Annotated in this window: 105 protein-coding genes and 1 riboswitch (1 of these 106 running past the window's edge); of the genes, 82 read left to right on the forward strand and 23 right to left on the reverse strand. The window is 72.4% G+C overall.

What is annotated here, in order from left to right; translation table 11 throughout:
* Positions 1-167 precede the first annotated feature (167 nt).
* From ruvC to ACFC0G_RS32400, 8 genes are all read left to right on the forward strand, one after another.
* Positions 168-731, forward strand: a complete 564-nt coding sequence (ruvC, locus tag ACFC0G_RS32365; protein WP_376410232.1) for a crossover junction endodeoxyribonuclease RuvC — start codon at positions 168-170, stop codon at positions 729-731.
* Positions 728-1,360, forward strand: a complete 633-nt coding sequence (gene ruvA, locus ACFC0G_RS32370) for a Holliday junction branch migration protein RuvA (protein WP_376410235.1) — start codon at positions 728-730, stop codon at positions 1,358-1,360. The genes ruvC and ruvA overlap by 4 nt, the downstream gene beginning before the upstream one ends.
* A gap of 66 nt (positions 1,361-1,426) precedes the next feature.
* Positions 1,427-2,515 carry a Holliday junction branch migration DNA helicase RuvB gene (ruvB, locus tag ACFC0G_RS32375; RefSeq protein WP_376410238.1) on the forward strand — a complete coding sequence of 363 codons (1,089 nt, stop codon included), beginning with the start codon at positions 1,427-1,429 and terminating at the stop codon, positions 2,513-2,515.
* Positions 2,516-2,680: 165 nt separating this feature from the next.
* A complete protein-coding gene (yajC, locus tag ACFC0G_RS32380; RefSeq protein WP_376410241.1) occupies positions 2,681-3,181 on the forward strand; it encodes a preprotein translocase subunit YajC in 501 nt (166 codons plus the stop codon).
* A 144-nt stretch (positions 3,182-3,325) separates the two neighbouring features.
* Positions 3,326-5,095, forward strand: coding sequence for a protein translocase subunit SecD (gene secD, locus ACFC0G_RS32385; protein ID WP_376410244.1), 1,770 nt, complete (start codon positions 3,326-3,328; stop codon positions 5,093-5,095).
* 1 nt (position 5,096) lies between these two features.
* Positions 5,097-6,164 carry a protein translocase subunit SecF gene (secF, locus tag ACFC0G_RS32390; RefSeq protein WP_376410247.1) on the forward strand — a complete coding sequence of 356 codons (1,068 nt, stop codon included), beginning with the start codon at positions 5,097-5,099 and terminating at the stop codon, positions 6,162-6,164.
* Complete coding sequence (locus ACFC0G_RS32395) at positions 6,161-6,712, forward strand: adenine phosphoribosyltransferase (protein ID WP_376410250.1); 552 nt, start codon at positions 6,161-6,163, stop codon at positions 6,710-6,712. The genes secF and ACFC0G_RS32395 overlap by 4 nt, the downstream gene beginning before the upstream one ends.
* Positions 6,713-6,931: 219 nt before the next feature.
* On the forward strand, positions 6,932-9,415 hold the full coding sequence (locus ACFC0G_RS32400; protein ID WP_376410253.1) for a RelA/SpoT family protein: 2,484 nt from the start codon (positions 6,932-6,934) through the stop codon (positions 9,413-9,415).
* Between the two features lie 69 nt (positions 9,416-9,484).
* Here the strand turns inward: ACFC0G_RS32400 and ACFC0G_RS32405 are convergent, their stop codons facing one another.
* Entirely contained in the window at positions 9,485-10,714 is a 1,230-nt protein-coding gene (locus ACFC0G_RS32405) for a DUF349 domain-containing protein (protein ID WP_376410256.1), read from the reverse strand.
* A 201-nt stretch (positions 10,715-10,915) separates the two neighbouring features.
* On the reverse strand, positions 10,916-11,710 hold the full coding sequence (locus ACFC0G_RS32410; protein ID WP_376410259.1) for a peptidylprolyl isomerase: 795 nt from the start codon (positions 11,708-11,710) through the stop codon (positions 10,916-10,918).
* A gap of 162 nt (positions 11,711-11,872) precedes the next feature.
* On the opposite strand from ACFC0G_RS32410, the gene ACFC0G_RS32415 reads away from it, so the two are divergent.
* From ACFC0G_RS32415 to rpsD, 5 genes are all read left to right on the forward strand, one after another.
* On the forward strand, positions 11,873-12,580 hold the full coding sequence (locus ACFC0G_RS32415) for an MBL fold metallo-hydrolase (protein ID WP_356677684.1): 708 nt from the start codon (positions 11,873-11,875) through the stop codon (positions 12,578-12,580).
* Positions 12,581-12,591: 11 nt separating this feature from the next.
* On the forward strand, positions 12,592-13,854 hold the full coding sequence (gene hisS, locus ACFC0G_RS32420) for a histidine--tRNA ligase (RefSeq protein WP_376410263.1): 1,263 nt from the start codon (positions 12,592-12,594) through the stop codon (positions 13,852-13,854).
* Positions 13,855-14,028: 174 nt separating this feature from the next.
* Positions 14,029-14,655: a vitamin K epoxide reductase family protein gene (locus tag ACFC0G_RS32425; RefSeq protein ID WP_376410266.1), complete on the forward strand. Its 627-nt coding sequence runs from the start codon at positions 14,029-14,031 to the stop codon at positions 14,653-14,655.
* A 42-nt stretch (positions 14,656-14,697) separates the two neighbouring features.
* Positions 14,698-16,053 (forward strand): replication-associated recombination protein A, encoded by a 1,356-nt coding sequence (locus ACFC0G_RS32430; RefSeq protein WP_376410558.1) that lies wholly within the window; start codon positions 14,698-14,700, stop codon positions 16,051-16,053.
* 427 nt (positions 16,054-16,480) lie between these two features.
* Entirely contained in the window at positions 16,481-17,095 is a 615-nt protein-coding gene (gene rpsD / locus ACFC0G_RS32435; protein WP_024758279.1) for a 30S ribosomal protein S4, read from the forward strand.
* Between the two features lie 71 nt (positions 17,096-17,166).
* On the opposite strand, the gene ACFC0G_RS32440 is transcribed toward rpsD, so the two are convergent.
* The gene (locus ACFC0G_RS32440) at positions 17,167-19,455 is read right to left on the reverse strand and encodes an AAA family ATPase (RefSeq protein WP_376410269.1); all 2,289 of its coding nucleotides are present in this window, start codon (positions 19,453-19,455) and stop codon (positions 17,167-17,169) included.
* Between the two features lie 167 nt (positions 19,456-19,622).
* Between ACFC0G_RS32440 and ACFC0G_RS32445 the strand changes: the two genes are divergently transcribed.
* From ACFC0G_RS32445 to nusB, 15 genes are all read left to right on the forward strand, one after another.
* On the forward strand, positions 19,623-20,060 hold the full coding sequence (locus ACFC0G_RS32445; RefSeq protein WP_376410272.1) for a DUF948 domain-containing protein: 438 nt from the start codon (positions 19,623-19,625) through the stop codon (positions 20,058-20,060).
* Between the two features lie 6 nt (positions 20,061-20,066).
* Positions 20,067-20,420, forward strand: a complete 354-nt coding sequence (locus tag ACFC0G_RS32450; RefSeq protein WP_024758276.1) for a DUF6167 family protein — start codon at positions 20,067-20,069, stop codon at positions 20,418-20,420.
* The gene (gene alaS / locus ACFC0G_RS32455; protein WP_376410275.1) at positions 20,420-23,089 is read left to right on the forward strand and encodes an alanine--tRNA ligase; all 2,670 of its coding nucleotides are present in this window, start codon (positions 20,420-20,422) and stop codon (positions 23,087-23,089) included. Before ACFC0G_RS32450 ends, alaS begins: the two co-directional genes overlap by 1 nt.
* Positions 23,090-23,091: 2 nt before the next feature.
* The gene (gene ruvX, locus ACFC0G_RS32460) at positions 23,092-23,556 is read left to right on the forward strand and encodes a Holliday junction resolvase RuvX (RefSeq protein WP_099054263.1); all 465 of its coding nucleotides are present in this window, start codon (positions 23,092-23,094) and stop codon (positions 23,554-23,556) included.
* 101 nt (positions 23,557-23,657) lie between these two features.
* Positions 23,658-25,490, forward strand: a complete 1,833-nt coding sequence (mltG, locus tag ACFC0G_RS32465; protein WP_376410278.1) for an endolytic transglycosylase MltG — start codon at positions 23,658-23,660, stop codon at positions 25,488-25,490.
* On the forward strand, positions 25,487-26,314 hold the full coding sequence (locus ACFC0G_RS32470; protein ID WP_376410281.1) for a shikimate dehydrogenase: 828 nt from the start codon (positions 25,487-25,489) through the stop codon (positions 26,312-26,314). Before mltG ends, ACFC0G_RS32470 begins: the two co-directional genes overlap by 4 nt.
* Before the next feature lie 47 nt (positions 26,315-26,361).
* A complete protein-coding gene (locus ACFC0G_RS32475) occupies positions 26,362-26,652 on the forward strand; it encodes a hypothetical protein (protein WP_376410284.1) in 291 nt (96 codons plus the stop codon).
* A 114-nt stretch (positions 26,653-26,766) separates the two neighbouring features.
* The gene (aroC, locus tag ACFC0G_RS32480) at positions 26,767-27,951 is read left to right on the forward strand and encodes a chorismate synthase (protein ID WP_376410287.1); all 1,185 of its coding nucleotides are present in this window, start codon (positions 26,767-26,769) and stop codon (positions 27,949-27,951) included.
* On the forward strand, positions 27,948-28,469 hold the full coding sequence (locus ACFC0G_RS32485; RefSeq protein WP_376410291.1) for a shikimate kinase: 522 nt from the start codon (positions 27,948-27,950) through the stop codon (positions 28,467-28,469). Before aroC ends, ACFC0G_RS32485 begins: the two co-directional genes overlap by 4 nt.
* A complete protein-coding gene (aroB, locus tag ACFC0G_RS32490) occupies positions 28,466-29,563 on the forward strand; it encodes a 3-dehydroquinate synthase (RefSeq protein ID WP_376410294.1) in 1,098 nt (365 codons plus the stop codon). Before ACFC0G_RS32485 ends, aroB begins: the two co-directional genes overlap by 4 nt.
* Positions 29,560-30,006 carry a type II 3-dehydroquinate dehydratase gene (gene aroQ / locus ACFC0G_RS32495; protein ID WP_376410297.1) on the forward strand — a complete coding sequence of 149 codons (447 nt, stop codon included), beginning with the start codon at positions 29,560-29,562 and terminating at the stop codon, positions 30,004-30,006. Before aroB ends, aroQ begins: the two co-directional genes overlap by 4 nt.
* A 160-nt stretch (positions 30,007-30,166) precedes the next feature.
* On the forward strand, positions 30,167-31,297 hold the full coding sequence (locus tag ACFC0G_RS32500; protein WP_376410300.1) for an AAA family ATPase: 1,131 nt from the start codon (positions 30,167-30,169) through the stop codon (positions 31,295-31,297).
* A gap of 86 nt (positions 31,298-31,383) precedes the next feature.
* Complete coding sequence (locus ACFC0G_RS32505; RefSeq protein WP_376410303.1) at positions 31,384-32,496, forward strand: aminopeptidase P family protein; 1,113 nt, start codon at positions 31,384-31,386, stop codon at positions 32,494-32,496.
* A 48-nt stretch (positions 32,497-32,544) separates the two neighbouring features.
* The gene (gene efp / locus ACFC0G_RS32510) at positions 32,545-33,111 is read left to right on the forward strand and encodes an elongation factor P (RefSeq protein ID WP_376410305.1); all 567 of its coding nucleotides are present in this window, start codon (positions 32,545-32,547) and stop codon (positions 33,109-33,111) included.
* 2 nt (positions 33,112-33,113) lie between these two features.
* Complete coding sequence (nusB, locus tag ACFC0G_RS32515) at positions 33,114-33,551, forward strand: transcription antitermination factor NusB (protein WP_376410308.1); 438 nt, start codon at positions 33,114-33,116, stop codon at positions 33,549-33,551.
* Between the two features lie 221 nt (positions 33,552-33,772).
* On the opposite strand, the gene bldD is transcribed toward nusB, so the two are convergent.
* Entirely contained in the window at positions 33,773-34,273 is a 501-nt protein-coding gene (gene bldD, locus ACFC0G_RS32520; protein ID WP_015032294.1) for a transcriptional regulator BldD, read from the reverse strand.
* A gap of 245 nt (positions 34,274-34,518) precedes the next feature.
* Here bldD and pyrR point away from each other — a divergent pair, with 245 nt between their 5' ends.
* The 14 genes from pyrR (at position 34,519) to ACFC0G_RS32590 (ending at position 51,180) form a co-directional block, all read left to right on the forward strand.
* Complete coding sequence (gene pyrR / locus ACFC0G_RS32525) at positions 34,519-35,082, forward strand: bifunctional pyr operon transcriptional regulator/uracil phosphoribosyltransferase PyrR (protein WP_376410311.1); 564 nt, start codon at positions 34,519-34,521, stop codon at positions 35,080-35,082.
* 87 nt (positions 35,083-35,169) lie between these two features.
* Positions 35,170-36,150 (forward strand): aspartate carbamoyltransferase catalytic subunit, encoded by a 981-nt coding sequence (locus tag ACFC0G_RS32530; protein WP_376410313.1) that lies wholly within the window; start codon positions 35,170-35,172, stop codon positions 36,148-36,150.
* Positions 36,151-36,152: 2 nt separating this feature from the next.
* The gene (locus tag ACFC0G_RS32535; protein WP_376410316.1) at positions 36,153-37,439 is read left to right on the forward strand and encodes a dihydroorotase; all 1,287 of its coding nucleotides are present in this window, start codon (positions 36,153-36,155) and stop codon (positions 37,437-37,439) included.
* Positions 37,436-38,008 (forward strand): hypothetical protein, encoded by a 573-nt coding sequence (locus tag ACFC0G_RS32540; protein WP_376410319.1) that lies wholly within the window; start codon positions 37,436-37,438, stop codon positions 38,006-38,008. The genes ACFC0G_RS32535 and ACFC0G_RS32540 overlap by 4 nt, the downstream gene beginning before the upstream one ends.
* Positions 38,005-39,153 carry a glutamine-hydrolyzing carbamoyl-phosphate synthase small subunit gene (carA, locus tag ACFC0G_RS32545; RefSeq protein WP_376410322.1) on the forward strand — a complete coding sequence of 383 codons (1,149 nt, stop codon included), beginning with the start codon at positions 38,005-38,007 and terminating at the stop codon, positions 39,151-39,153. The genes ACFC0G_RS32540 and carA overlap by 4 nt, the downstream gene beginning before the upstream one ends.
* A complete protein-coding gene (gene carB / locus ACFC0G_RS32550; protein ID WP_376410325.1) occupies positions 39,146-42,454 on the forward strand; it encodes a carbamoyl-phosphate synthase large subunit in 3,309 nt (1,102 codons plus the stop codon). The genes carA and carB overlap by 8 nt, the downstream gene beginning before the upstream one ends.
* Positions 42,455-42,532: 78 nt before the next feature.
* A complete protein-coding gene (locus ACFC0G_RS32555; RefSeq protein WP_376410328.1) occupies positions 42,533-43,648 on the forward strand; it encodes a quinone-dependent dihydroorotate dehydrogenase in 1,116 nt (371 codons plus the stop codon).
* Entirely contained in the window at positions 43,645-44,481 is an 837-nt protein-coding gene (gene pyrF / locus ACFC0G_RS32560) for an orotidine-5'-phosphate decarboxylase (RefSeq protein ID WP_376410330.1), read from the forward strand. The genes ACFC0G_RS32555 and pyrF overlap by 4 nt, the downstream gene beginning before the upstream one ends.
* 342 nt (positions 44,482-44,823) lie before the next feature.
* A complete protein-coding gene (locus ACFC0G_RS32565) occupies positions 44,824-45,147 on the forward strand; it encodes an integration host factor (protein WP_376410334.1) in 324 nt (107 codons plus the stop codon).
* 49 nt (positions 45,148-45,196) lie between these two features.
* Positions 45,197-45,784: a guanylate kinase gene (gene gmk / locus ACFC0G_RS32570; protein ID WP_376410337.1), complete on the forward strand. Its 588-nt coding sequence runs from the start codon at positions 45,197-45,199 to the stop codon at positions 45,782-45,784.
* A 67-nt stretch (positions 45,785-45,851) separates the two neighbouring features.
* Complete coding sequence (gene rpoZ / locus ACFC0G_RS32575) at positions 45,852-46,124, forward strand: DNA-directed RNA polymerase subunit omega (protein WP_017242218.1); 273 nt, start codon at positions 45,852-45,854, stop codon at positions 46,122-46,124.
* Between the two features lie 102 nt (positions 46,125-46,226).
* Positions 46,227-47,450, forward strand: a complete 1,224-nt coding sequence (gene coaBC / locus ACFC0G_RS32580) for a bifunctional phosphopantothenoylcysteine decarboxylase/phosphopantothenate--cysteine ligase CoaBC (RefSeq protein ID WP_376410561.1) — start codon at positions 46,227-46,229, stop codon at positions 47,448-47,450.
* 298 nt (positions 47,451-47,748) lie between these two features.
* Positions 47,749-48,957, forward strand: a complete 1,209-nt coding sequence (gene metK / locus ACFC0G_RS32585; protein ID WP_150272137.1) for a methionine adenosyltransferase — start codon at positions 47,749-47,751, stop codon at positions 48,955-48,957.
* Positions 48,958-49,050: 93 nt separating this feature from the next.
* A complete protein-coding gene (locus ACFC0G_RS32590) occupies positions 49,051-51,180 on the forward strand; it encodes a primosomal protein N' (RefSeq protein ID WP_376410342.1) in 2,130 nt (709 codons plus the stop codon).
* Between the two features lie 158 nt (positions 51,181-51,338).
* On the opposite strand, the gene ACFC0G_RS32595 is transcribed toward ACFC0G_RS32590, so the two are convergent.
* Positions 51,339-51,857 (reverse strand): hypothetical protein, encoded by a 519-nt coding sequence (locus ACFC0G_RS32595; RefSeq protein WP_376410345.1) that lies wholly within the window; start codon positions 51,855-51,857, stop codon positions 51,339-51,341.
* A 226-nt stretch (positions 51,858-52,083) separates the two neighbouring features.
* Between ACFC0G_RS32595 and fmt the strand changes: the two genes are divergently transcribed.
* The 8 genes from fmt (at position 52,084) to ACFC0G_RS32635 (ending at position 59,571) form a co-directional block, all read left to right on the forward strand.
* Positions 52,084-53,016 (forward strand): methionyl-tRNA formyltransferase, encoded by a 933-nt coding sequence (gene fmt, locus ACFC0G_RS32600; RefSeq protein ID WP_376410347.1) that lies wholly within the window; start codon positions 52,084-52,086, stop codon positions 53,014-53,016.
* Between the two features lie 103 nt (positions 53,017-53,119).
* Positions 53,120-54,532 carry an RsmB/NOP family class I SAM-dependent RNA methyltransferase gene (locus tag ACFC0G_RS32605; RefSeq protein ID WP_376410350.1) on the forward strand — a complete coding sequence of 471 codons (1,413 nt, stop codon included), beginning with the start codon at positions 53,120-53,122 and terminating at the stop codon, positions 54,530-54,532.
* A 170-nt stretch (positions 54,533-54,702) separates the two neighbouring features.
* A complete protein-coding gene (gene rpe / locus ACFC0G_RS32610) occupies positions 54,703-55,386 on the forward strand; it encodes a ribulose-phosphate 3-epimerase (protein ID WP_024760842.1) in 684 nt (227 codons plus the stop codon).
* A gap of 135 nt (positions 55,387-55,521) precedes the next feature.
* Positions 55,522-56,571 (forward strand): sugar-binding transcriptional regulator, encoded by a 1,050-nt coding sequence (locus ACFC0G_RS32615; protein WP_376410564.1) that lies wholly within the window; start codon positions 55,522-55,524, stop codon positions 56,569-56,571.
* 108 nt (positions 56,572-56,679) lie between these two features.
* Positions 56,680-57,108 (forward strand): ribonuclease domain-containing protein, encoded by a 429-nt coding sequence (locus ACFC0G_RS32620; RefSeq protein ID WP_376410353.1) that lies wholly within the window; start codon positions 56,680-56,682, stop codon positions 57,106-57,108.
* On the forward strand, positions 57,105-57,437 hold the full coding sequence (locus ACFC0G_RS32625) for a barstar family protein (protein WP_376410355.1): 333 nt from the start codon (positions 57,105-57,107) through the stop codon (positions 57,435-57,437). Before ACFC0G_RS32620 ends, ACFC0G_RS32625 begins: the two co-directional genes overlap by 4 nt.
* Positions 57,438-57,542: 105 nt before the next feature.
* A complete protein-coding gene (locus ACFC0G_RS32630; RefSeq protein WP_376410358.1) occupies positions 57,543-58,985 on the forward strand; it encodes a GuaB1 family IMP dehydrogenase-related protein in 1,443 nt (480 codons plus the stop codon).
* Positions 58,986-59,061: 76 nt separating this feature from the next.
* Positions 59,062-59,571 (forward strand): GNAT family N-acetyltransferase, encoded by a 510-nt coding sequence (locus tag ACFC0G_RS32635; protein ID WP_376410361.1) that lies wholly within the window; start codon positions 59,062-59,064, stop codon positions 59,569-59,571.
* On the opposite strand, the gene ACFC0G_RS32640 is transcribed toward ACFC0G_RS32635, so the two are convergent.
* Positions 59,543-60,556 (reverse strand): GDSL-type esterase/lipase family protein, encoded by a 1,014-nt coding sequence (locus ACFC0G_RS32640; RefSeq protein WP_376410364.1) that lies wholly within the window; start codon positions 60,554-60,556, stop codon positions 59,543-59,545. The two genes, ACFC0G_RS32635 and ACFC0G_RS32640, sit on opposite strands and share 29 nt — an antisense overlap.
* 355 nt (positions 60,557-60,911) lie before the next feature.
* On the opposite strand from ACFC0G_RS32640, the gene ACFC0G_RS32645 reads away from it, so the two are divergent.
* Positions 60,912-62,375: an amino acid permease gene (locus ACFC0G_RS32645; protein ID WP_376410367.1), complete on the forward strand. Its 1,464-nt coding sequence runs from the start codon at positions 60,912-60,914 to the stop codon at positions 62,373-62,375.
* Between the two features lie 10 nt (positions 62,376-62,385).
* Positions 62,386-62,841, forward strand: coding sequence for an Lrp/AsnC family transcriptional regulator (locus tag ACFC0G_RS32650; protein WP_015032260.1), 456 nt, complete (start codon positions 62,386-62,388; stop codon positions 62,839-62,841).
* Between the two features lie 142 nt (positions 62,842-62,983).
* Here the strand turns inward: ACFC0G_RS32650 and ACFC0G_RS32655 are convergent, their stop codons facing one another.
* A complete protein-coding gene (locus ACFC0G_RS32655; protein WP_376410370.1) occupies positions 62,984-63,547 on the reverse strand; it encodes a Repetin in 564 nt (187 codons plus the stop codon).
* 294 nt (positions 63,548-63,841) lie between these two features.
* Here ACFC0G_RS32655 and ACFC0G_RS32660 point away from each other — a divergent pair, with 294 nt between their 5' ends.
* Positions 63,842-64,648 carry a carbon-nitrogen hydrolase family protein gene (locus ACFC0G_RS32660; RefSeq protein WP_376410373.1) on the forward strand — a complete coding sequence of 269 codons (807 nt, stop codon included), beginning with the start codon at positions 63,842-63,844 and terminating at the stop codon, positions 64,646-64,648.
* A 61-nt stretch (positions 64,649-64,709) separates the two neighbouring features.
* Positions 64,710-66,407, forward strand: coding sequence for an NAD(P)/FAD-dependent oxidoreductase (locus tag ACFC0G_RS32665; protein WP_314613831.1), 1,698 nt, complete (start codon positions 64,710-64,712; stop codon positions 66,405-66,407).
* A gap of 12 nt (positions 66,408-66,419) precedes the next feature.
* On the opposite strand, the gene ACFC0G_RS32670 is transcribed toward ACFC0G_RS32665, so the two are convergent.
* From ACFC0G_RS32670 to ACFC0G_RS32680, 3 genes are all read right to left on the reverse strand, one after another.
* The gene (locus tag ACFC0G_RS32670; protein ID WP_376410377.1) at positions 66,420-67,139 is read right to left on the reverse strand and encodes a DUF5995 family protein; all 720 of its coding nucleotides are present in this window, start codon (positions 67,137-67,139) and stop codon (positions 66,420-66,422) included.
* Positions 67,140-67,212: 73 nt separating this feature from the next.
* Positions 67,213-68,640, reverse strand: coding sequence for a uracil-xanthine permease family protein (locus tag ACFC0G_RS32675; protein ID WP_376410380.1), 1,428 nt, complete (start codon positions 68,638-68,640; stop codon positions 67,213-67,215).
* 121 nt (positions 68,641-68,761) lie between these two features.
* Positions 68,762-69,985, reverse strand: coding sequence for an MFS transporter (locus ACFC0G_RS32680; RefSeq protein ID WP_376410383.1), 1,224 nt, complete (start codon positions 69,983-69,985; stop codon positions 68,762-68,764).
* Between the two features lie 105 nt (positions 69,986-70,090).
* Here ACFC0G_RS32680 and ACFC0G_RS32685 point away from each other — a divergent pair, with 105 nt between their 5' ends.
* Entirely contained in the window at positions 70,091-71,233 is a 1,143-nt protein-coding gene (locus ACFC0G_RS32685; protein WP_376410386.1) for an ROK family transcriptional regulator, read from the forward strand.
* Between the two features lie 30 nt (positions 71,234-71,263).
* On the opposite strand, the gene ACFC0G_RS32690 is transcribed toward ACFC0G_RS32685, so the two are convergent.
* The 3 genes from ACFC0G_RS32690 to ACFC0G_RS32700 form a co-directional block, all read right to left on the reverse strand.
* On the reverse strand, positions 71,264-72,691 hold the full coding sequence (locus ACFC0G_RS32690; protein ID WP_376410389.1) for a cellulase family glycosylhydrolase: 1,428 nt from the start codon (positions 72,689-72,691) through the stop codon (positions 71,264-71,266).
* A gap of 200 nt (positions 72,692-72,891) precedes the next feature.
* Positions 72,892-73,653 (reverse strand): SDR family oxidoreductase, encoded by a 762-nt coding sequence (locus ACFC0G_RS32695; protein ID WP_376410392.1) that lies wholly within the window; start codon positions 73,651-73,653, stop codon positions 72,892-72,894.
* Between the two features lie 152 nt (positions 73,654-73,805).
* Positions 73,806-76,187 carry a chitinase C-terminal domain-containing protein gene (locus tag ACFC0G_RS32700; RefSeq protein WP_376410395.1) on the reverse strand — a complete coding sequence of 794 codons (2,382 nt, stop codon included), beginning with the start codon at positions 76,185-76,187 and terminating at the stop codon, positions 73,806-73,808.
* Between the two features lie 243 nt (positions 76,188-76,430).
* Positions 76,431-76,560, forward strand: a riboswitch (FMN riboswitch).
* Positions 76,561-76,733: 173 nt separating this feature from the next.
* Between ACFC0G_RS32700 and ribD the strand changes: the two genes are divergently transcribed.
* From ribD to ACFC0G_RS32750, 10 genes are all read left to right on the forward strand, one after another.
* Positions 76,734-77,807, forward strand: coding sequence for a bifunctional diaminohydroxyphosphoribosylaminopyrimidine deaminase/5-amino-6-(5-phosphoribosylamino)uracil reductase RibD (gene ribD / locus ACFC0G_RS32705; protein ID WP_376410398.1), 1,074 nt, complete (start codon positions 76,734-76,736; stop codon positions 77,805-77,807).
* Between the two features lie 2 nt (positions 77,808-77,809).
* Positions 77,810-78,418: a riboflavin synthase gene (locus ACFC0G_RS32710; RefSeq protein WP_376410401.1), complete on the forward strand. Its 609-nt coding sequence runs from the start codon at positions 77,810-77,812 to the stop codon at positions 78,416-78,418.
* A gap of 44 nt (positions 78,419-78,462) precedes the next feature.
* A complete protein-coding gene (locus ACFC0G_RS32715; RefSeq protein ID WP_376410567.1) occupies positions 78,463-79,056 on the forward strand; it encodes a nicotinamide riboside transporter PnuC in 594 nt (197 codons plus the stop codon).
* The gene (locus ACFC0G_RS32720; RefSeq protein ID WP_376410404.1) at positions 79,053-80,333 is read left to right on the forward strand and encodes a bifunctional 3,4-dihydroxy-2-butanone-4-phosphate synthase/GTP cyclohydrolase II; all 1,281 of its coding nucleotides are present in this window, start codon (positions 79,053-79,055) and stop codon (positions 80,331-80,333) included. The genes ACFC0G_RS32715 and ACFC0G_RS32720 overlap by 4 nt, the downstream gene beginning before the upstream one ends.
* Positions 80,334-80,364: 31 nt before the next feature.
* On the forward strand, positions 80,365-80,850 hold the full coding sequence (gene ribH / locus ACFC0G_RS32725) for a 6,7-dimethyl-8-ribityllumazine synthase (RefSeq protein ID WP_024760819.1): 486 nt from the start codon (positions 80,365-80,367) through the stop codon (positions 80,848-80,850).
* Positions 80,851-80,885: 35 nt separating this feature from the next.
* Positions 80,886-81,158 (forward strand): phosphoribosyl-ATP diphosphatase, encoded by a 273-nt coding sequence (locus tag ACFC0G_RS32730; RefSeq protein WP_053643769.1) that lies wholly within the window; start codon positions 80,886-80,888, stop codon positions 81,156-81,158.
* A gap of 102 nt (positions 81,159-81,260) precedes the next feature.
* Positions 81,261-82,109 carry an ATP phosphoribosyltransferase gene (hisG, locus tag ACFC0G_RS32735; RefSeq protein WP_024760817.1) on the forward strand — a complete coding sequence of 283 codons (849 nt, stop codon included), beginning with the start codon at positions 81,261-81,263 and terminating at the stop codon, positions 82,107-82,109.
* A gap of 46 nt (positions 82,110-82,155) precedes the next feature.
* The gene (locus tag ACFC0G_RS32740) at positions 82,156-82,608 is read left to right on the forward strand and encodes a PH domain-containing protein (RefSeq protein WP_376410407.1); all 453 of its coding nucleotides are present in this window, start codon (positions 82,156-82,158) and stop codon (positions 82,606-82,608) included.
* A gap of 254 nt (positions 82,609-82,862) precedes the next feature.
* Positions 82,863-84,263 (forward strand): hemolysin family protein, encoded by a 1,401-nt coding sequence (locus ACFC0G_RS32745; protein ID WP_376410410.1) that lies wholly within the window; start codon positions 82,863-82,865, stop codon positions 84,261-84,263.
* Entirely contained in the window at positions 84,260-85,318 is a 1,059-nt protein-coding gene (locus ACFC0G_RS32750) for a hemolysin family protein (RefSeq protein WP_376410413.1), read from the forward strand. Before ACFC0G_RS32745 ends, ACFC0G_RS32750 begins: the two co-directional genes overlap by 4 nt.
* 32 nt (positions 85,319-85,350) lie before the next feature.
* Here the strand turns inward: ACFC0G_RS32750 and ACFC0G_RS32755 are convergent, their stop codons facing one another.
* Positions 85,351-87,270: an AAA family ATPase gene (locus tag ACFC0G_RS32755; RefSeq protein ID WP_376410415.1), complete on the reverse strand. Its 1,920-nt coding sequence runs from the start codon at positions 87,268-87,270 to the stop codon at positions 85,351-85,353.
* A 310-nt stretch (positions 87,271-87,580) separates the two neighbouring features.
* A complete protein-coding gene (locus ACFC0G_RS32760; protein ID WP_376410418.1) occupies positions 87,581-88,210 on the reverse strand; it encodes a uridine kinase in 630 nt (209 codons plus the stop codon).
* Positions 88,211-88,393: 183 nt separating this feature from the next.
* On the opposite strand from ACFC0G_RS32760, the gene ACFC0G_RS32765 reads away from it, so the two are divergent.
* The 3 genes from ACFC0G_RS32765 to ACFC0G_RS32775 all read left to right on the forward strand — a co-directional run bounded on the left by ACFC0G_RS32765 (position 88,394) and on the right by ACFC0G_RS32775 (position 91,284).
* A complete protein-coding gene (locus ACFC0G_RS32765) occupies positions 88,394-89,791 on the forward strand; it encodes a peptidase C39 family protein (RefSeq protein ID WP_376410421.1) in 1,398 nt (465 codons plus the stop codon).
* Positions 89,792-89,866: 75 nt separating this feature from the next.
* Positions 89,867-90,016 carry an SCO1431 family membrane protein gene (locus ACFC0G_RS32770; RefSeq protein WP_376410423.1) on the forward strand — a complete coding sequence of 50 codons (150 nt, stop codon included), beginning with the start codon at positions 89,867-89,869 and terminating at the stop codon, positions 90,014-90,016.
* Between the two features lie 95 nt (positions 90,017-90,111).
* Positions 90,112-91,284 (forward strand): acyl-CoA dehydrogenase family protein, encoded by a 1,173-nt coding sequence (locus ACFC0G_RS32775; RefSeq protein ID WP_376410426.1) that lies wholly within the window; start codon positions 90,112-90,114, stop codon positions 91,282-91,284.
* Here the strand turns inward: ACFC0G_RS32775 and ACFC0G_RS32780 are convergent.
* The gene (locus ACFC0G_RS32780) at positions 91,247-91,624 is read right to left on the reverse strand and encodes a hypothetical protein (protein WP_376410429.1); all 378 of its coding nucleotides are present in this window, start codon (positions 91,622-91,624) and stop codon (positions 91,247-91,249) included. The two genes, ACFC0G_RS32775 and ACFC0G_RS32780, sit on opposite strands and share 38 nt — an antisense overlap.
* 173 nt (positions 91,625-91,797) lie before the next feature.
* Here ACFC0G_RS32780 and ACFC0G_RS32785 point away from each other — a divergent pair, with 173 nt between their 5' ends.
* Complete coding sequence (locus ACFC0G_RS32785) at positions 91,798-92,916, forward strand: hypothetical protein (RefSeq protein WP_376410432.1); 1,119 nt, start codon at positions 91,798-91,800, stop codon at positions 92,914-92,916.
* A gap of 74 nt (positions 92,917-92,990) precedes the next feature.
* Positions 92,991-94,082 (forward strand): phosphotransferase family protein, encoded by a 1,092-nt coding sequence (locus ACFC0G_RS32790; RefSeq protein WP_376410435.1) that lies wholly within the window; start codon positions 92,991-92,993, stop codon positions 94,080-94,082.
* Between the two features lie 25 nt (positions 94,083-94,107).
* Here the strand turns inward: ACFC0G_RS32790 and ACFC0G_RS32795 are convergent, their stop codons facing one another.
* Positions 94,108-94,476 carry a hypothetical protein gene (locus ACFC0G_RS32795; RefSeq protein WP_376410438.1) on the reverse strand — a complete coding sequence of 123 codons (369 nt, stop codon included), beginning with the start codon at positions 94,474-94,476 and terminating at the stop codon, positions 94,108-94,110.
* 226 nt (positions 94,477-94,702) lie between these two features.
* Between ACFC0G_RS32795 and ACFC0G_RS32800 the strand changes: the two genes are divergently transcribed.
* From ACFC0G_RS32800 to fxsA, 4 genes are all read left to right on the forward strand, one after another.
* Entirely contained in the window at positions 94,703-95,143 is a 441-nt protein-coding gene (locus ACFC0G_RS32800; protein WP_015032222.1) for an Lrp/AsnC family transcriptional regulator, read from the forward strand.
* Positions 95,144-95,224: 81 nt separating this feature from the next.
* On the forward strand, positions 95,225-96,889 hold the full coding sequence (locus tag ACFC0G_RS32805; RefSeq protein ID WP_376410569.1) for an amidohydrolase: 1,665 nt from the start codon (positions 95,225-95,227) through the stop codon (positions 96,887-96,889).
* Positions 96,890-97,339: 450 nt separating this feature from the next.
* Complete coding sequence (locus ACFC0G_RS32810) at positions 97,340-98,116, forward strand: polyprenol monophosphomannose synthase (RefSeq protein ID WP_024760804.1); 777 nt, start codon at positions 97,340-97,342, stop codon at positions 98,114-98,116.
* A gap of 96 nt (positions 98,117-98,212) precedes the next feature.
* A complete protein-coding gene (gene fxsA, locus ACFC0G_RS32815; RefSeq protein ID WP_376410442.1) occupies positions 98,213-98,806 on the forward strand; it encodes an FxsA family membrane protein in 594 nt (197 codons plus the stop codon).
* A gap of 150 nt (positions 98,807-98,956) precedes the next feature.
* Here fxsA and ACFC0G_RS32820 read toward each other — a convergent pair whose 3' ends face one another.
* From ACFC0G_RS32820 to ACFC0G_RS32835, 4 genes are all read right to left on the reverse strand, one after another.
* Entirely contained in the window at positions 98,957-99,331 is a 375-nt protein-coding gene (locus tag ACFC0G_RS32820; protein WP_015032218.1) for an RNA polymerase-binding protein RbpA, read from the reverse strand.
* 255 nt (positions 99,332-99,586) lie between these two features.
* Complete coding sequence (locus ACFC0G_RS32825; RefSeq protein ID WP_376410445.1) at positions 99,587-100,954, reverse strand: MFS transporter; 1,368 nt, start codon at positions 100,952-100,954, stop codon at positions 99,587-99,589.
* A 56-nt stretch (positions 100,955-101,010) separates the two neighbouring features.
* Entirely contained in the window at positions 101,011-101,775 is a 765-nt protein-coding gene (locus tag ACFC0G_RS32830) for a glycerophosphodiester phosphodiesterase (protein ID WP_376410448.1), read from the reverse strand.
* A complete protein-coding gene (locus ACFC0G_RS32835) occupies positions 101,772-102,482 on the reverse strand; it encodes a YitT family protein (protein WP_376410451.1) in 711 nt (236 codons plus the stop codon). Before ACFC0G_RS32835 ends, ACFC0G_RS32830 begins: the two co-directional genes overlap by 4 nt.
* 103 nt (positions 102,483-102,585) lie before the next feature.
* Between ACFC0G_RS32835 and ACFC0G_RS32840 the strand changes: the two genes are divergently transcribed.
* Entirely contained in the window at positions 102,586-104,085 is a 1,500-nt protein-coding gene (locus ACFC0G_RS32840; RefSeq protein WP_376410454.1) for a PLP-dependent aminotransferase family protein, read from the forward strand.
* 88 nt (positions 104,086-104,173) lie between these two features.
* Here ACFC0G_RS32840 and ACFC0G_RS32845 read toward each other — a convergent pair whose 3' ends face one another.
* Complete coding sequence (locus ACFC0G_RS32845) at positions 104,174-105,946, reverse strand: hypothetical protein (RefSeq protein WP_376410457.1); 1,773 nt, start codon at positions 105,944-105,946, stop codon at positions 104,174-104,176.
* A 66-nt stretch (positions 105,947-106,012) separates the two neighbouring features.
* Complete coding sequence (locus tag ACFC0G_RS32850) at positions 106,013-106,207, reverse strand: hypothetical protein (RefSeq protein WP_015032212.1); 195 nt, start codon at positions 106,205-106,207, stop codon at positions 106,013-106,015.
* A gap of 307 nt (positions 106,208-106,514) precedes the next feature.
* On the opposite strand from ACFC0G_RS32850, the gene ACFC0G_RS32855 reads away from it, so the two are divergent.
* From ACFC0G_RS32855 to ACFC0G_RS32885, 7 genes are all read left to right on the forward strand, one after another.
* On the forward strand, positions 106,515-106,907 hold the full coding sequence (locus tag ACFC0G_RS32855) for an ankyrin repeat domain-containing protein (protein WP_376410460.1): 393 nt from the start codon (positions 106,515-106,517) through the stop codon (positions 106,905-106,907).
* A 254-nt stretch (positions 106,908-107,161) separates the two neighbouring features.
* Positions 107,162-108,577, forward strand: a complete 1,416-nt coding sequence (locus ACFC0G_RS32860) for a HEAT repeat domain-containing protein (RefSeq protein WP_376410463.1) — start codon at positions 107,162-107,164, stop codon at positions 108,575-108,577.
* Between the two features lie 251 nt (positions 108,578-108,828).
* Positions 108,829-109,950, forward strand: coding sequence for a glycosyltransferase family 4 protein (locus ACFC0G_RS32865; RefSeq protein WP_376410466.1), 1,122 nt, complete (start codon positions 108,829-108,831; stop codon positions 109,948-109,950).
* A gap of 110 nt (positions 109,951-110,060) precedes the next feature.
* Complete coding sequence (locus tag ACFC0G_RS32870; protein ID WP_376410469.1) at positions 110,061-111,458, forward strand: glycosyltransferase; 1,398 nt, start codon at positions 110,061-110,063, stop codon at positions 111,456-111,458.
* Positions 111,455-111,922 (forward strand): SGNH/GDSL hydrolase family protein, encoded by a 468-nt coding sequence (locus ACFC0G_RS32875; protein ID WP_376410472.1) that lies wholly within the window; start codon positions 111,455-111,457, stop codon positions 111,920-111,922. The genes ACFC0G_RS32870 and ACFC0G_RS32875 overlap by 4 nt, the downstream gene beginning before the upstream one ends.
* Positions 111,919-112,341 carry a hypothetical protein gene (locus ACFC0G_RS32880; protein WP_376410475.1) on the forward strand — a complete coding sequence of 141 codons (423 nt, stop codon included), beginning with the start codon at positions 111,919-111,921 and terminating at the stop codon, positions 112,339-112,341. Before ACFC0G_RS32875 ends, ACFC0G_RS32880 begins: the two co-directional genes overlap by 4 nt.
* Positions 112,338-115,040 carry the 5' portion of a hydantoinase B/oxoprolinase family protein gene (locus tag ACFC0G_RS32885; RefSeq protein WP_376410478.1) on the forward strand. It continues 897 nt past the right edge of the window, so only the first 2,703 of its 3,600 coding nucleotides appear in the window; it begins with the start codon at positions 112,338-112,340; the stop codon falls past the right edge of the window. Before ACFC0G_RS32880 ends, ACFC0G_RS32885 begins: the two co-directional genes overlap by 4 nt.

The raw sequence follows: 115,040 nt of genomic DNA on the forward strand, positions 1-115,040 counted from the left end.
GCCTCCGTTTCTCCGCCCCCCCCCCCGTCCCCCGGCGTGCTGGTGGCCCCCCCGGGCCCACCGCCGGGGGCCCCCGGGCCCCCCCCCCCCGCCCCCCCGCTGCGTTGTCAGTGGCAGCCGATAGCCTGCACAAACAGTTGAGCGACAGCGGTCCAGGGAGGGGCACAGTGCGCGTTCTCGGGGTGGACCCCGGGCTGACCCGGTGCGGCATCGGCGTCGTCGAGGGCGTCGCCGGCCGGCCGCTGACCATGCTCGGGGTCGGCGTGGTCCGGACGGCGGCCGACGACGACATCGGCGTGCGCCTGGTCGGCATCGAGCGGGGCATCGAGGAGTGGCTCGACCGCTTCTCGCCCGAACTGGTCGCCGTGGAGCGGGTGTTCGCCCAGCACAACGTGCGTACGGTGATGGGCACCGCCCAGGCGAGCGCGGTCGCCATGCTGTGCGCCTCGCGCCGCGGCATCCCCGTCGCCCTGCACACCCCCAGCGAGGTCAAGGCCGCCGTCACCGGCAGCGGGCGGGCCGACAAGGCCCAGGTCGGGGCCATGGTGACCCGGCTCCTGCGGCTCTCCGCGCCGCCCAAGCCGGCCGACGCCGCCGACGCCCTCGCGCTCGCCATCTGCCACATCTGGCGGGCCCCCGCGCAGAACCGCCTCCAGCAGGCCGTCGCCCAGAACCGTCTCCAGCAGGCGGTCGCCCAGCAGGCGTCCGCAGTGAAAGGCCGAACCCGATGATCGCCTTCGTCAGCGGCCCGGTCGCCGCGCTCGCCCCCACCACCGCCGTGATCGAGGTCGGCGGCGTGGGCATGGCCGTCCAGTGCACGCCGAACACCCTCTCCGCCCTGAGGATCGGCCAGGAGGCCCGGCTCGCCACCTCCCTGGTGGTGCGCGAGGACTCGCTCACCCTGTACGGCTTCGCCGACGACGACGAGCGGCAGGTCTTCGAACTCCTCCAGACCGCCAGCGGCGTCGGCCCCCGCCTCGCGCAGGCGATGCTCGGCGTGCACAGCCCCGACGCGCTGCGCATCGCCGTCTCCACCGGCGACGAGAAGGCCCTCACCGCCGTCCCCGGCATCGGCAAGAAGGGCGCGCAGAAGCTCCTCCTCGAACTGAAGGACAAGCTCGGCGCCCCCCTCGGCAGCAGCGGCATGGTCGGCGCGCAGCGCGCCGCGGCCTCCGGGCCCGCGCCCTGGACCGAGCAGCTGTCCGCCGCGCTGATCGGGCTCGGCTACGCGAGCCGCGAGGCCGAGGAGGCCGTCAGCGCCGTCACCCCGCAGGCCGAGGCCGCCCTCGCCGAGACCGGCACCGCGCCCGTACCTCAGCTGCTCCGCGCCGCCCTGCAGACCCTCAACCGCACCCGCTGACCACGCCCCGGCCCCCGGCGGGCCGGTCGCTCCCCCTCCGACCGTACGAACGAGAAGGCATCCACCGTGAACTGGGACGACGACATCACCGCCGAGGCAGCCGAGGCCGAGGCGCGGATCGTCGACGCCGCGGCCGAGGGGGACGACCAGGCCGTCGAGGCCGCCCTGCGCCCCAAGGACCTCAGCGAGTTCGTCGGTCAGGAGAAGGTCCGCCAGCAGCTCGACCTCGTCCTCAAGGCCGCCCGCCAGCGCGGCGCCACCGCCGACCACGTGCTGCTCTCCGGCGCCCCCGGCCTCGGCAAGACCACCCTCTCGATGATCATCGCGGCCGAGATGAACGCACCGATCCGCATCACCTCCGGCCCCGCCATCCAGCACGCCGGCGACCTCGCAGCGATCCTCTCCTCCCTCCAGGAGGGCGAGATCCTCTTCCTCGACGAGATCCACCGGATGTCCCGGCCGGCCGAGGAGATGCTCTACATGGCGATGGAGGACTTCCGCGTCGACGTCATCGTCGGCAAGGGCCCCGGCGCCACCGCCATCCCCCTGGAACTCCCGCCCTTCACCCTGGTCGGCGCCACCACCCGGGCCGGACTCCTGCCGCCGCCGCTGCGCGACCGCTTCGGCTTCACCGCCCACATGGAGTTCTACGACCCGGGCGAGCTCCAGCGCGTGATCCACCGCTCCGCCGGACTCCTCGACGTCGAGATCGACCCCGCCGGCGCCGCCGAGATCGCCGGCCGCTCCCGCGGCACCCCCCGCATCGCCAACCGCCTGCTGCGCCGGGTCCGCGACTACGCGCAGGTCAAGGCCGACGGAGTGATCAACCGGGAGATCGCCGAGGCCGCCCTCCGGGTGTACGAGGTGGACAGCCGCGGCCTCGACCGGCTCGACCGCGCCGTCCTGGAGGCCCTCCTCAAGCTCTTCGGCGGCGGCCCCGTCGGTCTGTCCACCCTCGCCGTCGCCGTGGGGGAGGAGCGCGAGACCGTCGAGGAGGTCGCCGAACCCTTCCTCGTTCGCGAAGGTCTGCTGGCCCGTACGCCCCGTGGCCGGGTCGCCACTCCCGCGGCATGGACCCACCTCGGACTGGTTCCGCCGCAGGCAGCGGGCCCCGGGACGTCCGGAAGCGGACAACAGGGGCTCTTCGGGGCGTGACGGTGGTGACACTCGCCCGGACCGGAACCGGGGTGCGATGCTGGACGTTGTTCCATCGATGCGGACTCGCCTAGACTCCGCCGATGCCGCCCTTTCTGGTCGGCGCGCCCACCCCCGAAGATCAGGCCGCGGGTTCTCCGCGACCGTGCGAAGGAAACCCGTCCCGTGAGCATCGTGACCCTCCTCCCCTTCATCGTCCTCATCGGGGCCATGTTCCTGATGACCCGCTCTGCCAAGAAGAAGCAGCAGGCGGCGGCGCAGATGCGCAACGAGATGCAGCCCGGCACCGGCGTACGGACCATCGGGGGCATGTACGCCACCGTCAAGGAGATCGGCGACGAGACCGTCCTCCTCGAGGTCGCGCCCGGCGTCCACGCCGTCTACGCCAAGAACTCGATCGGCGCGGTCCTCGAGGACTCCGAGTACAACCGCATCGTCCACGGCGACGACCCGGAGTCGGACACCGACGCCGTCGTCCCGGACGACGCCTCCTCGCTCACCGAGACCGCCGAGGCCTCGGACAAGGACGCGGAGAAGGACACGGAGGCCGTCGAGTCCGAGGACGCGGCGCCGAAGGCCGACCTGACGAAGAAGGCGGACGCGGCCGAGGCCGGCACCGAGGGGCAGAAGGACGGCAAGGCCGACGGCGAGACCGACGCGAAGTAGTCGCGGCCGGGGACCCCGCGTACGCCCACCGGCGGGCGCGGTCTCCGGAACGGTTGCACGTCTGCGGGGGCAGGTCCCCACACACACTTCGTGGCCGTCTCACGCATACCCGGCGCGAGACGGTTGGACAGGGAGATACGACAGGTGGCAGCACCGAAGAAGGGCCGAAGGCCGGCGGGGGGACAGAGCCGTCCGGGCCGCGCCCTGGCATTCATCCTGATTGCCATGGTCGCGCTCACCGGCGGCATGTTCTGGTCGGGGCACACCACCCCGCGCCTCGGCATCGACCTCGCCGGCGGAACGTCGATCACGCTCAAGGCGAAGGCCGAACCCGGCCAGGAGTCGGCGGTCAACGAGACCAACATGAACACGGCGGTCGGCATCATCGAGCGCCGTGTCAACGGTCTGGGTGTCTCCGAAGCCGAGGTCCAGACCCAGGGCCGCGAGAACATCATCGTCAACATCCCCCGGGGAACGAACGAGAAGCAGGCCCGCGAGCAGGTCGGCACCACCGCCCAGCTCTACTTCCGGCCCGTTCTCACCGTCGCCGACGGCGGACCCCCGGCGGCGCCCAGCGCCACCCCCTCGGGCTCCCCCTCGGGAACTCCCTCGGCCAAGCCGTCCTCCACCGGCGCGAGCGTCGGTGAGAAGTCGGCCACCCCGACGGCCACCGCCACCACGCAGGGCCGCGCGGTCAGCGAGGCCCTCAAGGCCCCGAGCCCGACGCCCACGGCGAGCTCCTCGTCCTCCGCGAAGCCGAAGGCCACCGGGACCCCGCAGGCGACCCCGACGCCGGACGCCGCCACCGCGGCTCTCCAGCAGAAGTTCGCGACCCTGAACTGCCTCGACCCCAAGCAGCGCGCCGCCGCCGGCGAGGGCGTCAAGCCCGAACAGCCGACCGTCGCCTGTGGCGAGGACAACCCGGGCGTGTGGGCGAAGTACCTCCTCGGCCCGGCCGAGGTCGAGGGCCGTGACGTCGACGACGCCAGCGCCGGCATCGACCAGCAGAGCGGCCAGTGGATCGTCGACATGGCGTTCACCGACGAGGGCTCCAAGAAGTTCCAGTCGATCACCGGCAAGCTGTCGCAGCAGGCCGACCCGCAGAACCGCTTCGCGATCGTCCTCGACGGCGAGGTCGTGTCGGCCCCGTCGGTCCGTACGACGCTGAGCGCCAACGCGCAGATCTCCGGCAACTTCACCCAGCAGTCCGCCCAGGACCTCGGCAACATCCTGTCCTACGGCGCCCTGCCGCTCTCCTTCGAGACCCAGAGCGTCGACACCGTCACCGCCGCGCTCGGCAGCGACCAGCTGGAGGCCGGCCTGATCGCCGGCGCCATCGGTCTCGCGCTGGTCGTCATCTACCTGGTCGCCTACTACCGCGGCCTGTCGATGATCGCCATCCTCAGCCTCGGCGTCTCCGCGCTCCTCACCTACGTGCTCATGGCCCTGCTCGGCCCGGCCATCGGCTTCGCGCTGAACCTGCCGGCCGTCTGCGGCGCCATCGTCGCCATCGGTATCACCGCGGACTCGTTCATCGTCTACTTCGAGCGCATCCGCGACGAGCTCCGCGAGGGCCGCACGCTCCGCCCGGCCGTCGAGCGCGCCTGGCCGCGCGCCCGCCGCACCATCCTGGTCTCCGACTTCGTGTCGTTCCTGGCCGCGGCCGTGCTGTTCATCGTCACCGTCGGCAAGGTCAAGGGCTTCGCGTTCACGCTCGGCCTGACCACCCTGCTCGACATCGTGGTCGTCTTCCTCTTCACCAAGCCGGTCATGACGCTGCTCGCCAGGACCAAGTTCTTCGGCAACGGTCACCCGTGGTCGGGTCTCGACCCGAAGCGTCTCGGCGCCAAGCCGCCGCTGCGCCGCTCCCGCCGTGCCACTGCCCCCGCCGCCGCCGACCCGAAGGAGGCGTGAGATGTCGAAGCTCGGAGATCTCGGCGCCCGGCTCCACCGCGGTGAGGTCGGCTACGACTTCATCGGCAACCGCAAGATCTGGTATGGCCTGTCCATCCTGATCACCATCACCGCCATCGTCGCCCTGGCCGTCCGCGGCCTCAACATGGGCATCGAGTTCCAGGGCGGCGCGGTCTTCACCACCCCGAAGTCGGAAGTCTCCGTCAGCCAGGCCCAGGAGTACGCGGAAGAGGCCTCCGGCCACGACGCGATCGTCCAGCAGCTCGGCAACGGCTCCCTCCGCATCCAGGTCGGCGGCCTCGACACCGCGCAGTCCGACAAGGTCCGCGCGGAGCTCGCCAAGGACCTGAACGTCCCCGAGGACAAGATCGCGGCGGAGATCGTCGGCCCCAGCTGGGGTGAACAGATCGCCACCAAGGCCTGGACGGGCCTGGCGGTCTTCATGATCCTCGTGGTGATCTATCTGGCCATCGCCTTCGAGTGGAGAATGGCGGTCGCGGCACTGATCGCCCTCATCCACGACCTCACGATCACGGTGGGCATCTACTCACTGGTCGGCTTCGAGGTCACGGTCGGTACGGTCATCGGTCTGCTGACGATCCTCGGCTACTCGCTGTACGACACGGTCGTCGTCTTCGACTCCCTCAAGGAACAGACGAAGGACATCACGAAGCAGACCCGCTTCACCTACAGCGAGCTGGCCAACCGCTCGATCAACGGCACCCTGGTCCGTTCGATCAACACCACCGTCGTCGCGCTGCTGCCGGTCGCCGGCCTGCTCTTCATCGGTGGCGGCGTCCTCGGCGCCGGCATGCTGAACGACATCTCGCTGTCGCTGTTCGTGGGTCTCGCCGCCGGTGCGTACTCGTCGATCTTCATCGCCACCCCGCTCGTCGCCGACCTCAAGGAGCGCGAGCCGGCGATCAGGGCGCTCAAGAAGCGCATCCAGGCCAAGCGGGCCTCCGCCGCCGCCAAGGGCGAGTCGCCGGACGCCGCGGACGAGCTGTCCGAGGCCGCCGTCGTCGGCCCGCGCGTCAGCCGGCACGGAGCCCAGGAGCACCGCGGATGACCGCCGGAACACAGGACGTCACCGAGCTGCTGCTCAGCCGCATCCGCGACGTCCCCGACTACCCGAAGCCGGGCGTGCTGTTCAAGGACATCACGCCGCTGCTCGCGGACCCGGCGGCGTTCACGGCCCTCACCGACGCCCTCGCCGCGCTGTGCTCCGCGCACGGCGCGACGAAGATCGTCGGCCTGGAGGCCCGCGGCTTCATCCTGGCCGCCCCCGTGGCGATCCGCGCGGGCCTGGGCTTCATCCCGGTCCGCAAGGCCGGGAAGCTCCCCGGGGCCACGCTCAGCCAGGCCTACGAGCTGGAGTACGGCACCGCCGAGATCGAGGTGCACGCCGAGGACCTCGCCGCGGGCGACCGCGTCATGGTCATCGACGACGTCCTCGCCACCGGTGGCACGGCCGAGGCCTCGATCGAGCTCGTCCGCCGCGCCGGCGCCGAGGTCGCGGGCGTCGCCGTCCTCATGGAGCTCGGCTTCCTCCCGGGCCGCGCCCGGCTGGAACCGGTCCTGAACGGCGCCCCGCTCACGGCGCTGATCACTGTCTGACCGCACGGTCCGACAGCAAGGCCCACAGGGGCGCTCCGGGGAATCCCCGGAGCGCCCCCGCTGTTTTCCCGATATGTCCCCGTACGGGGACCGATGGGCGCGCTTCCCCCACCGCCCGTGCCGCCCGCGCCCCGGGCGCGTGAGCAGGGCCGGTCGTGGCTCGATACCATGGCCTTTCCGGGCCTGACCGGGGGACCCGGAACCGCACGAGGAGCGCTCTTGCCAGACGAGGCCCAGTCACTCTCCGCCGCGCAGCCCGACCCGAAGGCCGAAAAGGCCGCGCAGGGAACCGGCACGCCCCAGAACAAGCCCGCGGAGACCGGGCCCGCGCCCGAGGCGCCCGCCCCGGCCCCGGCGCCCACCCCGGCCTCGACCGCCCGGCCCGCCCCGGCCGCGCCCGCCCGCTCGGGCGGCTCGTCCAACCGCGTCCGCGCGCGCCTCGCCCGCCTCGGCGTCCAGCGCTCCTCCCCGTACAACCCGGTCCTGGAACCGCTGCTGAGGATCGTCCGCTCCAACGACCCCAAGATCGAGACCGCGACCCTCCGCCAGATCGAGCGCGCCTACCAGGTCGCCGAACGCTGGCACCGCGGCCAGAAGCGCAAGAGCGGCGACCCGTACATCACGCACCCGCTCGCCGTCACCACGATCCTCGCCGAGCTCGGCATGGACCCGGCGACGCTGATGGCCGGGCTGCTCCACGACACCGTCGAGGACACCGAGTACGGCCTGGAGGACCTGCGCCGCGACTTCGGCGACCAGGTGACCCTGCTCGTCGACGGCGTCACCAAGCTCGACAAGGTCAGGTTCGGCGAGGCCGCACAGGCCGAGACGGTCCGCAAGATGGTCGTCGCCATGGCCAAGGACCCGCGCGTCCTGGTCATCAAGCTCGCCGACCGCCTGCACAACATGCGCACCATGCGCTACCTCAAGCGGGAGAAGCAGGAGAAGAAGGCCCGCGAGACGCTGGAGATCTACGCGCCCCTGGCCCACCGCCTGGGGATGAACACCATCAAGTGGGAGCTGGAGGACCTCGCCTTCGCGATCCTCTACCCCAAGATGTACGACGAGATCGTCCGGCTCGTCGCCGAGCGCGCCCCCAAGCGGGACGAGTACCTCGCCATAGTGACCGACGAGGTCCAGGCCGACCTGCGCGCCGCCCGCATCAAGGCGACCGTCACCGGCCGCCCCAAGCACTACTACAGCGTCTACCAGAAGATGATCGTCCGCGGCCGTGACTTCGCGGAGATCTACGACCTGGTCGGCATCCGCGTCCTCGTGGACACCGTCCGCGACTGTTACGCGGCCCTCGGCACCGTCCACGCGCGATGGAACCCGGTCCCCGGCCGGTTCAAGGACTACATCGCGATGCCGAAGTTCAACATGTACCAGTCGCTGCACACGACGGTCATCGGACCCAACGGCAAGCCCGTCGAGCTCCAGATCCGCACCTTCGACATGCACCGGCGCGCCGAGTACGGCATCGCCGCGCACTGGAAGTACAAGCAGGAGGCCGTCGCGGGCGCCTCCAAGGTCCGTGCCGACGTGCCGAAGAAGGCCGGCAAGGACGACCACCTCAACGACATGGCGTGGCTGCGCCAGCTCCTCGACTGGCAGAAGGAGACCGAGGACCCCAGCGAGTTCCTGGAGTCCCTCCGCTTCGACCTCTCGCGCAACGAGGTCTTCGTCTTCACGCCCAAGGGCGACGTCATCGCGCTGCCCGCCGGCGCCACCCCCGTCGACTTCTCCTACGCGGTCCACACAGAGGTCGGCCACCGCACGATAGGAGCACGGGTCAACGGGCGGCTCGTCCCGCTCGAATCGACCCTCGACAACGGCGACCTGGTCGAGGTCTTCACCTCCAAGGCCGCCGGCGCCGGGCCCTCCCGCGACTGGCTCGGCTTCGTCAAGTCCCCGCGCGCCCGCAACAAGATCCGCGCCTGGTTCTCCAAGGAGCGCCGCGACGAGGCCATCGAGCAGGGCAAGGACGCCATCGCGCGGGCCATGCGCAAGCAGAACCTGCCGATCCAGCGGATCCTCACCGGCGACTCGCTCGTCACCCTCGCCCACGAGATGCGCTACAGCGACATCTCCTCGCTGTACGCGGCGATCGGCGAGGGCCACGTCACCGCCCAGTCCATCGTCCAGAAGCTGGTCCAGGCGCTCGGCGGCGAGGAGGCGGCCACCGAGGACATCGACGAGGCGACCATGCCCACCCGCGGCCGCTCCAAGCGCCGCTCCAGCGCCGACCCCGGCGTCGTCGTCAAGGGCGTCGAGGACGTCTGGGTGAAGCTGGCCCGCTGCTGCACGCCCGTCCCCGGCGACCCGATCATCGGCTTCGTCACCCGCGGAAGTGGCGTATCGGTTCACCGCAGCGACTGCGTGAACGTCGAGTCGCTCTCCCGCGAACCGGAGCGCATCCTCGAGGTGGAGTGGGCACCCACCCAGTCCTCGGTCTTCCTCGTCGCCATCCAGGTCGAGGCCCTGGACCGCTCCCGGCTCCTCTCGGACGTCACCCGGGTCCTCTCGGACCAGCACGTCAACATCCTCTCGGCGGCCGTCCAGACCTCCCGTGACCGGGTGGCCACCTCGCGCTTCACCTTCGAGATGGGCGACCCGAAGCACCTGGGCCACGTCCTGAAGGCCGTCCGGGGCGTGGAGGGCGTCTACGACGTCTACCGCGTGACCTCGGCCCGCAGGCCGTAACGACGGACACGAGGAAGGCCCCCCGGCTCGCTGCCGGGGGGCCTTCCTCGTACGGTCACGGCTTCCGTGTCAGCCGCCGAACTCCTCCAGGCCCTTCATGGCCTGGTCGAGCAGGGCCTGACGGCCCTCCAGCTCGCGGGCGAGCTTGTCGGCCTTGGCGTCGTTGCCGGCGGCGCGGGCCGCGTCGATCTGCTTGCGCAGCTTCTCGACGGCGTCCTGGAGCTGACCGGTCAGACCCGCGGCACGCGCGCGCGCCTCCGGGTTCGTCCGGCGCCACTCGGCCTCCTCGGACTCCTGGAGCGCCCGCTCCACCGTGTGCATCCGGCCCTCGACCTTCGGGCGGGCGTCACGCGGCACGTGGCCGATGGCCTCCCAGCGCTCGTTGAGGGAGCGGAAGGCCGCACGCGCCGCCTTCAGATCCGTCACCGGCAGCAGCTTCTCGGCCTCGGTCGCGAGCTCCTCCTTCAGCTTGAGGTTCTCGGTCTGCTCCGCGTCCCGCTCGGCGAAGACCTCGCCGCGCGCCGCGAAGAAGACGTCCTGGGCGCCGCGGAAGCGGTTCCACAGGTCGTCCTCGTGCTCGCGCTGGGCGCGGCCGGCCGCCTTCCACTCCGTCATCAGGTCGCGGTAGCGGGCCGCCGTGTTGCCCCAGTCGGTGGAGCTCGACAGCGACTCCGCCTCGGCGACCAGGCGCTCCTTGGCCTTGCGCGCGTCCTCGCGCTGGGCGTCCAGCGAGGCGAAGTGGGCCTTGCGGCGCTTCGAGAACGCCGAGCGGGCGTGTGAGAAGCGGTGCCACAGCTCGTCGTCGGACTTGCGGTCCAGCCGGGGGAGACCCTTCCAGGTGTCCACCAGCGCCCGGAGCCGCTCACCCGCGGAGCGCCACTGCTCGCTCTGGGCCAGCTCCTCGGCCTCGGTGACCAGCGTCTCCTTGGCGGTGCGCGCCTCGTCGGTCTGCTTGGCCTTCTGGGCCTTGCGCTCCTCGCGGCGCGAGTCGACCGACGCGACGAGCTTGTCCAGCCGGGCACCGAGCGCGGCCAGGTCGCCGACGGCGTGGTGCTCGTCGATCTGCTGGCGGATGTGCTCGATCGCGGCGGTGGCGTCCTTCGCCGAGAGGTCGGTGGTCCTCACACGCTTCTCGAGGAGGCCGATCTCGACCACCAAGCCCTCGTACTTGCGCTCGAAGTAGGCCAGGGCCTCCTCAGGGGTGCCGGCCTGCCACGATCCGACGACCTTCTCACCCTCGGCCGTCCGCACGTACACGGTGCCCGTCTCGTCGACGCGGCCCCACGGGTCGCTGCTCACAGCGCCTCCTCACCATGATGCCGTCGTGGGGTGGTACCCCCCGGGCATCGTCCACAGTTTCCCGGCGGGCCTCGCCCGCCTTCCGCAGCGCGCGGCCGAAGGCCCACGCTGCACAACGCCAATCTAGGCGAACCGCGGCCCGGCTGTCCGCACTCAGCGCGACCGAAATTCAACGGTCACGCAGGTGTGCGGACGCCCGGCTCACTTCTTCGTGACGGTGGCCTTCTCGATGGTGACGGGCTTCTTCGGGGCGCCGTCCGCGGCACCGCCGACGCCACCGGCCGCGGCCACGGCCTGGACCGCCTTGAGACCGGCCGCGTCCATCGTCCCGAACGGGGTGTACTGCGGCGGCAGCTTGCTGTCCTTGTAGACGAGGAAGAACTGCGAACCGCCCGTGCCCGGCTGCCCGGTGTTGGCCATGGCGACGGTGCCGGCCGGGTAGGTCACCTTGCCGTCCGCGCCGGCCTTGCCGAGGGCGGTCAGGTTCTCGTCCGGAATGTTGTAGCCCGGGCCGCCGGTCCCCTCACCCGTCGGGTCGCCGCACTGGAGCACGAAGATGCCCCCGGTGGTGAGGCGGTGGCACTTGCTCCCGTCGAAGTACTTCTTCGCCGCGAGGTGGTGGAAGGAGTTCACCGTGTGCGGGGTCTTCGCCGCGTCCATGGCGATCGCGATGTCGCCCTCGTTGGTCTTGAGGGACATCGTGTACGTGCCCTTGGCGTCCACGGCCATCTTCGGCTCGGGCGATGCCGACTCGCTCTGCGAGGGCGTCGGCGTGGCGGGCGAGTCGCCCGCCGCCGCGTCCGAGCCCTTCTTCGAGTCGTCGGTCAGCGCCACGGAGGCGTACACGGCACCGCCGGCGGCCAGCACCACCGCCAGTGCGGCCGCGATGACGGTGTTGCGCCGCTTCGCCTTGCGCCGGTTCTCCTCCCGCCGCTGCTGCTGCCGCGCGTACTTCTCCCTGGCAAGCTGCCGCCGCCGCTGATCGCTCGTGACCACCGGGTCCGCTCCTGTCGCTCGTCTGTTCCTGTCCTGGCCGGATGTGCCCGTACCGTATACGGGTTGGCTGTGGAACCGGCAGCGCCGGTAGGCTCTGATCTGCCGAATCCCGTCATTCCCGGGATTTCCGCGCCCTGTGCCGGACGACATCTAAGGACGAACGTGCTGATTGCCGGGTTCCCCGCCGGGGCCTGGGGGACCAATTGCTATCTGGTCGCCCCCGCCGCAGGCGAGGAGTGCGTGATCATCGACCCGGGCCACCAGGCCGCCCAGGGAGTCGAGGAGACGCTGAAGAAGCATCGGCTCAAGCCCGTCGCCGTCGTCCTCACGCATGGACACATCGACCACGTCGCCTCCGTGGTCCCGGTGTGCGGCGCCCATGACGTCCCCGCGTGGATCCACCCGTCCGACCGCTACATGATGAGCGACCCGGAGAAGGCCCTCGGCCGCTCCATCGGGATGCCCCTCATGGGCGAGCTGACCGTGGGGGAGCCCGACGACGTGCGGGAGCTCACCGACGGCGCCGAGCTGAAGCTCGCCGGGCTGGACTTCTCCGTCGCCCACGCGCCCGGTCATACCAAGGGGTCGGTGACCTTCCGGATGCCCCAGAGCGCGGACGTTCCGTCCGTGTTCTTCTCGGGGGATCTGCTCTTCGCCGGCTCCATCGGACGCACCGACCTGCCCGGCGGTGACATGGACGAGATGCTCGAATCGCTGGCCCGCGTGTGCCTGCCCCTCGACAACTCGACCGTGGTGCTTTCGGGACACGGTCCCCAGACGACCATCGGCCAGGAGCGCGCCACGAACCCCTATCTGCGGGACGTGGCCTCCGGCCTCGGGAGCACGAAGGCTCCCCGACGAGGAATGTGACGAAGATCCACGTGAGCACCTTCAAGGCCCCCAAGGGCACCTACGACCTGCTGCCGCCCCGCTCCGCGACGTTCCTCGCGGTGCGCGAGGCGATCTCCACCCCGCTGCGGAACTCCGGTTACGGCTACGTCGAGACCCCCGGCTTCGAGGACGTGAAGCTGTTCTCCCGCGGTGTCGGCGAGTCCACCGACATCGTGAGCAAGGAGATGTACACCCTCACGACCAAGGGCGGCGACGAGCTGGCCCTCCGGCCGGAGGGCACCGCGTCCGTCCTGCGCGCGGCGCTCCAGGGCAACCTGCACAAGCTCGGCAACCTGCCGGTCAAGCTCTGGTACTCCGGCTCGTACTACCGCTACGAGCGCGCCCAGGCGGGCCGCTACCGCCACTTCTCGCAGGTCGGCGCCGAGGCGATCGGCGCCGAGGACCCGGCGCTCGACGCCGAGCTGATCATCCTCGCCGACCAGGCGTACCGCACGCTCGGCCTGCGGAACTTCCGCATCCTGCTGAACTCGCTCGGCGACAAGGAGTGCCGTCCCGTCTACCGGGAGGCCCTCCAGAGCTTCCTGCGCGGCCTCGACCTCGACGAGGAGACCCTGCGCCGCGCCGAGATCAACCCGCTGCGCGTCCTCGACGACAAGCGCGAGTCCGTGCAGAAGCAGCTGGTCGGCGCGCCGCTCCTGCGCGACTACCTGTGCGACGCGTGCAAGGCGTACCACGAGGAGGTGCGCGCCCTGATCACCGCGGCGGGCGTGGTCTTCGAGGACGACGCCAAGCTGGTGCGCGGCCTCGACTACTACACCCGTACCACCTTCGAGTTCGTCCACGACGGTCTCGGCTCGCAGTCGGCGGTCGGCGGCGGCGGCCGCTACGACGGCCTCTCCGAGATGATCGGCGGCCCCGCGCTGCCGTCCGTGGGCTGGGCGCTCGGCGTCGACCGCACGGTCCTCGCCCTGGAGGCGGAGGGGGTCGTGCTCGACATCCCCGGCGCCACCAGCGTCTTCGCGGTGGCCCTCGGCGACGAGGCGCGCCGCGTCCTCTTCGGCAAGGTCACCGAGCTGCGCAGGGAGGGCATCGCCGCGGACTTCTCCTTCGGCGGCAAGGGCCTCAAGGGCGCCATGAAGGACGCCAACCGCTCGGGCGCCCGCCTCGCCGTCGTCGCCGGCGAGCGCGACCTCGCCGAGGGCGTCGTCCAGCTCAAGGACATGGAGTCCGGCGAGCAGCAGGCCGTCGCCGTGGACGCCCTGCTGGACGCGGTACGCGCCAAGCTGGCCTGACGGACCGTACGGACGGAGGGGCCCGGACCGCGTGAAGCGGCCCGGGCCCCTCCGCGTCCCGGCGTCCCCGGGATCCTCGCGTCCACGTGCTTATGTCCACCGAACGGTGGACACGGGGACCCGTACGGCAGAATGACCCTGCCCACAAGGCCCGCGAGCGAGGGAACAGGTGACATGGCGAAGGCAGCGGTGGACGAGGTCGCGTCCGGCCGGGACGGCGGCGGCACGATCGGGGCGAGCCGGGCCTTCTCCTGGCTGCTCGTGATCACCGGAGCGGCCGGACTGCTCGCCTCCTGGATCATCACGATCGACAAGATCAAGCTTCTCGAGGACCCGAACTTCACGCCGGGCTGCAGCCTCAACCCGATCGTGTCCTGCGGCAACATCATGAAGAGCGAGCAGGCCGCGGTCTTCGGCTTCCCCAACCCGATGCTCGGCCTCGTCACGTACGCCATGGTCATCGCGATCGGCGTGGGCCTGCTCGCCGGCGCCCGCTACCGCCGCTGGTACTGGCTCGGCCTCAACGCCGGCACGCTCTTCGGCGTCGGCTTCTGCACCTGGCTCATGTACCAGTCGCTGTACGAGATCAACTCGCTCTGCCTGTGGTGCTGCCTGGCCTGGGTCGCCACCATCGTCATGTTCTGGTACGTGACCTCGCACAACGTCCGGCGCGGCGTCATCCCCGCCCCCAACGGCTTGAAGACCTTCTTCGACGAGTTCACCTGGCTCCTCCCCGTCCTGCACATCGGGATCATCGGGATGCTGATCCTGACCCGCTGGTGGGACTTCTGGACCGGCTGACGGCGACCGCGCTGTCGGTGGCGTGACCTAGGCTTCATGACTGTGGAGCCCGACCTCTTTACCGCAGCCGCCGAAGACCGCCAGGAGAAGGACCCGTCCAGCAGCCCGCTGGCCGTCCGGATGCGCCCCCGCACCCTCGACGAGGTGGTGGGCCAGCAGCACCTGCTGAAGCCCGGCTCGCCGCTGCGCCGGCTCGTCGGGGACGGCGACGGCGGCCCCGCCGGCGCCTCCTCGGTGATCCTCTGGGGCCCGCCCGGCATCGGCAAGACCACCCTCGCGTACGTCGTCTCGAAGGCGACCGACAAGCGGTTCGTGGAGCTGTCCGCGATCACCGCGGGCGTCAAGGAGGTCCGGGCCGTCATCGACGGCGCCCGGCGCGCGGTCGGCGGCTACGGCAAGGAGACCGTCCTCTTCCTCGACGAGATCCACCGCTTCTCCAAGGCCCAGCAGGACTCGCTGCTTCCTGCCGTGGAGAACCGCTGGGTGACGCTGATCGCCGCCACCACGGAGAACCCCTACTTCTCGGTGATCTCCCCGCTCCTCTCCCGCTCGCTGCTCCTCACCCTGGAGCCGCTCACCGACGACGACCTGCGCGGCCTCCTCGCCCGCGCGCTCACCGACGAGCGCGGGCTCGGCGGGGCCGTGACCCTGCCTGAGGACGCCGAGGCCCACCTCCTCCGGGTCGCCGGCGGCGACGCCCGGCGCGCCCTGACCGCCCTGGAGGCGGCCGCCGGCGCCGCCCTCGCCAAGGGGGAGCCGGAGATCACGCTCCAGACGGTCGAGGAGACCGTCGACCGCGCGGCCGTGAAGTACGACAAGGACGGCGACCAGCACTACGACGTGGCCAGCGCGCTCATCAAGTCGATCCGCGGCTCGGACGTGGACGCGGCCCTGCACTACCTGGCGCGGATGATCGAGGCGGGGGAGGACCCGCGCTTCATCGCGCGAAGGCTCATGATCTCGGCGAGCGAGGACATCGGCCTCGCCGATCCGAACGCGCTGCCGATCGCCGTCGCCGCCGCGCAGGCCGTCGCCATGATCGGCTTCCCCGAGGCCGCGCTCACCCTGAGCCACGCCACGATCGCCCTGGCCCTGGCCCCGAAGTCGAACACGGCGACGACGGCGATCTCCGCCGCCCTCGCGGACGTGCGGAACGGCCTCGCCGGATCCGTCCCGCCGCACCTGCGCGACGGCCACTACACGGGCGCCGCCAAGCTCGGCCACGCCCAGGGGTACGTCTACCCGCACGACGTGCCGGGCGGCATCGCGGCCCAGCAGTACGCGCCGGACACGATCCACGGCCGCCGGTACTACGAGCCCACGCGCCACGGCGCGGAGGCACGCTACGCGGACGTGGCGGAGCGGGTCCGGGCCCGACTGAAGGGCGAGGGCGGCTGACGGACCACGGCCTGACCGTGTCCCCGCCCGAGAAGAAGGCCGTCCGGGAGCTCCTGGACACCTGCCGCCGAGGTCCGGCGGCCCCCGGGCGAGGGCACCCCGCGGACCCGGTACACTGGTCCGGATTGCTGCGTCCCGTGCCCGGCTCCGGTCGGCACCACCAGAGCGGGACAGTCAGCCGGAGACCCTGCCCTCGGGCGGGGTTTCCAGGAGCGTCGCGCACCTTCGAAGGTGTCGCGGGCAACCCACCATCACCCGGTTCCCGGGAGCGGCGGTGGGTCGTTCGCGTGCTGCACGTATGTGCCCAGACCTGGGAGCGGCTGCCCGACAGGTCCGTCCCGTACGGACCCGGCGGGTTTCCCGGCTGCGGATGCGACCTCCCCTAACCCTGGTGAAGCCGTTTCGTACAAAGTAGAGAGGTTGGTTCATGCCGAACCAGTCCCGTCCCAAGGTCAAGAAGTCGCGTGCGCTCGGTATCGCGCTGACCCCGAAGGCTGTCAAGTACTTCGAGGCCCGCCCCTACCCGCCGGGCGAGCACGGCCGTGGCCGCAAGCAGAACTCGGACTACAAGGTCCGTCTGCTCGAGAAGCAGCGTCTGCGCGCCCAGTACGACATCAGCGAGCGCCAGATGGCGCGTGCCTACGACCGCGCCAAGAAGGCCGAAGGCAAGACGGGCGAGGCGCTGGTCGTCGAGCTCGAGCGTCGCCTCGACGCCCTGGTCCTGCGTTCGGGCATCGCCCGCACCATCTACCAGGCCCGCCAGATGGTCGTCCACGGCCACATCCAGGTCAACGGTGGCAAGGTCGACAAGCCGTCGTTCCGCGTCCGTCCCGACGACGTCGTGATGGTCCGCGAGCGCAGCCGCACCAAGCCGCTGTTCGAGGTCGCCCGTGAGGGTGGCTTCGCCGCCGACGGTGAGACCCCGCGCTACCTGCAGGTCAACCTGAAGGCCCTGGCCTTCCGCCTCGACCGCGACCCGAACCGCAAGGAAATCCCGGTCATCTGCGACGAGCAGCTGGTCGTCGAGTACTACGCCCGCTGATCCGGGCCCCCGGCGACAGTCGGGGGATGTAGTACCACCCCCGCGGTGTACAGCCCGCTGCCTCCCCGCCCTTACCGGTGGGGGAGGCGGCGGGCTTTCGCGTTCCCCGGGACCGTCGCCGACCTGGCCGTACGGAACGGGCGCGGGGCCGCGTGCCCGGCCGTTCCCACCGGACCGCCGACGGCCGGATCCCGACGCTTCGCGAGCGCCCGCTCCACCGCCGCGTCCAAGGAGAGGCCCCGCCCCTCACGGAAGGCCGAGGCGTACGCCTCCGACCCCAGCGCCGCGCCCGCCTGCTGCTCGCACAGCGTCCGGGGCCCGTTGAACGAGGTCGAGCCGAAGAGCCGGATCCCCACCGTGTCCCAGACCGGCACCGTCGCGCCCTGCAGCACCGCCGCCTCCACCGGATCGCCCTCGCTCACCGTCACCAGCGCGAGCAGCTCGATCCCCAGGACGAGCCCGACCAGGTCGCGGAAGGCGTGGTTGATCGTCACGCACTCGGCGAGCAGCTCCCGCGCCTCCTCGTACGCGCCCCGGGTCCACGCCGAGAACGCCAGCACGTAGAGCGCGTACGCCCGGGTCCAGCGCTCCCCGCGCTCCTCGCAGACCTCCCGCACCTCGCGGCAGATCGCGACCGCCCCCTCCAGGTCGCCCCCGAAGGCCCGCGCCATCGCCAGCTCGACCTGCCCCATCAGCACGTTGCTGTTCAGCTCGCCGAGTTCCCGGTACGACTCCAGGGCCCGCCCGATCAGCTCCTCCGCCCGCGGGATGTCGTCCGAGAGCAGCGCCAGACAGCCCATCCGGTGCGTCGCGTACGCCTCCGCCAGCGCGTTCCGGGAGGTCCGGGCCTGCTCCCCGCACTCGTGGAGCGCCGCCACCGCCGCCGTACCGTCCCCCTGGAGGATCGTCACGTAGCCGAGCACCCACAGCGCCTTCAGCCGGGCCTCCTCGTGCCCGGACTCCAGCGCGAGCGCCCGCTCCAGCCAGTGCCGGCCCTCCGAGAGGCGCCCGCAGCCCACCCAGGCGAACCAGAGCGTGCCCGCCAGGTGCTGGGCGAGATGCGCGTCCTCCGGGATGTCGAGACACAGGTCGAGAGCCGCCCGGAGGTTCGGCAGCGCCGCGTCCGTCCGGGCCGCGACCTCCGCCTGACGCGGGCTGAACCACTCCAGCTCGCACCAGGTCGCGAGCCCCATGTACCAGTCGCGGTGCCTCCGGCGCAGCCGCTCCGCGTCGCCGAGCGCGGCCAGCCACTCCGCCCCGTACGCGGCGACCGTGTCCAGGATCCGGTAGCCCGGACCGGCGGGTGTGTCCTCCCGCACCACCAGCGACTGCGCGAGCAGCCCCCCGAGCAGGTCCAGGATCCGGTCCGGCGGCAGCTCGGGGCCGCCGCACACGTACTCCACCGCCTCCAGGTCGAACGGGCCGGCGAAGACGGAGAGCCGCGCCCACAGCAGCCGCTCCTCCGGCGTGCACAGCTCGTGGCTCCAGCCGATCGCCGTGCGCAGGGTCTGATGCCGGGGGAGCGCCCCGCGCTCGCCGAGCGAGAGCAGCCGGAAGCGGTCGTCGAGACGGCACAGCATCTGGTCGACGGAGAGGAGGGGCAGCCGGCCGGCCGCCAGTTCGAGGGCGAGCGGGATGCCGTCCAGCCGCCGGCAGAGCTCGCGCACGGACTCGTCCACGGACTCGTCCACGGACTCGTCCACGGATTCGTTCACGGGGACGTCGTGTGCCGGGGCGTCGGTCACGGAGGCGTCGTGCACGGAGGAGCCGCGTCCGGGGGAGTCGCGTACGGAGGAGTCGCGTAGGGGGGAGCCTTGCGCGCGGAGGACCGGAGCGCCCGCCTCCGCCGCCCGTTCGGCGAGCAGCGTCACCGCGTCCGCCTCGCCCATCGGCGCCAGCCGGAACACGGTCTCGCCCGCGATCCGCAGCGGGCGGCGGCCCACCGCGAGCACGGTGAGCCCGGGGGCGTGCGCGAGCAGCTCCCGTACCAGCGGCGCGCAGCTCTCCACCAGGTGCTCGAAACCGTCCAGCACCAGCAGGAAGCGCCGCTCCGCGAGATGGTCGATCAGCACCTCGCGCGGGCCCCGGAGCGTGTGGTCGGTCAGCCCCAGCGCCTCGACCAGGGCGTGGTCCACCAGATCCGGGTCGCGCAGCGGCGCGAGCTCGGCGAGCCGCACCTCGTCGCCGTAGCGTTTCTGCGCACCGGCGGCCGTCCGCAGCGCGAGCCTCGTCTTGCCGACCCCGCCCACCCCGACGACCGTCACGAGGCGCGACTCCTCCAGGAGTCGCGCCAGTTCGGCCTGCTCGGCGGCCCGTCCGACGAACCGATTCGGCTCCGCCGGGAGATTGCTCCGTCGCATGGGACACGGAGCGTACTCACCCGCGCGCGCTCCGTACAATCGGGATTCCGTAACTCCCTTCCCACGAGCGGTAATGCGGTACGGCGGGACAGCACGGGCGCGATAGGGTCGGGTGACTACTTTTGGCAAGGGCCCCAAGGGCGAACGACAGCAGAGAGCGGTGCAGAGTGACCGGTGGAGAGGTTGCCGGGATCCTGGTGGCCGTCTTCTGGGCGATCCTGGTCTCCTTCCTCGCCGTGGTGCTGGTGAGGCTGGCGCAGACGCTCAGGGCGACCACCAAGCTGGTGGCGGACGTGACCGAACAGGCCGTTCCCCTGCTCGCCGACGCCTCCGCGACCGTGCGCTCCGCGCAGACCCAGCTCGACCGGGTCGACGCCATCGCCTCGGACGTCCAGGAGGTCACCTCCAACGCGTCCGCGCTCTCCTCCACCGTCGCCTCCACCTTCGGCGGCCCGCTCGTCAAGGTGGCCGCGTTCGGCTACGGCGTGCGCAAGGCGCTCGGCCGCGGCCGGGACGCCGAGGACGTGCCCCGGGCCACCGCGCGACGTACTGTGATCGTCGGCCGTACGGTGCCGTCCGCACGGCGCCGGAAGCAGAAGGGCTGAACCACCATGTTCCGCCGCACGTTCTGGTTCACGGCCGGCGCAGCCGCCGGCGTGTGGGCCACCACCAAGGTCAACCGGAAGCTCAAGCAGCTGACCCCCGAGAGCCTCGCCGCCCAGGCGGCGAACAAGGCCGTCGAGACCGGCCACCGGCTCAAGGACTTCGCCCTCGACGTGAGGGCCGGCATGGTCCAGCGCGAGGCCGAACTCGGCGAGGCGCTCGGCCTGGACGCCCCGGTCGACGACGACCGGGACCGCGAGCTTCCGGCACCGCGCCGCAGGGCAGCGCTCGATCCCACCGCGCGCCCGACCACGACGTATTCAATCCCCACGATCTCGTACAACCGGAATGAGGACCACTGATGGAGTCGGCTGAAATCCGCCGCCGCTGGCTGAGCTTCTTCGAGGAGCGCGGGCACACCGTCGTCCCTTCGGCGTCGCTCATCGCGGACGACCCGACTCTGCTGCTCGTCCCCGCCGGCATGGTGCCCTTCAAGCCCTACTTCCTGGGTGAGGTCAAGCCGCCCTTCTCGCGCGCCTCCAGCGTGCAGAAGTGCGTGCGGACGCCCGACATCGAGGAAGTCGGCAAGACCACCCGCCACGGCACGTTCTTCCAGATGTGCGGCAACTTCTCCTTCGGCGACTACTTCAAGGAAGGCGCCATCAAGCTCGCCTGGGAGCTGCTGACCTCCTCGGTGGAGCACGGCGGCTACGGGCTGGAGCCGGAGAAGCTCTGGATCACCGTCTACCAGGAGGACGACGAGGCCGAGCAGATCTGGCGCGACGTCGTCGGCGTCCCCGCCGAGCGCATCCAGCGCCTCGGCAAGAAGGACAACTACTGGTCGATGGGCGTCCCCGGACCCTGCGGCCCGTGCTCCGAGATCAACTACGACCGCGGCCCCGAGTTCGGCGTCGAGGGCGGCCCGGCCGTCAACGACGAGCGGTACGTGGAGATCTGGAACCTGGTCTTCATGCAGTACGAGCGCGGTGAGGGCTCCGGCAAGGACGACTTCCCGATCCTCGGCGAGCTGCCGTCGAAGAACATCGACACGGGCCTCGGCCTGGAGCGCCTGGCGATGATCCTCCAGGGCGTCCAGAACATGTACGAGACGGACACCCTCCAGGTCGTCATCGACAAGGCCACCGAGCTCACCGGCGTCGCCTACGGCAAGGCCCACGACAGCGACGTCTCGCTGCGCGTGGTCGCCGACCACATGCGGACGTCCGTCATGCTCATCGGCGACGGCGTCACCCCCGGCAACGAGGGCCGCGGCTACGTGCTGCGCCGCATCATGCGCCGCGCCGTCCGCAACATGCGCCTGCTCGGCGCCACCGGCCTGGTCGTCCAGGAGCTCGTGGACACCGTGATCAACACGATGGGCGAGCAGTACCCGGAGCTGGTCACCGACCGCAAGCGCATCGAGACGGTCGCCCTCGCCGAAGAGGCCGCCTTCCTGAAGGCCCTCAAGGGCGGCACCAACATCCTCGACACCGCCGTCACCGAGACCAAGGCCGCCGGCGGCACGATCCTCTCCGGCGACAAGGCGTTCCTGCTCCACGACACCTGGGGCTTCCCGATCGACCTCACCCTGGAGATGGCCTCCGAGCAGGGCCTCTCCGTGGACGAGGACGGCTTCCGCCGCCTGATGAAGGAGCAGCGGGAGCGCGCCAAGGCCGACGCCAAGGCCAAGAAGACCGGTCACGCCGACATGACGGCCTACCGGGAGATCGCCGACGGCAACGGCGCCACCCAGTTCACCGGCTACACCAACACCGAGGGCGAGACCACGGTCGTCGGCCTCCTCGTCAACGGCGTCCCGTCGCCGGCGGCCTCCGAGGGCGACGAGGTCGAGGTCGTCCTCGACCGCACCCCGTTCTACGCCGAGGGCGGCGGCCAGATCGCCGACCAGGGCCGGATCAAGCTGCACAGCGGCGCGGTCATCGACATCCGTGACGTCCAGCAGCCGGTCCCGGGCGTCTCCGTGCACAAGGGCTCCGTCCAGGTCGGCGAGGTGACCGTCGGCTCCACCGCCTACGCCACCATCGACGTCCGGCGCCGGACGGCCATCGCCCGCGCCCACTCGGCCACCCACCTGACCCACCAGGCGCTGCGCGACGCCCTCGGTCCGACGGCCGCCCAGGCCGGTTCCGAGAACCAGCCCGGCCGTTTCCGCTTCGACTTCGGTTCGCCGAACGCCGTCCCCGGCACGGTCCTCGTCGACGTCGAGCAGAAGATCAACGAGATCCTCTCGCGCGAGCTGGAGGTCCACGCCGAGGTCATGGCGATCGACGAGGCCAAGCGCCAGGGCGCCATCGCCGAGTTCGGCGAGAAGTACGGCGAGCAGGTCCGCGTCGTCACCATCGGCGACTTCTCCAAGGAGCTGTGCGGCGGTACGCACGTCCGCAACACCTCCCAGCTCGGTCTCGTGAAGCTGCTCGGCGAGTCGTCCATCGGCTCCGGCGTGCGCCGCATCGAGGCCCTCGTCGGCGTCGACGCGTACAACTTCCTCGCCAAGGAGCACACGGTCGTCGCCCAGCTCCAGGAGCTGGTCAAGGGCCGCCCCGAGGAGCTGCCGGAGAAGATCTCCGCCATGCTCGGCAAGCTGAAGGACGCCGAGAAGGAGATCGAGAAGTTCCGCGCGGAGAAGGTCCTCCAGGCCGCCGCCGGTCTCGTCGACTCCGCCAAGGACGTCCGCGGCGTCGCCCTCGTGACCGGTCAGGTCCCGGACGGCACCACCGCCGACGACCTGCGCAAGCTGGTCCTCGACGTGCGTGGGCGCATCTCCGGCGGCCGTCCGGCCGTCGTGGCGCTGTTCACCACGGCCAACGGCAAGCCGCTCACGGTCATCGCCACCAACGAGGCCGCCCGCGAGCGCGGCCTCAAGGCCGGCGAGCTGGTCCGCACGGCCGCCAAGACCCTCGGTGGCGGTGGCGGCGGCAAGCCGGACGTCGCCCAGGGCGGCGGTACGAACCCGGAGGCCGTCGGCGAGGCCATCGCCGCCGTCGAGCGTCTCGTGACGGAGACGGCGTGACGATGCGTCGCGGCCGCCGTATCGCGGTCGACGTCGGGGACGCCCGGATCGGGGTCGCCTCGTGCGACCCCGACGGGGTCCTCGCCACGCCGGTGGAGACCGTGCCGGGACGTGACGTCCCGGCCGCCCACCGGCGGCTCCGCCAGATCGTCGAGGAGTACGAGCCCATCGAGGTCGTCGTGGGCCTGCCCCGCTCGCTCAGCGGGCGGGAGGGCCCGGCCGCGACCAAGGTCCGTGCCTTCGCCCGGGAGATGGCCAAGGGCATCGCCCCGGTGCCGGTCCGGCTCGTCGACGAGCGGATGACGACGGTCACCGCGACCCAGGGGCTTCGGGCCTCGGGAGTGAAGGCGAAGAAGGGGCGGTCCGTCATCGACCAGGCCGCCGCTGTGATCATCCTGCAAGCCGCTCTTGAGTCCGAACGGGTATCAGGTAATCCGCCCGGCGAGGGCGTCGAAGTGGTCATCTGATCGCGATACGGTAACGTTCCGCGCGATGCGGCCGTGTTCGAACAACTGCCGCACTACGTAGAGGCGGATCGTCCGGAAGCCTCGCGGCTGGTTGGGGATCGATGACTGAGTATGGCCGGAGCCCCGGCTCCGAACCGTGGCACCCCACGGACCCGTTGTACGGGGACCAGGGGTGGGAAGGTCAGCAGCAGTACCAGCAGCCGCAGCAGGCGAGCCCGTACGGCCAGGGCGGCGGCCAGGGGTACGAGGGCGACCCGTACCAGCAGCATCAGCAGCCCCAGTACCAGCAGCCTCAGTACCAGGAGCAGCAGTACCAGGAGCCGCAGCAGCCCCAGGGCTACGTGGATCCGCAGTACCAGCAGCAGGGGCAGCAGCAGTACCAGCAGCCTCAGTACCAGCAGCAGCAGCCTCAGCAGCACCAGCAGCCTCAGTACCAGCAGCAGCCTCAGCAGCCTCACCAGCAGCAGTACGGGACGGGGTACCCGGGCGGTTACGACACGCCCGGGGACCTCGGACAGCAGTACGACAGCGGCTGGGAGTCGGGCCAGGCGGCGATGGCGTACGGCGCGCCCCCGGCCGATCCCTACGGCGGCCAGAACCCCGACCTGTACGGCACCCCCGAGGCGTACCCGCCGCCCCAGCCCCCCGGCCACCGGCAGAACCCGCCGGAGCCGGTGATCGACTGGGCGCCGGAGGAAGAGGCGCACCCGGAGCCGGAGGAGGAGAAGCACCCCTTCTTCACGGGCGCCGACGACGCGGACGACGACGAGTACGACGAGGAAGCGGCACCGGGACGCGGCTCCCGCGGCGGCGACCGCGAACGCCGGGGCAAGTCGAAGAAACGCAAGGGCAAGAACGGCGTGGCCTGCCTCGTCGTGGCGGCCGTCCTGGTCGGCGGCGTCGGAGGCATCGGCTACTTCGGCTACAAGTTCTGGCAGGGCCAGTTCGGCGCGGCCGAGGACTTCGCGGGCAGCGGCAGCGGCGAGGTCCAGGTGGAGATCCCCAAGGGTGCCTTCGGCAACGAGATCGGGGGCATCCTGAAGAAGGACGGCGTCGTCAAGAGCGTCGACGCCTTCGTCTCGGCGCAGCAGAAGAACCCCAAGGGCAATTCGATCCAGGCCGGCGTCTACACGCTGAAGAAGGGCATGTCGGCCGAGAGCGCGCTCGCGCTCATGCTCAACCCGGCGAGCCAGGCCAACTTCGTCATCCCCGAGGGCAAGCGGAACGCCTGGGTGTACGAGCAGCTCGACAAGCGCCTCGACCTCAAGCCGGGCACCACGAAGGACATCGCCCAGGCGAAGGCGGACTCCCTCGGCCTGCCCGACTGGGCCAAGAACCACAAGGACGTCAAGGATCCCCTGGAGGGCTTCCTCTTCCCGGCCAGCTATCCGGTCTCCAAGACGGCCAAGCCCGAGGACGCGCTCCGCAAGATGGTGTCCCGCGCGAACCAGGAGTACGCCAAGCTCGACCTGGACGCGAAGGCGAAGGAGCACGGCCTGCAAGGTCCCTGGGAGCTCCTGACGGTCGCGAGCCTCGTGCAGGTCGAGGGCAAGTACAAGCACGACTTCGACAAGGTCGCCCGCGTCGTCTACAACCGGCTCAAGCCGAACAACGTGGAGACCGTGGGCCGCCTGGAGTTCGACTCGACGGTCAACTACTTCAGGGGCACGAGCACCCTCGACGTCGGCACGGTCGAGGAGATGCGCAAGATCAAGGACCCGTACAACACGTACGCGTACGACGTGAAGGGCCTCATCCCCGGTCCCATCAGCAACCCCGGCATCGAGGCGCTGAACTCGGCGATGAACCCGGCCGACGGCCCCTGGTACTACTTCGTGTCGATCAACGAGAACAAGACCGTCTTCTCCGTGACGCTCAAGGAGCACAACCAGAACGTCGCGGAGTACGAGAAGGAACGGGAACAGGGCCAGTGAGCACGCAGCACCGCGCGGCCGTCCTCGGTTCGCCGATCGCCCACTCGCTCTCCCCGGTCCTGCACCGGGCGGCCTACGCCGAGCTGGGCCTCGACGACTGGTCGTACGACCGCTTCGAGGTCGACGAGGCCGGGCTCGCCGGCTTCGTCGGCGAGCTGGACGGCAGCTGGGCGGGCCTCTCGCTCACCATGCCGCTCAAGCGGGCGATCATCCCAATGCTCGACGAGATCAGCGACACGGCCGCCTCCGTGGAGGCCGTCAACACCGTCGTCCTCCGCGAGGACGGGCGACGCGTCGGCGACAACACCGACATCCCGGGGATGATCGCCGCCCTGCGCGAGCGGGGCGTCGAGAAGGTGGAGTCCGCGGCGATCCTCGGCGCCGGCGCCACCGCCTCCTCCGCGCTTGCCGCGCTCTCCCGGGTCTGCTCGGGCCCCGTCACCGCGTACGTCCGCAGCGAGGCGCGCGCGGAGGAGATGCGCGGCTGGGGCGAGCGGCTCGGGGTGGACGTCCGTACCGCCGACTGGGAGCGCGCGGCCGAGGCCTTCGCCGCGCCGCTGGTCGTCGCGACCACCCCGGCCGGCACCACGAACGCCCTCGCCACCGCGGTCCCCGACGCGGTCGGCACGCTCTTCGACGTCCTGTACGACCCCTGGCCGACCGCGCTCGCGGCCGCCTGGTCCGACCGCGGCGGCCAGGTCGTCGGCGGCCTCGACCTCCTCGTCCACCAGGCCGTCCTCCAGGTCGAGCAGATGACGGGCCGCACGCCCGCCCCGCTCGCGGCGATGCGTGCGGCGGGCGAACGGGCGCTGGCCGCCAGGTAGGGTCACCTGCGCCGGAACGATCGGCGTACAGGGGGAGTGCGGGGGACATGGGCGAGGAACTGCTGCTGGCGTCCAAGTGGGACATCGGCTTCGACCTGGTGCGCTATCTGTGGATAGGGCTCTTCAGCTCGCTGCCCCTGTGGGCGCGGTGCACCGTGCTCGCGCTGTTCGGCACGACCCTGGTGTACGGCTTCTTCTCCTGGCTGCGGAACCGCTCCTCCGCCGCTCCGGAGGCGGAGGCGACCGCTCCGGGGGCGGAGGCGACCGCTCCGGAGGCCGAGGAGACCGCTCCGGAGGCCGCGGAGACCGTCCTGGAGGACGAGACCCGCGTCCGATAGTTGGACCGGGGACGAAGTCGTCGCCCCGGACGTGGGAGGATCGGTGGCGGCGTGCCCGGGCCGCGCACCCGGCCGCGCCGTCGCAGTGCCCAGGCGCGAGCATGAGGAGCATCGTTGAGCAGGTTGCGTTGGCTGACCGCTGGGGAATCCCACGGACCCGCGCTGGTCGCGACGCTGGAGGGTCTTCCCGCCGGCGTCCCCGTCACCACCGAGCTGGTGGCGGACCACCTCGCGCGGCGTCGCCTCGGGTATGGACGCGGCGCCCGGATGAAGTTCGAGCAGGACGAGATCACCTTCCTCGGCGGTGTCCGCCACGGGCTCTCCCTCGGCTCGCCGATCGCCGTCATGGTCGGCAACACCGAGTGGCCCAAGTGGGAGAAGGTCATGTCGGCCGACCCCGTCGACCCGGCCGAGCTCAAGGAGACGGGCCGCAACGCGCCCCTGACCCGGCCCCGGCCCGGCCACGCCGACCTCGCCGGCATGCAGAAGTACGGCTTCGACGAGGCCCGCCCGATCCTGGAGCGCGCCAGCGCCCGGGAGACCGCGGCCCGTGTCGCCCTCGGCGCCGTCGCCCGCTCCTTCATCAAGGAGGCCGCGGGCATCGAGATCGTGTCGCACGTCGTCGAACTGGCGGCCGCCAAGGCCCCGTACGGCGTCTACCCGACCCCCGCCGACGTCGAGAAGCTCGACGCCGACCCGGTCCGCTGCCTCGACGCCGACGCGTCGAAGGCGATGGTCGCCGAGATCGACCAGGCCCACAAGGACGGGGACACCCTCGGTGGCGTCGTCGAGGTCCTCGCCTACGGCGTGCCCGTCGGCCTCGGCTCGCACGTCCACTGGGACCGGCGCCTCGACGCCCGGCTCGCCGCCGCGCTCATGGGCATCCAGGCCATCAAGGGCGTCGAGGTCGGCGACGGCTTCGACCTCGCCCGCGTGCCCGGCTCGAAGGCCCACGACGAGATCGTCCGCACCGAGGACGGCATCAAGCGCACCTCCGGCCGCTCCGGCGGCACCGAGGGCGGTCTGACCACCGGCGAGCTGCTGCGCGTCCGCGCCGCGATGAAGCCGATCGCGACCGTCCCGCGCGCCCTCGCCACGATCGACGTCGTCACCGGCGAGGCCACGGCCGCCCACCACCAGCGCTCCGACGTGTGCGCCGTTCCCGCCGCCGGCATCGTCGCCGAGGCCATGGTCGCGCTCGTCCTCGCGGACGCCGTCGTCGAGAAGTTCGGCGGCGACAGCGTCCCGGAGACCCGCCGCAACGTGCAGTCGTACCTCGACAACCTGCGCATCCGGTGACCGCCGGACCGCTGGTCGTCCTCGTCGGGCCCATGGGCTCCGGCAAGTCCACGGTGGGCGCGCTCCTGGCCGAACGGCTCGGCGCGCCCTACCGGGACACCGACGCCGACATCGTCGCCGCCGAGGGCCGGGAGATCTCCGACGTCTTCGTCGAGGACGGCGAGGAGCACTTCCGCGCCCTGGAGCGGGACGCCGTCCGCGCGGCCGTCGCCGCGCACGAAGGCGTCCTCTCCCTCGGCGGCGGCGCGATCCTCGACGCCGACACCCGCGCCCTGCTCGCCGGACTGCCCGTCGCGTACCTCTCGATGGACGTCGAGGAGGCGGTCCGCCGCGTCGGACTCAACACCGCGCGGCCGCTGCTCGCCGTCAACCCGCGCCGCCAGTGGCGCGAGCTGATGGAGGCGCGCCGCCATCTCTACACCGAAGTCGCACGAGTGGTCGTCACCACCGACGACCGCACCCCCGAAGAGGTCGCGGACGCGGTCCTCTCGGCACTGGATCTGAAGAAGGACGCATGACGACGGACCAGGAAGTGACCCGTATCCAGGTCGCGGGCAGCGCGGGCACCGAGCCGTACGAGGTGCTGGTCGGCCGGCAACTGCTCGGCGAGCTCCCGGCCCTGATCGGCTCCCGGGCCAAGCGGGTCGCCGTGATCCACCCGGAGGCGCTCGCCGGCACCGGCGAGGCGCTCCGCGCGGACCTCGCCGACCAGGGCTTCGAGGCCGTCGCCATCCAGGTGCCGAACGCGGAGGAGGCGAAGACCGCCGAGGTCGCCGCCTACTGCTGGAAGGCGCTGGGCCAGACCGGCTTCACCCGGACCGACGTCATCGTCGGCGTCGGCGGCGGCGCGACCACCGACCTGGCCGGCTTCGTGGCCGCGACCTGGCTCCGGGGCGTGCGCTGGATCGCCGTACCGACCACGGTCCTGGCCATGGTCGACGCGGCCGTCGGCGGCAAGACGGGCATCAACTCCGCCGAGGGCAAGAACCTCGTCGGCGCCTTCCACCCGCCGGCCGGGGTCATCTGCGACCTTGCCGCGCTCGACTCGCTGCCGGTGCACGACTACGTCAGCGGTCTCGCCGAGATCATCAAGGCCGGCTTCATCGCCGACCCGGTGATCCTCGACCTCGTCGAGGAGGACCCGGAGGCCGCCCGTACGCCCGCCGGTCCGCACACCGCCGAGCTGATCGTGCGGTCGATCCGGGTCAAGGCCGAGGTCGTCTCCGGTGACCTCAAGGAGTCCGGCCGCCGCGAGATCCTCAACTACGGCCACACGCTGGCCCACGCCATCGAGAAGAACGAGCGGTACAAGTGGCGCCACGGCGCCGCCGTCTCCGTCGGCATGGTGTTCGCCGCCGAGCTCGGCCGGCTCGCCGGGCGGCTCGACGACGCCACCGCCGACCGGCACCGCGCGGTCCTGGAGTCCGTCGGCCTGCCGCTCACGTACCGCGGCGACCAGTGGCCGAAGCTCCTGGAGACGATGAAGGTCGACAAGAAGTCCCGCGGCGACCTGCTGCGCTTCATCGTGCTCGACGGACTCGGCAAGCCGGCCGTCCTGGAGGGCCCCGACCCGGCCGTGCTGTTCGCGGCGTACGGCGAGGTGGCGGTGTGACCGACCCCCGACCCGTACTCGTGCTGAACGGCCCGAACCTCGGGCGGCTCGGTTCCCGCGAGCCCGACATCTACGGCGCCACCTCCTACAAGGGGCTCGTCGAGTCCTGCCGGACCCTCGGCGCGGAGCTGGGCTTCGACGTCGAGGTCCGCGAGACCAACGACGAGGGCGAGATGATCCGCTGGCTCCACGAGGCGGCGGACGGTTCGGTTCCCGTGGTGCTCAACCCGGGGGCGTTCACGCACTACTCGTACGGGATGCGGGACGCGGCCGCGCAGCGGACGGCGCCGCTCATCGAGGTGCACATCTCGAACCCGTACACCCGGGAGGAGTTCCGGCACACCTCGGTCGTCGCGGCCGTGGCGACCGGGACGGTGGCCGGCTTCGGGATCGGCTCCTACCGGCTGGCCCTGCGGGCGCTGGCCGAGGAACTGACGGACTGACCGGCCGTCCGGCCGGTCGGCCGACCCGGTGGTGAGTGCGATACGGCCGGGGCGGGGCACTACGGGCCCGCTCCGGCCGTTCCCCCTGTGGGGGGCAGGGGCGGTAACGTTCCGGCGTCCTTGATACATCAGTCAGTCGTACGAGACGGAGTGGCACCGGATGCAGCACGCAGTGGGGGGCCCGCTGCCACCGCCCGAGCAGTCGCCGGGCCAGGCGCCCGGCACCGGACCCGTGGCAGGGGCCGTGCCAGGGCCGGTCCCGGGGGCCGTCTCCGGGCCCGTCGCCGGACCCGTCGCCGGACCCGTCCCGGGATCTGTCCCGGGGCCTGTCCCCGGACTCGCCTCGGGTCCGGTCCCAGGGCCCGTCTCCGGGCCGGGGAGCGGGGTGCGGGGCACGCACCCGCCCGTCCCTCCGGCGCCCCCGCAGGCCGCTCCGTACCCCGCGCAGACCGCCGGGTCCCGGCTCGGTGTGCACCCCACGCTTCAGGCGGGCGCCCCCCGGCCCCCGCACCCCGCGCCGCCGCCCCACGCCGCACCGCCCGCGCCGGGCCCCGGCGGACCGGGCTGGGGCGCCCCCGGAGCCGTACCGCAGCACGCGCCGGCCCCGCAGCACTCGGCCGCCCCGCAGCACCCGGCCCAGGCGCCGCTCCGCGCGGACTTCACCGGCCACGTCCCGCTGCCGCCGGTGAGCGCACCCCTCGCGCCGCCCGTGGAGCACGGTGGGGGCACCGGCGCCGCGACCCTCGCCGTCCTGCTCATCGGCCCCGCCGGCGCCGGCAAGACGACCGTCGCCCGCCACTGGGCCCAGCGCCGCCGCGTGCCCACGGCGCACATCAGCCTCGACGACGTACGCGAGTGGGTCTGCTCCGGATTCGCCGACCCGCAGTCCGGGTGGAACGAGCACTCCGAGGCGCAGTACCGGCTCGCCCGCCGCACCTGCGGCTTCGCCGCCCGCAACTTCCTCGCCAACGGCATCTCCTGCATCGTCGACGACGCGGTCTTCCCCGACCGGCCCGTCGTCGGCCTCGGCGGCTGGAAGCGCCACGTCGGCCCCGGTCTGCTGCCCGTCGTGCTCCTGCCGGGCCTGGAGATCGTCCTGGAGCGCAACGCCGAGCGCAGCGGCAACCGGCGCCTCTCGGACGAGGAGGTGGCGGCCATCCACGGCCGCATGGCCGGCTGGTACGGCTCCGGCCTGCCGATCATCGACAACTCCACGTACGACGTCGAGACCACCGCACGCGTCCTCGACGACGTCCTCGCCCGCGCGATAGCGAGCCCGCCCTCCTGGTGACCCTCCGGGGCCCGGAGGGCGGGGGCGCCCGCACGGTCGGCCGCGCAGAACAGGCCGCCGCGCCGAGCTCCTCGTAGGCTCGGAGCATGTCAGAGGTGTATGCGGACCGCCGTGTACGGCTGCGCGATCGCTGCGCGGCCGCGGGCAGCCCGGCGGCCCTGGTCTCCCGCCCCGCCAACGTCCGCTATCTCGCGGGCGGTTCGCCCGCCGGAGCCGTCCTGCTCATCGGCCCCGAGCCGGACGCGGACGTCCTGCTCTGCCCCGTCGCTCCCGGCGGCGAGCCGGCCGACGGACGGCTCGACGAGCTGCTCCGGCAGCAGGTCCTGCCCGCCGGAGGGGGTGATCCGGCGGTCGCGGCCGCCGATCTCGCCCGACGGGCGGGCGCCGACGCGCTCGCCGTCGAGGAACACGACCTGACCGTGGCCCGGCACCGGGCCATGGGCTCCGTCGCGCCCGGACTCCACCTCGCCGACCTCGCCTGCGCCGTGGAACAGCTCAGGATCGTCAAGGACGAGGACGAGATCGCCTGCCTGCGGATCGCCGCGGAGATCGCCGACCAGGCCCTCGGCGAGCTCCTGGAGTCGATCCTGGTGGGGCGGACCGAGCGCCACCTCGCCCTGGAGCTGGAGCGGCGGCTCGTCGACCACGGAGCCGACGGAGCAGCCTTCGCCACCTCGGTGGCGACCGGCCCGCACTCCGGGCGCCGCCGGCACCGGCCCACCGACCGAAGGGTCGAGGAGGGTGATTTCCTCTCCGTCTGCCTCGGCGCCGACTACCGCGGCTACCGGTGCGAGATCGGTCGCACCTTCGTCATCGGCACGACGCCCGCCGACTGGCAGATCGAGCTGTACGAGCTCGTCTTCGCCGCTCAGCGGGCCGGACGCGAGTCCCTCGCACCGGGCGCCGAGTACCGCGACGTGGACCGGGCGGCCCGTCAGATCCTGGACGCCGGAGGCCACGCGGAGGCGGCCGTGCCGCTCACCGGGCACGGCGTGGGGCTCGAAATCGACGAGGACCCGCAGCTCTCACCCTCGGCCATGGGTAAACTGGACGCTTGTGTGCCGGTCACCGTCGAACCGGGGGTCCACCTCCCGGGCCGGGGCGGGGTCCGGATCGATGACACGCTCGTCGTGCGCCAGGAGGCGGACGGCGGACCCGAGCTACTCACCATCACGACCAAGGAGCTGCTCGCGCTGTAAGGCGCGTACGCCTCCACGGTCCACGTCAGTCCAGGAGATTCCGCAACCGTGGCTTCCACGAACGACCTCAAGAACGGCATGGTGCTCAAGCTCGAAGGCGGCCAGCTCTGGTCCGTCGTCGAGTTCCAGCACGTCAAGCCCGGCAAGGGCCCGGCCTTCGTGCGCACCAAGCTCAAGAACGTGCTGTCCGGCAAGGTCGTCGACAAGACCTTCAACGCCGGTGTGAAGGTCGAGACGGCCACCATCGACCGCCGCGACATGCAGTTCTCCTACATGGACGGCGACTACTTCGTCTTCATGGACGAGGAGACGTACGACCAGCTGCACGTCGACCGGAAGTCGGTCGGCGACGCCGCCAACTTCCTCATCGAGGGCTTCTCCGCCTCCGTCGCGCAGCACGAGGGCTCGGTGCTCTACGTCGAGCTCCCCGCCGCCGTCGTGCTGACGATCGAGCACACCGACCCGGGCGTCCAGGGCGACCGCTCCACCGGCGGCACCAAGCCCGCCAAGCTGGAGACCGGCCACGAGATCCAGGTCCCGCTCTTCATCACCACCGGTGAGAAGGTCAAGGTCGACACCCGCACCAGCGACTACCTCGGCCGGGTGAACAGCTAACCGTGGCCGCTCGGAGCAAGGCCCGCAAGCGCGCCTTCCAGATCCTCTTCGAGGCCGACCAGCGCGATGCCTCCGTCCAGGAGGTGCTCGCGGACCAGGTCCGGCTCGCGCGGTCGGACGACCGTCAGCCGCCGGTCGCCGACTTCACCATGCAGCTGGTCGAGGGGTACGCGGCGCACGTCGCGCGGATCGACGAGCTCATCGCCACCTACGCGGTGGACTGGGACCTCGACCGGATGCCCGTCGCCGACCGGAACATCGTGCGCCTCGGTGCGTACGAGCTGATCTGGGAGGACGGCACGCCGGACGCGGTCGCGATCGACGAGGCGGTCCAGCTCGCCAAGGAGTTCTCCACCGACGAGTCCCCGAACTTCGTCAACGGCCTGCTGGCGCGCTTCAAGGACCTGAAGCCGCGCCTGCGCCGGGACGCGGACGTCTGAGTCCGTACGTCCCCAGGACGTCAGTGGACAGTCGAAGGGGCCCGCAGCTCGCGCTGCGGGCCCCTTCGACGTGTCCGCGCCCTTCGGGGCGGCCGAGGCCCCGGAGGGCCTGAGCGGCCCGTACAGGCCCTCCGGGAAAGCACAGGGCCCGCGGACGTCGGATGACGTCCACGGGCCCGGCGGTACGTTTCTGCTGGTGCCTCGGAAGGGCAGCGGAAGGGTCAGTTCTCCTCGTGGGCGACCGCGCGGCGCGCGTCCGCGTCGAGGACGCCCCAGCTGATCAGCTGCTCGGTGAGGACCGAGGGGGACTGGTCGTAGATGACGGCCAGGGTGCGCAGGTCGTCCTGGCGGATCGACAGCACCTTGCCGTTGTAGTCGCCGCGCTGCGACTGGATCGTCGCCGCGTAGCGCTGGAGCGGGCCGGCCTTCTCCTGGGGGACGTGCGCGAGGCGCTCCAGGTCCAGGACCAGCTTCGGCGGCGGCTCGGCGGCCCCGCCCGGGGTCGTGCCCGGCAGGAGCTCCTGCACCGGCACCCCGTAGAAGTCGGCGAGCTCGGCGAGACGCTGCACGGTCACCGCGCGGTCACCACGCTCGTACGAGCCGACCACGACGGCCTTCCAGCGGCCCTGGGACTTCTCCTCCACCCCGTGGAGGGAAAGACCCTGCTGGGTGCGGATGGCACGGAGTTTGGCCCCGAGCTGCTTTGCGTATTCGCTGGACATAACGCTCCCGGACGCTGTGACGACATGCGGCTGCGCCGCGCGGCTGGTAACTCACTGTGAGGTTACGCAGCGTTACGCTCGCCCGTCAAGCCGAAAGGTCCGTACCGCCCCCTCCCGGGGGACGCCGCCCGGGGTGGCGGCGGGGGCGTCGGAGGCGCGACCGCACCCCCCTGGTAGAGTTGGCCGCGCAAATCCGACGTCCTTTAAGAGCCGTCCCGTGAGGCGGAGAAGGAGGTCCGTTTCCCATGGACACTCAGCAGCACAGCGGTGACGCCCGGCCCGTACTAGAGGCCCCGGACATCGCGCGGGTCCTGACCCGCATCGCCCACGAGATCGTCGAGCGCGCCAAGGGCGCCGACGACGTGGTTCTCCTCGGCATTCCGACCCGCGGTGTCTTCCTCGCCCGCCGGCTCGCCGAGAAGCTCGAATCGATCACCGGCACCAAGATCCCGGTCGGTTCCCTCGACATCACCATGTACCGGGACGACCTGCGGCTGAAGCCGGCCCGCGCCCTCGGCCGCACCGAGATCCCCGGTGACGGCATCGACGGCCGCCTCGTCGTCCTCGTCGACGACGTCCTCTTCTCCGGCCGCACCATCCGCGCCGCCCTCGACGCCCTCGGCGACATCGGCCGGCCGCGCGCCGTCCAGCTCGCGGTCCTCGTCGACCGCGGCCACCGCGAACTTCCGATCCGCGCCGACTACGTCGGCAAGAACCTCCCCACGTCGCTGCGGGAGACGGTCAAGGTCCAGCTCGCCGAGGAAGACGGTCGCGACACCGTCCTGCTCGGTTCCCAGACCTCCTCCTAGCCGGACCGGCTTCCCCGCGGGGCCACGGGGGCACACCCCTGCGCGCCCGCATGCCCCCATGCCTCCCCACCACGGAGAGAAAACCCGATGATGCGTCACCTCATCTCGGCCGCCGACCTCACCCGCGACGACGCCGTCCTGATCCTCGACACCGCCGAGGAGATGGCCCGGGTGGCCGACCGGCCCATCAAGAAGCTGCCGGCGCTGCGCGGCCGGACCATCTGCAACCTGTTCTTCGAGGACTCCACCCGGACCCGGATCTCCTTCGAGGCCGCCGAGAAGCGCCTCTCCGCCGACGTGATCAACTTCGCGGCCAAGGGCTCCAGCGTCTCCAAGGGCGAGTCCCTCAAGGACACCGCGCAGACCCTGGAGGCCATGGGCGTCGACGCGGTCGTCATCCGGCACGGCGCCTCCGGCGCCCCGTACCGCCTCGCCACCTCCGGCTGGATCGACGCGCCCGTCATCAACGCCGGCGACGGCACCCACCAGCACCCCACCCAGGCCCTCCTGGACGCCTTCACCATGCGCCGACGCCTGGTCGGCCGCGACGCGGGCCTCGGCAAGGACCTGAACGGCCGCCGCATCACGATCGTCGGCGACGTCCTGCACAGCCGGGTCGCCCGCTCCAACGTCGACCTGCTGCACACCCTCGGCGCCGAGGTCACCCTGGTGGCCCCGCCGACCCTCGTCCCCGTCGGCGTCGAGACCTGGCCCTGCGAGATCTCGTACGACCTCGACAGGGTGCTGCCGAAGTCCGACGCGGTGATGATGCTGCGTGTGCAGCGCGAGCGGATGAACGCCGCCTTCTTCCCCACCGAGCGCGAGTACTCGCGCCGGTACGGGCTCGACGGCGACCGGATGGCGAGGATGCCCGAGCACGCCATCGTCATGCACCCCGGCCCCATGGTCCGCGGCATGGAGATCACCGCCGAGGTCGCCGACTCCGACCGCTGCACGGTGATCGAGCAGGTCGCCAACGGCGTCTCGATCCGCATGGCGGTCCTCTACCTGCTTCTGGGCGGCAACGACTCCGCCGTCACCCACACCCGCACCGAGGAGAACAAGTAACCATGAGCAAGATCCTTATCCGCGGTGCGCAGGTGCTGGGCGGCGAGGTCCTGGACGTCCTGATCGACGGCGAGACCATCGTCGAGGTCGGCACCGGCCTGTCCGCCGACGGCGCGACGGTCATCGAGGCCGCGGGCCAGATCCTCCTCCCCGGCCTCGTCGACCTCCACACCCACCTGCGCGAGCCCGGCCGCGAGGACTCCGAGACCGTCCTCACCGGCACCCGCGCCGCCGCCTCCGGCGGCTACACGGCCGTCTTCGCCATGGCCAACACCCACCCGGTCGCCGACACCGCCGGCGTCGTCGAGCAGGTCTACCGGCTCGGCAAGGAGTCCGGCTACTGCGACGTGCAGCCCATCGGCGCCGTCACCGTCGGCCTGGAGGGCAAGAAGCTCGCCGAGCTCGGCGCCATGCACGACTCCGCCGCCGGCGTCACCGTCTTCTCCGACGACGGCAAGTGCGTCGACGACGCCGTGATCATGCGCCGCGCCCTGGAGTACGTGAAGGCCTTCGACGGCGTCGTCGCCCAGCACGCCCAGGAGCCCCGCCTCACCGAGGGCGCCCAGATGAACGAGGGCATCGTCTCCGCCGAGCTCGGCCTCGGCGGCTGGCCGGCCGTCGCCGAGGAGTCGATCATCGCGCGCGACGTCCTCCTCGCCGAGCACGTCGGCTCCCGCGTCCACATCTGCCACCTCTCCACCGCCGGCTCCGTCGAGATCGTCCGCTGGGCCAAGTCCCGCGGCATCGACGTCACCGCCGAGGTCACCCCGCACCACCTCCTCCTCACGGACGAGCTGGTCCGCTCGTACAACCCCGTCTACAAGGTCAACCCGCCGCTGCGCACCGAGAAGGACGTCCTGGCGCTGCGCGAGGCGCTGGCCGACGGCACGATCGACATCGTCGCCACCGACCACGCCCCGCACCCGCACGAGGACAAGGACTGCGAGTGGGCGGCCGCCGCCATGGGCATGGTCGGCCTGGAGACGGCCCTCTCCGTCGTCCAGCAGACGATGGTCGAGACCGGCCTCCTCGACTGGGCCGGCGTCGCCGACCGGATGTCCTTCGCCCCGGCCCGCATCGGACGGGCCAAGGGCCACGGACGACCCGTCTCGGCTGGTGAGCCCGCGAACCTGACGCTGGTCGATCCGGCTTACCGTGGTGTCGTGGACCCCGCGGACTTCGCCTCCCGCAGCCGCAACACCCCCTACGAGGGCCGTGAGCTGCCGGGACGCGTCACCCACACCTTCCTGCGGGGCCGGGCAACGGTCGTGGACGGGAAGCTGGCGTGACACCACTCATCGCAATCGCCGCACAGGCAGCGGAACCGAAGTCGGCGGAGGTGACCGACTGGGCCGGACGGATCGGCTGGGTCGCCGGACTGCTGCTCTTCATCACCCTCGTCTACTGGCTGATGCGCCAGGGGTGGAAGTGGCGCGGCAGCCTCCAGTCGGACCTGCCCGAGCTGCCCGCCGCGCCGGAGGCTCCCGGTGAGGCGAAACTGACTCTCAGCGGGCGCTACCACGGGTCCACGACCGCCGGGCAGTGGCTCGACCGGATCGTCGCCCACGGCCTCGGCACCCGCAGCCGCGTCGAGCTCACGCTCACCGACGCCGGAATCGCGGTCGTACGCCCCGGGGCGAACGACTACTTCATCCCGACGGACGCCCTGCGCGAGGCCCGCCTCGACAAGGGCATCGCCGGCAAGGTCCTCGCCGAGGGCGGCCTGCTGATCGTCACCTGGGCCCACGGCGAGAAGCTGCTCGACTCCGGCTTCCGCTCCGACCGGGCGGCCGAGCACACCGCCTGGGTCGAGGCCATCAACTCCATGATCAACACGACGGAAGGCATCGCACGATGACGACCTCCACCCGGGGAACCAGCAAGGTTCCCGCCGTACTCGTCCTGGAGGACGGCCGCATCTTCCGCGGCCGCGCCTACGGGGCCGTGGGGGAGACCTTCGGCGAGGCCGTGTTCTCCACCGGCATGACCGGCTACCAGGAGACCCTCACCGACCCGTCGTACCACCGCCAGGTCGTCGTCATGACGGCCCCGCACGTCGGCAACACCGGCGTCAACGACGAGGACCCCGAGTCCGGCCGCATCTGGGTCTCCGGCTACGTCGTCCGCGACCCCGCCCGCGTCTCCTCCAACTGGCGCGCCCGGCGCTCGCTGGACGAGGAGCTGGAGCGCCAGGGCGTCGTCGGCATCTCCGGCATCGACACCCGCGCCCTCACCCGCCACCTGCGCGAGCGCGGCGCCATGCGCGTCGGCATCTTCTCCGGCGAGGCCTGGAACGGCGTCCGCGACGAGGCCCTCCTCGCGAAGGTCCAGGAGCAGCCCCAGATGAAGGGCGCGAACCTCTCCGCCGAGGTCGCCACCAAGGAGACGTACGTCGTCCCCGCGATCGGTACGAAGAAGTTCACCGTCGCCGCCGTCGACCTCGGCATCAAGGGCATGACCCCGCACCGGATGGCCGAGCGCGGCATCGAGGTCCACGTGCTGCCGGCCACGGCCACCGCCGAGGACATCTACGCGGTGAACCCGGACGGCGTCTTCTTCTCCAACGGCCCGGGCGACCCGGCCACCGCCGACGGCCCCGTCGCCGTCATGCAGGCGGTCCTGGAGCGCAAGACCCCGCTCTTCGGCATCTGCTTCGGCAACCAGATCCTCGGGCGCGCCCTCGGCTTCGGCACCTACAAGCTGAAGTACGGCCACCGCGGCATCAACCAGCCGGTCCAGGACCGCACCACGGGCAAGGTCGAGATCACCGCGCACAACCACGGCTTCGCCGTCGACGCGCCCCTCGACAAGGTCTCCGACACCCCCTTCGGGCGTGCCGAGGTCTCCCACGTGTGCCTGAACGACCAGGTCGTCGAAGGCCTCCAGCTGCTCGACCAGCCGGCCTTCTCCGTCCAGTACCACCCCGAGGCGGCCGCGGGCCCGCACGACGCCGCGTACCTCTTCGACCGTTTCGTATCCCTGATGGAGGCCGAGCGTGCCTAAGCGCACCGATATCCAGTCCGTCCTGGTCATCGGCTCCGGCCCGATCGTCATCGGACAGGCCGCCGAGTTCGACTACTCCGGTACCCAGGCCTGCCGCATCCTCAAGGCCGAGGGCCTGCGGGTGATCCTGGTCAACTCCAACCCGGCCACGATCATGACCGACCCGGAGATCGCCGACGCGACCTACGTCGAGCCGATCACCCCCGAGTTCGTCGAGAAGATCATCGCCAAGGAGCGCCCCGACGCCCTCCTGCCCACCCTCGGCGGTCAGACCGCGCTCAACACCGCGATCTCCATGCACGAGCAGGGCGTCCTGGAGAAGTACGGCGTCGAGCTCATCGGCGCCAACGTCGAGGCCATCAACAAGGGCGAGGACCGCGACCTCTTCAAGGGCGTCGTCGAGGCCGTCAAGGCCAAGATCGGGTACGGCGAGTCCGCCCGCTCGGTCATCTGCCACTCGATGGACGACGTCATCGCGGGCGTCGACACGCTCGGCGGCTACCCCGTCGTCGTCCGCCCCTCCTTCACCATGGGCGGCGCCGGCTCCGGCTTCGCCCACGACGAGGACGAGCTGCGCCGCATCGCCGGCCAGGGCCTCACGCTCTCCCCGACCACCGAGGTGCTCCTGGAGGAGTCCATCCTCGGCTGGAAGGAGTACGAGCTGGAGCTGATGCGCGACAAGAACGACAACGTCGTGGTCGTCTGCTCCATCGAGAACTTCGACCCGATGGGCGTCCACACCGGTGACTCGATCACCGTCGCCCCGGCGATGACGCTCACCGACCGCGAGTACCAGCGGCTGCGCGACATCGGCATCGCGATCATCCGCGAGGTCGGCGTCGACACCGGCGGCTGCAACATCCAGTTCGCGATCGACCCGGTCGACGGCCGGATCATCGTCATCGAGATGAACCCGCGCGTCTCCCGCTCCTCGGCGCTCGCCTCCAAGGCCACCGGCTTCCCGATCGCCAAGATCGCGGCCCGGCTCGCCGTCGGCTACACGCTGGACGAGATCCCGAACGACATCACGGAGAAGACCCCGGCGTCCTTCGAGCCCTCGCTCGACTACGTCGTCGTCAAGGCCCCGCGCTTCGCCTTCGAGAAGTTCCCCCAGGCCGACTCCACCCTCACCACGACCATGAAGTCGGTCGGCGAGGCCATGGCGATCGGCCGCAACTTCACCGAGGCCCTCCAGAAGGCCCTGCGCTCCCTGGAGAAGAAGGGCTCGCAGTTCACCTTCGTCGGCGAGCCCGGCGACAAGGCCCTCCTCCTGGAGGAGTCGGTCCGCCCGACCGACGGCCGCATCAACACCGTCATGCAGGCGATCCGCGCCGGCGCCACCCCGGAGGAGGTCTTCGACGCCACGAAGATCGACCCGTGGTTCGTCGACCAGCTCTTCCTGATCAAGGAGATCGCCGACGAGCTGGCCGCCGCCGAGAAGCTCCACCCGGAGATCCTCGCCGAGGCCAAGCGCCACGGCTTCTCCGACGCCCAGATCGCCGAGATCCGCGGCCTGCGCGAGGACGTCGTCCGCGAGGTCCGCCACGCCCTCGGCGTCCGCCCGGTCTACAAGACGGTCGACACCTGCGCCGCCGAGTTCGCCGCCAAGACCCCGTACTTCTACTCCTCGTACGACGAGGAGAGCGAGGTCGCGCCGCGCACCAAGCCCGCGGTGATCATCCTGGGCTCCGGCCCGAACCGCATCGGCCAGGGCATCGAGTTCGACTACTCATGCGTCCACGCCTCCTTCGCGCTCAGCGACGCCGGCTACGAGACCGTGATGGTCAACTGCAACCCGGAGACCGTCTCGACGGACTACGACACCTCCGACCGCCTGTACTTCGAGCCGCTGACGCTGGAAGACGTGCTGGAGATCGTCCACGCCGAGACCCTCGCCGGCCCCGTCGCCGGTGTCGTCGTCCAGCTCGGCGGCCAGACCCCGCTGGGCCTGTCGCAGGCGCTCAAGGACAACGGCGTCCCGGTCGTCGGCACCCCGCCGGAGGCCATCCACGCCGCCGAGGACCGCGGCGCCTTCGGCCGGGTCCTCGCCGAGGCCGGCCTCCCCGCCCCCAAGCACGGCACCGCGACCACCTTCGCCGGCGCCAAGGCCATCGCCGACGAGATCGGCTACCCCGTCCTCGTACGCCCGTCGTACGTGCTCGGCGGCCGCGGCATGGAGATCGTCTACGACGAGACCCGCCTGGAGTCGTACATCGCCGAGTCCACCGAGATCAGCCCCACCCGGCCGGTCCTGGTCGACCGCTTCCTCGACGACGCCATCGAGATCGACGTCGACGCCCTCTACGACGGCGAGGAGCTCTACCTCGGCGGCGTCATGGAGCACATCGAGGAGGCCGGCATCCACTCCGGCGACTCGGCGTGCGCCCTGCCCCCGATCACCCTCGGCGGCTTCGACATCAAGCGCCTGCGCATCTCCACCGAGGCGATCGCCAAGGGCGTCGGCGTCCGCGGACTGATCAACATCCAGTTCGCCATGGCCGGTGACATCCTGTACGTGCTGGAGGCCAACCCCCGCGCCTCCCGGACCGTCCCCTTCACCTCGAAGGCGACCGCCGTCCCGCTCGCGAAGGCCGCCGCCCGCATCTCGCTCGGCGCCACCATCGCCGAGCTGCGCGCCGAGGGCCTGCTGCCGAAGAACGGCGACGGCGGCACCCTGCCGATCGACGCGCCGATCTCCGTCAAGGAGGCCGTCATGCCGTGGTCGCGCTTCCGCGACATCCACGGCCGCGGCGTCGACACCGTCCTCGGCCCGGAGATGCGCTCCACCGGCGAGGTCATGGGCATCGACGCGGTCTTCGGCACGGCGTACGCCAAGTCGCAGGCCGGCGCCTACGGCCCGCTGCCCACCAAGGGCCGCGCGTTCATCTCCGTCGCCAACCGCGACAAGCGCTCGATGATCTTCCCGGCGCGCGAGCTCGTCGCCCACGGCTTCGAGCTGCTCGCCACCTCCGGCACCGCCGAGGTCCTCAAGCGCAACGGCATCAACGCCACCGTCGTGCGCAAGCTCAGCGAGGGCGAGGGCCCGAACGGCGAGAAGACCATCGTCCAGCTGATCCACGACGGCCAGGTCGACCTGATCGTCAACACGCCGTACGGCACCGGCGGCCGCCTCGACGGCTACGAGATCCGTACGGCAGCGGTGGCGCGCAGCGTCCCGTGCCTCACCACGGTCCAGGCGCTCGCCGCGGCCGTCCAGGGCATCGACGCGCTCAACCGCGGCGACGTCGGCGTCCGCTCGCTCCAGGAACACGCGGAGCATCTGACCGCGGCCCGCGACTAGCAGCCCGTACGAAGCAGGGGGGACACCGGAGACACCGCGGTGTCCCCCTCTTCATGAGCACACCTGGACCGGATTCACATGTACAAGTTCTTCTTCGACCTCGTCTTCAAGCGCATGGACCCCGAGAAGGCCCACTACCTGGCCTTCCGCTGGATCCGTACGGCCGCGCGCGTCCCCGTCCTCCGGACCTTCGTCGCCGCCGTCCTCGCGCCCCGCTACAAGGAGCTGCGCACCGAGGCCCTCGGCCTGCGGATGCACGGCCCCTTCGGTCTCGCCGCCGGCTTCGACAAGAACGCCGTCGCCATCGACGGCATGGCGATGCTCGGCTTCGACCACGTCGAGATCGGCACGGTCACCGGCGAGGCCCAGCCCGGCAACCCCAAGAAGCGCCTCTTCCGGCTGGTCCCGGACCGCGCCCTGATCAACCGCATGGGCTTCAACAACGAGGGCTCCGCCGCCGTCGCCGACCGCCTCCACGCGCGCGTGCCGGTCTTCAGGACCGTCGTCGGCGTCAACATCGGCAAGACCAAGGTCGTCCCGGAGGCCGAGGCCGCCGCCGACTACGTGAAGTCCACCGAGCGCCTCGCCGCGCACGCCGACTACCTGGTCGTGAACGTCTCCTCGCCGAACACCCCCGGGCTGCGCAACCTCCAGGCCACCGAGTCCCTCCGCCCGCTCCTCACGGCGGTACGGGAAGCGGCCGACCGCGCGGTCACGGACCGCCGCGTCCCCCTCCTCGTCAAGATCGCCCCCGACCTCGCCGACGAGGACGTCGACGCGGTCGCCGACCTCGCCCTGGAGCTCGGCCTCGACGGCATCATCGCCACCAACACCACCATCGCGCGCGAGGGCCTCGGCCTGACGTCCGACCCCGCGCTGGTCAAGGAGACCGGCGGCCTGTCCGGGGCGCCCGTCAAGGAGCGCTCCCTCGCGGTCCTCAGGCGCCTCCACGCGCGCGTGGGGGACCGGATCGTCCTCGTGGGCGTCGGCGGCATCGAGAACGCCGAGGACGCCTGGCAGCGCATCCTCGCCGGCGCCACCCTGATCCAGGGCTACAGCGCCTTCATCTACGAGGGCCCGTTCTACGCCCGCGCGATCCACAAGGGCCTCGCCGCGCGCCTCGCAGCCTCTCCGTACGCCACCCTCGCCGAGGCCGTCGGCGCCGGCTCCGACTCCCGAAAGGCCGCCAAGTGACCCTCTCGTTCGGTACCCGTCTGCGCTCCGCCATGGACGAGCGCGGCCCACTCTGCGTCGGCATCGACCCGCACGCCGCCCTGCTCGACTCCTGGGGCCTGACCGACGACATCACCGGTCTGGAGCGCTTCACCTTCACGGTCGTCGAGGCGCTCGCCGGCACCGTCGCCGTCTTCAAGCCGCAGGCCGCCTTCTTCGAGCGCTTCGGCTCGCGCGGCATCGCCGTCCTGGAGCGCGCCGTCGCCGACGTGCGCGCCGCGGGCGGCCTGGTCGTCATGGACGCCAAGCGCGGCGACATCGGCTCCACGATGGCCGCGTACGCCGAGGCCTTCCTGCGCAAGGACTCCCCGCTCTTCTCCGACGCGCTGACGGTCTCCCCGTACCTCGGCTACGGCTCGCTGAAGCCGGCCGTCGACCTGGCCCGGGAGTCCGGCGCCGGTCTGTTCGTCCTGGCGCTCACCTCGAACCCGGAGGGTGCGGAGGTCCAGCGGGCCGTGCGCGAGGACGGCCGCACGGTCGGCGCGACCATGCTGGCGCACCTCGCCGAGGAGAACGCGGGGGAGACCCCCATGGGCTCCTTCGGCGCGGTCGTCGGCGCCACGCTCGGCGACCTGTCCACCTTCGACCTGGACATCAACGGTCCGCTCCTGGCCCCCGGCATCGGCGCCCAGGGCGCGACCCCGGCGGACCTCCCCGCGGTCTTCGGCGCCGCGGTCCGCAACGTCGTCCCGAACGTCAGTCGGGGTGTTCTCCGTCACGGTCCCGACGTGTCCGCCCTGCGGTCCTCGGCGGACCGGTACGCGGACGAGATCCGCGCGGCCGTCGGCGCGTAAGCGCGTTCTCGGCGGGCTCGCGGTCAATCCGCAGGTCGGAGCGGATCGGCCCGGTGAATCGGTCGCGGATCGGCCCGGTGAGAGGAACCGTCTCACCGGCCGTCTCGCTACTTGACGAAAACTTGGCTCAAAACCGGGTCGTTATGCCGGAAAAGTCCTGGTCGGTCGATGCTGACCAGGACTTTTCCGCTGTTCTCGCTGACTGGAGCGGCCTCGGCCGCTAGTCTCCGGGGCAGAGCAGGCGTTCAACGGCCACTCCGTTGCACGTTGCTCCACTGGTGTGGGGCGCTGGGTTCCTCACCGGTCCGTATCCGTTAGATCGACATCCGAGGTGACGTAGGCGTGGCTCTTCCGCCCCTTACCCCTGAACAGCGCTCAGCCGCGCTCGAAAAGGCCGCCGCGGCTCGCCGGGAGCGGGCCGAGGTCAAGAATCGACTCAAGCACTCCGGCGCCTCGCTCCACGAGGTCATCAAGACCGGGCAGGAGAACGACGTCATCGGCAAGATGAAGGTCTCCGCTCTGCTCGAGTCGCTGCCCGGCGTCGGCAAGGTCCGCGCCAAGCAGATCATGGAGCGCCTCGGCATCTCCGAGAGCCGCCGTGTCCGTGGTCTCGGCTCCAACCAGATCGCCTCCCTGGAGCGCGAGTTCGGCAGCACCGGAGCCTGATCCGGGACGCGCGTCCCGGGCACACCGGTAAAGCTGGAATAATCGCTGCATGGCAGCAGAGGTACGTCCGCGGCTGACCGTGCTCTCCGGCCCCTCAGGGGTCGGCAAGAGCACGGTCGTCGCTCATATGCGCAAGGTCCACCCCGAGGTCTGGCTCTCGGTGTCGGCCACGACACGAAAGCCCCGCCCCGGCGAGAAGCACGGCGTCCACTATTTCTTCGTCACGGACGACGAGTTCGACAAGCTGATCGCCAATGGTGAACTCCTCGAATGGGCCGAGTTCGCGGGCAACCGCTACGGCACCCCGCGTGGCGCGGTCCTCGACCGCCTCGACTCCGGGGAGCCCGTCCTCCTGGAGATCGACCTCCAGGGCGCCCGTCAGGTCAAGGACTCGATGCCCGAGTCCCAGCTGGTCTTCCTGGCCCCGCCGAGCTGGGAGGAGCTGGTCCGCCGGCTCACCGGCCGCGGCACCGAGTCGCCCGAGGTCATCGAGCGCCGACTGGCCGCCGCGAAGATCGAGCTGGCCGCCGAATCGGAGTTCGACACCACGCTCGTCAACACCTCAGTCGAGGACGTCGCCCGCGAGCTGCTAACGTTGATGCTGCTGTCTTCCGGGGACCCGGACATCAGCGGCTGATTGCCGCAGGGATCCCGCACTCCACAGCATTCGTCTGATCTTTTTTCCATTCTTCGGAAGGTAGAGCGTGTCCTCTTCCATGACTGCGCCCGAGGGCATCATCAACCCGCCGATCGACGAGCTGCTCGAGGCAACCGACTCGAAGTACAGCCTCGTGATCTACGCGGCCAAGCGCGCGCGTCAGATCAACGCGTACTACTCCCAGCTCGGCGAGGGCCTGCTGGAGTACGTGGGTCCGCTCGTCGACACCCACGTCCACGAGAAGCCGCTCTCGATCGCCCTGCGGGAGATCAACGCGGGTCTGCTGACCTCCGAGGCCATCGAGGGCCCGGCTCAGTAAGCACGTAACGCTTGTCACCGAAGGCCCGGCGGAACAACCGCCGGGCCTTTGGTGTCTCATGGAGTCGTACGCATCCGAGTGCGGGGAGTGGCAGTGGCAGTGGTGACGAAGCCGAAGGTCGTTCTGGGGGTCAGCGGCGGCATCGCCGCCTACAAGGCGTGCGAGCTGCTGCGCCGGCTCACCGAGTCGGGCCACGACGTACGGGTCGTGCCCACCGACTCCGCCCTCCACTTCGTCGGCGCGGCGACCTGGTCCGCGCTCTCCGGGCACCCCGTCTCCACCGAGGTGTGGGAGTCGGTCCACGAGGTGCCGCACGTACGGATCGGCCAGGGCGCCGACCTCGTCGTCGTCGCCCCCGCCACCGCCGACATGCTCGCCAAGGCCGCCCACGGCCTCGCCGACGACCTCCTCACCAACACGCTGCTCACCGCGCGCTGTCCCGTCGTCTTCGCCCCCGCCATGCACACCGAGATGTGGGAGCACCCGGCGACCCAGGAGAATGTGGCCACCCTGCGCCGCCGCGGCGCCGTCGTCATCGAGCCCGCCGTCGGCCGGCTCACCGGCGTCGACACCGGCAAGGGCCGGCTGCCGGACCCCGCCGAGATCTTCGAGGTCTGCCGGAGGATCCTGGCGCGCGGCGCCGCCGCCCCCGATCTCGCCGGACGCCACGTCGTGGTCAGCGCGGGCGGCACGCGGGAGCCGCTCGACCCCGTCCGCTACCTGGGCAACCGCTCCTCCGGCAAGCAGGGGTACGCCCTCGCCAAGGCCGCCGCCGCACGCGGGGCCCGGGTCACGCTCGTCGAGGCCAATACCGGCATCCCCGACCCCGCCGGGGTCGACGTGGTCCACGTCGGCACCGCCCTCCAGCTCCGCGAGGCCGTCCTCAAGGCGGCGGGCGACGCCGACGCCGTGGTGATGGCCGCCGCTGTGGCCGATTTCCGGCCGGCCGTCTACGCCTCCGGGAAGATCAAGAAGAAGGACGACGGGGGAGCGCCGACCGTCGAACTCGTCCGCAACCCCGACATCCTCGCCGAGCTCTCCGCCGACCGCGCCCTGCCGGGGCAGGTCGTCGTCGGCTTCGCCGCCGAGACCGACGACGTCCTCGCCAACGGGCGCGAGAAGCTCCGCCGCAAGGGCTGCGACCTGCTCGTCGTCAACGAGGTGGGGGAGCGCAAGACCTTCGGCTCCGAGGAGAACGAGGCCGTCGTGCTCGCGGCGGACGGCGCCGAGACCCCCGTGCCGTACGGGCCGAAGGAAGCGCTCGCCGAGACGGTCTGGGACCTGGTCCTGCCGCTCCTGCGCCCCGCTCCGCGCCCCGCGACCTGACGGACCCACGCCCGGCCCCGGACGCACGCGATCTTGGCGCGATGTCACCCTGCGGAGGCGTTCCGCAGGGTGGGAAACGCCGACGCGCGAGTGATTCCCGAGTGATTTACGCCCCACGGGAAGAGGCGCCTCCGCCGGGCAGGAGGCCGGTTCCGGTCACGCCCGACCATTCACCAGGCGAGACACCTGGTCCATTGCCCGACCGCGACCGATAGACTGTTCGTGGAACGTCGCGGGGCGCAGCCCCCTGCCGGTCCGTCACGAGTAGCCAGCAGCCGCTGCAACCCCAGGGAGCGTTGTGTCCCGTCGTCTGTTCACCTCGGAGTCCGTCACCGAGGGTCACCCCGACAAGATCGCTGACCAGATCAGCGACACCATCCTCGACGCACTGCTGCGAGAGGACCCCACCTCGCGCGTCGCGGTCGAGACGCTGATCACCACCGGCCTGGTGCACGTCGCCGGCGAGGTGACCACGAAGGCCTGGGCGGACATCCCCACCCTCGTCCGGAACAAGATCCTCGAGATCGGGTACGACTCCTCGAAGAAGGGCTTCGACGGCGCCTCCTGCGGCGTGTCGGTGTCCATCGGGTCGCAGTCCCCGGACATCGCGCAGGGTGTCGACACCGCGTACGAGAAGCGGGTCGAGGGCGACGAGGACGAGCTCGACAAGCAGGGTGCCGGCGACCAGGGCCTGATGTTCGGCTACGCCTCGGACGAGACCCCCGAGCTGATGCCGCTGCCGATCCACATCGCGCACCGCCTCTCGCGCCGCCTCACCGAGGTCCGCAAGAACGGGACCATCCCGTACCTGCGCCCCGACGGCAAGACCCAGGTCACCATCGAGTACGACGGCGACAAGGCCGTCCGCCTCGACACGGTCGTGGTCTCCTCGCAGCACGCCTCGGACATCGACCTGGAGTCGCTGCTCGCCCCCGACATCCGCGAGTTCGTCGTCGAGCACGTGCTCGCGCAGCTCGTCGAGGACGGCATCAAGCTCGACACCGACGGCTACCGCCTGCTGGTCAACCCGACCGGGCGCTTCGAGATCGGCGGCCCGATGGGCGACGCCGGCCTCACCGGCCGCAAGATCATCATCGACACGTACGGCGGCATGGCCCGCCACGGCGGCGGTGCCTTCTCCGGCAAGGACCCGTCGAAGGTCGACCGCTCGGCCGCCTACGCCATGCGCTGGGTCGCGAAGAACGTCGTCGCCGCCGGTCTCGCCTCGCGCTGCGAGGTCCAGGTCGCGTACGCGATCGGCAAGGCCGAGCCCGTCGGTCTCTTCGTCGAGACCTTCGGCACGAACACCGTCGACACCGAGAAGATCGAGAACGCCATCGGCGAGGTCTTCGACCTCCGCCCGGCCGCGATCATCCGCGACCTCGACCTGCTCCGCCCGATCTACTCGCAGACCGCCGCCTACGGCCACTTCGGCCGCGAGCTGCCGGACTTCACCTGGGAGCGCACCGACCGCGTGGACGCCCTGAAGAAGGCCGCGGGGCTGTAATTCCCGGCTGTACCTGACGGAAGCCCGGTACCCCTTGGGGGTGCCGGGCTTCCGTCTGCCCGACTGTCGGTGCCGTCTGGTAGGTATGGGGCTGTGAGCAGCGAGAAGGAGAATTCCGGCGGGCCCGAGCAGCTCGCGCTCATTCGGGAGACCGTGCGGAAGGCGAACGTACCGAAGGCCAAGCCGCGGACCTGGCGAGGGGCCGCGCTGGCCAAGGAGCTGCCCGTCGCCCGGGTCATCGTGAACAAGGGGTCGCTCCACCTCGACCAGTTCTTCGACTACGCGGTCCCCGAGGAGCTGGACGACGTCGCCCGGCCCGGCGTGCGCGTCCGCGTGCGGTTCGGGGCGGGCGCCCACCAGGTGAGGAACGGGCGCCGCGAGGGCGGACGGCTGATCGACGGCTTCCTCGTCGAGCGGCGGGCCACCTCCGACTACTCCGGCCCCCTCGCCGCCCTCGCCGACGTCGTCTCGCCCGAGCCGGTGCTCGGCCCCGAGCTGCTCGGCCTCGCCCGGGCCGTCGCCGACCGCTACGCGGGCAGCCTCGCCGACGTGCTCCAGCTCGCCGTGCCGCCGCGCAGCGCCCGTGCCGAGGGCCGGACCTCCCCGGAACCCCTGCCGCCGCCGCAGGCCCCCGAGCCGGGGAGCTGGACCCGGTACGAGCAGGGGCCCGCCTTCCTCGACTCCCTCGCGCGCGGCGGCGCGCCCCGGGCCGTGTGGAACGCGCTCCCGGGACCGCACTGGGCCGAGGAGATCGCCCGGGCCGTCGCCGCGACCCTGGCCTCCGGCCGGGGTGCCCTCGTCGTCGTACCCGACGGCCGGGCGGCCGGGCGGGTCGACGCGGCGCTGACCGAGGTCCTGGGGCCGGGGCGGCACGCGCTGCTCACCGCCGACGCGGGCCCCGAGAAGCGGTACGGGCAGTGGCTCGCCGTCCGGCGCGGCTCCGTGCGGGCCGTCGTCGGCACCCGGGCCGCGATGTTCGCCCCCGTACGGGACCTCGGGCTCGCCGTCATCTGGGACGACGGCGACGGCAGCCACAGCGAGCCGCACGCCCCACAGCCCCACGCGCGCGAGGTGCTGCTGCTGCGCGCAGCCCACGACCGGTGCGCCTTCCTCCTCGGCAGCACGAGCTGCACCGTCGAGGCCGCCCAGCTGGTGGAGTCCGGCTGGGCCAAGGCCCTCGTCGCCGGACGCGAGCAGGTCCGCAGGGCCGCCCCCCTGATCCGGACCGTGGGCGACGGCGAGCTGGCCCGCGACGAGGCCGCGCGCGCCGCGCGGCTGCCCTCGCTGGCCTGGCAGGCCGTACGGGAAGGGCTGAAGACCGGGCCGGTGCTCGTCCAGGTGCCCCGGCGCGGATACGTACCGAGGCTGGCCTGCGAGCGCTGCCGGACGCCCGCCCGCTGCCGCCACTGCGCAGGGCCCCTGGAGGCCCCCGAGCAGCAGGAGCTGCGCTGCGGCTGGTGCGGACTCGGCGCGCCCGACTGGCACTGCGTGGAGTGCGGCTCGAACCGGCTGCGGGCCCAGGTGGTCGGCGCGCGGCGCACGGCGGAGGAGCTCGGCCGGGCGTTTCCCGCGGTGCCGGTACGGACCTCGGGACGCGACCACATCCTGGACACCGTGCCCGGGCGCCCCGCGCTCGTCGTCTCGACCCCCGGCGCCGAACCCGTCGCCGAGGGCGGCTACGCGGCCGCGCTCCTGCTCGACGGCTGGGCCATGCTCGGCCGGCCGGACCTGCGCGCGGGCGAGGAGGCGCTGCGCCGCTGGATCGACGCGGCCTCCCTCGTACGGGGCCAGGCCGAGGGCGGCACGGTGGTCGTGGTCGCCGAGCCGACGCTCCGGCCGGTCCAGGCGCTCGTCCGCTGGGACCCGGTCGGGCACGCCCAGCGGGAGCTGGCCGAGCGGGCCGAGCTGGGCTTCCCGCCGGTCTCCCGCATGGCGGCGGTGTCCGGTCCCGCGGAGGCGGTCGAGGGGTTCCTGGCGGCGGCCGGGCTGCCCGGCGACGCGGAGGTCCTCGGTCCGGTGCCGCTGCCGGTGGTCCGCCCCGGCGGGCCGCGCCGCCCCGGCGATCCGCCCCCGGGCGAGCAGTGGGAGCGGGCCCTGGTCCGCGTACCGCCGGGCAGCGGGGCGGCCCTGGCGGCGTCCCTCAAGCAGGCCAGGGCGACCGGGCTCGCGCGCGGCGGAGGCGAACCGGTGCGGATCCGCGTGGACCCGCCGGACATCGGCTGACGGCAGACGTACGGCCGGCGGCCGATGGCAGGCGTACGCGTGAGCAGTCGACGGCGGGCTTACGCGCCGGCAGCCGTTGGCAGGCCTGCGCGCTGCCGGCCGACACGCGAGACGGCCGCCGGTCCCCGGAGGGGCGGCGGCCGTCGGCGCGGGTCGGGTCAGCCGTTGCGCGGGCCGGGGAAGGCCGACGGGCGCGGCTCCTCGCGGAGGGTGGCACTGCCCGAGGTGGGCTGCGGCGGCATCGAGCGGGCGGCGGGCACCGAGGGAAGCGTGCGGGTCACCCCCGGCTCCGTGGTGTGGTCCTGCTCCACGGCGACGCCCGGCTGGGGCGCGCGCCGGGCACCGTAGCGGCGGTGGACGGCCTGCTTGGTGACGCCGAGCGCGGAACCCACCGCGTCCCACGAGAAGCCGAGCGAGCGGTCGAAGTCGACCGCCGCGGTCACCAGGGTCTCGACGCTGTCCCGCAGTTCCTGGGCGAGGCGTACGGTCGGGGCGGGCGCGCGCCCGTAGACGACGAAGCCCGTCGACGGGCCGGAGCGGCGGGGGCGGTAGACATTGCCCAGCTGGGCCGTGAGCGTGCGCAGTGCGTCCACCTGCCGCCGGACCCGCTCGATGTCCCGCACCAACAGGTGCAGACTCGCCCGGGCTTGGGCGTCGTGGGCTGCGTGGTCGGCCATGTGAAAGCCTCTCGAACCGGCGTGTAAAGGGAGCGGGTCGCAGGGGGGAACGGCGACCCGATTCGGTCAATCTCTCTTGACCAACGCGCCACCGGGAGTTGGGTCACGCTGCGGGGGCGTACACGCATATGCGCGGGGCGCTCGTCCGTACGTACGCCCCCCGGCGACACGACCTAGACTGGTGCGTCGCTCGCAACACCCCCGGACAGACAGGCAGCCGCCACCCATGAAGCTCGTCTTCGCAGGCACCCCCGAGGTCGCCGTACCCGCCCTGGACGCCCTGCTCGCCTCCGGCCGGCACGAGGTGGCCGCCGTGGTCACCCGGCCGGACGCTCCGGCGGGGCGCGGCCGGCGGCTCGTCTCCAGTCCGGTGGCCCAGCGGGCCGAGGAGGCCGGGATCGAGGTCCTCAAGCCGGCCAGGCCCCGCGACGAGGACTTCCTGGCCCGGCTCCGGGAGATCGCCCCGGACTGCTGCCCGGTCGTCGCGTACGGCGCGCTGCTTCCCAAGGTCGCCCTCGACATCCCCACGCGGGGCTGGGTCAACCTGCACTTCTCGCTGCTGCCCTCGTGGCGCGGCGCGGCGCCCGTGCAGCACTCCCTGATGGCGGGCGACCAGGTGACGGGCGCGTCCACCTTCCTCATCGAGGAGGGCCTCGACTCCGGCCCGGTCTACGGCGTCGTCACCGAGGACATCCGCCCGACCGACACCAGCGGCGACCTGCTGACCCGGCTCGCCTTCGCGGGTGCCGGACTGCTCGCCGCGACCATGGACGGCATCGAGGACGGCGCCCTCCAGGCCGTCCCGCAGCCCGTCGAGGGCATCACCCTCGCCCCGAAGATCCAGGTCGAGGACGCGCACGTGGACTTCGCGGCCCCCGCCCTGCGGGTCGACCGCGTGGTCCGCGGCTGCACCCCGGCCCCCGGTGCCTGGACCGTCTTCCGCGGCGAGCGCCTCAAGCTGATTCAGGTCACCCCCCTCCCGGACCGCACCGACCTGGCCCCCGGCGAGCTCGTGGTCGGCAAGAACAACGTGTACGCGGGCACCGGCTCGTACGGCGTCGAGCTCCTCTGGGTCCAGCCGCAGGGCAAGAAGCCGATGAAGGCCGCCGACTGGGCCCGCGGCGTCCGCATCGCCCCCGGCGAGCGGCTGGGCGCGTAGCGCGGGGGTGTCCGGGGCGCGGCGGCGCCCCGGACACGAGCGGGGGCGCGGCGGACGTAGTCTTGGAGGGTTCGACCTCTTCATTTCGTCACGCGGAGCACTTTTGAGCGAGCAGGCAAGTCGCCGTCCCCACAAGCCCTACCGGAGGCCCCAGAAGGACCCCGTCCGGATGCTCGCCTTCGAGGCGCTGAGGGCGGTGGACGAGCGCGACGCCTACGCGAACCTGGTGCTCCCGCCGCTGCTCAAGAAGGCCCGCGAGAAGGACGACTTCGACGGGCGCGACGCGGCCCTCGCGACCGAACTCGTCTACGGGACGCTGCGGCGCCAGGGCACGTACGACGCGATCATCTCCGCCTGCATCGACCGGCCGCTGCGCGAGGTCGACCCGCCGGTGCTCGACGTGCTCGCGCTCGGCGCGCACCAGCTGCTCGGGACCCGGATCCCCACGCACGCCGCCGTCTCCGCCAGCGTCGAGCTGGCCCGGGTGGTCCTCGGCGACGGTCGGGCCAAGTTCGTGAACGCCGTGCTGCGGAAGATCTCGCAGCAGGACCTCGACGCCTGGGTGGCGCAGGTCGCCCCGCCGTACGACCAGGACGCCGAGGACCACCTCGCCGTCGTCCACTCGCACCCCCGCTGGGTCGTCTCGGCGCTCTGGGACGCCCTCGGCGGCGGCCGCGCCGGCATCGAGGACCTCCTGGAGGCCGACAACGAGCGTCCCGAGGTCACCCTCGTCGCCCGCCCCGGCCGCTCCACCACCGAGGAGCTCGCCGCGGCCACCGAGACGCTGCCGGGCCGCTGGTCCCCGTACGCCCTCCGGATGGCCGAGGGCGGCGAGCCCGGCGCCATCGAGGCGGTCAAGGACGGCAGGGCGGGCGTCCAGGACGAGGGCAGCCAGCTCGTCGCCCTCGCCCTCGCCAACGCACCGCTCGAAGGCTCCGACGCCCGCTGGCTCGACGGCTGCGCGGGCCCCGGCGGCAAGGCCGCCCTGCTCGCCGCCGTCGCCTCCGAGCGCGGCGCCGCGCTGCTCGCCTCCGAGAAGCAGCCGCACCGCGCCCGCCTCGTCGAGCGCGCCCTCGCGGGCAACCCCGGCCCCTACCAGGTCATCGCCGCCGACGGCACCCGTCCGCCGTGGCGCCCCGGCTCCTTCGACCGGGTCCTGATGGACGTGCCCTGCTCGGGTCTCGGCGCCCTGCGCCGCCGCCCCGAGGCCCGCTGGCGCCGGCGCCCCGAGGACCTGGACGGCTTCGCGCCGCTCCAGCGCGGGCTGCTCACGGAGGCGCTGCGGGCCGTGCGCGTCGGCGGGATCGTCGGGTACGCGACCTGCTCGCCGCACCTGGCCGAGACCCGCGTGGTCGTCGACGACGTCCTGAAGAAGGTCGGCGGCGCCGAGCTGATCGACGCCCGTCCGCTGCTGCCCGGCGTGCCGGCGCTCGGCGACGGCCCGGACATCCAGCTGTGGCCGCATCTGCACGGTACGGACGCCATGTACCTGGCGCTGCTGCGCCGCACGGCCTGACGGCGGGGCGCCCCGGGGTGTCCCGGGGCGCCCGCCCCTTCGATCACCTGACCGCATTCTCCCGGTCCGTCCCGGTCCAGGACTCGTCGCTTCGTACCGAAATTGGTCTGGACCGGATCCGAAACCGCTGAGCGGCAAAGAAGTACCCAAGAACGTGGGAGGCTTGGCACATGGCGCAGATCAACCCCAGCATCCTGTCCGCGGACTTCGCCCGGCTCGCCGAGGAGGCGAAGGCCGTCGAGGGCGCCGACTGGCTGCACGTCGACGTGATGGACAACCACTTCGTGCCCAACCTGACGCTGGGGGTGCCGATCGTCGAGTCGCTCGCCCGGGCCACGGGGACGCCCCTCGACTGCCACCTCATGATCGAGGACCCCGACCGCTGGGCGCCCCAGTACGTGGAGGCGGGCGCCGGGTCGGTGACCTTCCACGTGGAGGCCGCGGCCGCTCCCGTGCGGCTCGCGCGGGAGATCCGGGCCAAGGGTGCGCGGGCCTCGATGGCGCTCAAGCCGGCCACGCCGATCGAGCCGTACGAGGACCTGCTCCCCGAGCTCGACATGCTGCTGATCATGACGGTCGAGCCGGGCTTCGGCGGCCAGGCCTTCCTCGACATCATGCTGCCCAAGATCCGCCGCACCCGCGAGCTGATCTCCAAGCACGGTCTGGAGCTGTGGCTCCAGGTCGACGGCGGGGTCGCCGAGTCCACCATCGAGCGGTGCGCCGAGGCCGGCGCCGACGTGTTCGTCGCGGGCTCGGCGGTCTACGGCGCGGCCGACCCGGCGGCCGCCGTCGCCTCGCTGCGGGCCCGCGCCGAGGCCACGACGGCCTCCGCCGCGTGGGCGTGTGGCCACTGAGCCTCCGCCGGATGAACGCGGTCCGTCGGGCCGCCGACAGGACTGATCAAGGCCCGCCGGATCTGACAGGATGAACGGCGAGTCCAGAGTGTGAACGACAGCCGTATGCGAACAGCCGTATGCGAACAGCGGTACGTGAACAGCAGTGAGGAGATCGCGGTGGCCGGTATGTCGGCGGGACGGTCAGCCCTGCGGATGGGCCCCGCGGAGCTGGTGCAGGCGGCGGCCATGGCCCGCCGCTTCTACCTCGAGGGCAAGTCCAAGATCCAGATCGCCGAGGAGTTCGGCGTGAGCCGCTTCAAGGTGGCGCGGGTCCTGGAGACCGCCCTGGAGCGCGACCTCGTGCGCATCGAGATCCGCGTGCCGGCCGAGCTGGACGCCGAGCGCTCCGACGCGCTCCGCGCCCGCTACGGGCTCCGCCACGCCGTCGTCGTCGAATCCCCCGCGGAGGGCGAGGACGAGTCGCCCGACCCGGAGAACCTCGGCGAGGTCGCGGCCGACCTGCTCGGCGAGCTGGTCACCGAGGGAGACGTCCTGGGCCTCGCCTGGGGCCGCTCCACCATCCACATGGCGGCGGCGCTCGACCGGCTGCCGCCCTGTACGGTCGTGCAGCTCACCGGCGTGTACGACGCCGGGACCGCCGAGCGCGGCTCGGTCGAGGCGGTACGGCGTGCCGCCCAGGTCTCCGGCGGCGAGGCGCACCCGATCTACGCGCCCATGCTGCTGCCCGACCCGGCGACCGCGGCGGCGCTGCGCAGCCAGACCGGCATCGCGCGGGCCTTCGAGTACTTCGACAAGGTGACGGTCGCCTGCGTGTCCATCGGCTCCTGGGAGCCGGGCATCTCGACCGTGCACGACATGCTCTCCGACGCGGAGCGCGCCCACTACGCCTCGCTGGGCGTCGCCGCCGAGATGTCCGCGCACCTCTTCGACGCCGAGGGCCGCCGCGTCGGCCGCGACCTGGGCGAGCGGTGCATCACCGTCGAGGCGGACCGCCTGCGGCGCATCCCTGAGGTCGTGGCGATCGCCGGCGGGCAGCGCAAGGCGGCGGCCATCGGGGCGGTCCTCCGCTCCGGGCTCGTCACCAGCCTGGTGACGGACCGCGCCGCGGCCGACTACCTGCTGACCGAGTCCAGCCCCGGCACGCACCCGGCGCTCGACCGGGCGGACCCCGACGGCAGCTAGGGCCTGTCCGGCGGGTCATGGCCGGGGCCGCTGATCCGCCGGACAGGCCCTGTCCGACACCCCGCGATCCCAGGGGCCGGAGCCATCCCGCAACGGTATGTTCGGGACATGTTGCTCCGGCCCCTTCGCGTGCTCCTCGCGCTCGTCCTGTGCGTCTTCCTGGCCGGGTGCTCCTCCGCGAGCGACACGGTCTCCACGGGGTCGACCGCCGCGGCCCCCGCGGGCACCGCGCCGGCCGCCGAGGCCACCGGGACCTCGGGGCTGTCCACCGTACGAGCCGCCGACCTGCCGCCCGAGGCGCGCAGGACCCTCGACCTCATCGCGCGCGGCGGCCCCTACCCGTACGCCAAGGACGGCGCCGTCTTCTCGAACTTCGAGCGGAACCTGCCCCGTGAGGCCCGCGGCTACTACCGCGAGTACACCGTGAAGACCCCCGGCGAGCGCGACCGCGGGGCGCGCCGGATCGTCACCGGGCGGGGCGGCGAGATCTACTGGACCGACGACCACTACGAGACCTTCCGGGAGGTGCGCGGATGAGACTCGCCGACGCCGTCGTCCTCGACCTGGCCGGGGTCACGGACAAGGCCGCCCTCATGGACCGGTGCGCCGTGGTCCTGGAGCTGCCCGCGTGGTTCGGCCGGAACTGGGACGCCCTGGCCGACTGCCTCACCGATCTCCCCGAGCCCGTCGCGCTCGTCGTCACCGGCTGGCAGGGATACGCCACGGTGCGCCCCCACGAGTGGCGGACCGCTCAGGACGTCTTCGCCACAGCGGTCGACGAGCGCCCCACCCACCTCTCCGTCCTCCTCGCCCTGGGCGAAGGCTTCGTAGGATCCGACGAAGCACCTCCCGCAAGCCTCGGATGAATCGACCGGGGCTGGTATTCGTACTGGCGTGGGAGAATGAACTACGTGCTTTTTCCCCTGGCTGAAATGCCTAGGGGCCGATCCGAACGACTGGGATGTCAGCACGTGCGTTTCCTCAATGACGTCAAGCCGCCCTACGACCTGACGTACGACGATGTGTTCATGGTGCCGAGCCGCTCGGCCGTCGGTTCCCGCCAGGCGGTGGACCTCTCCTCGCCGGACGGAACCGGGACGACGATCCCGCTGGTCGTCGCCAACATGACCGCCATCGCCGGCCGTCGCATGGCCGAGACCGTCGCCCGGCGCGGCGGCCTGGTCGTCATCCCCCAGGACATCCCGATCGAGGTCGTCACCGACGTCATCTCGTGGGTCAAGAGCCGTCACCACGTGCTCGACACCCCGATCGTCCTGGAGCCCCACCAGACCGTCGCCGACGCGCTCTCCCTGCTGCCGAAGCGGGCCCACGGCGCCGGCGTCGTCGTCGACGAGCACCGCCGCCCGATCGGTGTCGTCACCGACGCCGACCTGTCCGGCGTGGACCGCTTCACCCAGCTGTCCGAGGTCATGTCGAAGGACCTGCTCCTCATCGACGCCGACATCGAGCCGCGCGAGGCGTTCAACACGCTGGACCAGGCCAACCGCCGCTACGCCCCGGCCGTCGACAAGGACGGCAAGCTGGTCGGCATCCTGACCCGCAAGGGCGCGCTCCGCGCGACCCTGTACACGCCGGCCACCGACGCCCAGGGCAAGCTGCGCATCGCCGCCGCCGTCGGCATCAACGGCGACTTCACCGGCAAGGCCAAGCAGCTCCTCGACGCGGGCGTGGACACGCTCGTCATCGACACGGCGCACGGCCACCAGGAGTCGATGATCGCCGCGATCAAGGCCGTCCGGGCGCTCGACCCGCAGGTCCCGATCGTCGCGGGCAACATCGTCGCCGCCGAGGGCGTCAAGGACCTCATCGAGGCGGGCGCCGACATCATCAAGGTCGGCGTCGGCCCCGGCGCCATGTGCACCACCCGCATGATGACCGGCGTCGGCCGGCCGCAGTTCTCCGCCGTCCTGGAGTGCGCCGCCGAGGCGAAGAAGTACGGCAAGCACGTCTGGGCCGACGGTGGCGTCCGGCACCCGCGCGACGTCGCCATGGCGCTCGCCGCCGGCGCGTCGAACGTCATGATCGGCTCCTGGTTCGCCGGGACGTACGAGTCCCCGGGCGACCTCCAGCAGGACGCCAACGGCCGGCTCTACAAGGAGTCGTTCGGCATGGCCTCCGCCCGCGCCGTCAAGAACCGCACGAGCGAGGAGTCCTCCTACGACCGCGCCCGCAAGGCGCTGTTCGAGGAGGGCATCTCCACCTCCCGCATGTTCCTCGACCCGAGCCGTCCGGGCGTCGAGGACCTGATCGACTCGATCATCGCGGGCGTCCGCTCCTCCTGCACTTACGCCGGTGCGGGCTCGCTCGCCGAGTTCGAGGAGAAGTCCGTGGTCGGCATCCAGTCCGCCGCCGGCTACGCCGAGGGCAAGCCGCTGCACGCCAGCTGGAGCTAGTACCTCTCGTTCGTCACGCCGTGGGCCCCCGGGAAAATCCTCCCGGGGGCCCACGGCGTTCCCGTACCGTCGGCGCATGGAGATCAGGCCCTGCCGCGCCGCCGACGTGCCCCTGCTCGACCGTCACCTCCCCACCCCCGGGGCGCCGAGCCGGCACGCCGACCGGTTCGCGCGCCAGGAGACCGGGGCCGGGACGTACCTCGTCGCCTGGCGGGACGGTGTGCCGGTGGGCAACGGGCTGGTGCGCTGGGACGGTTGCGCCGCGCCCGAGGTACGGGCCGTTCTCGGCGACTGCCCCGAGCTCAACGGCCTGGACGTATGGCCCGCGGAGCTCCGCGGACAGGGCATCGGGACGGCCCTGATCCACGCGCCCGAGGAGCTGGTGCGGGAGCGCGGCGGGGCGGCGCTGGGCCTCGGCGTGGGCGATGACAACCCGCGGGCGGCGGCGCTGTACGCGCGGCTCGGCTACGAACCCGTCGTCACGTACACCGACCGGTGGACCCGGACGGACGAGGAGGGCCGCACGCACGCGCACGCGGACGGCGGCACGTTCGTGGTCAGGTCCCTGGGGGTACGGGGCGGCTGACCGGCAGGTGGGGGAGCAGGGCCTCCGCCACCGCCGCCGCGATCCGGGCGTGCCCCCGGTCGTTCGGGTGCAGCCCGTCCGCCAGGTGCTCGGGGCCGAGCAGGGAGCGCCCCGGGAGGACCAGGAGCCGTCGGTCGCCCTCGGCAGCCAGGTCGCGGCCCGCGCGCTCCATGGCCCTGCGGAGCTCCGTGAGGGTCGCTCCGAGGGCGTTGCGGGTGTGCTCGGCCTCCGGGCGCAGGACGGGCGAGACGATCAGCAGCGGGACGGCCGGATGGCCGTGGCGGACCAGGCCGACGAACGCCCGCACGGTCGCGTACAGCCAGTCGGCCGTCGCCGGCACCCGGGACCAGCAGTTGGTGCCGAAGGCGAGGGTGACCACCTCGCCCGGGAGCCGTGCGAGGTGCTCGGCCAGCGGGAGCTCGCCGCGCGCCCCGCCCGCGTACCCCAGATTGACCGGGTCGAGTCCGAGCAGCCGCCCCGCCGTGGCGGGCCAGGAGTGCGCGGGACGGGTCGCCCACCAGCCCTCGGTGATCGAGTCGCCGTGGACGAGCCAGCGGGGCCGGACCGGGGCGGGGGAGAGGCGGCCGCCGACGGCCCGCAGGGCGAGCGGGAGCGGTGACTGGCCCTCGGGGAGGTGGACGGTGAAGACACCGCCGCACGGGGGCAGCGGGAGGCTGACCGTGCCCTCCGGCGCCGGGACGGCGCAGGTCTCGCCCACGAGCCGCCGGCCCTGCCAGAGAGCGAAGCAGTGGCGCAGCGCGGCGAGCGGGTCGTCCGGCTCCGGGACGGCCGCCCGGTAGCGCAGCTCCACCGCGCGCGTCCCGGGCTCCGCCGTGAACTCGACGCGTACGCCGATGGGCAGCGCGGCCCTCTCCGCGATGTCCCACGGGAGCCGCTCCAGATCGGCCGGGTCCGCCCGCACCGGCCGGTCCCCGTCGAGCCAGGCCGTGCCGCGCAGGAAGGGCGCCGGGGCGAGCCAGCCCACCGAGGTCTCCGATCGTGGGATTGCGGGGGGCTCGCAGCGTGGGTCATCGGGCACGAGGAGTCAAGGCACGTGCACGCGCGCGTGCGGAGCGTCGTCGGGGACCCCAATGTGCCGATTCATGCAGGGGCGCGCAATGTTTCCCCGTCTGCGCCGCGAGCGCGCAATGATCATCCGGCAGTGCGCAACAACCCTGCATTACGAGTGCGAACCTCGGCCCCTTAGGCTCGTGCCCCGTACCAGGAGTGGCGGCGACCGCCTGCTCGGCGGTTCCCCTCCCTCGTGGGCTTGCTTCGGCGTGCCCACGGGCCGCCGTGGTCGTCCCACCGCCTACAGGCAGCGATAAGGAGCCTCCGCAGTGCTGGACCACGGCGCAGCCCCACCGGTCGTCGACACGACCACCCCCAAGACCTCCGCGCTCAGCGCACTCACCCGGCGCAAGCCGGTGGAACGCCTGGTCATGGAGGGTGGGCAGGGTGAGGGCGGCAGCCTCCGCCGTTCCCTCTCCATGTGGCAGCTGACCATGATCAGCATCGGTGCCACGCTCGGCACCGGCATCTTCGTCGTCCTCGGCGACGCCGCCCCCAAGGCCGGCCCCGCCGTGACGATCTCCTTCGTGATCGCGGGCCTGACCGCGCTCTTCTCCGCCCTGTCCTACGCGGAGCTGGCCGGATCGGTGCCCGTCTCCGGATCCTCGTACTCGTATGCGTACGCAACGATGGGTGAGCTCGTCGCCTGGGTCTGCGGCTGGTGCCTGGTCCTGGAGTACGGCGTTTCCGTCGCGGCGGTCGCCGTCGGCTGGGGCGAGTACCTCAACGAACTCCTCGACGGCACCCTGGGGTTCACCATCCCCGAACAGGTCTCGTCCCCGATGGGCGAGGGCGGCTTCATCAACCTGCCCGCGCTGGTCGTCGTGCTGCTCGCCATGGTGTTCCTGATGCGCGGCGCCAAGGAGAGCGCCCGGATCAACTCGATCATGGTCGCGGTGAAGATCGTCACCCTGCTGCTCTTCATCGGCATCGGCTTCCTGGGCATCAAGGGCGGCAACTACACGCCCCTCGCCCCGCTCGGCATCACGGGCATCAGCGCCGGCGCCGCCACCCTCTTCTTCTCGTACATCGGCTTCGACGCCGCCTCCACCGCCGGTGAGGAGGCCAAGAATCCCAAGCGCGACCTGCCCCGCGCGATCATGCTCTCGCTGCTGATCGTCACCGTGCTCTACGTCCTCGTCGCCTTCGTCGCCGTCGGCGCCATGCCGTGGCAGGACTTCGGGTCCACCGAGGCCGCGCTCGCCCAGATCATGACCGACGTCTCGGGGCACACCTTCTGGGGTGTCGTCCTCGCCGCCGGCGCCGTCGTCGCCATCGCCTCCGTCGTCTTCGCCGTCCTCTACGGCCAGACCCGCATCCTCTTCGCCATGTCGCGCGACGGGCTCGTCCCCAGGGTCTTCGCCAAGGTCGAGGCCAAGTCCGGCGCCCCCCGCGTCAACGTGGTGATCGTCTCCCTCTTCTGCGGCACCCTCGCGGCCTTCATCCCGCTCGGCAAGCTCGCCGACGCCACCAGCATCGGCACGCTCTTCGCCTTCGGCCTCGTCAACGTCGCCGTCGTCATCCTGCGCAGGACCCGCCCCGACCTGCCGCGCACCTTCAAGGTCGCGCTCTTCCCGATCACGCCGATCCTCGGCCTGCTCGCCTGCGGCTACATGATGTTCAGTCTGGACACCGCCACGTGGATCGTCTTCGGTGGCTGGATGGTGGCCGGCCTCGTGTTCTACTTCCTGTACGGCATGCGCCGCTCCCGACTGGCCACATCAGAGAAGTGATCCACCCGCAGTGCGACTGAACGACCTCGACGAACGCATCGTCCACGCCCTCGCGGAAGACGCCCGCCGCAGCTACGCCGACATCGGCTCGCTCGTCGGCCTCTCGGCGCCCGCCGTGAAACGGCGCGTGGACCGGCTCAGGGCCGAGGGCGCCATCACCGGATTCACCGTACGGGTGGACCCGGCGGCGCTCGGCTGGGAGACCGAGGGCTTCGTCGAGATCTACTGCCGCCACAACACCTCGCCGGACGACATCCGGCGAGGTCTGGAGCGGTACCCCGAGGTGGTGTCCGCGTCGACCGTCACCGGTGACGCGGACGCCGTCGTCCAGGTCTTCGCCTCGGACATGCGCCACTTCGAGCGCGTCCTGGAGCGGATCGCGGGCGAGCCCTTCGTGGAGCGCACCAAGTCCGTCCTGGTGCTCTCGCCGCTGCTGCGGCGCTTCTCCTCGGGCTCGCCCGCGTAGTCCTGCGTAGTCCCTCGTACTCCCTCGTACTCCCTCGTGGTCCCGCGCAGTCCTGCGCGGGACTGCGGGGCACGGGCGGTCGGGGCGGTGCGGGCCGTGGTTCCCGCACCGCCCCTCGCCCGCCCACCCCCGTGGGGCGGGTCTACTCGGTCGGGTAGTCGAGCTGCCAGGGCAGCACCTTGAAGTCACCGGTGCCCGGCTGCACCTTCTCGAAGGGGGCGGAGCTCAGGCACGGCGGAACCTCCAGGTTCGTGTCGCGCCCGATCCAGCTGTAGCCCAGACGGTCGCGCTTCCCGTTGTCGTGCACCGAGATCCCGACGCGCTTGTTCCGGAAGGCGTCCACGTCGGTCTCGGTCACGACGCCCGTCACCACGGCCACCTTGCCGCCCGTGGTGAGGCAGTCGACCTTGGCCACCGCGTAGCCGCCCTTCCCGTCCTTGTAGTGGCTGAACCGGAAGGTGCCCGTCGCGGCCTGCGGATCCTTGTTGTCCTTCGCCGCCAGATGCGCGTCGAAGGAGAACGTGATGTCGTCGCCGGCCGGCCGGTACAGCTTCGCGGTGCCGGTCAGCGCGGCGGCCTCCTTGACGGTGGCCGCGACCGAGGCCGCGGCCGGGGCGGGAGCGTCGTCCGCCGCGGCGATACCCCCGGCTCCCAGGGTGAGCAGAACGGCGGCGGCGACGGCGACGGTCTTCGTACGACGGTTCATGGTCTTTCCCGGTCCTTTCGGCAGGTCGTCCGGCAGGTCTTCCGGACGAGGACCACTCTTCCGCGCAGGCCGCGCCACGGCGTCGAGCCGCAGGACGGTTCCCGTCTCCGCCGCGCGGCGGGGGAGCCGTACGACCCCCCGGCGGAGCCGTACGCAACGAATCGCCACGCGGGGCGTGGATCGCGCAATGGTTCGACGGTCGGTCCGCAACGCTCCCGCCTTGTCCGAACAGAGCGCGAAACCGTACCGTTTTTGACGTCTTCCCCTTGTACTCCGACCCCCCGAGGATCGCCCATGCCCGCGCTGCGCACCGCCCTGCTCCAGAGCTCCGGCGAGCTCGGTGACGTGGCCGCCAACCTCAAGATCCTCGACGAGGCCGCCGCCCGTGCCGCGGCCGCCGGAGCGGGCCTGCTGCTCGCCCCCGAGCTGTTCCTCACCGGCTACGCCATCGGCGCCGACATCGCGCGCCTGGCCGAGCCGGCCGACGGCCCCTCCGCCCGCGCCGTCGCGGCGATCGCCGTGCGCCACGGCCTCGCCGTCGGCTACGGCTACCCGGAGCGGGACACCGAGCGGCACGGGGTCCTCTACAACTCCGCGCAGCTCATCGGCGCCGACGGCGCCCCCCTCGCGCACTACCGCAAGACCCACCTCTTCGGCGACTTCGAGCTGACCTGGTTCACCCCCGGTGACCAGGCCGTCGTCCAGGCGGAGATCGACGGCCTCACCGTCGGCATGATGATCTGCTACGACGTCGAGTTCCCCGAGAACGTACGGGCGCACGCGCTGGCCGGTACGGACCTCCTCCTCGTCCCGACCGCGCTGATGCACCCCGCCGAGATCGTGCCCCTGTCCGTGGTCCCGGTCCGCGCCTTCGAGAACCAGCTCTACCTCGCGTACGCCAACCGGACCGGCCCCGAGGGCGCCTTCGAGTTCGTCGGCCTCTCCGCCCTGGCCGGCCCCGACGGCACCGCCCGGGCCCGCGCCGGGCGCGGCGAGGAACTCGTCATCGGCGACGTCGACCCCGACTTCCTGGCGGCCTCCCGCGCGGAGAACCCCTACCTCCGCGACCGGCGCCCGGGCCTCTACGGCCCCCTCGTCTGAGCCCGCCCGCCCCCGCCTTCCCGACCTGCCTCATCTTTTCCGTGCAAGGAGTCCGTACCCCATGACGTCCACGGTGCCCACGACCGCCGTCCCCCACAGCGACGGCCAGCCGCCGATCACGATGTTCGGCCCGGACTTCCCGTACGCGTACGACGACTTCCTGGCCCACCCGGCCGGGCTCGGCCAGATACCGGCCACCGAGCACGGCACCGAGGTCGCCGTCATCGGCGGCGGTCTCTCCGGCATCATCGCCGCGTACGAGCTCATGAAGATGGGCCTCAAGCCCGTCGTCTACGAGGCCGACCAGATCGGCGGCCGACTGCGCACGGTCGGCTTCGAGGGCACCGCCACCGAGGGCCTGACCGCGGAGATGGGTGCCATGCGCTTCCCGCCGTCCTCGACCGCGCTCCAGCACTACATCGACCTCGTCGGCCTGGAGACCACGCCCTTCCCGAACCCGCTGGCCGAGTCGACCCCGTCGACCGTCGTCGACCTCAAGGGCGAGTCGCACTACGCCACCACCGTCGACGACCTGCCGCAGGTCTACCGCGACGTGATGAACGCGTGGAACGCCTGCCTGGACGAGGGCGCCGACTTCTCCGACATGAACCAGGCCATGCGCGAGCGCGACGTCCCGCGCATCCGCGAGATCTGGTCGAAGCTCGTCGAGAAGCTCGACAACCAGACCTTCTACGGCTTCCTCTGCGAGTCGGAGTCCTTCAAGTCCTTCCGGCACCGCGAGATCTTCGGCCAGGTCGGCTTCGGCACCGGCGGCTGGGACACCGACTTCCCCAACTCCATCCTGGAGATCCTCCGCGTCGTCTACACCGAGGCGGACGACCACCACCGGGGCATCGTGGGCGGCTCGCAGCAGCTGCCGCTGCGCCTGTGGGAGCGCGAGCCGCAGAAGATCGTCCACTGGGCGCCGGGCACGTCGCTCAGCTCCCTGCACGAGGGCGCCCCGAAGCCGGCCGTGACCCGGCTGAACCGGACCGCCGGCAACCGGATCACGGTCACCGACGCCTCCGGCGACATCCGTACGTACCCGGCGGCGATCTTCACCGCCCAGTCCTGGATGCTGCTCTCCAAGATCGCCTGCGACGACTCGCTCTTCCCGATCGACCACTGGACGGCGATCGAGCGCACCCACTACATGGAGAGCTCCAAGCTCTTCGTCCCTGTCGACCGGCCGTTCTGGCTGGACAAGGACGAGGAGACCGGCCGCGACGTCATGTCGATGACGCTGACCGACCGGATGACCCGCGGCACGTACCTCCTCGACGACGGCCCGGACAAGCCGGCCACCATCTGCCTCTCGTACACCTGGTGCGACGACAGCCTGAAGTGGCTGCCGCTCTCCGCCAACGAGCGGATGGAGGTCATGCTGAAGTCGCTCGGCGAGATCTACCCGAAGGTCGACATCCGGAAGCACATCATCGGCAACCCGGTGACGGTCTCCTGGGAGAACGAGCCCTACTTCATGGGCGCCTTCAAGGCGAACCTGCCGGGCCACTACCGCTACCAGCGCCGCCTGTTCACGCACTTCATGCAGGACCGGCTGCCCGAGGACAAGCGGGGCATCTTCCTCGCGGGCGACGACATCTCCTGGACGGCCGGCTGGGCCGAGGGCGCGGTGCAGACGGCTCTCAACGCGGTGTGGGGCGTGATGCACCACTTCGGCGGCGGCACCGACGCCACCAACCCGGGTCCGGGCGACGTCTACGAGGAGATCGCCCCGGTCGAGCTGCCGGAGGACTGATCCCCGTACGGGTCAGGGCCTGGTGAGCGGCGTGAGCAGCATCCGCCCCACCAGGCCGACCGACCGGTCGAGGCGTTCCGTGAACTCCCCGGCCAGCTCGGGCAGCCCGCGCAGCTGCCAGAGCGAGCGTGCCGACAGCCAGGCCCCGTCGCGGGCCCGGTCCAGGCTCCAGCAGCCGAGCAGATGCGTCAGCGGGTCCGCGATCTCCAGGAGGTCCGGGCCCGGCATCAGTTCCTCCCGGATGCGCTCCTCCAGGAGGACGAGGATGTCGCCGACCCGGTCGAACTCGTCCTCCAGGTCCGTCGGCGCGCACTCCAGGATCCGGCACGCGTCGACCACCGCGAGCGGCAGGTCGTGGCCGACGTGGGCGTTGATCCCGGCGAGCGCGAACTGCAGCGGGCGTACGCCGGGGTGGCGCCGGTAGTGGAACAGCGGCCGCCAGCAGGCGGGCGCCGGGCCGCCGCCGGCGACGGAGTCGACCGCCGCGAGATAGCGCTCGGCGAAGCGCACGTCGAGGGTGGAGGCGGCCTTGCGGTCGGCGAAGGTACCCGCCTCGATGGCGCGGCCGATCTCCTCGGTGACCGTCAGATAGACCCGGTTGAAGACGGCGACCCCGTCGGCGGGATGCCAGGCGGAGCGGAGTGACCGCATCCGGTCCACCACGGGGTCGACCGCCGAGAACGGCCCGATGTCCTGCCTGATGTCCTGCCCGACCTGCTGGGTCTGCGCCATGGGGGCAGGCTTCCAGCCGCCGGGCCCGGAGGGAACTCCCCGGGGCCCGGCTTACCCAGAACGGGCGAATCACTCAGTTCTTCGGTGCCGGCTCCACGCCCGGGGTGCTCTCGTCCGAGGTCCGACCCGGGGTGCCCTCGTACGAGCTCGTGCCCGAGTCCAGGAGCGGTTCCTGCTGCTTGAGGTGGGGCGGGGCGAAGGCCCGCAGCACGTGGTAGCCGGTGATGACGACGATCGTGCCGAGCGCGATGCCGCCCAGCTCGAAGGTGTCCGTGAAGGTGAGCTTCACGCCGCCGACGCCGATGATGATGCCGGCCGCGGCCGGGACCAGATTGAGAGGGTTGCGCAGGTCGACCTTGGCGTTGATCCAGATCTGGGCGCCGAGCAGGCCGATCATGCCGTACAGGATCACGGTGATGCCGCCGAGGACACCGCCGGGGATGGCGGCGACGATCGCGCCGAACTTCGGGCAGAGGCCGAAGAGGAGGGCGAAGCCGGCCGCGGCCCAGTAGGCGGCGGTCGAGTAGACCCGGGTGGCGGCCATGACGCCGATGTTCTCGGAGTACGTGGTGTTCGGCGGGCCGCCCACGGCGGTCGACAGCACCGAGGCGGCGCCGTCGGCGGCGATCGCGGTGCCGAGCTTGTCGTCCAGGTTGTCGCCGGTCATCTCGCCGACGGCCTTGACGTGGCCGGCGTTCTCGGCGATCAGCGCGATGACCACGGGCAGCGCGACCAGGATCGCGGACCACTCGAAGCTCGGTCCGTGGAAGGTCGGCAGGCCGATCCAGTCGGCCTTCGACACGCCGGAGAGGTCGAGCCGCCAGTGGTCGGTGACCTGGCCGCTCGGGGACATCGAGTGGATCTTGCCGAAGACGAGGTCGAAGATCCAGGAGATGGCGTAGCCGAAGATCAGGCCGAGGAAGATCGCGATCCGCGACCAGAAGCCGCGCAGGCAGACCACGGCCAGACCGGTGAACAGCATCACGAGCAGCGCCGTCCACTGGTCCTGCGGCCAGTACGTCGACGCGGTGACCGGGGCCAGGTTGAAGCCGATCAGCATGACGACGGCGCCGGTCACGATCGGGGGCATCGCCGCGTGGATGATCCGCGCGCCGAACTTCCGTACGGCCAGACCGGCCAGGAAGAGCACCGCGCCGACGACGAGGACCGCGCCGGTCACGGTGGCGCTGGTGCCGCCCGAGGCCCGGATCGCGGCGGCGACGCCGACGAAGGAGAGCGAGCAGCCGAGGTAGGACGGGACGGTGCCGCGGGTCGCGAGGAGGAAGATCGCGGTCGCGACACCGGACATCATGATCGCGAGGTTCGGGTCCAGGCCCATCAGGACCGGGGCGACGAAGGACGCCCCGAACATGGCGACGACGTGCTGGGCGCCGAGCCCGACGGTGCGAGGCCAGGAGAGCCGCTCGTCCGGCCGGACGACGGCCCCGGGAGCGGGTGTTCTCCCGTCGCCGTGCAGGGTCCAGCGCACGCCGAGGTTCATGAGGTCGCTCCCGTTCCGAGGTTTCCGGCGGCCGTGTCATGACCGCAAAAGATCAGCCACATGGTATGCGCCGCGGCTCGCCGGAACCGCGCTCCGTCGTCGGTACGGAGCGGACCGGCGGTTACGCGACCGGGCCGGAGCTCTTCGCGGGGGCGCCGTCCGCCCTGGCCGACGCCGCCGCCTCGCGCGCGCCGGGCCGCAGGACGCCCGCGCCGAGCACGAGACCCAGGGCCAGCAGCGTGACCAGCCCGAAGGAGAAGACGAGGGAGGTCGCGTCGGCGATGCCGCCGATCGCCGAGGGGGCGATGAGGCCCGAGGTGTACGTGATGGTGGCGACGCCCGCGATGGCCTGGCTGGGGTTCGGGCCGCTGCGGGCCGCGGCGGCGAAGGCGAGCGGGACGACGACGGCGACACCGAGTCCGATGAGACCGAATCCGGCCATCGCGACGGCGGCGTGCGGGGCGAGGACGACCATGAGCCCGCCGAGGGTGGCGACGGCGCCCCCGGCCCGTACCGTACGGACCGCGCCGAAGCGGTCCACGACGCGGTCGCCGGTCAGCCGGGCCACGGCCATCGTCAGCGCGAAGGCGGTCGTCGAGGCGGCCGCGAGCCCGGCCGAGGTGCCCAGCTCGTCCCGGAGGTAGACGGCCGACCAGTCGAGGCTGGCGCCCTCCGCGAACACCGCGCAGAAGCCGATGGCGCCGATGATCAGCGCGGCCTTCGGCGGCAGCGAGAACCGCGGCGGTGCCTCCTCGTCCTGCGTGCTGTGGACGTCGAGGACGCCCTGGCAGCAGACCAGGCCGAGCGCGGTGAGGGTCAGGGCCGCGATCAGGTGGTGGATCCGGGCGTCGCCGCCCAGGTGGGCCGCGACCGTGCCGGCGGCCGAGCCGAGCAGCGCGCCCGCGCTCCACATGCCGTGCAGGCTCGACATGATGGACTTGCCGAGCCGGTTCTCGGTCTCGACGCCGAGCGCGTTCATCGCCACGTCGGACATGCCCGCCGTCGCGCCGTACACGAAGAGCGCGCCGCACAGCCCCCAGATGTTCGGGGCCAGCGAGGGCAGGGTCAGCGACAGCGTCCACAGGGAGAGCAGGCCGCGCAGGGCCGTGCGGGCGCCGAAGCGGTGGCTGATGGCGCCGGCCAGCGGCATCGCGACGGAGGCGCCGAGCGCGGGGAACGCGAGCGCGAGCCCGAGCTGGCCGGCGCTGACGCTCGCGTGCTCCTGGATCCACGGGATGCGGGTCGCGAAGCTGCCGGTCACCGCGCCGTGGACGCAGAAGACCGCGGCGACGGCGAAGCGCGCCCGCCGCAGACGCTCGGTGCTGAAGACGGTCGGCGCCGCCATGTGCCCTCCCTGTGTCGTGGTGTGGCGGTAAACTATCAGGGACCCTGCCTGATAAATAGTGTCCAGGGGAGTCCGCACGGGAAACGAGTCTGAGAGGATCGCCGCATGGCCGCATCCCCGAGCACCGCCCGAGCCATCAACGACCGGCTCGCCCTGCGACTGCTCCAGGACGAGGGCCCGTTGACGGCCACGCAGCTCAAGACGCTCACCGGACTCTCCCGCCCGACCGTCGCCGACCTCGTCGAGCGGCTCCGGGAGTCCGGGCTCGTCCACGTCGTGGGGGAGTCCGGGGCGGAGCGCCGCGGACCCAACGCCAAGCTGTACGGGATCGTGGCCGACCGCGCGCACCTCGCCGCGCTCGACGTGCGCACCCGCTCCGTCTCCGTCACCGTCTCCGACCTGCTCGGCACCACCCTCGCCGAGGCCACCGTGCCCGTCGGCGACGACAGCGGGACCGGCCCGGCCGTCGACAAGGCGGTCACGCTCCTGGAGCGCACCGCGAAGGAGGCCGGCGTCGACCGGCTGCACACCGTGGCCGTCGGCGCCCCCGGCCTCATCGACCCGGCCACCGGCGAGCTGCGCGACTCCTCGGGACTGCCCGCCTGGCACCGGCATCTCATCGGCGTCCTCCAGGAACGGCTCCCCGCCCAGGTCCTCGTCGAGAACGAGACCAACCTCGCCGCCGTCGCCGAGCTCCGCGCGGGCGCCGCCCGCGACCGGGACGACTTCGTCCTGCTCTGGCTCGGCCAGGGCGTCGGCGCGTCCGTGGTCCTGGACGGCCGGCTGCGCCGCGGGGCCTCGGGCGGCGCGGGCGAGATCGGCTTCCTGCCCGTGCCGGGCACCTCCGGGCTCCCCTCGGCCACCGGCTGCGACGGCGGCTTCCACGAGCTGGCCTGCACGGCCGCGGTCGAGCAGCTGGCCGCCGCCCACGGACTCGACCCGGCCGAGGCGCTCGCCTCGGGCCACGGCCCCTTCCTGGACGCGCTGGCCCGCCGCCTGGCCGTCGGCGCGGCGGCCGTCGCCTCCGTCCTGGATCCCGGCTGCGTCGTCCTCGGGGGAGAGACGGGCCATCAGGGCGGCCCCGAACTCGCGGCCCGGGTGGAGGCGGAACTGGCGGCCCTCTCCCCGCTCCGCACGGAGGTCCGCCCGACGGCGCTCGGTGACGCGGCCGTACTGCGCGGCGCGCTCCTCCTGGCCCGCGACGCGGCCCAGGACGCGCTCTTCGGCCCGCCGGCCACGGGGCTCTGACCCGGGTGTCCCGGGCGCCTCAGGCGCCGGTCACCCTCGCGTCACGGTCACCGTCACCGTGTCCTGCCCGGGGCTGGTGACGAGCTGAAGCAGCCGGGCATCGGGTGACGACACGACGTCGGCGCCCTGGCTCTCGACCTGGTAGCCACCGGGGTAGGCGCTCTGCGGCAGGAACACCTCGGTGCGGGCTCCCGGGGCGAACGGCAGGCCGGAATCGGCGCGGCGGGTGCTGTACCGGAGGGTGAACGTCCCGGTCGCGCTGTCGTATTGCCACTGCTGCGGGGTACCCGCGACGGCACGTGGATAGGGCCGGACGATCGACGGGTCCATCAGATTGGGTCCGGTCGGCGGCTCCTGGGGATGGCCGGGAGTCTGGTCCTGCGGCCGGGACCAGAACATCCAGGAAGCCATGTCGGCGTCGAACCGATCGGCGAGAGCGGTCAGCTTCGTCGCGTTCGTGGTCGCGCCGAACTCGGTCACCACCCCGACGACGCCTTCGGCGGCCGAGCGGGCCAGTCCGTTGGTCACACAGGTGTCGACCTTGCCGAGGCAGTAGTCGTGAAAACTCATCCCCGCCTTCGGATCGCCGGTCGGATTCGGCATCCAGTTCGGCGTACCGAAGTCGTTGGTCAGGGACGGTTCGTAGAACAGCAGGTGGTTCCGGTCGACTCGGCGGATGGCGTTCATGACCTTCGCCTCGAAGGGCGCGAGCACACCGGTCTCGAACCGGGGACAGCCCTTCGGGAAGCAGGACGGGTATTCCCAGCCGGGCCACGGCTCATTGATCAGGTCGTAGCCCAGCACGTACGGCTGGTCCACGAATCGTTGCGCGACGTGCGCCCACATGGCCGCATAGTGTTCCTGCAGCCCGACACCGTCGGGCGCGGCGCGGTCGCGCCAGAAGTTCGCCCACGTCTGGTTCTGCGCGGGGCTCGTGAAGTAGACCAGGGGAAAGCCCGGATTCGGCTGCACCGGGAACCCGTCGGCGTACGTCGCCCAGTCGGGGAATCCGCTCCAGCTCGCGCCCACCGATTTGTTGAACGCGTCCTGATGGGAATCGACGAGGCTGTAGATGTGGTGCCGGGCCAGCAACTGCTGGGTCTGCCTGATCTTCTCGATGTAGTCGTCGTCGTAGACGCCGGCCCGCGGCTCCACCGCCTTCCACGCGAAACCCAGCCGCACCGCGTTGAAACCGTTCTCCGCCAGGAACCGCGCGTCCTTCTCGCCGAAGCCTCCCGCCGCGGGGAAGTACGGCGGATTCTTGTAGACCATGTTCACGCCGTGCACGGTGACCACTCGGCCCTGGTCGTCGGTGAGCCAGCGGCCGGCGTGTCCCGGTTCGGGAGGCGCCGATGCCGCCGCGGCCGGTGTGGTCAGTCCCAGCACCAGCATGACCAATCCGAGACAGCGCGCGGTCGAGGACATGACGGTCATCGCGCAGAGCCTTTCGACGAGCATGCGCCGGCATGTTCACGGCGCCGTCGACGGGAGCGAGAAGCCGAACGCGGCAGGACCGAGAGCGCGGCAGTGACGCGGAAACGCTACAAAGCTCCGTCCGGATTCGGCCGCGACACCCCGTTGGCGACCGCCGAGGGCGGCTGCCGTCACCCGAACGGTGAGCCGCTGCGCGCCGACCGTCACCCAGCGGTGAGCCGTCGCTACGCGCCCGCCGTCTCCTCCGGTCCGCCGAACCGGCCCGCCAGGAACTCGTCGAACGTCACCCGGCCCACCGCGCGGTCCGGTGCCAGGTGCTCGCCGCGCCGCAGCCCCCGGTAGACCCTGCCCGGCAGCGGGACCTCGACCACGCGGCGGCGGCGACCGCTCGCCCGCAGGTAGGAGTGGGCCAGCTCGACGAACGTACGAATCTCCGGGCCGGCCATGTCCTCCACCCGGCCCGCCGGCGGCCCCGCGGCCAGCTCGGCGAGGCGGGCAGCCGCCTCCGTCACCTCCAGCGGCTGGTCCCGCACCTCCTTGGGCAGCAGCATCACGGGCGGCTTCGCCAGGCCCTGGAGCAGCTGGAGGATCAGGTCGTGGAACTGGGTGGTGCGCAGCAGCGTCCAGCCGATGCCCGAGCCCTGGATCATGCGTTCCACCGCGTACTTGGTGCGGTAGTAGCCGAGCGGCACCCGGTCGACGCCGATGATCGAGATGTACAGGAGGTGCGGCACCCCGGCGCGCCGCGCCGCCTCGATCAGGACGCGGGCGGCGTCCTTGTCGCCGCGCAGGATGTTGCTGCAGTGGACGACCGCGTCCACGCCTTCGACCGCCCGGTCGAGCAGGGGCCCGCCCTGTCGCAGGTCGACCGCGTACGGCGGGGAGTGCCTGCTGAGGACGCGTACCTCGTGGCCGTCCGCCCGCAGCCGTTCGCAGACGGGCCGGCCCAGGGTTCCCGTGCCACCGGTCACCAGGATCGTGCTCATGTCTCAAGACTGACGGTCCTGGCCGCGGTCCGCACACGCGGAGCGCCGCGCCCCGGACAGGGGGGCGCGGCGCGGTGGGAGCCCGGCGGCGGCCAAGGGCCGTGAGAGTCCGCCGCCGGGGGTCTATCGGAGGGGGTGCGTCGGCTGACGTGTCAGCAGGCGCCGAGGTCCTTCCAGACACCCCAGTCGCCGGTCGTGCCCGGCGTCTCGTTCTGGGTCCACCACTGGGCCTTGTACTTGCGGCCGTTGTGGGAGACCTCGGTGCCCGCGTTGTAGACCGTGCCGGCCACGTACGCCGGGACGGTGCAGCCCGTGGTGGGCGGCGTCGTCGGCGGGGTCGTCGGAGGCGTGGTCGGGGGAGTCGTCGGCGGGGTGGTGGGCGGCGTGGTCGGAGGGGTGGTCGGCGGCGTGGTGGAGCCGGGCTCCACGACCGTCGTCCCGCGCGCCAGGTCACCGGCGAGGGCGTACGCCGTGCCGTTGATGTTCACCGTCCAGTTGGAGGGGGTGGACACCGGCAGGTAGTAGTTGAACGCCAGGTCGACCGAGGCGCCCGGGGCCAGCGACTGCCAGGCCGGGAGCTTCAGGGAGACGCGGTGGAAGTCGCCCTTCAGGCCGCCCACGTTGCTGCCCGTGTGGTCGCTGCTGATGACCTTCGTGCCGAAGCCCGACTGGTCCGACGCGTTGGCCGGCGCCGAGGTGCCGTAGTCGAACTGGAACTCCGTGCCGCCCGGCAGCGCGGTCGCCGTGTTGTTGGTGATCTTGATCTTCGGGGTGATCGGGTAGTTCGAGTCGCCCAGCTTGAACTCGGTGAACTGCGCGTCGATCTTCACGGCCTTGGTCGGCAGGGCCGCGTTGGACTTCTTCGCGCCGTACGGGGTGGCCGCCTTGAACTTGTCGTACATCAGCGAGGTGAGCGTGGAGCCCATCTCGTACTGGCCCTTGGTGGCGTTCCAGGCGTAGTCACCGGCCATCTCCCAGACCATGGTGCCGCCGATGCCCTTGCTGACCACGTAGTCGGCCTTGGCGGCCACCGACTGCTCGTCCTCGGTGGAGAGGAAGACCTTCTTCTGCGCGTTCCACAGCCACGGCGCGACCAGGGTCGAGTCGTACTTGCGGGCGTAGGTGCCGGTCAGGGTGGTGTTCGCCGGGAAGCCGTACTGCGTGACGTAGTCGCCGACGATCCCCTTCTCGAGGTTCTTGGCGTGCCACATCGGGTTGGAGCCGGCGGGCGACTCGACACCGTTGGTGTCCTTGTCGTGCCACAGGTTGTCGATGCCGGTGGCGCCGTCGCCGCACTTGGTCAGACCGGCGCCGGCGGGGCAGGTGGTCGCGGAGGCCTTGCCCCACAGACCGTCGGTGCCGCCCTGCACGTTCTTGTGACCGCGGGTGTAGTAGGGCAGGCCGATGTTGATGCGGCCGGCCGGCATCGAGCCGCGGAAGTAGTGGTACGCCCAGTCGGTGTTGAGGTACCCGATGTTGCCGTACTGCGCAGAGCCGTAGACGTTGGCGGCGGCGAGCTCGCCGTCCTTGCCGTCGTCGAAGAGGGAGGCGTTGGGGCCGACGTACTCGTTCCAGGCGCCGTGCAGGTCGTAGGACATGATGTTGACGTAGTCCAGATACTTCTGCATCTGGAAGGTCTCCATGCCCCGCAGCAGGTAGCCGGAGGAGGGGGCGGCGACGGTCAGCAGGTAGTGCTTGCCGTCGGCGGCGCCCGCGACGTCGAGCTTCTCGCGCAGGGACTTCATGAGGGCCGCGTAGCCCTGCACGAGTCCGGCGCGGCGCGCGTTGGCGAGCTGCCAGTCGAGCGGGTTGCCGGCGTCCTTCATGGTCGTCGGGTATTCGTAGTCGATGTCGACGCCGTTGAAGCCGTACTTCCGGATGAAGTCGACGGACGAGGCGGCGAAGGTGTCGATCCCGGCCTGGTTGACCGAACCGTCGGCGTTGGTCGCCATCGAGTAGAAGCCGCCGGAGTTGACCCGGTCGCCGTTGTCCGCGAAGTAGCCGCCGGTCTCCGCCCAGCCGCCGACCGAGATCAGCGTCTTGACGTTCGGGTGCTGCTTCTTGAACTTGTTGAGCAGGTTGAAGTGCCCCTTGTACGCGTACGCGGGGTCCATCTCGGCGCCCGCGACACCGGGCCAGGTCATCCCGGTGGCCGCGTTGTTCGGACCGTCCGTGCCGACGGAGAGCTTGTTGTCCCCGCCGATGTGACCGAAGGCGTAGTTGATGTGGGTGATCTTCTCCCACGGGATGTCCTTGGCCAGGTACGCGGGCTGGCCGTTCTTGCCGTCGCGCCAGCCGGTGAAGTAGCCGATGACCCGGCGCTGGTGGTCCGCGCCCATCTTCTCGCGGCCCTCGGTGTCGTAGACCGAGCAGTAGGGGACGTCGACGCCCGGGGTCTTGTAGAGCCCGTCGGGGCGACAGGACTCGTTGTCGGCCGCGTACGAGACGCCGCCGGCGAGCGAGCTGAGCAGCAGTCCGGCGACGGCCGCGCCGGAAGCGAGCAGCGAGGCTCTCTTCGTGGTGGGGGACAACACGATCGGTTCCTCCTGGGGAGGTGGAAAAACACAACGAACAAGGGGGTGGGTCGTGTTGGGCCCGGGGAGTGCGCACACCGTCGGACCTGTACCTCGGAGGTGACACGGAGATTAAGAGGACTAGACCAGTGCGTCAATAGGTCTGGACCAAAGAAGGCGATAATGGCCACATGTGAGCCAGGCCACAGGGGCTCGCCGGTATGGCCGGTCACCAGGCGTGGCAGACTGGCCCTGTATCAGCAGCAGCGCACTCCGGGGTCGGTGTAATTCCGAACCGGCGGTATAGTCCGCGACCCGTCCGCAGCCAGCGGCCGGTTGACCAGGTGAAACTCCTGGACCGACGGTGAAAGTCCGGATGGGAGGCAGTGCGCGGCGGGCGACCCCTGTCAGGGGTGTGTCAGCCGTACGTCCGCTGGTCGCCGTGTCGGAAACGATCGGCGTACCCGCAGGACCCGGCCTCGGCGCACCCTGCGCGAGGCGTCTCACCCGCTCTCTGTCGTCATCGACAGGCCCCGGAGTCCGTGCCCGAAGAGGCAGGAGGACCCGGTGGCCCAGCAGGCCGACATCACCGCCATGCACCGAGCCGTCGAGCTCGCCGCACGCGGTCTCGGCGCCACCAGCCCCAACCCCGTCGTCGGCTGCGTCGTCACCGACGCCTCCGGACACCCGGTCGGCGAGGGCTGGCACCAGCGCGCCGGCGGCCCGCACGCCGAGGTCCACGCCCTGCGCGAGGCCGGCGTCCTGGCCCGCGGCGGCACCGCGTACGTCACCCTCGAACCCTGCAACCACACCGGCCGCACCGGCCCCTGCGCCCAGGCCCTGATCGAGGCCGGGATCAGCCGGGTCGTGTACGCGGTCGGCGACCCGAACCCGCAGGCCACCGGCGGTGCCGACACCCTGCGCGCCGCGGGCGTCGAGGTCACGGGCGGCCTCCTGGAGGACGAGGCCCGGGCGGTCAACATCGCCTGGCTCACCTCCGTACGCCACGGTCGGCCCTTCGTCCGGTGGAAGTACGCCGCCACCCTCGACGGCCGGATCGCCGCCGCCGACGGCACCTCCCGCTGGATCACCTCCGCCGAGTCCCGCGCCGACGTCCACCGGCTGCGCGCCGAGTCGGACGCCGTCGTCGTCGGCTCCGGCACCGCCCGCGCCGACGACCCCCACCTGGCCGTACGGGGCGTGGAAGGCGCCGTGCAGCCGCTGCGGGTCGTCGTCGACACCGAGGCGACCGCCGTGAAGCCCGGCGCCCGGATCCTCGACGACGCGGCCCCCACCCTCATCGCGATCGCCGAGGACGCCGAGAGCGACCTCCCCGACGTCGTACGCCTCCCCAGAGGCGGGCGCGGCCTGTCCGTACCCGCCCTCCTGGACGCCCTGCACGAGCGCGGCGTCCGCTCCGTCCTCCTCGAAGGCGGCCCCACCCTCGCGGGCGCCTTCGTCGCCGCGGGCGCCGTCGACCAGGTCGTCGGCTACCTCGCACCGGTCCTCCTCGGCGCGGGCCCGCAGGCCCTCGCCGACGCCGGAATCAACACCATCACCGAAGCGTTGCGGCTCGACGTCACCGAGACCGTCCGCATCGGACCCGACCTCCGTATCACCGCCACCCCCAAGGAGCGCTGACCGTGTTCACCGGAATCGTCGAAGAACTGGGCGAGGTCGTCGCCGTCGAGCAGCTGGAGGACGCCTCCCGCTTCCGACTGCGCGGCCCCCTGGTCACGGAAGGCGCCCAGCACGGCGACTCCATCGCCGTCAACGGTGTCTGTCTCACGGTCGTCGAGTTCGGCGACGGCGAGTTCACCGCCGACGTCATGGCCGAGACCCTCAAGCGGTCCAGCCTCGGCGCCCTCGAAGCGGGCTCCCGGGTCAACCTGGAGCGGCCCATGGCCGTGGGCGACCGCCTCGGCGGCCACATCGTCCAGGGACACGTCGACGGCACGGGCACGATCCTCGACCGGACCCCGTCCGAGCACTGGGAGCTCGTCAAGGTCGGCCTGCCCGCCCACCTCTCGCGCTACGTCGTCGAGAAGGGCTCGATCACGGTCGACGGCGTCAGCCTCACCGTCGTCGAGGTCGCCGACGACTGGTTCACCATCAGCCTCATCCCCACCACCCTCGCCCTGACCACGCTCGGCATCAAGGCGAGCGGCGACCCGGTCAACCTGGAAGTGGACGTCATCGCCAAGTACGTCGAGCGGCTGCTCGGCCCGAACGCCCAGGAGAACGGCAAGTGAACTGGCTCAACTCCGAGGCGTTCACCGTCCTCGACCAGCACATCATGTGGTCCGACATGATCGGCAACACGATCGGGCTCATAGCCCTCGCGCTCGGCTGGCGCCGCTCCATCCTCACCTGGCCCGCCCAGCTGCTCTCCGGCGTGATCCTCGTCGGCGCCTACGCCTCCGCCCACCTCTCCGGCGGCGTCGGCAAGCAGCTCCTCGTCATCGGCGTCGCCGCCTGGGGCTGGTGGCAGTGGAACCGGGGCCGGCAGCAGGCCCAGGACGGCTCCATCGCCGTCCGCTTCGCCACCTGGAGGGAGCGCGGCCTGCTCCTCGCGGGCGCGGTCGTCGGCACCCTCGCCGTCGGCGGGCTCTTCACCCTCTACCCGTCGCTCTCCTGGAGCCCGTGGGCCGACGCGTACATCTTCGTCGGCACCCTCGTCGCGATGGTCGCCCAGGCCCGCGGCCTCGTCGAGTTCTGGTTCGCCTGGCTCCTCGTCGACCTCGTCGGCGTCCCCCTCGCCTTCAACAGCGGCCTCGCCTTCTCCGGCCTGGTCTACGTCATCTACTTCGCCCTCGTCATCTGGGGCATGCGCGACTGGTGGCTCCGGACGCGCACGACCTCCGCCGCTCTGGAAGGAGCCCACGCATGAGCGCCGCCCTTCCCCTCTGGGACGCCACCGACCTCGCCCTCGACCCCGTCGAGCAGGCCGTCCGCGACATCGCCGCCGGGCGCCCCGTCGTCGTCGTCGACGACGAGGACCGCGAGAACGAGGGCGACCTCGTCATCGCCGCCGAGAAGGCGACCCCCGAGATCGTCGCCTTCATGATGAGCGAGTGCCGCGGCCTGATCTGCGCGCCCATGGAGGACGAGGAGCTGGAACGTCTCCACCTCCCGCAGATGGTCGAGCACAACACCGAGTCGATGCGGACGGCCTTCACCGTCTCCGTCGACGCGTCCCCCGCGCACGGCGTCACCACCGGCATCTCCGCCGCCGACCGCGCCACCACGCTGCGGATGCTGGCGAGCGGCAGCCACGAGCCGTCCGACTTCGTCCGCCCCGGCCACGTCTTCCCGCTGCGCGCCAAGCCCGGCGGCGTCCTCGCCCGCAACGGCCACACCGAGGCCGCCGTCGACCTCGCCCGCCTCGCGGGCCTCCGCCCGGCCGGCGCGATCGTCGAGATCGCCGGAGAGGACGGCGTCATGCTGCGCCTGCCCGAGCTCGTGCCCTTCGCCCGCAAGCACGGCCTCACGATCATCTCCATCGAGGACCTGATCGCCTACCGGCGCTCCGCCGAGCCGACCGTCCGCCGCGAGGCCGAGGTCCAGCTCCCCACCGCGCACGGCGACTTCACCGCGTACGGCTACCGCTCCACCGTCGACGGCGTCGAGCACGTCGCCCTGGTCCACGGCGAGGTCGGCGACGGCGAGGACCTGCTCGTCCGGGTCCACTCCGAGTGCCTGACCGGCGACATCTTCCACTCGCTGCGCTGCGACTGCGGCCCCCAGCTCCAGGCCTCCATGGACCGCATCCAGGAAGCCGGCCGCGGTGTCGTCGTCTACCTGCGCGGCCACGAGGGCCGCGGCATCGGCCTGCTCTCCAAGCTCCGCGCGTACGAGCTCCAGGAGCAGGGCCGCGACACCCTCGACGCCAACCTGGAGCTCGGGCTGCCCGCCGACGCCCGCGACTACGCGGCCGGCGCCCAGATCCTCGTCGACCTCGGCGTCCACAGCCTGCGCCTGATGACCAACAACCCCGACAAGATCGAGGCCCTGACCCGCTACGGCCTCCGGGTCGAGGGCCGCGAGCCCATGCCGGTCCAGGCCGGCGAGCACAACCTCCGCTACCTGCGCACCAAGCGGGACCGGATGGGCCACGACCTGCCCTGGCTGGACGGCTCCCCGGCCTCCACCTGCGGCAACCAGTAACTTCCACTTTTCGTACGGTTCAAGGAGAGACATGAGCGGCAAGGGCGCACCCGTCCTCAGCGTGAAGAACTGCGGCGACCTGCGGGTCGCGGTCATCGCGGCCCAGTGGCACGAGAAGATCATGGACGGCCTCGTCGACGGCGCCCTGCGCGCCCTGAGCGAGCTCGGCATCGACGAGCCGACCCTCCTGCGCGTCCCCGGCAGCTTCGAGCTCCCGGTCGTGGCGAAGGTCCTCGCCGGACGCGGCTACGATGCCATCGTCGCGCTCGGAGTCGTCATCCGCGGCGGAACCCCGCACTTCGAGTACGTGTGCCAGGGCGTGACCCACGGCCTCACCCAGGTCTCGATCGACACCGGCGTACCCGTCGGATTCGGCGTCCTCACCGTCGACAACGAAGAGCAGGCCCTCGACCGGGCCGGCCTCGAAGGCTCCTCCGAGGACAAGGGCCACGAAGCGGTCACCGCCGCCGTCGCCACCGCCACCACGCTGCGCACGGTCAGCGAACCCTGGCGCTGAGTGGCGCATCCGCACCCCGTACCCTTAGGACCATCATGGCGAACAAAACCTTCGAAGAGCTCTTCGCCGAGCTCAAGCTCAAGGCCGAGAACGGCGACCCGGCCACCTCCCGCACCGCGGAACTGGTGGACAAGGGCGTCCATGCCATCGGCAAGAAGGTCGTCGAGGAGGCCGCCGAGGTCTGGATGGCCGCCGAGTACGAGGGCAAGGAAGCGGCCGCCGAGGAGATCTCGCAGCTGCTGTACCACGTCCAGGTGATGATGGTCGCCCGCGGGATCTCGCTCGACGACGTCTACGCCCATCTCTGAGCAGGACCTCCGAGCACGACCTCTGAGTACGACCTCCGAGCACGACCTCTGAGCACGACTTCTCGGTCTCCCCACCACTCCCAGGCAAAGGAAGCTCACCCCATGCTGCGCATCGCCGTTCCCAACAAGGGTTCCCTCTCCGGACCTGCGTCGGCAATGCTCCATGAGGCCGGCTACCGCCAGCGCAAGGAGTCCAAGGAGCTCGTCGTCATCGACCCCGACAACGAGGTCGAGTTCTTCTACCTGCGGCCGAAGGACATCGCGATCTACGTCGCCTCCGGGAAGCTGGACATCGGCATCACCGGCCGTGACCTGCTCCTGGACTCCGGAGCCAGCGCCGAGGAGATCCTCGCGCTGAACTTCGGCCGCTCCACCTTCCGCTACGCCACCCGGCCGGGCACCGCGAACGGCCCGGAGGACTTCGGTGGCATGACCATCGCGACCTCCTACGAGGGCATCGTCGCCAAGCACCTCGCCGACCAGGGCATCGACGCCTCCGTCGTCCACCTGGACGGCGCGGTCGAGACCGCCATCCAGCTCGGCGTCGCCCAGGTCATCGCCGACGTCGTGGAGACCGGCACCAGCCTGCGCAACGCCGGCCTGGAGGTCATCGGCGAGCCGATCCTGACCTCCGAGGCCGTCGTCGTCCGCCGCCACGGCGCCTCGGACGACCACCCGCAGGTCCAGCAGTTCCTGCGCCGCCTCCAGGGCGTCCTGGTCGCCCGCTCGTACGTGATGATGGACTACGACTGCCGCGCCGAGCACCTGGAGCAGGCCGTCGCCCTCACCCCGGGCCTCGAGTCGCCGACCGTCTCCCCGCTGCACAACGAGGGCTGGGTCGCCGTCCGCGCGATGGTCCCCGCCAAGGAGGCGCAGCGGATCATGGACGACCTGTACGAGATCGGCGCCCGCGCCATCCTCACCACCGCCATCCACGCCTGCCGCCTCTGACGGCGGCCCGGCCCGCACGTCCCCCGAGGCACGGAGGAAGCCCCCGATGTCCCAGTCACCGCTGCCCGACCTCCCGGTCACCTTCCGTCCGGGGCGCACCCGGGCCGTCCTGCTGACCGTCGGAACCGTGATGTTCGTCGTCATCACGGCCGTCGCACTGATGCTGGAGCGACTGGGGCCGGGAGAGCGCGCCAGCTTCGTCTTCACCGCCGCGCTGCTCTTCGGGGTCCTCATCCTGCTGAGCCGCCCCAAGCTCGTCGCCGACGACGAGGGCGTCACGGTCGTCAACATCACCCGGACGCGGCGGCTCGCCTGGGCGGAGATCCTCAAGGTCAACCTCCGCCCCGGCGACGCCTGGGTCTTCCTCGACCTGAGCGACGGCACCAGCCTGCCGGCGCTCGGCATCCAGCCCGGCATCGCCAGGGAAGCGGCGATCCGGGACGCCCGCGCTCTGCGGGCCCTGGTCGACAGCCGGGGGACGGTCGCGGAGCGGGTCTGAGACCCGGGCCCCGGCGAACGGATCCCGGGCGGGAGAACCCGGATCCGTCCCCCATCCGGGGTCGGCCCCCTGCCACGCGGGGCGTTCGCGTGACTACTCTGGAGGCGGTGGTGCCGAGCGGCACCACCGCCTCGCACGTGCAGGGCCGCTGCCGCGGCCCGCGGGGCCACCCTTCGACCCGAGGAGTGACTCCCTCCAGCAATGGACGGATCGTCCGGTAGTACCTGCGCCGCCCCCTCCCAGGAGGCGGCGGCATGATCATCTCCCTTCTTCTGCTCGCGGCGGCCTTTCTCCTGATCCTCGCCAACGGCTTCTTCGTGGCCGCCGAGTTCGGACTCGTGACCGTCGAGCGCGCCGAGGCCGAGCGGGCTGCGGCCGCCGGCGACCGGCGCGCCCGCACCGTCGTCACCGCGCTGCGCGAGCTGTCCTTCCAGCTCTCCGGCACCCAGCTCGGCATCACCATCACCTCCCTCGTCGTCGGCATGCTCGCCGAGCCCGCGCTCGCCGGGCTGCTCCACGGGCCGCTCACCGCGACCGGACTGCCCGAAGGGGCCGTCTCCGGGATCTCGGTGGTGATCGGGATGCTCCTCGCCTCCGCCGTCCAGATGGTGGTCGGCGAGCTCGTACCCAAGAACTGGGCGGTCTCCAGGCCGCTCCAGGTGGCCCGCTTCGTCGCCACCCCGCAGCGCCGCTTCTCCGCGCTCTTCCGGCCGGTGATCGCCCTCCTCAACCGGGTCGCCAACCGGCTGGTCCGGCTCCTGGGCGTCGAGCCCACCGAGGAGCTGGACTCCGTCCGCACCCCCGGCGAGCTCGTCTCGCTCGCCCGGCACTCCGCCCTGGCCGGCGCGCTCGAACAGGACACCGCCGACCTCTTCGTCCGGACCCTCTCCCTCGGCGGCCTCACCGCCGAGCAGGTCATGACCCCGCGCGTGAAGGTGAACGCCCTCCAGTGGGACGCCACCGCGGCGGACGTCCTCAACCTCACCCGGGCCACCGGCCTCTCGCGCTTCCCGGTCTACCGCGACCGCATCGACGAGATCGTCGGCATGGTCCACCTCAAGGACGCGCTCGCCGTCGCCCCGCACGCCCGGCTGCGCACCCCCGTCGGCCGGATCGCGGTCCCGCCGCTCCTCGTCCCCGAGTCGCTGCCCGCCCAGGCCCTCCTGGAGCGGCTGCGCAGGGAGCAGCCGATCGCCGTGGTCGTCGACGAGTACGGCGGTACGGCCGGCGTCGTCACCCTGGAGGACATCGTCGAGGAGCTCGTCGGCGAGGTCCGCGACGAGCACGACACCCTCGCCGACGGGCGTCCCGAGCTGGCCGCCGCGCCCGCCGAGGACGGCCGGTCCGTCTGGGACGCCGACGGCTCCTGCCGGGTCCACACCCTGCGCCGGATAGGCCTCGACGTGCCCGACGGTCCGTACGAGACGGTGGCCGGGCTCGTCGCCGACCTCCTCGGGCGCATCCCCGCCCCCGGCGACCGCGTCGAGCTCCCCGGCTGGCGGCTCTCGGTGCGCCAGGTCGACCGCTACCGGGCCGAGCGCGTCCGGCTCGTGCGGACGGGCCCCGACCCGGACCCCCGCCCGGACACGGAGCCGTACGCCGACGCGGTCGCGGTGGACTCCGCCGCCCCGCTGGTCGCGGAGGGCGTCCGATGAGCACCCTCCAGCTCCTGCTCGCCCTGGTCCTGGTCCTGGCCAACGGCTTCTTCGTCGGGGCCGAGTTCGCGCTCGTCTCCGTCCGCCGCAGCCAGATCGAACCGCTCGGCGGCGCCCGCGCCCAGAAGGTCCTGCACGGTCTGGAGAACCTGCCGCAGATGATGGCGGCGGCGCAGTTCGGCATCACCGTCTGCTCGCTGACGCTCGGAGCCGTCGCCGAACCGACCGTCGCCGGGCTCCTCGAACCGGTCTTCCACACCGTCGGGGTCCCGGAGGGCCTGATCCATCCGCTCGGCTACGTCATCGCCCTCGCCGCGGTCGTCGTCCTTCACCTCGTCATCGGCGAGATGGTCCCGAAGAACCTGGCGATGGCGGCGCCCGAGCGGACCGCGCTCTGGCTCGCCCCGGGCCTGGTCGGCTTCGCCCGGCTCTGCCGGCCGGTGACGGTCGCGCTGGGCGCCTGCGCCCGGCTCGTCCTGCGGGCGTTCAAGGTCGAGCCGAAGGACGAGGTGGAGGCCGTCTTCACCCGGACGCAGCTCGGCCGGCTCGTCGAGGACGCCGGACAGGCCGGGCTGCTCGACCCGGCCGAGCAGGAGCGCCTGGAGGACGCCCTCGAACTGGGCAGCCGCCCGGTGACGGACGTCCTCATCGCCCCTGCCTCCCTGGTGACCGTCCCGCCGTCCGTCACCCCGCGCGAGATCGAGGAGCTGACCGTACGGACCGGCTACTCGCGCTTCCCGGTCCGCGCCGAGGCGCGCGGCACCTTCATGGGCTTCGTGCACGTGAAGGACGTCCTCGACCTGGAGGAGCGGGAGCGGGCCGTGCCGCACCAGCTGTGGCGGCCGATGGCGACGCTCCGCGCCGAGCTGCCGCTCGACGACGCCCTCACCGTGATGCGCCGCGCCGCCACCCATCTGGCGCAGGTCGCGGACGGCTCGGGCCGGGTCCTCGGGCTGGTCGCCCTGGAGGACGTCCTGGAGATGCTGGTGGGCGAGGTCCGCGACCCCGCCCACCGCGTGATCCCGGCCGCGGCTCCGGCGCCGGCGTCGGCCTAGGACCTGTCCGGCCCTGATCCGCCGGACACCGCCTAGTACCCCGGCGGCTCCTGCTGAGGGCCGCGGTCGATCGGACCGCGGCCCGACAGGACCTCGCCGTACGCCTGCATGAGGTCGGCGAGCCGGAGGGTCGCGAGGTCGTCCCGGGTCGGCGTGCCCGGGTAGCCGGAGAGCCGCAGGTCCCGGTAGGCGCAGGACTTCTCGTACAGGGTGCGCAGGAAGCGGCCGTTGCCCAGCTCGTCGATCCAGCCCTGCTCCACGACGTGCCCGCTGATCGAGCCGAGCTCGTCCCGGGCCTCGTCGTCCCAGCCGTCCCCGTTGGCCGCGGCCAGGACCTCGCCGATCGCGGTGAGTTCGAGCGGCCGGTACGAGGGGAAGTCGACCCGCGTGGTGAAGCGGGAGGACAGGCCGGGGTTGGTGGTGAGCAGCCGGTCCATGCCCTCGGGGTAGCCGGCGAGGATGACCACCAGATGGTCGCGGTTGTCCTCGGCCCGCTTGAGGAGGACCTGGAGGGCCTCGTCCCCGTAGGCGTCGCCCTTGCTGTAGCCCGTGTTGGAGAGGGCGTACGCCTCGTCGACGAAGAGCACCCCGCCGAGCGCCGAGTCGATGAGTTCGTTGGCCTTGACCGCCGTCTGCCCGAGGAACTCGCCGACGAGATCGGCCCGCTGGGCCTCCACGAGGTGGTCGCCGCCGAGCAGCCCGAGGGCGTAGAAGACCCGCCCCAGGATCCGGGCGACCGTCGTCTTCCCGGTGCCGGAGGGACCGGAGAAGACGAAGTGCCGCTTCGGCGGCTGGACGGGGAGCCCCTGGTCGGCCCGGAGGCGTGCCATCTCCAGCTGGGCGGAGAGCGCCTTGACCTGGCGCTTCACCGGGTCGAGCCCGACCATGCCCTCCAGCTCGGCGAGCGCCTCCGCGAGCAGGACCGGGTCGGTGGGCCCGGCGGGGAAGCGCGGCGGCCCCGGCTGCGAGGGCAGGGGCGTCTTCTGCCGTACGGTCTCGGGCGGAGCCGCGGGAACGATCGGCGGTACGGGCTCGGGCGCGAGCCGCAGCCCGTCGCCGAGCGACCCGGCGTCGGGGTCGGCGCCAGGGGCGGTGTCCACCGTCTCCTGGCCGAGGCCGCCGCCGACGGTGCCGAGGGCGACCGTCGCGAGGCCGGACGGGTCGTCCATGCCGTCGTACCCCTCGAAGCCGTCGTACTCGGCGATCGCCGCGAGCCGGGCGGCCGTGTCCATGAACGCCGGGTCGATCCGGTGCACGGCCCGGTAGAGGGGCAGGGCCGCGGCGCTGCGGCCGGTGCCCTCGTGGGCGCGGGCGAGCCAGTAGCGGAGCTCCTTGCGCTGCGGCTGCTCGCTGCGGCAGCGCATCAGGGAGGCCGAGAGCAGCGGCTCCGCCTGGCCGTACATCTCCAGCCGGACCCGGGCCATGCCGCCGAAGAGGCCCGCCTCGATGCCGAGCAGCGGGTCGTCGACGAGGGTCTCCGTATGGCGGACGAGCTGGTCCCAGTCCTTGACGAGATAGGCGCGGCAGGCGTGGAGGAAGCGGACCTGCGGGTCGGTGTCGACCGGGGGGAGCCCCGCGAGCGCCCGGTCCAGCTCCGGCACGTGGCGTCCGTCGAGCCAGTGGGAGGCGTGGGCGAGCAGCAGGTCGCGCGGGCTCTCCAGAACGGGCTGGACCCACCAGCCCAGCCAGTACCAGGAGTTCAGCGTGCGCCGGTGCCGGGTGCGCTGCTCGCCGAAGCGATCGCGGTTGCGGTACATGCGCAACAGCGCGGTCGTGGTGTCGACCCGGAGCGCGTGCAGCCCGAGCCAGGCGTCCGCCATCCCGGGATCGATCCGTACCGCCGTCCGGAACTCGTCCTCCGCCTGCGGATAGGCGCCCATCGTGTAGGCGTCGACTCCGCGCAGCCAGGCGAGCTCGGCGGGGGCCAGTGAGCCCTGCGTGCCGATGTCCATCGGGTCCCCCACAACCGTCTTCGCATGGACGGGATTTGACCGCACCTGCGGGCATCGTACCTGCGCAGGGGGTGCGCGCTTAAGAAGAAGCGCATGATCCGGAAGCAGTGACCCTGGGTGAGCATCGGGGGTCGTGAAGGGGCTCCGGTGAGGGTGATCGGGGGCAGAACGAAGCCCCCGATCACGGGGGAACAACCGGGGGCTTCGTGTCTGCGGCGGCTCCGAAAAGCCGCACATTGAGAACGTAAGACCTGTACGCCCCTTGGGTCAAGCGGAGTTCAGGCACTTGCGGAAGTGGACTTCGGGCCCCTCAATTCACGGACAGGGAGCCGTCACGGTACGTGATGATCTGGTCCGCGCCCGCTGTCACAGAGGGCCCGGGAAGCCAGTCGTACCCCTCACGACGCTCCCGTACCAGGGTGTCGGCGAAGGGCCGGGAGGGGTCCTCGGCGAAGTGGCGAGTCTCCGCCACCGTCCATCCGTCCCAGAAGTCGGCCTGTTCCGGGCCGTCCCGGTGCCGCCCCCGGACCCAGGACTCCTCGGGCTCCCGCTCCATCCACAGCAGCCACGCCAGGAACGGCCGCACCACCTTCCGGCCCGCGCCGACGCCCTCGACGAGGACGACCGGGGCCGGCGGCAGCGCGCGGGGCTCGCCGAAGCTCCGGCGGTGCCAGTCGTACGGCCGGTAGAGCGCGGTCCCGCCCCGGGCGAGGGGCTCCAGGACCTGCTCCCGCAGCCGGCCGGTCCACGCGAACAGCTCCTCGTGGGTGGCGAGGTCGTCGAGGCGGAGGACGGGGGCGCCGCCGAGGGCGGTGGAGAGACGGGACGCGAGGGTGGACTTGCCGGAGCCCGCGTGGCCGTCGACCGCGACCAGCCGGACCGGTCCGCAGGAGGGCGGGAGCCGGAGCAGGGCGTGTGCCGCGCGGTCGAGGTCGTTCATGGGCCCAGGGTAGGGGAGTGGGGGACCGCCCCAGGTCAGGAAGGTGCCGCCGCCAGTGGTCGAGACCAATATTGGTGCGGCGACGCGGGGCGAAGTGCTGGCGGAGGCCCCGCGCGAGCCGGGATAGTGGGCCCGCGCAGCCCTGTCCGTACGCCCGCCGTTCTCGACTGGGGGTCACCGCCCATGACCAGCTCCACCCCGCGCAGAACCGTCCTCGCCGCGGCTCTCGCGGCCGCCGCGGGAACGGCCGCGGCCACCGCGGTCCCCGCCGCGGCCGCCGACTGCGCCACCGACGCGTGCGTTCCCCCGGCACCGGCCGACGCCGCCGACCGGGGCCACGCCCCGGCGCCCGGGCTCGTCGACAACCGCTTCTGGTCCTCGTACACCGACTGGAGGTGCGGCACCGCGGCCGGAACGAGGGCGATCGCCGGCCACCGGCCCGGCCTGGTCCTCGCCACCCCCGCGGGCCGTACCGAGTACGCGGACCCGCACACGGGCCGGACCTCCGCCTGGGAGTACGCGAGCTGGACCTCGCCCGTCCACACGTCGACCGTGCCCGCCACCGAGGTCATCGCCTCCTGGAACGCCCACACACCGCCCGGCACCTGGCTCCAGGTCGAGCTCTCCGGCACGTACTCCGACGCCACCGCCACCCCCTGGTACGTGCTGGGGCGCTGGGCCGCCGGCGACGGCGACATCCGGCGCACCTCGGTCGACGGCCAGACCGACGGCAAGAGCACCGTCTGGACCGACACCTTCGCGATCGACGACACGGCGAGCGGCCTGCGGCTGCGCTCGTACCGGCTCCGGCTCACGCTCTACCGCACGCCCGGAAGCGACCTCACGCCGACCGTGTGGCGGCTCGGCGCGATGGCCTCGGACGTCCCGGACCGCTTCACCGTCCCCGCCTCGGAGCCCGGCCCCGCCCACGAGCTGACCGTGCCGCGCTACTCGCAGAACACCCACGTCGGTCAGTACCCCGAGTACGACAACGGCGGCGAGGCCTGGTGCAGCCCGACCTCCTCCCAGATGATCGTCGAATACTGGGGGCGCCGGCCCTCGGCCGACGAGCTGGCCTGGGTGGACCCGGCCTTCGCCGACCCCCAGGTCTGCCACGCGGCCCGCTTCACCTACGACCACCAGTACGAGGGCTGCGGCAACTGGCCCTTCAACGCCGCCTACGCGGCCACGTACCCCGACATGAACGCGGTGGTGACCCGGCTGCGCTCGCTCACCGAGCTCGAATCACTGGTCCGGGCGGGCATCCCGGCCATAACGTCCCAGTCCTTCCGCAAGGAGGAGCTGACCGGGGCCGGCTACGGCACCTCGGGCCACCTCATGACCGTCGTCGGCTTCACCGCCGACGGCGACGTCGTCGCCAACGACCCCGCCTCGCCGAGCAACGAGGCCGTCCGCCGGGTCTACGCCCGGCGCGAGTGGGAGAACATCTGGCTCCGTACCAAGCGGTACAACGCCAGTGGGCGCGTGGTCTCCGGCACAGGAGGGGTCTGCTACCTCTACTTCCCGGACCGGCCGTCGCCCGCCCAGCGCAAGGCCCTCGCGGCCCTCGGCATCGCCTGACCCGGCCGGGCGGTCCCGGGGGACGTGACCGACGTCTCTACCCCGGGGCCGTCCCCGTGCCGCACTGTGGTCGCCATGACCGCAACCACCTCCGCACGCCTCTTCTCCCGCGCCCGCACGGGCGGTCCGAAGGACGGCGACGGCCCCAAGATCCTGGAACACGTCCTCGGCTGGACCCTGGTCGTCGTGCTCGCCGTCTTCGTCACCCGGGCGGGCCTCATGTGACGGCGCCCGTGTGATGCCCCGGGACGGAACGGGCATACTCCCCGCGACCCCGTGCGCGCCCGTTCGCGCCGCCCCGCAGGGAGGAGCACCCGGCCATGCCCGAAAGCCCCGCGGACGGCGTGGAACGCCGACTGCCCACCGACGAGGGCCGGGAGCTGCTCGCCCTGGTCCGCGACATCGCCCGGCGGGAGATCGCCCCGCGCGCCGCGGAGGAGGAAGCCGCCGGGGTGTTCCCCCGTGAGCTGTTCGCGCTGCTCTCCCGGTCGGGACTGCTCGGACTCCCCTACGCCCCGGCGTACGGCGGGGGAGGCCAGCCGTACGAGGTCTACCTCCAGGTCCTGGAGGAGCTCGCCGCCGCCCGCCTGACCGTGGGCCTCGGCGTCAGCGTCCACACGCTCTCCTGCCACGCCCTCGCGGGCTTCGGCACCGAGGAGCAGCGGGCCGAGCACCTGCCGGCGATGCTGGGCGGCGGCCTCCTCGGCGCGTACTGCCTCTCCGAACCCTCCGCCGGCTCGGACGCCGCGGCGCTGCGGACCCGGGCCGTCCGGGACGGCGACTCCTGGACGATCGACGGCACCAAGGCCTGGATCACCCACGGCGGCATCGCGGACTTCTGCACGGTCATGGCCCGCACCGGGGGTCCGGGGGCGCGCGGCATCACCGCCTTCCTGGTGCCGGGGGACGCCGAGGGGCTGAGCGCAGCGCCGCCCGAGCGGAAGATGGGCATGAAGGGCTCGCCCACCGCCCAGCTGCACTTCGACGGGGTACGGGTCCCCGACGCGCGGCGCCTCGGTGCGGAGGGACAGGGCTTCCCGATCGCCCTCGCCGCCCTGGACTCGGGCCGGCTCGGCATCGCCGCCTGCGCGGTCGGGCTCGGCCAGGCGGCGCTCGACGAGGCCGTCGCGTACGCGCGGGAGCGCCGGCAGTTCGGGCGGCCGATCGCCGACTTCCAGGGGCTCCGCTTCCTGCTCGCCGACATGGCGACCCTGGTCGAGGCGGGCCGGGCGCTCTACCTGGAGGCGGCGCGGCTCCGGGACGAGGGGCGGGAGTTCGGACGGTCGGCGGCGATGGCGAAGCTCTTCTGCACGGACGCCGCCATGCGGGTCACGACGGACGCGGTGCAGGTGCTCGGCGGATACGGCTACACCGCGGACTTCCCCGTGGAGCGGTATCTGCGGGAGGCGAAGATGCTGCAGATCGTCGAGGGGACCAATCAGATCCAGCGGGTGGTCATCGCGCGTCACCTTGTCGGACCAGAGTCCCGCTGACGCGTACGGTGCGGCCCGCCCAGACGGGACCCGCGGCGAGCCGGTTCCACTCCTGGTCGCGGCGGCCCGGGAGGGTGCGGCCCTGGCTGGCCCAGAGGCTGAGGACGTCCTGGTAGATGGGCGGGTCGGGGAGGACCTGGACCGGCACCGGGGCCGGGACCGGCACGGGGGCGGGGGCGGCGGGGGTGGAGGGAGCGGGGACAGAGACGGGGAGGGGGAGAGGCGCGGGGGCGGGTGCCTGCGGCGGCACCGGAGCCTTCCGGGGAACCGATTCTTCAGCATGCGGTTCGGCCTGCCGGTGCCGACCGTAGCCGCTGGGAGTCGTGTGCAGCGTGGTCATGCCCGGACCAACGCGCCCCGGCGGCCGGGGTCACCCCCGAACGGATTCGAGCGGCAGTTCGCCCGGTACCCGGTGCGCGACTCTGGCCCCCCGACATTTACCTGACGTACCGTCAGCTCTCATCGCGGAAGCACCCGCCGACGCGGAACCACCCGCCGATCAGGAGGACAGCCATGTCGGTGAAGCGGCACGTCGACGACCGGCCCGTCGCGCTCGACGAGTACCCCGTGCACCAGGCCCCGCTCTCGATGAAGCACCACGTCAGCGGCGACCGCAACGCCTACGACCGCTGCATCTTCCATGTCTTCGACCACCAGGGCCGGGCCCTGCTCATCGCCGGCCTCGGCGTCTACCCGAACACCGGCGTCATCGACGCCTACGCCACCCTGCGCACCGGCGACCGGCTGCACGCCGTCCGCGCCTCCGACGCCCTCGGCGACGACCGGACGAACCTCTCCGTCGGCCCCCTCGCCATCACGGTCGACGAGCCGCTCAAGCGCCTCTCCCTGCGCTGCGAGGCCGATGCCGACGACCCCGAGGGCCTCTCCTTCGACCTCACCTGGACCGGCGACTTCCCCACCGTCTGGGAGCCCCACCACACCCAGCGCCACGGCGGCCGCCTCACCCTCGAAGGGCGCCGCTTCGTCCAGGCCGGGCACTGCGCGGGCACCATCAGGGCCGGCGGCGAGGAGTTCACGGTCACGGCGGGGGAGTGGACCGGAACCCGCGACCGCAGCTGGGGAGTCCGCCCGATACCCGGCGAAGAACCCGGCCGCGCCGCCGAGTTCCGCCCCGAGGGCTTCCACTGGCTCTGGATCCCGATGCGCTTCGAGGACCGCTTCCTCATGGTCATCGCCCAGGAGGACGCCGACGGCTACCGCACCCTCAACGAGGCCCTGCTCGTACGGAACGGCCACCGCGACACCCAACTCGGCTGGCCCCGCACCGACATCACGTACCGCCCGGGCACCCGCCACCCCGAACGGGCCGTCGTCCATCTCGCCGACCCGGCCGGGAAACCCCTGGAGATCGGCGTCGAGATCCTCGCCTCCTCGCCGCTGGCCGTCGGCGCGGGATACCCGCCCGCCACCGACTGGCAGCACGGCACCTGGCAGGGCCGCGGCTGGACCGACCGGCGCGTCTACGACCTCACCGACCCGTCCGCGCACCCCATGGCCGCCTACGGCGTCACCGACCACGCCGCCCGCTTCACCCTCGACGGCCACACCGGGTACGGCATCTTCGAACACGGCTCCTTCGGCCGCCACGACCCCAGCGGCTTCACCGCCTAGGGGGTGTCTAGTCCCGAAGTACGTCGACCCCCGGGGCCGGCGAACCGAGCCCCAAGACAAAGAGGAGGCTCCTCTTGGCCACCGCACCCCGTCCCCGCACCACCACCCGCGACCCCGAGGAGCTCGGGCGGCGGCTCACCGGCTGGCTGGACCGGCACCTGCCCGGCGCCCGCGTCTCCGGCCTCGCCGTGCCCGGGTCCAACGGCATGTCCAGCGAGACCCTGCTCTTCGACCTGGACCACCCCGACGCCCCCGTGCGCGGCTGCGCCCTGCGGCTGGCCGCCGACCCCGCCGCGTACACCGTCTTCCCCGTCTACGACATGGCCCGCCAGCACCGCGTGATGTCCCTGGTCGGCGAGCACACCGACGTCCCCGTCCCGCGCGTGCTCTGGCTGGAGGAGGACCCGGGGCCGCTCGGCGCCCCCTTCTTCGTGATGGCCCGCGCCGAGGGCCGGGTGCCGCCGGACGTCATGCCGTACACGTACGAGGGGAACTGGCTGCACGCCGCCACCGACGCCGAACGCGCCCTCCTGGAGGACGCGTCCGTCTCCGTACTGGCCCGGCTGCACGATCAGTTCCCGGCGAAGGAGGCCGAGTTCCTGCTGCCGGACGGTACGGGCACTCCACTGCGCCGCCACGTCGACGCCCAACGCGCCTACTACGCCTGGGTGGTGGAGGGACTGGCCCCCTCGCCGCTCATCGAGTCGGCCTTCGACTGGCTGGAGGCGCACTGGCCGGCCGACGAGGGGCCGGCCGTCCTCGGCTGGGGCGACGCCCGCATCGGGAACATCGTCTACGACGGGTTCACGCCCGCCGCCGTCCTCGACTGGGAGATGGCGTCCTGCGTCCCGCGCGAGGTCGACCTCGGCTGGACGGTCTACCTCCACCGCTTCTTCCAGGACCTCACGGTCTCCTTCGGCCAGCCCGGCCTGCCCGGCTTCCTGCGCCGCGACGCGATCGAGCGGCGGTACGCGGAACTGACCGGGCACACCCCGCGCGACATGGAGTTCCACACCCTCTACGCGGCGCTGCGGCACGCGATCGTGATGCTCAGGATCGCGTACCGGCAGGCTCACTTCGGAGAGGTGGAGGTGCCCGGAAACCCGGACGGCCTGATCCTGCACCACGCCACGCTCGCGGCGATGGTGCGGGGAAGCTATTGGTGAGACGGGTGCCCCGAGGGGACAGCCCCTAGGCGGCGCGCCGCATCTGGGGCACCCGCAGCGGACGCGAGCCCGGACCGCCGACGTGCGAGAAGGGCTGCGTCCGCCAGTCGAGACCCTGGGGAAGCGTCAGGAGCAGCGCGGTGTCCTGCTCCTGGACCTCCAGGGTGTCGTCGGCCGGACGCGCCGCGGAGGCCGCGAGCCCCGTCCCCGGGCAGACCGTCAGGACGAAGGGGTTCCACGGCGTGGGGCAGAGGGCGTGCTCCGGCAGCACGTCCTCGTCGGCGAGCAGCGCGATCGGCTGCACGCACTCCGGGCAGACGACCCGGAACATCTCAAAGGTGTCGTACGCGTCGAGCTCGTCGAACGTGTCGACGGATTCAACAGGATCCTGCATGGAGAATCTCCCCCTCGGGTGCGTCGGCCGGGTCGGTGACGGCCTCGACCACAGCAAGCACTTCCCATACGGAACTCCGCATAACCGTGAGGCGGCGCGTCGGGCCCGGCGCAAACCTGTGGCGTTCGTCACATGCCCGGCGCAGGTGCCCCGTGACAGCCCATAGCGCCCTATACGGGTCGCCCTCGGCTGTCCCCGGACACCTGCGGCGCACTAGGGTCACCGCATGGAGGAGCTGGATCGTCAGATCGTCGAGTTGCTCGTCAAGGACGGGCGCATGAGCTACACCGACCTGGGCAAGGCCACGGGCCTGTCCACCTCGGCTGTGCATCAGCGCGTCCGCCGGCTCGAGCAGCGCGGTGTCATCCGCGGCTATGCCGCCGTCGTCGACCCGGAGGCCGTGGGCCTGCCGCTCACCGCCTTCATCTCGGTCAAACCCTTCGACCCGAGCGCCCCCGACGACACCCCCGACCGGCTCGCCGACATCCCGGAGATCGAGGCCTGCCACAGCGTCGCGGGCGACGAGAACTACATCCTCAAGGTCCGGGTCGCCACGCCGCTGGAGCTGGAACACCTGCTCAGCCGCATCCGCTCGCAGGCCGGGGTCTCCAGCCGGACGACCGTCGTCCTGTCCACCCCGTACGAGGCCCGGCCGCCGCGCGTCTGACCGCGCGTCCGGCGGGCGACGGGGGACCTGCCGGACAAACCGGGTCCCCGCAGGTCCTAGCCTGGTCGCATGAGTGAGTCCATGTCCGCGGGATCCGCGGCGTCCGAGACGTCCGCCTCCGCCGCCGAACACCGCACCGTGCTGCTGCGCGGCGGGGAAGTCCACAGCCCCGCCGATCCCTTCGCCACCGCCATGGTGGTGGAGCGCGGACACGTCGCCTGGGTGGGCTCTGAGGGCGCGGCCGACGCCTTCGCCTCCGGCGTGGACGACGTGGTCGACCTGGAGGGCGCGCTCGTCACCCCGGCGTTCGTCGACGCGCACGTGCACACCACGGCGACCGGCTTCGCCCTCACCGGGCTCGACCTGTCCGCCGCCGCCTCGCTCGCCGAGGCGGCGGAGCTGATCCGCGCCCACGCCGCCGCCCGCCCCGCGGACCGCATCCTCATCGGCCACGGCTGGGACGCCTCCCGCTGGCCCGAGCGCCGCGCGCTCACCCGCGCCGAGCTCGACGGGCTCACCGGCGGCCGTCCGCTCTACCTCACCCGGATCGACGTCCACTCGGCCGTCGTCACGACGGCCCTGCTCGACCTCGTCCCCGGCGTCCGCGACCTGGACGGTTTCCACGACGGACAGCGGCCGCTCACGGGTGACGCACATCACGCCGTCCGCGCCGCCGCCTTCGCCGCCGTCTCCCCGGCGCAGCGCACGGAGGCGCAGCGCGCCGCCCGGAGCCACGCCGCCTCCCTCGGCATCGGCACCCTGCACGAGTGCGGCGGCCCGCAGATCTCCTCCGAGGAGGACTTCACCGGCCTCCTGGACCTGGCCCGCACCGAGGCCGGGCCCCGGGTCGTGGGCTACTGGGCGGACCTCGACATCGAGCGGGCGCGCGCGCTGGGCGCCCTCGGCGCGGCCGGCGACCTCTTCGCCGACGGCTCCCTCGGCTCCCACACCGCCTGCCTCCACGAGCCGTACGCGGACCACGCGGCCCACGCCGGCACCGCCCCCACGGGGGCCGCCCACCTGGACGCGCCCACCGTCGCCGCCCATGTCGTGGCCTGCACCGAGGCAGGGCTCCAGGCCGGCTTCCACGCCATCGGGGACGCCGCCCTCACCGCCGTGGTCGAAGGCGTCCGCGCCGCCGCGGAGAAGCTCGGCCTCGCCCGGATCCGGGCCGCCCGGCACCGCGTCGAGCACGCCGAGATGCTCACCCCCGAGACCGTCGCCGCCTTCGCCGAGCTGGGCCTCACCGCCTCGGTCCAGCCCGCCTTCGACGCGCTCTGGGGAGGCGAGGAGGGCATGTACGCCGACCGCCTCGGCGTCGAGCGGGCCCGGACCCTCAACCCGTACGCGGCGCTGCTGCGCGCCGGTGTGCCGCTGGCCTTCGGCTCCGACAGCCCGGTCACCCCGCTCGACCCGTGGGGCACCGTCCGGGCCGCCGCCTTCCACCGCACCCCCGAGCACCGGATCTCCGTCCGGGCCGCCTTCACCGCCCACACGCGGGGCGGCTGGCGGGCCGTGGGCCGCGACGACGCCGGGACGCTCGTCCCCGGCGCCCCGGCCGACTATGCGGTCTGGCGCACCGGCGAGCTCCTCGTCCAGGCGCCCGACGGCCGGGTGGCCCGCTGGTCCACCGACCCCCGCTCCGGGACGCCCGGTCTGCCCGATCTGACGCCCGGCGCGGACCTCCCCGTCTGCCTGCGCACAGTGGTGTACGGACAGACGGTGTTCGTACGGCCGAACGAGTGATGTAGGGATATTTCCGCCCACGGATCACCGCCCCGCACGCTTGTCCCCGACCTGCGGATCTTCCCCTCCGGCCTGGCCTTTCAGGGAATCTCCGCAGGTCAAGCGGGTGTTGACAGCCGACGGGCGGGGGCGGGTAGGTTCTCCGCGTCCACCACAGGACGTCCGACCGTTTGAAACCGCCCCGCGGTTCGCCGACCGCCGCCCGCGCCTCGGCCGCGAGGGAAGGTTTCTCCGGCGGAAGGTGCGACCCGGGTGGGGCCCGGACGTTCAGTAGACAACGGCTCTCGGTCGACCCGCAGCCAGCGGATCCCAGGTCGGACCGAAGGACGTCGGGCCCCGCACCGCACGGCAACCGCCCCCTTATGTCCCGTAACCGCGCAACCACCGCGCCGGAGCACTCCGAGGACCTCGCTATGGTGGGGTCCTGTGTTTGTATCCGAAGGGGCAGTAGTGAACGACGGTGGCCAGAGGCGTTACGGCCCGCTCGGCAAGGCCTTGGTGATCATTCCGACCTACAACGAGGCGGAGAACATCAAGCCGATCGTCGCGCGGGTGCGGGAGGCCGTACCCGAGGCGCACGTTCTCGTCGCCGACGACAACAGCCCTGACGGTACGGGCAAGTTCGCGGACGAGATCGCCTCCGAGGACGATCACGTCCACGTCCTGCACCGGAAGGGCAAGGAGGGGCTCGGCGCCGCCTACCTCGCCGGCTTCCGCTGGGGCATCGAGCACGGCTACGGCGTCCTCGTCGAGATGGACGCGGACGGCTCGCACCAGCCCGAGGAGCTGCCGCGGCTGCTCACCGCGCTCAAGGGCGCGGACCTGGTCCTCGGCTCCCGCTGGGTGCCGGGCGGCCGGATCGTGAACTGGCCGAAGTCCCGCGAGTTCATCTCCCGGGGCGGCAGCCTCTACTCCCGCGTGATGCTCGACGTGCCGATCCGCGACGTCACCGGCGGCTACCGGGCCTTCCGCAAGGAGACCCTGGAGGGCCTGGGCCTGGAGGACGTGGCCTCGGCGGGCTACTGCTTCCAGGTCGACCTGGCCCGTCGCGCGGTCGCCGCGGGCTTCCACGTCGTCGAGGTCCCGATCACCTTCGTCGAGCGCGAGATCGGCGACTCCAAGATGAGCCGGAACATCGTCGTCGAGGCGCTGTGGCGGGTCACCGGCTGGGGCCTGACGGCACGGGCGGAGAAGGTCGGCCGACTGCTCGGCCGCAAGTCCTCCTGACCGCTCCCTGACGCCTCCGCGGGAGGCCTGCCCCCGTCGCGCGTACTGATCCTTTCTTTACGACGTTCCGGCGGGGTGCCAGGCACACTGGGGACCATGACGACCGGCGCACCGCCTCCCCTCGCCCCCAAGCGCTCCCGCGCACGCACGTTTCTTCCCCTCGCCGTCGCCGCCTGGCTGGTCCTGGAGATCTGGCTGCTCACGGTGGTGGCGAACGCGACGGGCGCGCTGACCGTGCTCGCCCTGCTCGTCGGTGGCGCCGTACTCGGCGCCACCGTGGTGAAGCGGGCGGGCCGGCGCGCCTTCCGGAACCTGACCACGACCTTCCAGCAGGCCCAGGCGGCGGCGCAGGCCGGCGAGGCGCCCTCGCCGGACGCGCGGACCGGCGCGGAGGACCGCAACGGCTTCCTGATGCTCGGCGGCCTGCTCCTGATGATCCCCGGCCTCGTCTCGGACGCGGCCGGACTCCTGCTGCTGATCCCGCAGGTCCGTTCGTTCCTCGGGCGGTACGCGGAGAAGGCCGTCGAGCGCCGTATGACCGCCGCACCTCCCGGCAGCCTCCAGGACGCCTTCCAGCAGGCGCGCATCCACCGCCCGGACGGAAAGGTCGTCCAGGGCGAGGTCGTCCGCGAGGACGCGAACCAGGGCCCCCGTCGGCCCGAGGAACCGCGCCCGCCCCTGATGCCCTGACCCACGCCGTACTCCGCGCATCCCTTCGGGGGTGCGCGGATGCCCTCTTCTCTGGGGTTCTCCGGGGTGCGGTGTGTACGCGAAAACGCCGCGGGGCCCGGTACACAATGTGTGTACCGGGCCCCGCGGCGTTGTTCGTCCGGGTTACCGCTAGGCGGACTTCCGGCTGTCGCGCGGATGCACGGCGATGTTCATGGCGCCGGAGCGCAGGACGGCCAGCCTTTCGGCAAGGACCTCCTCCAACTCCTCGCGCGTGCGACGCTCCATGAGCATGTCCCAGTGCGTACGCGCAGGCTTGCCCTTCTTCTCCTCAGGTCCGTCCCCGTCCACCAGGAGTGCCTGGATTCCGCAGACCTTGCACTCCCACTCCGGCGGAATTTCCGCTTCCACCGAGAAGGGCATCTCAAAACGATGGCCCTTCTCGCATGCGTACTCCACGGCCTGGCGCGGGGCCAGATCGATGCCGCGGTCGGTCTCGTAGCTGGTCACCACGAGGCGCGTGCCGCGAAGAGCTCGCTCACTCATGAATCGTGCCTCCCGGGCTTGTCGCCCACAGGACAGGTGTCGCTGTCGTCGTTATCCGGTCAACGTCCGGTCGGCGGTAAAGATTCCCGTGCCGGGTCATGCGTCGCCCGTCGTGCCGCCCCTTGTTGTACCCACCAGTGCCCGTTTTGTCACATCTGACGGCAGATGTAACTCACTGTCTTCACCAAAGCAGCACGCAGTAACGGTCCGCCTGGCAGGCCAAAGGCGTACACTACCGGCCTTTCACTTCCGCGTCTAAATTCGTTCCGGCAGCGGGTTGCCCGCCTCCTCCACCGCGCGTCGCACCGGGACCCGGGCGAGCAGGGCGAAACCGACGACGAAGAAGATCACGAGAGAGATGATGGCATCCCGATAGCTTCCGGTCAGCTGATACGCGAGACCGAACACAAGTGGACCCAGCCAGCTCAGTCCCCGATCGCTCATCTCGTAGGCCGAGAAGTACTCCGCCTCCTTGCCGCGCGGCACCAGATGCGAGAACAGCGAGCGCGACAGGGCCTGGCTGCCGCCGAGGACCAGGCCGATCGCGGCCGCCAGACAGTAGAAGAACACGGGCGCGTCGGCCGGCAGGAAGTAGCCCGCCGCGAGGATCAGCGTCCAGACCGCGAGCGAGCCGAGAATCGTCCGCTTGGCACCGTGCGTCCGGGCGAGTCGCCCCATCCCCAGGGCGCCCGCCACCGCGAGCACCTGGACCAGCAGCACCGCCGTGATCAGGGTCGTCTGGTCGAGGCCCAGCTCCTCCGAGCCGAACACCGAGGCCTGCGAGATCACCGTCTGCACGCCGTCGTTGTAGACCAGATAGGCGAGCAGGAAGGAGAGCGTCAGCGGATGCCGGCGCATGTCCTTGAGGGTCGCCCGCAGCTGGCCCCAGCCGCTGCCGACCGCGCCTGCCCGCTCGGCGCCCGCGTCCGCGCGGACGTGCCGGTCGCGCAGCCGCCGCAGCGGGATGATCGTGAAGGCGCCCCACCACAGACCGGCCGAGGCGAGACAGATCCGGATCGCCTCGCCCTCGGTGAGGCCGAACGAGTCGTGCCCGGAGTACAGGACCAGGTTCAGGACCAGGACCAGCGCGCCGGACGTGTAGCCGAAGGCCCAGCCGCGCGAGGAGACCGCGTCCCGCTCGTCCGGCTCCGCGATCTGCGGCAGATAGGCGTTGTAGAGCACCATCGACACCGCGAGCGAGGCGTTCGCCACGATCAGCAGGAACGTGCCGAGGAGGTAGCGCTCGCCCGCGAGGAAGAACATCCCCGCCGTGGCCGCCGCGCCCAGGTACGCCGCCGCCGCGAGCAGCGGCTTCTTCCGGCCCGTACGGTCCGCCACCGCGCCCACCAGCGGCATCACCAGGACCGCGACGATGATCGAGGCCGACACGGCGTACGCGAAGAGCGAGCCGGCCCGCACGGGTATCCCGAGCGGGTGCACGAAGCCCTCGGCGTCGGACGCCGCCCGCGCCACCGAGGTCAGGTACGGGCCGAGGAAGACGGTCACGACGCTCGTCGAGTACACCGAGCACGCGAAGTCGTAGAAGTACCAGCCGCGCTGCTCGCGCCGCCGCTCGGCGGCACCGGTGGCGTACTCCTCCGGTTCGGTGGTGTCTGCGGTCAAGGCCGCGCCCCCTCGCTCGTCCCCGTGATCCGCCGCCGCGCCGGCTCGACGCGTGCTCAGACCCACGCCCCCCGCTCGGTCAGCACCGAGCGCAGCGTCTCCAGATGATCGGTCATGATGCCATCCACGCCGAGGTCGAGGAGAGAGTTCATCCGGTCCGGATCGTTCACCGTCCAGACGTGGACCTGGAGCCCGCGCGCGTGCGCCTCCCGGACGAAACGGCGGTCCACCACCGGGATGCCGGCCTGGCGCTCCGGGACCTGCGCCGCCACCGCGCCCGCCCGCACCGCCGCCGGGATGCCCAGCGAGCGCAGCCGCAGCCCGACGACCCCGCGCACCCCGTACGAGGTCGCGAGCCGGGGACCCGCGAGGCGCTGGGCCCGCGCCACGCGGGACTCGGTGAAGGACCCCACGCACACCCGGTCCCAGGCGCCGGTCCTGCGGATCAGGTCCACCAGCGGCTCCAGGGCCGACTCGGCCTTGAGATCCACGTTCCAGCGGGCCTCCGGGAACTCCTCCAGGAGGTCGGTGAAGAGCGGCAGCGGCTCCCGGCCCGCCACGCGGGCCTCGCGCACCGCCGCCCACGGCAGGTCGCGGATCCGGCCCGAGGCGTCCGTGACCCGGTCGAGGGTCGCGTCGTGGAAGGCGACGAGAGCCCCGTCCGCCGTCGTGTGCACATCGGTCTCGAAGTAGCGGTAGCCCGCCGCGGAGGCCAGCCGGAAGGCGGCCGCGGTGTTCTCCAGGCCGTTCGCCGTGCCGCCGCGGTGGGCGAACGGGAGGGGGGAGGGGTGGTCGAGATAGGGGTGGCGTACGCGAGTCACGGGCGCAGTATGGCCTGTCCCGGTGTCTCGGGGGCGACCTCCGGGCGGACGGACGGCTCTTCCGGGGCGGCCCCGGCGGCCCCGGGGCCCTCGGACTCCGGCTCGGGTACGGCGAACCAGCGCAGGAAGTACTGGGCGAGCGGCCCGATCGCCAGCGCGTACAGGACCGTGCCGACGCCGACCGAGCCGCCGAGCGCGAAGCCGGTCGCGACGACGGCCACCTCGATCGCCGTCCGCACCAGCCGGATCGACCGGCCCGTGAGCCGGTGCAGACCGGTCATCAGCCCGTCACGCGGGCCGGGACCGAACCGCGCCGCGATGTACAGGCCGGTGGCGACGCCGTTCAGGACGATGCCGAGCGCGAGGAGCGGCACCTGCCCCGCCAGGCCGTGGACGTCCGGGACGAGCGCCAGGGTGCCGTCCATCGCGATGCCGATCGCGAAGACGTTGGAGACGGTGCCGAGGCCCGGCTTCTGCCGGATCGGGATCCACAGGAGCAGCACCGCCGCCCCGACGATGATCGAGACCACTCCGATGGTCAGTCCGGTCTTCTCGGCGAGACCCTGGTGGAGGACGCCCCAGGGCTCCAGGCCGAGCCCGCTGCGCACCAGGAGCGCCGAGCTCACCCCGTACAGCGTCAGACCGACGTACAGCTGGACGAGCCGACGGGTGAGGTGCCGGCCGTGGAGGCCGGAGGCGATGGACAAGGGACTTCCCCCCAGGGTGGTGGTAGTGGACTGGCTCATGACACTCTGTGGCGGGGTATCGGGTGCCAACCATGGCCAATTCGATGAAGGTGGACTGATTTCGATGGCTCAGTGGACTTCGGCGGTGGGGCCGGCTCAGCTCGCCCGGCAGCTCCAGGCACAGCAGCCGCGGCCCGCAGGACCCGGCGCCCGCAAGCCGCCCGCCTACCGGGCCCTCGCCGACGGCATCCGACTCCTCGTCCTGGAGGGCCGCGTCCCCGTCGCCGCCCGCCTGCCCGCCGAGCGGGAGCTCGCCGTCGCCCTCACCGTCAGCCGGACGACGGTGGCCGCCGCCTACGAGGCGCTGCGCACCGAGGGCTTCCTGGAGTCGCGCCGCGGGGCCGGCAGCTGGACGGCCGTACCGGCCGGGAACCCGCTGCCCGCGCGCGGCCTCGAACCGCTGCCCCCGGAGGCCCTCGGCTCCCTGATCGACCTCGGCTGCGCGGCGCTGCCCGCGCCCGAGCCGTGGCTCACCCGGGGCGTCCAGGGCGCCCTGGAGGAGCTGCCGCCGTACGCCCACACGCACGGCGACTACCCGGCCGGGCTGCCCGCGCTGCGCCAGACGCTCGCCGACCGCTACACCGCGCGCGGCATCCCCACCATGCCCGAGCAGATCATGGTGACCACCGGAGCCATGGGCGCCATCGACGCCATCTGCCACCTCTTCGCCGGGCGGGGCGAGCGCGTCGCGGTCGAGTCGCCCTCGTACGCCAACATCCTCCAGCTCATGCGGGAGGCCGGCGCCCGGCTCGTCCCCGTCGCCATGTCCGAGGGGCTCGGCAGCTGGGACATGGGCCGCTGGCGCCAGGTGCTGCGGGACGCCGCGCCCCGCCTCGCGTACGTCGTCGCCGACTTCCACAACCCGACCGGCGCGCTGGCCGACGAGGACCAGCGGCGGCAGCTCGTCGACGCGGCCCGCTCGGCCGGCACGGTCCTCGTCGTCGACGAGACCATGACCGAGCTGCACCTCGACGACGACCTGGAGATGCCCCGGCCGGTCTGCGCCTTCGACCCGGCGGGCTCGACGGTCCTGACGGTCGGCTCGGCCAGCAAGGCCTTCTGGGCGGGCATGCGGATCGGCTGGGTCCGGGCCGCGCCCGACGTCATCCGCTCCCTCGTGGCCGCCCGCGCGTACGCGGACCTCGGCACCCCCGTCCTGGAACAGCTCGGCGTGAACTGGCTCATGGGGACCGGCGGCTGGGAGGAGGCCGTGACCCTCCGGCGCGCGCAGGCACGCGAGAACCGGGACGCGATCGTCTCCGCGGTCCGCAGGGAGCTGCCGGAGTGGGAGTTCTCGGTCCCGCGCGGCGGGCTGACCCTCTGGGTCCGCACCGGCGGGCTCTCCGGCTCCCGGCTCGCCGAGGCGGGCGAACGCGTCGGCGTCCGGGTCCCCTCGGGCCCGCGCTTCGGAGTGGACGGCGCCTTCGAGGGCTTCATCCGGCTGCCCTTCACGGTCGGCGGCCCGGTCGCCGACGAGGCCGCGGCCCGGCTGGCCGCCGCGGCGCGCCTGGTCGAGTCGGGGGTGGGCGGGGGAGTGGAATCGCCCCGCTCGTTCGTCGCGTAGGTCTCGGGGAAGGTTGCGGGGGCACAGAGCGAGAGGCCGGTACGGACCGTGGGTCCGTACCGGCCTCTCGGCGTCTCGGCGGGGCGCCTCAGCCCTCGGCGGCGACCGGAGCGTGGCGGGGCGCCGGGCCCGGGTCCGGCGCGAGGCGCGGGGCGGAGTCGGGCTCGTAGCGCGGCATGGCGGGGGCAGAGGCAGAGGCAGGGGCGGGATCGGGCTCGTGGCGGGGAGCGGGGGCCGGATCGGGCGCCTTGGACGAGACCGAGACCGAGACAGAGGTCGAGGTCGAGGCAGGGATCGCCCCGACCGTCACCGTCTCGACGGCCACGGTGTCGATCGCCACGGTGTCGGCCGGTGCCGTCCGGCGCTCCGGCAGGAGCGCGAGGACGGCCTGGCGGTGCGACTCGCTCGTGGCGTCGTCGTACGGGTCGGGCGTCGCCGGCACCTGGAGCCGCAGCACCGGGCCCGTACCGAGGCGCGCGTAGCCGCGGCCCGGCGGCACCTGGGGCGTCGGCGTGGTGTGCGGCGCGGAGCCGAGGACGGACTCGATCTGCTCGGGGGTGGCGGGACCGAGCACGATCCGCGCCCGGGTGTGGGTCCGTACCGTCTCGCTCAGCGTGTCCGTGCTGTCGAACTGCTCGGCCACCACCACCGTGACCTGCGCCGCGCGGCCGTGCCGCAGCGGCACCTGGAGCAGCTCCTGCGGGTCGGGGCGGCCGTCGGCGGCGGCCAGGTGGCCGAGGATGCCCGGTCGGTCCAGGAGGATCCACAGCGGCCGCCGGGTGTCCTCCGGCGCGGGATGACCCGCCTGCCGGGCGCGGTTGGCGGCGATCAGCCGGCGCTCCGTCTCGTGCGCCGCCCATTCCAGGCTGGCCAGGGCCCCGGAGAGCCCGCACTCGACGGCGAGGACCCCGTCGCGGCCGGTCAGGCAGGCGTACTCGCCGGTGCCGCCGCCCTCGACGATCAGGACGTCCCCGTGCGGAAGGGCCTGGAGCGCGATCGAGCGCAGCAGGGAGGTGGTGCCGCTGCCCGGCTGGCCCACGGCCAGCAGGTGCGGCTCGGCGGAGCGGGGGCCGGTGCGCCAGACCACGGCCGGCGCGTCCTCGGTGCCGTCCGCCGCGACGACGGGCACGGTCCGCTGCACGGCGTCCCCGTCGGTGAAGCCGAGCACGGTCTCGCCCGGCACGGTGACGAAGCGCTGCGCGGCGATGGTGGTGGGCAGGGCGGGCAGCACGCTCATGACGAGCCGGTTGCCCTCCTCGTCCCAGTCGAAGTGGTACTCGCGGCCGCGCCCCGACTTGGCGTGCAGCAGCTGCTCGATGCGGGCGCGCGCGGCCGGCTCGCCGTCGGTGAAGTACGGGGGGTACGCGATCTTCAGCCGGGTGGGCCGCCCGTCCTCGTCGAAGGCGTACTCCGCGAAGGCGCCGGTCCAGTCGCCGCCGTGGGCGAAGAGCGGGGCGGGGTCGTCGGGGACGGAGAAGTACGGCACGAGGGCCTCGTACAGGCCCTTGAGCCGCGCGATCTCCGCGTCGTCGGGCCCGGTCTTGACGACCGGGCGTTCGCGCCCCTTCCACGCGGCGGCGCCCATGAGCGTGACGAGCGCGAGCAGCGGCCCGTACGGCACGAGGGCGACGACCAGGACGCAGGCCGCGACCAGGAGCAACGTGGGACCGCGCCGCTCCTTGGGGGTCGCGGCCCACTTGGCGCGCGCGGTCGCGGCCAGCTTCCGCAGACCACGGGAGACCGTGATCAGCGGATGGAGCACGTCGGTGGCGCTGTCGGCGGCCGTGCGCGCGATCTCTCGGCTACGAGCGATCTGCGCGCTGCCGCTGCTCAGAATGCGGGGGAGTGGTCGCCGGGCCACGTCGTACTCCTGGTTTCGTGGAAGGGGGCTGGTTGAGGGGGCAGGTTCCGACGCCCCCTCGGGGCGTCAGAACTTGATTCCGCCCAGGAGACCGGCGAGGCTCTGCCCGCCCGCCGTGATGCTCGGGGCGATGGCGGTGCCCGCGAGGTAGAAGCCGAACAGAGCGCTGACGAGGGCGTGCGAGGCCTTCATCCCGTCCTTCTTGAAGAACAGGAAGCAGATGATGCCGAGCAGGACCACGCCTGAGATGGACAGGATCATTTGGTGTTCTCCTGGTTGAGGGGACAGTCACCATGAGTCCTTCCAGGTTCACAGCAAGTATCTATGTGACTAAAGGTGCATTAGAGTGAAATTCGCCTGATTTCACTGCACCGGCGCACAGTGGATGTCTCCCCGGGTGGCGAAAACCCGGTGGTGCGCTAGAAGCGGGCCGGGTGCGGATCGCGGTGATCTTTGCCTCAGTGGGGCGCGGTCATGTCACCCGACGGGCAGTACCCTGTCGATTCACTCGTACGGCCGCGCTTGCCGTGCGCAGGTCATCACTGCAGGAGAGAGGCGGTTCCACCCGATGAGCGAGACTCCGGACCCCGAGGTCATCGAGCTGGCGTCCAAGGTCTTCGACCTCGCGCGCACGGGGGACGCCGACGCCCTGGCCGCCTATGTCGACGCGGGCGTCCCGCCGAACCTCACCAACGACAAGGGCGACTCCCTCGTCATGCTCGCCGCCTACCACGGCCACGCCGCCGCGGTCTCGGCCCTCCTGGAGCGCGGTGCCGACGCCGACCGCGCCAACGACCGCGGCCAGACCCCGCTCGCGGGCGCCGTCTTCAAGGGCGAGGACGCCGTCATCCGCGCCCTGCTCGCCGGCGGCGCGAATCCGGAGTCCGGGACTCCGTCCGCCGTCGACACCGCCCGCATGTTCGGCAAGACCGAACTCCTGGAGCTCTTCGGAGCCCGGTGAACGGGTACTGAACCCCAGGTGAGAGCAGCGTCGTAAATGTGGTCGCGGTGGCGAAATGGGTGGGTCATCATGACGTCGGGCCCGGCGGACCGGGCCACCGACGAGAGGCAGAGGAAGATGGTCACTGGCAAGCGCAGGACGACGGGCGGCCCGACATGTTGCCGCACGGCCTAGGCGTACAGAGATGTATCGCCTGACCCGGGTCATCCCGGTTTCCCCCGGTCGTGTCGACAGCTTGATGTGAGGCGTCTTCCATGTTCGATCCAGTCATAGCGCCGAGCGGCACCCTGCTCGGCATGCTGCAGAGAGGCCGCGGCGACGGCACCCTGCACGCGCTCGCCGCGCCACGTGCCGAGGCCCTCGCGGCCCTGAGCCACTGCGTTCTCGCCGACCCCCGCCACGACTGGCAGGTCGAGAACCGCTCCCTCTACTACGCCCGTCTCTACCTGGACCTCCACGGAGGTCTCGACGAGATCGAGGCGCACCTCTTCGGTGCCGAGGACCACCTCGACCCCGAGGAGTCCAGGACCGGGCTCGCGCTCGCCGTCCTGGGGCACCTCGCCTCCTACGGACGCCAGGACGCCCTGCTCCTGCTCCGGCGCTACGCGGCGACCGGCACGAACTGGGCCTGGGCCCTGGACGAGCTGGCCCTGCGCGACGACGACGCCGGGCTCCGCGGGCTCGCCCTCCCCGTGCTCGCCCGCTTCCCCGCCGACCCGGCGGGCGAGGCCGAGCTGGCGGGCGTCGTGCGGGACGCCTTCGAACCCCGGCCCTGGCGGCTGTGGGCCGAGGACCAGCGGGACGCCGTCGGCGCCCGAGTCAGGGCCGCCCAGGAACAGGGCTCCTTCGACCGCTGGCAGCGCCAGATGCGCCCGGCCGGCCCCCGCCCCGGCTGGAGCGTGCGGGCCGTCCTCGACTGGGCGCAGGAGGGGTACGAGCGAGGTGCCGTGCTCGACGGCCCCGCCGCGCGCTGCCTCGCCGCCGTCGCCGGTCCCGAGGACCGCCCCGAACTCCTCGCCGCCGCCCGCGAAGGCTCGACGGGGGCGCGGGGCGCCGCCCTGCACCACCTCGCCGCGTCACGTGACCCCGCCGTCCTCGACCTCGTGGAGGCCGCCGTCGACGGCGGCTCGCACACGGTCGCCGAGGCCGCCGTCGCCGCCTACCGGCGGATGTGCGGCGAGGACGCCGTCGCCCGCGCCCGCGCCTGGGTCCGGCGGACCGACGAACTCGGTACCGCCGCCGCCGAGGTCCTCGCCTGCCGCGGTACGGCGCAGGACGCCGGTCTCGTCCTCGGGGCGCTGCGCGGGACCATCCGCTCCGCCGGCCCCGACGCTCCCGAGCTCGCCGTCCTCGTCGACGGAGTGGGCCGGCTCGACATCGCCTGCGCCGCGCCCGTGCTCCGCCACGTCTACCGCGAGACGTCCTCGTCCCAGTTGCGCGGCCGGGTGGCCCGCGCCCTCGCGGCCACCGACCCCACCTTCGCGACCGGCTTCGCCGTCGAGTGCCTCTGGGACTGCGAGGAGACCACCCGCGAGGTGGCCGCCCAGCACGCCGAGACCGGTGACGTACGGGTCGCCGAGCGGCTCCGCCGCCTCGCCGCCGACCCGGCCGAGGAGGCCGAGGTCCAGACCGCGGTGCGCAACCGGATAGGACCCGACCTCCAGGTCTGACCCCGTGCCCGTTCCTGTCCCAGGCCTGACCCCTCCCCAGGCCTGACCGGTACGGCTCATCCCCTCCCGTTGCCCGGACCCCGGGGCGGCGCGGCCTGCGGCGGAGACCCCGCCGATCGTGGCCCCGCCCCGGGCGCCCGGAGACGGGCCGGGGCGCGCCGCGGCCCCCGCGGCGAAACGCTCATGGGACGTTCCCCCGCCGTCCAGATCGACGTCGGCGGGTACACGCCAAGCGGGACGACAACACCCGTATGCGTGTCGTCATCGTCACAGAATCCTTCCCTCCCGATGTCAACGGTGTGGCGCACTGCGCCCTCCAGACCGCGCGCCACCTCGTCCGCCGGGGCCACGTCCCGCTGGTCATCGCCCCCGCCGTCGCCGACCCGGCGGCGGACGCCGACGCCCCCTGCGCCGTCGTCCGCGTGCCCTCCCTGCCCCTGCCCGGCTACCCCCAGGTCAGGGTCGCCCTGCCGAGCCGCCGGGTCGCCGCCGCCATCGCCGCGCACCGCGCCGACCTCGTCCACCTCGCCGGACCCTTCGTCCTCGGCGTGCGCGGCATGACGGCCGCCGCCCGGCTCGGCATCCCCGCCGTCGCCGTCTACCAGACCGACCTCGCCGGCTACGCCCGTACGTACGTGGGCACCGGCGAGGGCGCCGCCTGGCGCCGGCTGCGCGCCGTCCACGGCGCCGCCGACCGCACCCTCGCCCCGTCCTCCGCCGCCGTACGCGACCTGGAGGCCCACGGCATAGGCCGCATCCGGCTCTGGGGGCGCGGCGTGGACACCGTCCGCTTCCGCCCCGGCCTGCGCGACCCCGGGCTGCGCCGCGAACTCGCGCCCGGCGGCGAACTCCTCGTCGGCTACGTGGGCCGCCTCGCGCCGGAGAAGCGCGTGGACCTGCTCGCGGGGATCCGCGGCATACCCGGCGTCCGGACCGTCGTCGTCGGCGACGGGCCCAGCGGGCCCGGGCTGCGCGCCGCCCTGCCGGAGGCCCTGTTCCTGGGCCGCCGCACCGGCGACGACCTCGCCCGGATCTTCGCCTCGCTCGACGTCTTCGCCCACACCGGCCCGTACGAGACGTTCTGCCAGACCGTGCAGGAGGCCATGGCGAGCGGGGTCCCGGTGATCGCCCCGGCCGCCGGCGGCCCCCTGGACCTGGTGGACCACGGGCGCACCGGTCTCCTCGTACCGCCCGGCGACCCGGGCGCCCTGCGGGAGGCCGTCGCCTCGCTCGCCGCCGCCCCGGACGTGCGCGCCGCCTACGGCCTGGCCGGCCGGGCCGCCGTCGAGGGCCGCACCTGGGAGGCGCTCGGCGACGAGCTGATCGGCCACTACCGGGAGGTCCTGCGCGAGCGGACGGCGGTGGCGGCGTGAACGGCTCTCGTACGGCTCCGGGGGGTGGCGAGGCCATGGGCGCGCGTACCGGGGGGCCGGGGGGTGGCGAAGTCACGGGCGCGCGTACCGCTCCGGGGAGCGGCGAGGTCATGGGCGCGCGTACCGCTCCGGGATCGGGCGCGAGCGGCGGGGCCGCCGCTCAGGGCGGGCTCCGGATCGTGCGGCTCGCCAACTTCGTGACCGCCACCTCCGGCGGTCTGCGGACCGCGCTCGACCAGCTGGGCCGTGGCTACCTCGCCGCCGGGCACGAACCGATCCTGGTCGTCCCCGGCGACGTCGCGAGCGACCACCACACCGAACAGGGCCGGGTCGTCACCCTCCCGGGGCCCGTCCTGCCCGGCACAGGCGGCTACCGGGTCCTCGCCGACCGGCGCCGGGTCGGCCGCCTCCTCGACGCACTCGCCCCCGACCGGATCGAGGTCTCGGACCGCACGACCCTGCGGTGGACGGGGGAGTGGGCGCGCCGCGCCCGGGTGCCGTCGGTGATGGTCTCGCACGAGACGGCGGACGGGGTGCTGCGCACCTGGGGCGTTCCTCCCGCGCTCGCGGCCCGCGCCGCGGACCGGCTCAACCGCCGCACGGCCTGGGCCTTCGCCCGGATCGTCTGCACCACGGAGTGGGCGGAGCGGGAGTTCACGCGGATCGGGGCGCGCAACGTCGTCCGGGCTCCGCTCGGCGTGGACCTGGAACGCTGCCGGCCCGGCCGCCGCAGCACCGTGCTGCGCGCCCGGTACGCGGACGGGGAGCGGGTGCTCCTGGTGCTGTGCTCGCGCCTCTCCGTCGAGAAGCGGCCCGGCACGGCCCTGGACGCCCTCGCGGAGCTCCGGGGCGCCGGCGTACGGGCGGCGCTGGTCGTCGCGGGCGACGGGCCCCTGCGGGGCGCCCTGGAGCGGCGGTCGCGCGAGCGACGCCTCCCGGTGCGGTTCCTCGGGCACGTCGCCGACCGGGAGGCCCTCGCGGACCTCCAGGCCGCGGCGGACGTGTGCCTGGCCCCGGGGCCCGCCGAGACGTTCGGCCTCTCCGCCCTGGAGGCCCTCGCCTGCGGGACGCCGGTCGTCGTCAGCGCCTCCTCCGCCCTCCCGGAGGTCGTCGGGGCCGCCGGGGCCGCCGCCGCCGACGCCCCGGAGGCCTTCGCGGAGGCGGTACGGGGGGTGCTGGCCGTTCCCGAGGCGGCCCGCCGAGCGGCGGCACGCGCGCGTGCGGAGGGTTTCACCTGGGAACGGTCGGTGGCCGCCTTCCTCCACGCCCACGACGCACTCCCGCCCCACGTGCCATCGCCCGTCCCGTCCCCCGTCCCGTCCCCCGTCCCGTCCCCCGTCCCGTCCCCCGTCACGTCCCGCGCCGCGTCCCTTCTTCCGTCTCTTCCTCCGACCCCTCTCCCGTCCCTTCCTCCGACCCCTCTCCCGTCTCCCGCCCCGGCCGCCGCCCCCTGGCCCTCGCTTCCGCCCGGGACCGACCCGTCCCGTACCGAGGAGGCCCGTCGATGAGGGGGGAGCCAAGGGAGGCGGCGGCCCCTCCGAAGGGGGCCGAGGCGACCGGTCCGCTCCGGTTCGCCGTACTCGGCGACTCGTTCAGCGAGGGCGTCGGCGACCGGGTGGACGGCGCCTGGCGCGGGTGGGCGCCCCTGCTCGCCGACGGGCTCGCGGCCGGGGGACGGGAGACGGCGTTCCTGAACCTCGCCGTCGGCGGCGCCCTCAGCCGCGACGTCGACGAGGACCAGCGGCCCCGGGCCCTCGCCTTCCGGCCGCACCTCGCCTCCGTCGTCGTCGGCGTCAACGACACCCTGCGCCACACCTTCGACATCGAGCTGCTCGCCCACCGACTGGACCGCGTCCTCACGGACCTCGACGCCGCCGGAGCCGTCCTCCTGACCGCCTGCCTGCCCGACCCCGGGCGCATGCTCGGCCTGCCGGGGCCCCTGGCCCGCTCGCCCGCCGCCAGCGCTCCGTGAACGCCGTCGTGCACGCCCTGTCCGACCGGTACGACGCGGTGCACCTGCACCTCGCCGACGACCGCTGGACCGAGGACCGTGCCCTGTGGAGCGCCGACCGGCTCCACCCGGGCGAACGGGGCCACCGCGCCGTCGCCGCGGGCTTCCACCGGCTCCTCGCCGCCCGGGGGCTCGCCGACGGCACACCGCCCGCGCGGGAGCCCGTACAACCGCCGCCGACCCGGGCGGAGGCCCTGTTCTGGCTCGCCACCGCCGGGACCGGCTGGGCGCTGCGCCGCAGCCGCGACCTGCTCCCGCAGCTGCTCCTGCTCGCCGGCGCCGAACTCCGCCACTGGGCGGACGGCACCGGCACCGCGCCCCTCGACGCGCGCGCGGACGCCGCCCTCGCCGCCGCGCTCACGGCCACAATGGGGAGATGAACGGGCGCTGGGAGTTCTGGATCGACCGGGGCGGCACCTTCACCGACGTCGTCGGCCGGCGGCCCGACGGACGGCTCGTCACCCGCAAGCTGCTCTCGCACGACCCCGCACGCCACCAGGACGCCGCCGTCGCCGGGATCCGCGCGCTCCTCGGCCTCCGCCCCGGGGAACCCGTTCCCGCCGACCGGATCGCCGTCGTCAAGATGGGCACCACCGTCGCCACCAACGCCCTCCTGGAGCGGCGCGGCGAGCCGACCCTCCTCCTCGTCACCGAGGGCTTCCGCGACGCCCTGCGCATCGCCTACCAGAACCGGCCCCGGCTCTTCGACCGCCACATCGTGCTGCCCGAGGCGGTGTACGCGCGCGTGGCCGAGGTCCCGGAGCGCGTCGACGCCCACGGCCGCCTCGTCCGCCCCCTGGACACGACCGCCGTCGCCAAGGCCCTCGCCGCCGCCCACCGGGACGGCTTCCGCTCAGTCGCCGTCGTCCTGCTCCACGGCTACCGCCACCCCGCCCACGAGACCCGGATCGCCGAGGCCGCCAGGGCCGCCGGCTTCACCCAGGTCAGCTGCTCGCACGAGGTCAGCCCGCTCATCAAGCTGATCCCGCGCGGCGACACCACCGTCGTCGACGCCTACCTCTCCCCGATCCTGCGCCGGTACGTCGACGAGGTCGCCCGGGAACTGGCCGGAATCCGCCTCATGTTCATGCAGTCCAACGGCGGGCTGCGCGAGGCCGCCCACTTCCGGGGCAAGGACGCCGTCCTGTCCGGACCGGCCGGCGGCGTCGTCGGCATGGCCCGCACCTCGGCGCAGGCGGGACACGAGCGGGTCATCGGCTTCGACATGGGCGGCACGTCCACGGACGTGTCGCACTACGCGGGCGCCTTCGAGCGTGAACTCGGTACACAGGTCGCCGGGGTGCGGATGCGGGCGCCGATGATGAGCATCCACACCGTCGCGGCGGGCGGCGGCTCCGTCCTCCACTACGACGGCCGCCGCTACCGCGTGGGCCCCGACTCGGCGGGCGCCGTCCCCGGCCCCGCCTGCTACCGGCGCGGCGGCCCGCTCACCGTCACCGACGCCAACGTCATGCTCGGCCGCGTCCAGCCCGCCCACTTCCCCGCCGTGTTCGGCGAGACCGGCGACCTGCCCCTGGACGCCGAGGTCGTACGGGAGCGGTTCACGGCCCTCGCCGGGGAGATCGGCGGCGGCCGCACCCCGGAGGAGGTCGCGGCGGGCTTCCTGGAGATCGCCGTCCTCAACATGGCCAACGCCGTCAAGAAGATCTCCGTCCAGCGCGGCCACGACGTCACCCGGTACGCCCTCACCAGCTTCGGCGGCGCCGGCGGCCAGCACGCCTGCGCCGTCGCCGACGCCCTGGGCGTCGACACCGTCCTCGTCCCCCCGCTGGCCGGCGTGCTCTCCGCGTACGGCATCGGGCTCGCCGACGCCACCGCGATGCGGGAGCGGTCCGTCGAGGACGAGCTCGACGCCCCCGGCACCCACGCGCGCGTGACGGCCCTCTGCGCCGAACTCGCCGAGCGGACCCGCGAGGAGCTGCGCGCCGACGGCCTGCCGGACGAGGCGATCACCACGCACGCGCGCGTGCTCCTGCGCTACGCGGGGACGGACGCGAGTCTCCCCGTCGACCTCGCCCCCGCCGCATCGATGAAAACCGTGTTCACAGCCGCTCACCGGACGCGGTACGCGTTCACCATGGACAAGCCGCTCGTCGTCGAGGCGGTCTCCGTGGAGGCCGTCGGCCGCGCCGGTCCGCACGGCCCCGTCCTCGTCGACACCGGAGAGCGGACGGGCCCCCTCGCCCCCCGGGCCACCGTCCGGATGCACAGCGGCGGCACACCCCACGACACGCCGCTCCACCGGCGCGAGGACCTGCGTCCCGGCGACACCGTCGACGGCCCCGCGCTGCTCGCCGAGGCCGACGCCACGACCGTCGTCGACACCGGCTGGCGCGCCACCGCGACCGACGGCGGACACCTCCTTCTGCACCGCGTCACGCCCCGCCCCACGCGCGTGGCGGCCGGGACGGACGTGGACCCGGTCCTCCTGGAGGTCTTCAACAACCTCTTCATGGCCATCGCCGAACAGATGGGCGTGCGCCTGGAGAACACCGCCCAGTCCGTCAACATCAAGGAACGCCTCGACTTCTCCTGCGCGCTCTTCGACGCCGAGGGCAACCTCATCGCCAACGCGCCCCACATCCCCGTCCACCTCGGCTCCATGGGCGAGTCCATCAAGGAGGTCCTGCGGCGGCGCGCGGACGACCTGCGGCCCGGCGACGCGTACGCCGTCAACGACCCGTACCACGGCGGCACCCACCTGCCCGACGTGACCGTCGTGACCCCCGTCTTCGACGACACCGGCCGGCGGCTCCGCTTCCTGGTCGCCTCGCGCGGCCACCACGCCGAGATCGGCGGCATCACCCCCGGCTCCATGCCCGCCTTCAGCCGGACCGTCGAGGAGGAGGGCGTCCTCTTCGACAACTGGCTGCTCGTCCGGGACGGCCGGCTCCGCGAGGCCGAGACCCGGGCCCTGCTCACCGGCGCCCGCCACCCGTCCCGCGACCCCGACACCAACCTCGCCGACCTGCGCGCCCAGATCGCCGCCAACGAGAAGGGCATCGAGGAACTGCGCAGGACCGTCGACGAGTTCGGCCCGGACGTCGTCCAGGCGTAC

This window comes from Streptomyces sp. NPDC056169 (genome assembly GCF_042268445.1).
Taxonomy (GTDB): domain Bacteria; phylum Actinomycetota; class Actinomycetes; order Streptomycetales; family Streptomycetaceae; genus Streptomyces.

Bases quoted from the DNA above. Each gene is read 5' to 3' on its own strand.
- ruvA (WP_376410235.1), top strand. From the start codon at position 728: ATGATCGCCTTCGTCAGCGGCCCGGTCGCCGCGCTCGCCCCCACCACC.
- secF (WP_376410247.1), top strand. From the start codon at position 5,097: ATGTCGAAGCTCGGAGATCTCGGCGCCCGGCTCCACCGCGGTGAGGTC.
- ACFC0G_RS32395 (WP_376410250.1), top strand. From the start codon at position 6,161: ATGACCGCCGGAACACAGGACGTCACCGAGCTGCTGCTCAGCCGCATC.
- ACFC0G_RS32425 (WP_376410266.1), top strand. From the start codon at position 14,029: ATGGCGAAGGCAGCGGTGGACGAGGTCGCGTCCGGCCGGGACGGCGGC.
- rpsD (WP_024758279.1), top strand. From the start codon at position 16,481: ATGCCGAACCAGTCCCGTCCCAAGGTCAAGAAGTCGCGTGCGCTCGGT.
- ACFC0G_RS32440 (WP_376410269.1), bottom strand. From the start codon at position 19,455: ATGCGACGGAGCAATCTCCCGGCGGAGCCGAATCGGTTCGTCGGACGG.
- ACFC0G_RS32450 (WP_024758276.1), top strand. From the start codon at position 20,067: ATGTTCCGCCGCACGTTCTGGTTCACGGCCGGCGCAGCCGCCGGCGTG.
- alaS (WP_376410275.1), top strand. From the start codon at position 20,420: ATGGAGTCGGCTGAAATCCGCCGCCGCTGGCTGAGCTTCTTCGAGGAG.
- ruvX (WP_099054263.1), top strand. From the start codon at position 23,092: ATGCGTCGCGGCCGCCGTATCGCGGTCGACGTCGGGGACGCCCGGATC.
- mltG (WP_376410278.1), top strand. From the start codon at position 23,658: ATGACTGAGTATGGCCGGAGCCCCGGCTCCGAACCGTGGCACCCCACG.
- ACFC0G_RS32475 (WP_376410284.1), top strand. From the start codon at position 26,362: ATGGGCGAGGAACTGCTGCTGGCGTCCAAGTGGGACATCGGCTTCGAC.
- aroB (WP_376410294.1), top strand. From the start codon at position 28,466: ATGACGACGGACCAGGAAGTGACCCGTATCCAGGTCGCGGGCAGCGCG.
- ACFC0G_RS32500 (WP_376410300.1), top strand. From the start codon at position 30,167: ATGCAGCACGCAGTGGGGGGCCCGCTGCCACCGCCCGAGCAGTCGCCG.
- ACFC0G_RS32505 (WP_376410303.1), top strand. From the start codon at position 31,384: ATGTCAGAGGTGTATGCGGACCGCCGTGTACGGCTGCGCGATCGCTGC.
- bldD (WP_015032294.1), bottom strand. From the start codon at position 34,273: ATGTCCAGCGAATACGCAAAGCAGCTCGGGGCCAAACTCCGTGCCATC.
- pyrR (WP_376410311.1), top strand. From the start codon at position 34,519: ATGGACACTCAGCAGCACAGCGGTGACGCCCGGCCCGTACTAGAGGCC.
- ACFC0G_RS32530 (WP_376410313.1), top strand. From the start codon at position 35,170: ATGATGCGTCACCTCATCTCGGCCGCCGACCTCACCCGCGACGACGCC.
- ACFC0G_RS32535 (WP_376410316.1), top strand. From the start codon at position 36,153: ATGAGCAAGATCCTTATCCGCGGTGCGCAGGTGCTGGGCGGCGAGGTC.
- carA (WP_376410322.1), top strand. From the start codon at position 38,005: ATGACGACCTCCACCCGGGGAACCAGCAAGGTTCCCGCCGTACTCGTC.
- ACFC0G_RS32555 (WP_376410328.1), top strand. From the start codon at position 42,533: ATGTACAAGTTCTTCTTCGACCTCGTCTTCAAGCGCATGGACCCCGAG.
- gmk (WP_376410337.1), top strand. From the start codon at position 45,197: ATGGCAGCAGAGGTACGTCCGCGGCTGACCGTGCTCTCCGGCCCCTCA.
- ACFC0G_RS32595 (WP_376410345.1), bottom strand. From the start codon at position 51,857: ATGGCCGACCACGCAGCCCACGACGCCCAAGCCCGGGCGAGTCTGCAC.
- fmt (WP_376410347.1), top strand. From the start codon at position 52,084: ATGAAGCTCGTCTTCGCAGGCACCCCCGAGGTCGCCGTACCCGCCCTG.
- rpe (WP_024760842.1), top strand. From the start codon at position 54,703: ATGGCGCAGATCAACCCCAGCATCCTGTCCGCGGACTTCGCCCGGCTC.
- ACFC0G_RS32620 (WP_376410353.1), top strand. From the start codon at position 56,680: ATGTTGCTCCGGCCCCTTCGCGTGCTCCTCGCGCTCGTCCTGTGCGTC.
- ACFC0G_RS32625 (WP_376410355.1), top strand. From the start codon at position 57,105: ATGAGACTCGCCGACGCCGTCGTCCTCGACCTGGCCGGGGTCACGGAC.
- ACFC0G_RS32635 (WP_376410361.1), top strand. From the start codon at position 59,062: ATGGAGATCAGGCCCTGCCGCGCCGCCGACGTGCCCCTGCTCGACCGT.
- ACFC0G_RS32655 (WP_376410370.1), bottom strand. From the start codon at position 63,547: ATGAACCGTCGTACGAAGACCGTCGCCGTCGCCGCCGCCGTTCTGCTC.
- ACFC0G_RS32660 (WP_376410373.1), top strand. From the start codon at position 63,842: ATGCCCGCGCTGCGCACCGCCCTGCTCCAGAGCTCCGGCGAGCTCGGT.
- ACFC0G_RS32665 (WP_314613831.1), top strand. From the start codon at position 64,710: ATGACGTCCACGGTGCCCACGACCGCCGTCCCCCACAGCGACGGCCAG.
- ACFC0G_RS32670 (WP_376410377.1), bottom strand. From the start codon at position 67,139: ATGGCGCAGACCCAGCAGGTCGGGCAGGACATCAGGCAGGACATCGGG.
- ACFC0G_RS32675 (WP_376410380.1), bottom strand. From the start codon at position 68,640: ATGAACCTCGGCGTGCGCTGGACCCTGCACGGCGACGGGAGAACACCC.
- ACFC0G_RS32680 (WP_376410383.1), bottom strand. From the start codon at position 69,985: ATGGCGGCGCCGACCGTCTTCAGCACCGAGCGTCTGCGGCGGGCGCGC.
- ACFC0G_RS32685 (WP_376410386.1), top strand. From the start codon at position 70,091: ATGGCCGCATCCCCGAGCACCGCCCGAGCCATCAACGACCGGCTCGCC.
- ACFC0G_RS32690 (WP_376410389.1), bottom strand. From the start codon at position 72,691: ATGCTCGTCGAAAGGCTCTGCGCGATGACCGTCATGTCCTCGACCGCG.
- ACFC0G_RS32695 (WP_376410392.1), bottom strand. From the start codon at position 73,653: ATGAGCACGATCCTGGTGACCGGTGGCACGGGAACCCTGGGCCGGCCC.
- ACFC0G_RS32715 (WP_376410567.1), top strand. From the start codon at position 78,463: ATGTGGTCCGACATGATCGGCAACACGATCGGGCTCATAGCCCTCGCG.
- ACFC0G_RS32720 (WP_376410404.1), top strand. From the start codon at position 79,053: ATGAGCGCCGCCCTTCCCCTCTGGGACGCCACCGACCTCGCCCTCGAC.
- ribH (WP_024760819.1), top strand. From the start codon at position 80,365: ATGAGCGGCAAGGGCGCACCCGTCCTCAGCGTGAAGAACTGCGGCGAC.
- ACFC0G_RS32730 (WP_053643769.1), top strand. From the start codon at position 80,886: ATGGCGAACAAAACCTTCGAAGAGCTCTTCGCCGAGCTCAAGCTCAAG.
- hisG (WP_024760817.1), top strand. From the start codon at position 81,261: ATGCTGCGCATCGCCGTTCCCAACAAGGGTTCCCTCTCCGGACCTGCG.
- ACFC0G_RS32740 (WP_376410407.1), top strand. From the start codon at position 82,156: ATGTCCCAGTCACCGCTGCCCGACCTCCCGGTCACCTTCCGTCCGGGG.
- ACFC0G_RS32745 (WP_376410410.1), top strand. From the start codon at position 82,863: ATGATCATCTCCCTTCTTCTGCTCGCGGCGGCCTTTCTCCTGATCCTC.
- ACFC0G_RS32750 (WP_376410413.1), top strand. From the start codon at position 84,260: ATGAGCACCCTCCAGCTCCTGCTCGCCCTGGTCCTGGTCCTGGCCAAC.
- ACFC0G_RS32755 (WP_376410415.1), bottom strand. From the start codon at position 87,270: ATGGACATCGGCACGCAGGGCTCACTGGCCCCCGCCGAGCTCGCCTGG.
- ACFC0G_RS32760 (WP_376410418.1), bottom strand. From the start codon at position 88,210: ATGAACGACCTCGACCGCGCGGCACACGCCCTGCTCCGGCTCCCGCCC.
- ACFC0G_RS32765 (WP_376410421.1), top strand. From the start codon at position 88,394: ATGACCAGCTCCACCCCGCGCAGAACCGTCCTCGCCGCGGCTCTCGCG.
- ACFC0G_RS32770 (WP_376410423.1), top strand. From the start codon at position 89,867: ATGACCGCAACCACCTCCGCACGCCTCTTCTCCCGCGCCCGCACGGGC.
- ACFC0G_RS32775 (WP_376410426.1), top strand. From the start codon at position 90,112: ATGCCCGAAAGCCCCGCGGACGGCGTGGAACGCCGACTGCCCACCGAC.
- ACFC0G_RS32780 (WP_376410429.1), bottom strand. From the start codon at position 91,624: ATGACCACGCTGCACACGACTCCCAGCGGCTACGGTCGGCACCGGCAG.
- ACFC0G_RS32785 (WP_376410432.1), top strand. From the start codon at position 91,798: ATGTCGGTGAAGCGGCACGTCGACGACCGGCCCGTCGCGCTCGACGAG.
- ACFC0G_RS32795 (WP_376410438.1), bottom strand. From the start codon at position 94,476: ATGCAGGATCCTGTTGAATCCGTCGACACGTTCGACGAGCTCGACGCG.
- ACFC0G_RS32800 (WP_015032222.1), top strand. From the start codon at position 94,703: ATGGAGGAGCTGGATCGTCAGATCGTCGAGTTGCTCGTCAAGGACGGG.
- ACFC0G_RS32805 (WP_376410569.1), top strand. From the start codon at position 95,225: ATGTCCGCGGGATCCGCGGCGTCCGAGACGTCCGCCTCCGCCGCCGAA.
- fxsA (WP_376410442.1), top strand. From the start codon at position 98,213: ATGACGACCGGCGCACCGCCTCCCCTCGCCCCCAAGCGCTCCCGCGCA.
- ACFC0G_RS32820 (WP_015032218.1), bottom strand. From the start codon at position 99,331: ATGAGTGAGCGAGCTCTTCGCGGCACGCGCCTCGTGGTGACCAGCTAC.
- ACFC0G_RS32840 (WP_376410454.1), top strand. From the start codon at position 102,586: ATGGCTCAGTGGACTTCGGCGGTGGGGCCGGCTCAGCTCGCCCGGCAG.
- ACFC0G_RS32850 (WP_015032212.1), bottom strand. From the start codon at position 106,207: ATGATCCTGTCCATCTCAGGCGTGGTCCTGCTCGGCATCATCTGCTTC.
- ACFC0G_RS32855 (WP_376410460.1), top strand. From the start codon at position 106,515: ATGAGCGAGACTCCGGACCCCGAGGTCATCGAGCTGGCGTCCAAGGTC.
- ACFC0G_RS32860 (WP_376410463.1), top strand. From the start codon at position 107,162: ATGTTCGATCCAGTCATAGCGCCGAGCGGCACCCTGCTCGGCATGCTG.
- ACFC0G_RS32865 (WP_376410466.1), top strand. From the start codon at position 108,829: ATGCGTGTCGTCATCGTCACAGAATCCTTCCCTCCCGATGTCAACGGT.
- ACFC0G_RS32870 (WP_376410469.1), top strand. From the start codon at position 110,061: ATGGGCGCGCGTACCGCTCCGGGATCGGGCGCGAGCGGCGGGGCCGCC.
- ACFC0G_RS32875 (WP_376410472.1), top strand. From the start codon at position 111,455: ATGAGGGGGGAGCCAAGGGAGGCGGCGGCCCCTCCGAAGGGGGCCGAG.